Origin of the sequence: Pseudomonas sp. JS3066, assembly GCF_036328175.1 — a bacterium.
Lineage (GTDB): Bacteria > Pseudomonadota > Gammaproteobacteria > Pseudomonadales > Pseudomonadaceae > Metapseudomonas.
In genome coordinates this window covers 1,812,977-1,928,319 of sequence record NZ_CP143312.1, presented here as the reverse complement: position 1 = coordinate 1,928,319, position 115,343 = coordinate 1,812,977, and the positions used below count along the sequence as shown (strand labels likewise).

The following is a 115,343-nucleotide window of genomic DNA, read 5'->3' as shown; positions in this document are numbered from 1 at the left end:
TCCTGCAGCGCCAGGCGGATGGCTTGCGCACCCATCTCGATGTAGGTACCGCTCTGGCCGGGCTTGGCAAACGGGATCATGCCGACACCGGCAACATAGACTTTCTGCGACATCACTTTCTCCAAGGTCAGGTGACAAGGTCTGGGCTGCGCTCTGCGCCAGATGGCAAATGCAGCACCCCTTGGATCGATGGTTGCGCAGCGACGAACAGCCACGCCCCCCCTCGTGGAGGGGGCGTGGGCATGCGCGGCCAAGGGGGGATGTCGAGGGGTGCGACGGGAGGGAAAAATCCCCCCCTACTGGAGGGGGATGGGTAGGGGGCGTCGGGGATAGCGTGTGCTTGCGGTCCTGAAAAAAAACAAGAAAGACTCCACAGAGGAACCAACACGTGACACAGGCAAGACATGCAACCTCATTGATTCAGCGCACGCCGGCCAGCGGTTCCACTCGCGGCCTGGCGGCCTTCCCTCCCCGGTTGCTGGCGGCTGCGGTCGCCCTCGGCACCTGCGCCAACGCAGGCGCGGTCAGCTTCCAACTGGGGGAAATCGAAGGGCAATTCGACTCGTCCATTTCCGTCGGCGCCAGTTGGGCAGTCCGCGGACCGGACCCGATGTTCATCAACTCTGCCAACACTCAGGGGCTGCGTGGTAAGTCCGCCACCCGAACCGCCGACGACAACCGCAAGAACTTCAAGAAAGGCGAGACTTTCTCGAAGATCTTCAAGGGCGTGCATGACCTGGAGCTGAAGTACGGCGACAGCGGCGTGTTCGTGCGTGGCAAGTACTGGTACGACTTCGAACTGAAGGACGAGCACCGCCTGTTCTACGATATCGACGACAGCGGCCGCGACGACCTGGCCAAGGCCTCCGGCGCCGAGTTCCTCGATGCCTTCGTCTACCACAACTACAGCCTGGGAGACCTGGCCGGCAACGTGCGCCTGGGCAAGCAGGTGGTGAGCTGGGGCGAAAGCACCTTCATCGGCAACTCGATCAACAGCATCAACCCCATCGACGTCGCCGCCCTGCGCCGTCCGGGTGCCGAGGTGAAGGAAGGCCTGATCCCGGTGAACATGTTCTACATCTCCCAGGGCCTGACCGAGAACCTAACCGCCGAAGCCTTCTACCAATTGGAGTGGGACAACTCGGTGGTCGACAACTGCGGCACCTTCTTCGGTTCCGATCCCCTGCCCCAGGGCTGCAACGACCGCCTGGTGTTCGCCGGCCCGGACCTCGCCCCCGGCGTCGCCAACAACACCGCGACCGCCGCACAGATCCTCACCAACGCAGTGGTGGATGACGTCTACATGCCGCGCCTGGAAGACAACGACCCGCGCGACAGCGGCCAGTACGGCGTTGCCCTGCGCTGGTTCGTGCCGGAGCTGAACGATACCGAGTTCGGCTTCTATGCAATGAACTACCACAGCCGCAACCCCTACCTGAGCTTCAAGCAGACCACCGTCGCACCGATCACAGCGGCACAAATCGGCGCCCTGCCCGCCGCGGCCCGCCAGGTCGCCGCTGTGCAGAACCAGTTCAACCGGGTTCGTGCCGCACGCTACTTCGTGGACTATCCGGAAGACATCCGCCTCTACGGCCTGAGCTTCCAGACCACCGTGGGTGCGACCTCCGTGGGTGGCGAGCTGAGTTACCGGCCGAACATGCCGCTGCAGATCAACACCGCTGACCTCAACCTGGCTGCGATCCAGTCCACGGACACCGACTTCCGCACCCAGACCTCCCCGGTCTTCACCAGCGGCGAAACGGCGCGGGTTCTCGGCGGTGACCTGCCTGGCTACAAACGCATGCCGGTCATGCAGGCGCAGGTGACGGCCACTCAGTTCTTCGACCAGGTCATGGGCGCCAGCCGCCTGACCCTGGTGGGTGAAGTCGGCTACAACCGCATCAACGGCCTGGGCGACGCCGACGGCACCGATATCCGCTTCGGCCGCAGCCCGGTCTATGGTGCGGGTCAGTTCCCCGGCACCCAGAACACCACTGTTTGCGCAACTTCGACCAACCCCCAGAAGGAATGCAACAGCCACGGCTTCTACACCACGGACTCCTGGGGCTATCGCGTTCGCGCCAAGCTCGATTACCCGAACGTTGTCGCCGGCATCAACCTCTCGCCCAACCTGGCCTGGTCCCATGACGTGGACGGCTGGGGGCCGAACTTCGAAGAAGGTGCCAAGGCCGTCAGCGTCGGGCTCGATGCCGACTACCTGAACACCTACACCGCGAGCCTCAGTTACACCGACTTCTTCGGCGGCAACTTCAACACCAGCACTGACCGTGACTTCGTCTCGCTCAGCTTCGGCGTGAACTTCTAAGCCGAAACCGGCAGAGGGTATTTCCATGAAAGCAAGCATGATCATCAAAACCGGCGTCCTGGCGCTGTCGCTGCTGGCCACCAGTGTCATGGCCGCTGTTTCCGAGCAGGAAGCGACTCAGCTGGGCACCACCCTGACCCCTCTGGGTGCGCAGAAGGAAGGCAACGCCGACGGCAGCATCCCGAGTTGGGAAGGCGGCCTCAAGCCAGGCGCCGCACCGGTGGACGCCAAGGGTTTCCTTGGCGATCCGTTCAAGGACGAGAAGCCCTTGTTCACTATCACCGCAGCCAACGCCGAGCAGTACAAGGACAAGCTGACCCCCGGCCAGCTGGCGATGCTCAAGCGCTACGCCGACACCTACAAGATCCCGGTGTACCCGAGCCACCGCACCGCCTGGGCACCGTCGAACATCTATGACGCAGCGAAGAAGAGCGCCACCGGCGTGCAACTGGTCAGCGATGGCAACGGCCTGGGCAACTTCTCCGACTCGCGCTACTACGCCTTCCCGATTCCGAAGAATGGCGTCGAGGTCTACTGGAACCACGTGACTCGCTATCGCGGCGACAACATCCACCGCTGGGCGGTCCAGGCGGTGCCACAGGTCGATGGCGCGTACACCATTGTCGAAACCGAGGACCAGAACAGCTTCCCGCAGTTCATGGACGGCGTGAACGCGGAGGAAGCGAAGAACGTCCTTTACTACTACATCTTCGCGGTCAACGCGCCGGCACGCCTGGCCGGTACTGTGTCCATGGCCCACGAGACCATCGACCAGGTGAAGGACCCGCGCAAGGCCTGGACCTACAACGCCGGCCAGCGCCGCGTACGCCGCGCGCCCCAGCTCGCCTACGATGCCCCAGGCCTGGCCGCCGACGGCATGCGTACCTCCGACAACGCCGACATGATGAACGGCTCGCCGGACCGCTATGACTGGAAGCTGATCGGCAAAAAGGAAATCTACATCCCCTACAACAACTACAAGCTGCAGTCGCCGAACCTGAAGTATGCCGACATCGTCAAACCCGGCCATATCAACCAGGACCTGACCCGCTACGAGCTGCACCGCGTGTGGCACGTGCAGGCCACCCTGAAAGCGGGCGAACGGCACATCTACGCCAAGCGCGACATGTACTTCGACGAGGACACCTGGGTGCTGTCCGAAGTCGACCATTACGACGGTCGCGGCCAGCTCTGGCGAGTAGGTGAGAACTACACCTACACCAACTATGAAAAGGGCCTCAACGCCCCCGCGGCTCAGGGCTTCTATGACCTGATCGCCGGCCGCTACATAGTCGCCGCCATGAGCAACGAATCGAAGCTCGCACCGCAGTACGGCCAACGCACCAAGATGTCCGAGTTCACTCCCGCCGCCCTGCGCAACGCGGGTATTCGCTGACCTCGTGGGTTGAAGCACGAACAACGCCCCGCAATTGCGGGGCGTTGTTCATTCTTCGGCAGAGGCTTCGGCGCCAGGCGCGCTGCCCCTCTCCCCCAGCCCCTCTCGCGCAGGCGGGCGAGGGGTGACTCGCACCGGCCGGCCCAAACCATCCTGAAGCCCACGCGCCGCGCCCATGTAGGAGCGAGCTCTGCTCGCGAACAACCCGGCTAAACAGGCTTCTGCTCGAGGCTCGCGGCCCTCTCCCCCAGCCCCTCTCCCGCAGGCGGGCGAGGGGCGACTCGCGCCGGCGACGCCCAAACCATCCTGAAGCCCACGCGCCGCGCCCATGCAGGAGCGAGCTCTGCTCGCGAACAGTTCGAGTGTTTGGGGCCCATATCGGAAGACAAAGAAAAGCCCCCGGCCCTCGCGAACAGGAGGCTTGCGCAACCAGCGCCGCGCTACATCCCGGAGTACTGATCCATCAACTCGCCCATGCGCTCCAGGTAATCCCTGCGGCCAAGGTGCAGGATGTGGTTGCCGGGGAACCAGTGCAGCGCGCTGCCCGGCCAGTGCCGCTGCAACAGGCGCAGGTGGCGCGGCATGGTCACCCGGTCACCGGCACCACCGATGATCAGCATGCGCCGACCGTCCAGGGGCGAGGCGTAAGTCAGCGGGTTGTGCACCGCCAGCAAGCCGCGCATCTCAGCGACGCCCACCCCCTGGCTGCGCATCAATCGTGACAGCAGCAGGCCGGTGGGTTGCCACTCGAGGAACGCGTCGATCGGGCTGACCGCCGGCACGATCGGAACGCAGTACGCCAGACGATCGTCGACAGCCGCTAGCAGCGCCGCGGTATAACCACCGAGGGAGATGCCCGCCACGCCGATATACTCGACTCCCCGCCCCTGCAGATAGTCGATGAACACGCGCAGGTCGTGGATCGCATGCAAGGGTGCTTCGTTGAAGGAAACGAGGCCACTGCCGAACAGGCCCTGCCCGCTGAACCAGGAGCCACGCTCGGCGCGCCGACCATGGTGCGGATAGGTGAATAGCAGGATGTCGTAGCCGCGCTGGTAGAAATCGGCCAGCGACAGCGCGTGGGCGTTAAGCCAATGCGGGTCCGCGGCAAAGCCATGGATAACGATCAATGTCGGCCTGGGCCGGTCGCCATGGCACCAGTGCTGGGCATGGGCGCGGGTATTGCGCTGCATGGCAGCGAAGCGCGGACGCGCGTACGGGTTCAAAGGCTGGAAGGGGCTTGCGAAGCTCAGCTGGAAACGCCGGATCCCGTCCCCCGACAGTGTCTGTGCCTCGACCACGATGTCCTTGGGCGGCGGCAGGAATACCCGTGAGGCATCCCCTCCCCGCGCCAGCGGTTCGTAGAAGCGCAAGGCGTCGAATTCTTCCTGCATGCGGCTGCTGCCTTTCAGCGATGCCAGCACCGCGGCGGCGACCGTGGTCGACAGAGAAGTACGCATGGCCCGCTCGACCGCTGCGGTGCCGCGGACCTTCAATGGATGCATGGAGTCCAGGGCCGTCCCGTCCGCATGCAGCCAGAAATCCTCCGGCAGCCGTTCCCACCAAGGGCTGCGCGAACGGTCTGCCACCCTCTCGCCTGCACACCTCTCTTCGTTCAACACGCGGATTCTCCCGGCAAAGTCCAGCCCATCGCCCCGCCGACCAGCACCAGGGCGTTCTACGGTGCCGACAGGTTAGAGGCAGGCCGAGCGTGCATGTCCCCCCAAACAAGGGGGGACGTGTTGCACCTGTGAGCGACGAACATGGCGTACCTGAGTGAAGAGAGGCCGGAGGCCTCGTTCGCCAGGTCGATTGATCCAGCCGATGGTTCAACCTCAGCCACCACCTTGCGGGTACCCCAACGATGAGCAAACTCAGCGGGCAAGATGCGCTGTTCCTGAATGTCGACAGGCCCCATGCGGCCTCGCATTGCACCATGATCTACATCTATGACCAGTCCACCGTGGAAGGACAGCGCCTCGGGTTCCGCGAGATCGTCCGGCATATTTCCGATCGCCTGGATGTTTCGCCGGTGTTCCGTCGCAAGATCGTCCAGGTCCCCTACGGTCTCGGCTATCCGTACTGGGTGGAAGACGATCTGTTCGACATCGACTTCCACGTCCGCCACTTCGCCCTGCCCAAACCTGGCGACTGGCGGCAGTTCTGTATCCTCGTTTCGCGCATTCACGCCCGCTCGGTTGACCTGGCCCGCGCGCCCTGGGAGATGTACGTCATCGAAGGTCTGGACAACATCGAGGGCATTCCAAAGGGCAGCTTCGCCATCCTCACCAAGTCGCACCATGCTGCCATGGATGGCACTGCAGCGGCGGAGCTGACCTGGGCCCTGCACGACATCGCCGGCGCCCAGGGCAGACCCGTCGCGGTGGTCCCCGACAGGCCGCCGGCAAACCCACGCCGGCCGCTCTGGGGACCGCTGGACACGGTGAACCGCATGCTCACCGACAACATCTCGGCCTCGGCGCGGATGGCCCGGCCGCTGGCCCGGGTGCTGCCCAAGCTGGCAATAGCCGGCCTGCGTTCAATGGCCCGTTCGGTGCTCGCCCCCGGGGGTGGCGCACCGCGCACCCGCTTCAATACCAATGTCACCGCCGGCCGGGTCTGGAACTCGGTCACCCTCGACCTCGCAACGGTGAAGCAGATCAAGGCCCTGGTGCCGGGGGCGACGGTCAACGATGCAATTCTGGCCATCATCGGCGGAGCGATGCGCCGCTACCTGGAGGCGAACAATGAACTGCCGGACAAGTCACTGGTGACTCTGGCGCCGGTCAATACCCGCCAGGGCGGGGAAGCCGCAGCCAGCGGCAATACCATCTCGATGGTCACCTTCCCCTTGCGCACCGATATCGACGACCCGCTTCAGCGCCTGGAAGCAGTGTTTACGGCCACGTCGGAGTCCAAGGCGATCCAGGACGGGATCGGTGCCGAGGACCTGACCAACCTGCAGAAATTCGCACCGCCGGCCACCCTCGGCCTCGCCGGCCGCCTGGCCACCCTGATGGGCATCGGCGGCAAGGGCCCGGTGATCCTGCACAACTGCATGGTGACCAATGTTCCCGGCCCCAACGTGCCGCTCTACATGCTCGGTGCCAAGCTGGTCTACTGGTGCGGCGTCGGGCCGCTGGTAGATGGTCTCTCGCTGATCTGGAACCCAACCAGCTACTGCGGAAAGATGTTCGTCTCGCTGACCAGCTCGCCCAACGTAGTGCCGGACCCGGACTTCCTTGCGCAATGCCTGAAGGACTCATACGAGGAAATGCAGGCACTGGCCGAGGCCGTCGAAAAACCCGTGACGAAGAAGCGGGCTGCTCGGCGATCATAGGGTTCGGTAGGTAGCCTGGATTCCCTCCGGGCTACGCATCCCCGGCCATTTCTGCAAACGCAAAAAAGGCCGATCCGGAATCCGGATCGGCCTTTTTCGTTGTCCGGACCTTACTCGAAGATCACCTTGCAGCCGCTCTCGGCCCAGACCTCGACCATCTCCTGGTAGCGGTCTTCGATCAGGTTGCGACGAATCTTCAGGGTCGGCGTCAGCAGGCCGTTGGCGATGCTCCAGGGCTCACGGACCACCACCAGGCACGCCAGCTGCTCGTGGGGCTCGAACTGAGCATTCACCTCGGCGAGGAACACCTCCAGCTCGGTGGCCACCGCATCACGACCCTCGGCGCTGGCCAGGGTGGCACGGGTATCCGGCGACACGTTGAGCAGTGCCAGCGGTTGCGGCAGACCGACGCCTGTCACGCAGGAGGCCTCGACGCGCGAATGGTTGCCGAGCTTGGCCTCGATCGGCACAGGGGCGACGTACTTGCCCTTGGCAGTCTTGAACAGTTCCTTGACCCGGCCGGTGATACGCAGGCGCCCTTGTTCGTCCAGTTCGCCACGGTCGCCGGTGCGGAACAGGCCATCGGCGGTGTAGCTCTCGGCGGTCAGCTCGGCCTGCTTGTAGTAACCCAGCATCTGCGCGGGACTCTTCACCAGGATTTCACTGTTGTCGCCGATGCGGCACTCGACGCCCGGAATCGCGGCGCCAACGTAGCCGACGCGCACCTGCCCCGGCAGGCTGAAATGCGAGGTGCCGAAGTTTTCCGACATGCCGTAGCCCTCGAGCAGCTCCAGCCCCAGTTGGCGGTACCACTCCATAACCTTGACCGGCAGGGGTGCGGAGCCGGACAGACCGGTGTGCACCTGGTCCAGGCCCAGCGCGGAAAGGATCTGCGCCTTCATCAGTTCGCCCTCCACCGGATCGGCGAAAGCGGCAGCCTGGACAGCCGCCGGAATCCGCTCGTTGATGCCCTGGTAGAACTTGCCCCACAGGCGCGGCATGGACAGGAAGATGGTCGGCCGCGCACGACGCAGGTCTTCGCTGAAGGTTTCCAGGCCAAGGTTGAAGAACACCCGGCAGCCGCTGAACAGCGACACGGCTTCCACCACAGCCCTTTCGGCGGTATGGGCAAGTGGCAGGTAGGACAGCAGGCGGTCGCCTGATTGCGGCCCCCGGCCCTTGTCGTACATGCAGCCGGTCACTGCCGGAGCGTTGTACATGCTGCCGAAGCTGTGCATGACGCCCTTGGGATTACCGGTGCTGCCAGAGGTGTAAATGATGGTTGCCAGCTCACCCGGCTCCGGCAGCGCCACGTTTTCCAGCGGAGTGGCGGCAGCCACGATGCGCTCCCATGATTCACCCTCGCCACAGGCCGACATCGGCAGGTCGATCAATGGAAGTCCAGCGGGAACCCCTGCACGCACGGCGCCCCAGCCGGCGGCATCGCCATCCAGTCGGCCGACGAACAGCAAGCGCACCTCGGCATGTTGCAGCACGTATCCCACGGTGTCGGTATTGGCGGTCGAGTACAGCGGAACGCTGATATGCCCAGCCATCCAGATCGCCAGGTCGGCGATGATCCAGTGGGCCGTGTTCTTGCCGAAAATACCGATGGAGGATCGCGGTGGCAGGTCGAGGGACACCAGGTAGGCGGCCATCCGCCGGGCCTGGTCGCCGACCTCGCGCCAGCTGTAGTCGACCACGCTGCCGTCCGGCAGGGGCTGGGTCAGGTAGATGGCATCAGGCGTGCTGCCCTCCCAGTGGAGGAAGCGGTGCAACAGCGTAGGGTGCTCATTGTTCTTGTTCATGGCGTGTCCTGCGTCTGAAGGGTGGTGTACCACCCATTGAAATTGTTCTGTTGGGCGGCGAAAAAAGCGCCGCGTCGGCTCACTCGCGCTGATAGAGGGTGGTTACCACCGTGCCGTCTGCCCCGGTCTGGTGCTGCAGGGCGATGCGCGCATCGGCAACCTGACGCCGGCCGGCGTTGCCACGCAGTTGATGCACCAGCTCGATGCATTGCGCCAGCCCACTCACCGCCGGTGCCTGGCCCAGCGAGAGCAGGCCCCCGGAAGGATTGACGACCAGGTTGCCACCATAGGTGTTGTCGCCATCTTCGACCAGTTTCTCGGCGCTTCCCTCGGGGCAGAAGCCAAGTGCCTCATACAGCAGTAGCTCGTTGAGGGTACTGCTGTCGTGCAGTTCGCACACCTCAATCTCCTGCGGCCCCCTGCCCGCTTGCTCATACAGCTCCCGCGCGGCGGCGACGTTGACCTCGTAGCCGGTGCAAGCGAAGGCTGATGCCGGACCGAAACCGGACACCTGAACAGGCGAAACGCAGGCCTGGGCGATGATCCGCACGACAGGACGATTGCCACGGCGACTGGCGAGCTCGCTCGAACACAGCACAACGGCCGCAGCGCCGGAGGTGGGCCAGGCGAACTGGGGATGGGTAAGCGGCTCGGCGATGGTGCTGGCGTCCAGAACGTCATCGAGGGTCAGCGCGGAGGTGAACACGGCCAGGGGGTTGAACTCGGCATGCTGACGCGCCTTGACCGCAATCATGGCGAAGGTTTCTCGCCGGGTCTGGTAGCGCGCCATGTACGCCCGCGCCGTCGCACCGAGGCGCTCGAACATGGCCCCCAGGTCCGGCAGCGGTGCCGGTGCGCCCTGCACACCCAGTACCAGCACGCACTCGGTCAGACCCAGTTCGATAGCCTGGCAGGCGTGGTACAGGAGAGTGCTGCTTTCCTCGCCTTTCGGCAACTGCTGGAGCGGTACGTGCCCCAGCCCCGTCTGCTCGAGAGCCCGCTGCAAGGTCCCGCCATCCATCAGTCCCGAGGCGGCGAAGACGGTTCCGATATCCCGCGCGGACAATCCTGCATCCGCCAGCGCTTGCCGTACCGTCTCGCCGACCAGGGCGGTCGGGTTGGCGCTCAGCGAGGCCGGGCTGAAGGGGGACATGCCTACGCCAATCACATTGACGCAACGTTGCATCGTGCTCTCCTGAAATAGAAAGCTGCCGCTTCCGGGGCTCGGAAGCGGCAGGTGGCCAAGGGGTCAGGCCGGCACTTGCTCGAATATCTCGACCGAACCGCCCTTGAGCACTACTACGTCACGCTCAACGGCGCGGGTCTCGAATACAACGCGAGTCGGCGACTCGCGCCACATACGGGTTTCCAGGGTGTCGCCCGGCATCACGATGGCTGCGAAACGCACGCGGATGCTCTTGAACAGGCGCGAATCGTTGTTGCAGAACGCCTTGATCACATGGCGACCGGCGTAGCCGAAGGTGCACAGGCCATGCAGGAACGGCTTCTCGTAACCGGCCTTGGCCGCGTAGTCCGGATCCACGTGCATTGGGTTCCAGTCACCGCACAGGCGGTACAGCAGGGCCTGGTTGACCTCGGTCTGCTCGGCGATCACCGCGTCCGGCACGCGCTCGGGCAGCGGAGCGGCCGCCACGCTCGGCACGCGCTTCAGGCCAGCGCCCGGAGTGCCGGTGTAGAAGCTGGTGAACTCGTTGTAGTACAGCGGGGTGCCGTTCTCGTCGGTCGTGTGGATTTCCAGCACGCTGACCGAGCTCTTGCCTTTGTCCAGCGCTTCTTTCAGACGCATGGTGTGCTTGAGTTTGGCCTTGGGCGGCATCGGGCGGTACATCTCGGTGTACTGCTCGCCGTGCAGGCCCTTGGCGAACGGCAGCTCCAGACCCTCTAGCGTCGGCTTGCCGGCCAGGATCGCCTTGAGGAACACCTGGGTCGCCGGCAGCACCGCCATGGTCGGCAGCACGCGGAACTCTTCTCCCTTGAACTCGTTGATGTAGAGCAACTCGGTGCGGTCCAGTGGGTCCTTGGCGGCGCCCACGGCCAGCGCGTAGAGCGCGGCGTCGGTCTGGGTGTATTCGGTTTCCAGGGTGGCGACGGCGTTGGCGGCCACTTCCATGTCGACATACTGGTTACCGCCGATGGCGTTGCCGGCCATGCGCTCGAACAGCTCTTTGAAGCCTTCGCCGCCATTGGCGTGATGCACGCTCTTGTCGTCGAAGCGGGTGATGCGTTCCCAGTTCTCGCGCACCAGTTCCGGGCTCAGCGAGTCGGTGTGCAGGAAACGGCCGTAGGAACGCTCCCAGCGGTACTTGGCGTGGAAGCCGCCACCGACCTCGAACAGGCCGCCTGTGTCCTGGCACTCCTCGCTGCACAGCCAGCCCACCAGCGGAGCGACGTCTTCCACCTTCAGCTTGTCATGCAGCTCTTCGGGGAAGATGCCGCTGGCGATCACCATGCGCGAGGCGGCGATCGGGGCGATGGTGTTGACGCGGATGTTCTTGCTCGCGCCTTCGATGGCCAGCGAGTTGGTGAAACCGATCAGGCCGGACTTGGCAGTCGAGTAGTTGCACTGGCCGAAGTTGCCGAAGATGCCGGCGCCGGAGGCGGTCATCACGATGCGGCCGTAGCCCTTCTCGCGCATGATCGGCCAGACGGCGTGGGTCAGGCGGAAGGCGCCCTTCACGTGTACGTCCTGGATCAGATCCCACTGCTCTTCGGTCATCTTGTGGAACGAGGTGTCGCGCAGGATGCCGGCGTTGTTGATCAGGATGTCGACGGTGCCGAATGCCTCCAGGGCGGTGGCGACGATCTTCTCGCCCTCGGTCACCGAGTTGTAATCAGCCACGGCCTCGCCACCCAGGGCGCGGATTTCGGCGACCACGGCGTCGGCCGCGGCGGACGAGCTGCCCAGGCCAGCGGTGGTCACGCCGAGGTCGTTGACCACGACCTTGGCTCCACGGGAACCCAGCAGCAGGGCGTGGGCACGACCCAGGCCGTTGCCGGCGCCGGTAACGATGGCGACTTTGCCGTCGAAGCGAATTTCTTGAGACACGTTAGGGCTCCTCTCCTGAAGAGATAGTTGTTATCGCGACACAGGGCACCGGCGCCCGGCCGTCCAGGTGGACGAGCCGGCGCGGATACCGATTGCGGCCGCAGCTAGGCTGAAGGTCGCCCTCACAGGGTGCGGGCGATGATCTCCTTCATGATTTCGTTGGTGCCGCCCCAGATGCGGTTGCCCCGCGTATCGAGGTAGAGCCTCGCAATGGGGTACTCGGTCATGTAGCCGTTGCCGCCGTGCAGCTGCAGGCAGGCATCGACCACCCGGCTGCTCAGCTCGGCGGTCCAGTACTTGGCCACCGCCGCCGTTTCTGCGCTCAGTTCGCCACGCAGCAGCAGTTCCATGCAGCTGTCGATCCAGGAGCGGCCGATCTGCACTTCGGTTTTCAGTTGCGCCAGGGTGAAGCGCGAGTTCTGGAAATCGAGCACCGGCTTGCCGAAGACCATGCGCGTGCGGGTGTACTCGACCGTGTGCTCGAGGGCCGCCTCGGCCTGGGCCTGGAAGCCCACGGCGCCGATGATGCGTTCCCAGGCCAGGTCGTGCATGAGCTGGTAGAAGCCCTGCCCTTCAATCCCGCCGAGGACGTTCTCGGCCGGCACGCGGCAGTCGTCGAAGAACAGCATGCTGGTGTCCTGGGCGTGCAGGCCGATCTTCTCCAGTGGTTGGGAACGGGCGAAACCCTCGCGCTCCTTCTCCACGATGACCAGCGAGATGTCCTTGGCGCTACCGCTGTTGCCGGTCTTGCACACCACCAGCGCCAGGTCGCAGGAGGCACCGTTGGAAATGAAGGTCTTGGAACCGTTGAGGACAAACTCATCGCCCTCACGCACGGCGCGGGTCCTGACCGCCTGCAGGTCGGAACCGGTGTTGGGTTCGGTCATGGCAATGGCGCCGACCGCCTCGCCTGCGATCATTCTCGGCAGCCAGGCCTGCTTCTGCGCCTCGGTGCCGTAGTTGAGGATGTAGAACGCGACCAGACCGTGCACGCCGAAGCCGATCAGGCCAGTGGCGCCCACGCGCATGAATTCCTCGGCGAAGATCATGTCGAACAGCCGGTCGGCGCCAGGACCACCGTATTCTTCGGGCATGGAAGGCAGCAGCATTCCCAGCTCACCGGCCTTGCGCCAGACCTCTCGAGGGACGCATTTGTCCTTCTCCCACTGGGCATGGAAGGGCGCGACCTCCTCCTCCATGAACCGACGGCAGGCGCGACGGAACTCTTCGTGCTCGGAGCTGAACAGGGTACGGGGGATCAGATATTCCATTGCGTATTCCTCTGCGACCCGGATCAGAGCGTGCGCCCGACCAGATCCTTCATGATGTCGTTGGCGCCGCCGGCGATGCGCAGGACGCGGTGGTCGAGGTAATGGCGGGCTACCGGGTACTCGAGCATGTAGCCGTTGCCACCGTGCAGCTGGACGCACTCGTCCACTACCTTGGTGTAGAGGTCGGAACACCACAGCTTGGCGGCGGCGGCCGCCTCGGGGCTGAGGCTGCGCGCCAGGCACTGCTCCATGCAGCGGTCGACGTAGTTCTGCGACACCGCCAGCTGCATCTTCAGGTCGGCCAATTTGAAGCGGGTGTTCTGGAAGGCAAAGATCGGCTTGCCGAACACGCTGCGGCCCTTGGTGTATTCCAGGGTGCTCTCCAGCACTGCCTGGGCACCGGCGACGCTGCTGATGGCGATGGACAGCCGCTCCCAGGCCAGCTCTTTCATCAGTTGGATGAAGCCCTTCCCTTCGACACCTCCCAGCAAGTTCTCCCTGGGCACGCGTACGTCCTCGAAGAACAGCATGGTGGTGTCCTGGGCGTGCAGGCCGACCTTGCGCAGCGGCTTGGATTTGCTGAAGCCCGCACGGTCGGCTTCCACCAGGATGAGCGAGATATCCTGGGCGCCCTTACCCGAGGTGCCGGTCTTGGCAACGACGACGACTATGTCGCAGTTGGTTCCATTGGAGATGAAGGTCTTGGCGCCATTGATGACGTACTCGTCACCGTCCAGCACCGCGCGTGTCTTGACCGCCTGCAGGTCGGAACCGGTATCCGGCTCGGTCATGGCCACGGCGCCGATGGCCTCGCCCGCCGCCATCTTCGGCAGCCAGGCCTGCTTCTGTGCCTCGCTGCCGAAGTTCACCAGGTAGCCGGCGACGATGTCGTGCACACCAAAACCGATCAGGCCGGATGCCAGGCCCGCGCGGTAGATCTCTTCGGTGGCGACCATCGAGAAACGGCGGTCCAGTTCCAGGCCGCCATAGGCTTCCGGAGTGGTGGCATTGAGCATGCCCAGCTCGCCGGCACGTTTCCAGATTTCGCGGGGAACCCGGTGCTCCTCTTCCCACTGCTCCAGCCGGGGAGCGCACTCCTCCGCCAGGAAGCGTCGCACGGTGCTGCGAAACTCCTCGTGCTCGTGGTCAAACAGGGTACGCGGAATCATGGGGGGTTCTCCTCGGCTCTATCGTTCCGCCACCCTTGCGGGCGGCTCTGGATCGATCATAGGAGGAGGTTTTCGGGGTCAGCCCCCTCAGGGAGGGGGGGATTGCGGCCCCTTCAGCCGCCATTTCGGACTGGCCGGCTGCGATGTGGGGACAAGCCTTGGCACTCCGGTCGCCCCCCCTCGCATAGAGTGGTTTGCGACGCGGACGCCGGACCTATGCTGTCCCAGCGAAATGCCAGTGGCCGGAGGTAGTGGCGTCCACGCAACGTCCACGACGCCGCGCCGCTGGTGATTTCGCCCTTACTCGATCAAGCCGTGCTTGCGCGCCCAGGACACCGCGTCATAGCGGCTGGAAACGCCGAGCTTCACGTAGATGTTCTTCAGGTTCCATTTCACCGTTTCCAGTGAAATGTTCAGGGTCAGGGCCACGCGCTTGTTCGACATTGCCTGGCTGATCAGCTCCAGGATCGCCACTTCACGCGGCGTCAGCATCGACGGTGCGCTGTTCGACGACGACTCACTGGTGCGCCCCACATTTCCTGGCCCGAAGCGCTCCAGCAGTTGTTGCAGATAAGCGCCTTCGTCGTTGCCCAACGGTCTGGTCGCCAGACTTGCCAGCAGTTTGCGCAGCACCTCACCCTCATCGACAAAGGTGCGCACCAGCCCCAGTCGGCAACCCTGGGCCAGGGCAGCGATCAGGTGTTCCTCCGCCCGCTCCGGCTGCAGCAGGTCGGAACGGGCGATGGCCATCAGCAACTGGCCGGTGACCAACAGTTGTCCGCGGCGGAACCGGGTCGCGTACTCGTGAAGGATTTCCAGGTCCGCCAGGGCCTTGTCCGGGTAGTTGGTGGCCAGCAGCAGGCGTGCACGCGCCAGCGCCGCCAACGCCGGAATTTCTGCCTGGAATCCCCGGGCCTCCCGGTATTGCAGTGCCAGCGGTTCCAGCCGGGCGACGCGCTCGGCGGCGTAGGTACGGTCATTCTCCAGCAGGGCGATGCGCGACTGCTCGGTGAGGCAATGCACCAGCGCGCGGTCCTGGCCGATGCTGCGGAAGTGACGCTCCTGGCGTTCGAGGAAGGCCATGGCCACCGCGGCGGAATCCTGCAGCAGATCCAGGCGTGCACGGCAGATGGTGGCATGCATCATGGTGTCGGGCATGGTCCACTGCAGCAGGCCACTGCGATTGGCGAGAATCTCCCGCGCCTCGTCGATGCGGTCCAGCTCGCGATACACCTCGGCCAGGGTCGCGGCGCCCAGGTACGCGCTCGCCGCCCGGTGGCCGTGGACCGCCACGGCACGGGAGAGTTGCGCCGAACCAATACGCTCGGCTTCCCGGATGCGGCCTTCCTGCAGGTAGCAGGTGGTTCTCGCCCCTTCGGCCACCAGGGCCATTTCCGCATCCCGCTCGGCTTCGGGAATGGGATTCTCGTCCAGGCAGCGCAGCGCCTCCTCATGCCTTCCTGCCGCCGAATAGGCGATGGCCAGCAGTGCCGGGGCGCCATAACGGGTCACCGTGTAGTCATCCGGCAAGGCGTGAAAGCTTTCCAGCAGACCGATGATCGGTTCACTGCGATCGCGCTGCACCTCGATCGCCGCCTGCACCAGCGGCAGACGGTAGGCTTCGTCGGCCTGTTGTGCCGCACCGCTGCGCTTGAACTGCTCCATCCAGGCCTCGGCCTTGCCCGGACGGGCAGTCAGCGCGTACGCCAGGCAACCCAGGAAGAACAGCCTCGGCCGGGAGAACAGGATGTCCTGCGGCAACTGGTCCAGCAGGCGTAGCAGAGGGCTCAACTGGTCGAGGCTCCAGGTGGCCGGGGCCGCCCCTTCCACCAGTTGCGCGGCAAAGTCCAGGTCACCCGCCTGGGTCGCGTGGCGCACGGCCTCGGCCAGTAACTTGCGCTCGGCGAACCAGTGCGCGGCACGCCGGTGCAGTTGATCCTGGGACGCCCGATCACGGCGGAGCAGCCGCGTGGCAAGGAAATCACCGAACAGGGCGTGGAAGCGATACCAGGGTTGGCGGTCGTCGGCCTCGACGCGGAAGATCAGCAGGTTCTCCTCATCCAGCCGCTTGAGCATGGCCTGCGCCGACGCGCAACCGGTTACCGCCTCCGCCAGCGAGGCATTGAATCGCCGGAGAATGCTCACGTCCTCCATGAACGACGACAGCTCGGCCGGCAGGTGCACCATCACGTTCTCGGCCAGGTAGCTCTGCAGGTCGTCGGAACGCCAGCCCATTTCCCTCAAGGCGTCGCGCGTCGCGGGGTCGCTGCGCAGCAGGATGACCACCAGCTGCAGGGTGGCCGGCCAGCCACTGGTGAGCTGGTGGATCTGGTGCAACTCCTCCGGGCTGAGCTTCAGCGCCGCCAGGCTCTGCTCGAGGAATGCGCGGGTTTCCGCCAGATCGAAGGGCAGCGAGGCGCAGTCCAGCTCCACCAGCTGGCCGCTGAGGCGCAGCCGGCTGAAACTGAGTGGTGGTCCGACGCGGGAAGAAATCACGAAATGCAGGTTGTCCGGGCTATGGTCCAGCAGCTTCTGCACGAGCTGATGAGAGCGCGGGTCCGCCACATGCTGGTAGTCATCGATGACCAGGTACAGCTCCTTGTTGATGCTGGCCGCACCCTCGACTATTGCCGCTACCACGCCATCGATGAACTCCGGCCGCGTGCCTTCTGGCGGAATGCCGCTATCCAGCGGAATTCCCAGGCGCTGCAGTGCGGCTCGCAGGTAAGCGAAGAAAATCGCGAGATGCTTGTCATCGGTGCTGAGCGAAAGCCAGGCCACGTCCGCACCGGTACGCATCATTTCCTGCCGCCACTGGGCCAACAGCGTGGTCTTGCCGAAGCCGGGGCTGCCGGTGACCAGGCCGACGCGGCATTGCGCCATACGCTGTAGGTCCTCCAGCAGGCGCTGGCGCAGGATGGTCTGGGTGCCAATGCGCGGCGGCGCGAACTTCGTCGATACGAGCAGTTTGTCTGTGTGCATGTCCAGACCGGGTCTCCGATTCGCAAATGGCCTACCGAAATGCAGCGGGACAGGCATGTGCGGGTTGGAATCAGGGTGGGTGCGGCCAAGTGACCAGCCGCCGTTTTACCCGAAGCTTAGCCTCAGGTCAGCGGCCGCCATAGAGCAGCACCGGGCATCCGGGCAACCGTTCCTGCAATAGATGGTGGAGGGGAAAGAGAGGGAGCCGCCCCCTCCAACCGAGGGGGTGGGACGGCGGTACCAGGGCGGGACCGCCGAAGCGTATCAGAGGGTTCGCGCCACCAGCTCGCGCATGATGTCGTTGGCACCGCCGTAGATGCGGTTGACGCGGCTGTCCAGGTAGTGGCGGGCGACCGGGTATTCGAGCATGTAGCCGTTGCCGCCATGTAACTGCACGCACTGGTCGACGACCTTCGAGTACAGCTCGCTGCACCAGAGCTTGGCCGCGGCCGCCGCTTCCGGGGTCAGTTGGTGCTCCAGGATCAGCTCCATGCAGCGATCGACATAGGTCTGCCCCAGGGTGATCTCGGTCTTGAGGTCGGCCAGCTTGAAGCGCGAGTTCTGGAACTCGATGATCGGCTTGCCGAACGCCTTGCGCTCACGGGTATAGGCAATGGTCTGTTCAAGCACCGCCTGGCTTGCAGCGATGGCGACGATACCGATGCTCAGGCGCTCCCAGGCCAATTCCTTCATCAGCTGGTAGAAGCCCTGGCCAGGTTCGCCGCCGAGGATATTGGCCTTCGGCACGCGGACGTCCTCGAAGAACACCATGGTGGTGTCCTGGGCGTGCAGGCCGACCTTGCGCAACGGTTTGGACTTGCTGACGCCAGGGCGGCCGGCCTCCACCAGGATCAGCGAGATATCCCGCGAGCCCTTGCCGCTGTTCCCGGTCTTGGCGACCACCACGATGATGTCGCTGTTGGTGCCGTTGGAAATGAAGGTCTTGGCGCCGTTGATGACGTACTCGTCGCCGTCCAGCACCGCCCGGGTCTTGACCGCCTGCAAGTCGGAACCGGTGTCGGGCTCGGTCATGGCAACGGCGGCGATGGCTTCGCCACTGGCCATTTTCAGCAGCCACTCGTGCTTCTGCGCCTCGGTGCCAAAGTTGATCAGGTAGCCGGCGCAGATGTCATGCACGTTAAAGCCGCTCAGTCCGGACACGCCGGCGCGGGCCACCTCCTCCACCGCGATCATCGAGAAGCGCCGGTCCAGCCCCAGGCCGCCATAGGCCTCAGGCGTGGTGGCGTTGAGCATGCCCAGTTCGCCGGCGCGCTTCCAGATCTCGCGGGGGACGACATGATCCTCCTCCCACTGCTCATGGAACGGCGTGCACTCCTCCGCCAGGAAGCGGCGGACGGTACTACGGAACTCTTCATGCTCATGATCGAAGAGGGTGCGCGGAATCATGGAAATACCCCTGGATGCGATTGGCTGTACGGGCCCCGACCGGCCGGACGCCCTTCGCAACACATTAGGGTGCCCTCCGCCCTCCGCGCCCCCTCGAAGCGGGTAGGCGCAGGCGAATCGGCTGCGCACCCGCGTGCCTCGTCCGCTCCCACTCCATAAGGGTGGGGGCGGCATCATCGGCAATTCGATTTACTGGCAAAGCCCACTCCCCTGGCCGTCCGCCGGCCAACCAGTACAAGAGAACGAGATGACCGATTCGCTCCTCAACGAACGCGAACTGAGCTTCCAGCTCTATGAGCTGCTCGATACCGAGGCCCTGCTGCTGCGCCCCCGCTATGCAGACCATGATCGTGCGGTATTCGACGCTACGCTGGAAACCGCACGCGGCATCGCCGCCGAATACTTTGCCCCGCACAACCAGAAGGGCGACGCCAATGAGCCGACCTTCGACGGCGAAAAGGTAACGCTCATCCCGGAAACCAAGATCGCCTGGGACGCCTTCGCCCAGGCCGGTTTCCTCGCCGCCCACCACGATGCCGAGGACGGTGGCCTTCAGCTGCCAGAGGTCATCCTGCGGGCGAGCATGGCCTACTTCAATGCCGCCAACATCGCCACGGTGGCCTATTCGTTCCTGACCATCGGTGCCGCCAACCTGGTCAAGAGCTTTGCCGGCGATGCGCTGCGCGAGCGCTTCCTGCCGCCCATGCTCGATGGCCGTTTCAGCGGCACCATGGCACTGACCGAGCCCGGCCAGGGTTCCGCCCTTGGCGACCTGCGCACCAGTGCCCGCCTGACCGCCGATGGCAGCTACCGCATCCACGGCCAGAAGATGTTCATCTCCGGTGGCGACCACTCGCTGACCGACAACATCGTGCACATGGTGCTGGCCCGCATCGACGGTGCGCCAGCAGGCACACGCGGTATCTCGCTGTTCCTCGTACCGAAGCTCCTGGTCAACGACGACGGCAGCCTGGGCGCGCGCAACGACGTGGCCCTGGCCGGCCTGCTTCACAAGCACGGCTACCGCAACACCACCTCCACCGTGCTGAGCTTCGGCGAGAGGGACGGCGCGGTCGGTTACCTGGTGGGCGAGGCCAACAAGGGTCTGTCCTACATGTTCCAGATGATGAACGAGGCGCGAATCGGTGTGGCACTCGGCGCTTCTGCACTGGCCTACCAGAGTTTCATTCACGCCCTGGACTATGCCCGCGAACGGCCTCAGGGCCGCCTGCCGGGCGCCAAGGACCCGCTGGCGCCGCAGGTAAGCATCGTCGAGCACGCCGACGTACGTCGCATGCTCTTGCAGCAGAAGGTCTACGCCGAAGGCAGCCTCGCGCTGTGCCTGTACGCCAGCAGCCTGTTCGAGGATGCCCACACCGCTCCCGACGCCGTCTTGCGGCGCGAATCCGGGGAACTGCTCGACCTGCTGATTCCCATGGTCAAGTCCTATCCATCCAGGTATTGCGTCATGGCCTCGGACATTGGCATCCAGGTGCTTGGCGGCTCGGGTTATATCCGTGAGTACCCGCTCGAACAGTACTACCGCGATAACCGTCTGAACCCCATCCACGAAGGCACCGAGGGTATCCATGGCATCGACCTGCTGGGCCGCAAGCTGCAGCAGAACGGCGGCGCCGGATATCGCATGTTCCTCAAGCGCGTGCGCGACACCCTGAAGGACGCCGGGCACGACGACCGCTGCGCCCCGCTCGCCTTCGTGCTGGCCGGCGCGCTGGGCCGACTGCAGGAGGTCACCGAAAGCCTGCTCGACCAGGTCGCCGCCGACACCCATCTCGGCCTGGCCAATGCCACCCCCTACCTCGACCTGTTCGGCCGCGTGCTGGTGGGCTGGCTGTGGCTGCGCATGGCGCTGGTCGCCAGCCGCGCCCTCGATGCCGACGCGGCCGGCAGCGAGGCGGACTTCTACCTCGGCAAGCTACAAGCCGCCCGTTACTTCATGGACTGGGAGCTGGCGTCCATTGATGCGCAGGCGCGCCTGCTGGCAGCCGGCAATCGCAGCAGCTTCGACATGCAGGACCAATGGTTCTGACCAGCCTTCCGACCTCCAACCCTTTACAAGGAGCAACCATGAACGCCCTGGTTACCTATCAGGTTGAAGACAACCTGGCCCTGATCGGCCTCGCCCGTCCGCCGGTCAATGCCCTTGGCCAGCCCCTGCGTGCGGCCGTTCTCGAGGCCTGCGAGCGCGCAGCGGCCGACCCGTCGGTCAAGGCGCTCGTCCTCCATGGCGCCAACGGCCTGTTCAGCGCCGGAGCCGACATCAGCGAGTTCGGCAGCGACGCGTCCTTCGCCACGCCCGATCTCCCGTCCCTGCTCGTGCGCCTGACGCAACTGGACAAGCCCCTGGTCGCCGCCATCGGCAAGCTCGCCCTTGGCGGCGGTCTGGAACTGGCCCTGGCCTGTGGCTACCGCATCGGCGAGCCCGGAACCCGCGTCGGCCTCCCGGAAATCAACCTCGGCCTGCTCCCCGGTGCCGGTGGTACCCAGCGCCTGCCCCGTCTGATCGGTGCCGAAGCTGCACTCGACATGATGCTCTCGGGCGCCCCGGTCGGTGCCGAAAGCGCCCTCGCCCTGGGCATCCTCGACCGGCTTTCGGCCAATGCCGAGACGCTGCTCGACGAGGCCCGCGCCTATGCCCAAGAGCTGGTTGCCAACCTGGCACCCGCGAGGCCCGCCGAGCCCTTCCCGGCACCGGCCGAGGGCCTGCCTGATGACTTCCTCGCACGCTACCGCCAGGACAACGAGCCGCGCTGGAAGAGCCGCCTGGCGCCACGACTGGTACTTTCGGCCGTTGAAGCCGCCTGCCTGCTGCCGCTGGAGGAAGGTCTGGCCCGCGAGGTAGCGCTGTTCAAGCAGGCAGAAGCCTCGGTCCAGTCCCAGGCCCTGCGCCACGTGTTCTTCGCCGAGCGCGAGGCTGGCAAGGTGCCAGGGATCGATAGCGGCACCCTGCTCCGCCCGATTCGCAAGGTAGCGGTGATCGGCGCCGGCACCATGGGCGGCGGCATCGCCATGAACTTCGCCAATGCCGGCATTCCGGTGACCTTGCTGGAGCGCCAGGGCGAGGCCCTCGATCGCGGCCTGGCGCAGATCCGCCAGAACTACGGGATCAGCGTCAAGCGCGGCAAGCTGACCGAAGCCAGGCTGGAGCAGCGCATGGCCCTGCTCGGCGGCACGCTCGACTATGCCGACCTCGCCGACGCCGACCTGGTGATCGAAGCGGTGTTCGAAAAAATGGAGATCAAGCAGGAAGTCTTCCGCACCCTGGACCGGGTGTGCAAACCCGGCGCCATCCTCGCCACCAACACCTCGTCGCTGGACGTCGACCAGATCGCTGCGGTGACGTCTCGTCCGCAGGATGTGATCGGTCTGCACTTCTTCAGCCCGGCCAACGTCATGCGCCTGCTGGAAGTCGTGCGTGGGCGTGAAACCGCGCCGGACGTATTGGCCACCACGCTGAAGATGGGTCGCACCATCGGCAAGATGCCCGTGGTGTCCGGCGTCTGCTTCGGCTTCATCGGCAACCGGATGCTCGAACCCTACGCCCGCGAAGCCCATCGCCTGGTCCTGGAGGGCGCAACGCCGGCGCAGGTGGATGGCGTACTCACCGGTCTCGACCTGAACATGGGCGTTTTCAGCATGCTCGACCTGGCCGGCGTCGACGTGAACTTCCTGGTTCGCGACTCCAACCGCGCCGCTTTCGCCCATGACGAAAGCTACTGCCGTCTCGGCGACGAGCTCTATGCCCTGGGCCGTTTCGGCCAGAAGACCGGTCGCGGTTTCTATGCATACGAAGGTCGCAATCGCCAGGACGACTACGAGGTGGTTGCGCTGGCCGAACGCCTGGCCGGCGAGCTGCACGTGCCCCGTCGCCCCATGGGCGAGCAGGAAATCCACGACCGCTGCCTGTTCATGCTGATCAACGAGGGCATCCAGTTGCTGGACGAGGGCATCGCCCTGCGCGCTGGCGACATCGACCTGGTGTGGATCAACGGCTACGGCTTCCCGGCGCACCTGGGCGGTCCCATGCACTACGCCGAGCAGCTGGGTCTGGACAAGGTACTGGCCGGCATCCGCCACTACCGCCAGGCCCTCGGGGAATATGGCGAGATGTGGTTCCAGCCGGCGCCGTTGCTGGAACGCCTGGTGGCAGCCGGCAAGACCCGAATCGAGCGCATCTGATTGCACCTGGCAGGCGCTGAGTCCCTATCGGCGCCTGCCCACACCTTCAACAGGACAAGACCATGAAAGAAGCCGTCATCCTTTCCACCGCGCGCACCCCCATCGGTAAGGCATTTCGCGGTGCCTTCAATGCAACCACTGCTCCCACCATGGCCGCTTTCGCCATTCGCGCCGCCGTCGAGCGTGCCGGCATCGAGGCCGGAGAAATCGAGGACTTGGTCATGGGCACCGGCATGCCGGCCGGTACTGCCGGCTGGAACCTCGGCCGCATGAGCGTGCTGGCCGCGGGCCTGCCGATCTCCGTCAGCGGCCAGACCCTCGACCGCCAGTGCGCCTCGGGCCTGATGGCCATCGCCACCGCCGCCAAACAGATCATGGTCGACGGCATGCAGGTCACCATCGGCGCCGGTCAGGAGCACATCAGCCTGGTGCAGAACCGTCACATGGAATGGGTCGGCAGCCAGCACGATGCGCAGGTGCTGCGGCTGATGCCCCACGCCTACATGCCGATGCTGCAGACCGCCGAGCTGGTGGCCGAGCGCTACGGCATCAGCCGCGAGGCCCAGGACGCCTACTCCCTGCAGTCCCAGCAGCGTACCGCGGCAGCTCAGCGCGCCGGTCTGTTCGAGGGTGAGATCGTCCCAGTGACGGTCACCCGGCAAATCGTCGACAAGGCCAGCGGTGCCGTCAGTTTCGAAGAACTCACCCTTGCCCAGGACGAGGGCAATCGTCCGCAGACCACGCTCGATGACCTGTCCCGGCTCAAGCCGGTGATCGAAGGTGGCTGCATCACCGCCGGCAACGCCAGCCAACTCTCCGATGGCGCCAGCGCCTGCGTGCTGATGGACGGCCGCCTCGCCGAACAGCGCAACCTGGAACCGCTGGGGGCCTATCGCGGCATGGCCGTCGCCGGCCTCGCGCCGGAAGAAATGGGCATCGGCCCGGTGCTCGCTGTTCCCCGTCTGCTCAAGCAGCACGGCCTGAAGGTCGACGACATCGGCCTGTGGGAACTCAACGAAGCCTTCGCCTGCCAGGCGATCTACTGCCGCGACAGGCTGGGCATCGACGACTCGCGCTACAACGTCAACGGTGGCGCGATCGCCATCGGCCATCCCTATGGCATGAGCGGCGCGCGGATGGTCGGTCACGCCCTGCTGGAGGGCAAACGCCGTGGCGTGAAATACGTCGTGGTCACCATGTGCGTGGGTGGCGGCATGGGTGCCGCCGGCCTGTTCGAGGTGTTCTGATGAGTGTCTTCGCCCCCTTCTCCCTGGCCAGCCGCACCGTGCTGGTCACCGGCGCCTCCAGTGGTATCGGCGCCCACCTCGCTCGCGTAGCCGGCCGTGCCGGAGCGCGCGTGGTCCTGGCAGCGCGTCGCGTCGAGCGCCTGCAACAACTGGCCGACGCCATCCGCCGTGACGGCGGCCAGGCGCTGCCGGTGGCCATGGACGTCACCGACCGCGCCAGTGTGGAAGCTGCCTTCGATGCCGCCGAAGCGACTTTCGGACCGGTGGATGTGGTGCTCAACAACGCAGGCATCGGCAGCGGTCTGCGCGTGCTGGAAATCAGTGAAGAAGACTGGCGCGCCATGCTCGCGACCAACCTCGACGGCGTCTGGCGCGTCGCCCAGTGTGCTGCACAGCGCCTGGCGCGTGCCGAGCGCCCAGGAAGCATCGTAAATATTGCCTCCATGCTCGGTCTGCGAGTCGGCACCGGCTACAGCCACTACTGCGCGGCCAAGGCCGGCGTGGTCCAGCTGACGAAGTCCCTGGCGTTGGAACTGGCGCGCTACAACATCCGTGTCAACGCCATCGCCCCGGGCTACTTCACGACCGAGATGACCGACGGTTACTTCGACAGCGAGAAAGGCCAGGCCTACATCCGCGCCGCGGTGCCCATGCGCCGCCTCGGTCGGTTGGAAGAACTGGACGGTCCCTTCCTGCTGCTGGCCAGCGAAGCCGGTGCTTACATGTCCGGGTCGGTGCTGGCGGTGGATGGCGGGCAACTGGTGGGGAGTTTGTAAGGGTAGGAACCCCGGACGCCTGTCCGGGGCACTGCTAATCGCAAGCGAGTCGCCCCCTGGAGAGAGAAGTGCTCAAATCATTACCTCGCATGCTGCTGGCGATGGCCGTAGCCCTGCCATCTACCATGACATCGGCGGATGAAGGCGGGATCGGTTTCTGGCTTCCCGGCCAGTTCGGAGCCCTTGCGGCAGTACCCACCGCGCCGGGCTGGACCTTTCCGCTGATCTACTACCACGTCAGCGCGGACATCGGCGCGAGCGAGCCTCTGCCAAGGGGTGGGCGTGGCCAGATAGCCGCCGGCGTGGATGCCAAGGCCGACCTGCTGTTCGGTGGGCCGAACTACACCTTCGCTGAGCCCGTGCTGGGTGCCCAGGCGTCCCTCGGTCTGCTCGTCGGCCTGGGACGTTCGGAGGTCGATGTCGAGACCACCCTGACCGGCCCGCGCGGCCGCACGCTCTCCACCCAGGTCAACGACAGCCTGAAGGGCTCCAGCGACCTGTTCGCCATGGGCACGCTCAAATGGAACCATGGCGAACACAACTTCATGGTCTACGGCATGGGCAACCTGCCGGTGGGTGCCTACGACCCCGATCGCCTGGTCAACCTGGGGCTTGGCCACGCCGCGCTGGATGCCGGCGGCGGCTACACTTACTTCGACAAGCGCAACGAGTTCTCCGTGGTGACAGGTCTCACCTACAACTGGGAGAACAGTGATCTCGACTACCAGAATGGCATCGATGCCCACCTGGACTGGAGCGCATCGCACTTCGTCACCGACAGCACCCATCTGGGCCTCGTCGGCTACGTCTATCACCAGGTAACGGGCGATTCCGGCAGCGGTGCGGTGCTGGGGGACTTCAAGTCCCGGGTCAGCGCCGTCGGTCCGCAGGTCGGCCACTTCTTCAAGGTGGGCAAGGACCTCTGGTACGCCAATCTCAAGGGCTATCACGAGTTCGACGCGCGCAATCGCGCGGAAGGCTGGAACCTCTGGCTGAGCCTCGCCATTCCGCTGTCCGGTGAGCCCTGACGCGTCGCTCGTTTCGTCGCTGTTCGGTGCCCCCGGTCACTCCCTCTGGTGGGTCGATGAAGCGTGACCCACCCTACAAAAGCCCACCAGCCGATGCCGTGGCAGTCGACTGGGCATGGCGTCGTAGCGTCGATCCGCACTAATCCACCAGTTTGAGCAACGCGGATCGCACATGGTCGGGAATGGTGGTCGACTGGTTGCTGGCCCGGTCGACGTACACGTAGACGATGTACCCCGCCGCGGAGGCTTCCTCCTCGTCGTTACGGAACAGCGCCAGCTCATAGCGAGCGCTGCTGTTGCCCAGTTTCGCGATCCGCATGCCGATGGTGATGCAGTCCGGGAAGCTGATCGACGAGAAGTAGGTACAGCAATTCTCCACGATCAGTCCGATGACCGGGCTGCTGGCGATGTCCAGGGTCCCCTGCTCCACCAGGAACAGGCTGACGGCGGACTCGTAGTAGGAGTGGTAGACCACATTGTTGACGTGCCCATAGGAGTCATGGTCGCCCCAACGGCTGGGCATGCTGGTGAAGTGGCAGAACTGGCTGCGGGTGGGACGTGCGTGACTCATAGAACCTTCTCGTAGATGGAACGGATATCGTCGATGACCAGTTCCCTGGGGTTGTTGCCGAGCAGGCGGGTCTGCCTGGCGGCATCACTGGCCAGGTCCTCGATGTCGGCCTGGCTGATGCCCAGTTCCCGCAGGCGCGTCGGCAACTGCAGCTCACCGGCCAGGCCGCCCAGGTAGTCAGCCAGCGCGTTGGCCTTCGCCGACGCGTCGCCGCCAAGACCAGGCAGGACGATATCCGCCAGCTCCGCATACAGCGGCGCGACCGTTTCCAGGTTGAAGCGGAGCACCGGCTCCAGCACCAGTGAGTTCGACAGTCCGTGAGGAATGTGGAAGCGCGACCCCAGCGGATAGGCCAGTGCATGGACCGCCGCCACGGGAGCATTGGCGAACGCCATGCCGGCAAGGCAGGCGCCCAACAGCATGTTTTCCCGCGCCTCCAGGTTGGCGCCGTTGCGACAGACCTCATGCAGGTTGGCGCTGAGCAGGCGCAGGGCCTCACGGGCCAGGCAATCGGAAATCGGGTTCTTCAGGTGCCGGCTGGTATAGGACTCGATGGCATGGACCATCGCATCGATGCCCGTGGCAGCGGTGACGGCTGTCGGCAATCCGAGGGTCAGCTCGGCGTCCAGCACGGCGAGGTCGGGCAGTAGCAGCGGCGAAACCACCACATTCTTCTCACCGGCGCCGGTGGTCACCACCGACACGGCCGTGACCTCGGAACCGGTGCCCGCCGTAGTCGGCACCAGGATCAGCGGCAGGCGCGGCCCCTTGGCCAGATTGCTGCCATAGATCTCGGCCAGAGACTCATCGCTACGCGCAAGCAAGGCGGTCAGCTTGGCGGCGTCCAGGGAACTGCCGCCGCCGAAGCCGATCACGCAGTCTGCTGAGCTGGCCCTGGCGGCCGCAGCCGCCGCGAGGATCACCGACTCGGGCGGATCGGCCTGGACCTCGGAGAAGACCGTCACCTGCAGCCCCTCGCGCTCCAGTTCGATCAGCACCGAGTCCAGCAGGCGCGCCGCCAGGACTCCAGGGTCCGTGACGATGAGTACCGATTGGCAACCCATGCTTCGTACAGGGGCTGCCAGGCGGCGCGAAGCACCGCATTCAATGAGGATGGATTTGGTCGTGTTGAACGCCAAGGTGCGCATGGGACGCCTCGCGAATTGTCCGGAAAGGTGGGAACCGCTGGAGCACCTTAGACGCGATCACAGGCGACACTCCCCCCCATTTATGAGTGGGCGATGCAGCAGACGAAACCGAGACTAGCGACATCTGTATCGCATCAGGGCGCCTGTGACTCCCGGCCCACCTTCGGCACAGTCCTGCCCCTTCGGGACGGGAAGAAAAAGCGGCGGCCAATTGGCCGCCGCTTGGTACTTTCAGGATTCAGGTTGCGCTTCAGGCAATTTCCAGCTGCCGTCCAGGATCGCTTTGTCGGGCAGGTAGAAACGCACCATGTAGTTCCAGCCGGGCATGATCGGCAGGCAATTCTCCACCTGCGGCGTACAACCGCCGAAGCTTACGGAAGTGATACCGCCCTCGCCTTTCTTCGCAGTCAGACTGCTGAGGCTGTATGCCTCCAGGGCATTGCTCTGGAAGCGCCCCGCCTGGTCGTAGACGCTGATGGACCAGAAGGCGCCCACCGGGACCGCGCCCACCTCCAGCCGGTAGTTAGTCAGGCCGTCGTTCTGCTCGGGGGTGACGATCTGATAGTAGGCGTCCTTCGCCGGGTTACCGCCCCAGGCGGTAGCACTGCCGATCAGGTGGCGCACCGGGTCGATCTCGCCGTCCTTGCCGAACATGCCACGGGAGTCATCCAGGGTTTCCCCCAACCCAACCAGCGCCTTCCGTACCTTGGCACGGCTCGCTTCATCCCAGTTGGGGACATCGAAGCGCCCCGGTCCGCCGGGCTGCTCCACGGTGATGGCGTCCTGCAATGCCCGAACGCGGGTGAAATCCGCCGGGTCCGCAGGGTTGACCAGGGTGCGCACGCCCACCAGCACGTAGCGGGTCCCCACCTCCGCCCTGTCGACCTTGTAGTGCCCCGCGCCGTAGTGCACCTCGGTGACGTGATGGTCCTGGTCGATGATCGCCAGCGACATGAAACGCGGGCCGGCATCGGGCAGGGACACGCTGACGGGACCCGCGTCGAGGTCGAAGACGGCGGTGGAATAGAGGGTGTCGCGGTTCGGCCGCACCACGGTGGCGGCGCCAACCGGAACCAGCTCGCGCCAATGGGCGAACTTGCCGAACCCGCCCCGTTGCACGGTCAGGCCGAAGTAACGGTCAGTCTCGGCACGGACGAAATTGTCCGCGGTCACGCGCACGCCGGCCTCTGCCAGTTCCTCGCTGCGCGCAACGGGCAAGCAGGCCGCAAGCAGCCCGAGGGCCGTCAGGATCACTTTGAGTTCGTACATCATTCCAGTTCTCATCGAATTCACCTCAGAGCCTGGCCAGGGCCGGCGGGAAGTAATGTCCGCCGGCCACCGCGCCCTTGGCGCCGTAGTAGCGGAACATCAGCCGGAAGTTCTGCCCTGCCAGGGTTGGCAGCCAGTTCGCCTCGGCGACACCCGCCGGCGGCTGCGGGCCGAAGTAGAGGGTCAGCGAGCCATCCGCGTTGTAGCGCAGGGCCGACTGGTTATTGAGCTGGAAGCGCCCCAGCGCGTTGGGCAGTACCTTGAAAGTCTTGGCATCGGTGGCCGTGATCGACCAGAAATAGCGCGCGAAGCCAGACGGTAGTTGGTCGCGGGGGAAGGTCAGGGAATAGCTGCGGCTACCATCGAGGACTTCGCCATGGTCGTCCACGGCCCCACGGAAGTAATTGACCTCCTGCTGGGTGTTGGCCCAGATGCCGCCCAGGCTGACCAGGGTGCGCGTCAGGTAGTCACTGCCGTAGGCGCCGGATACGGCTGGTCGTACCCAACCGTTGAGAACCGTGCCGGGACCGAGGGTCGGGGCAGCCTTGGCCAGGGCGGTGAAGGCCTGCTTCCGGATCACCGCATCCAGACGCGTGCGCTGCGCCGGATCGCTGGCCAGCTTGGCCAGCGCATGCACGCGGGCCTGCAGCGCCTCCATGCTGGGATTCAGGTCCGGCTCTTCCAGCGCCATCTCGGCGACGTCGAATGCCTCTACGCCCGGCAGTTGCTGCAACCTGAACAGGGGCACTTCGGGCACCTCGGGAAGCTGAGGCGAGCCGCTGGGGCGCATGCTGAACTGCTGCTGCAGGCGCTCTGCCTGCTGCGGGTCAGCGCCGAGTTCCACCCGCGACAGCACCCGTGCGGTACGGGTCGGCAGGTCCACGCGCTGGACGCCCTTCGGCAGGGTGACGCTGGCGCCCTTCAGGCAGACCGCGAAGTCTCCGCTGGGCTGCTTCGCGAAGGTGCGCTCATTGATGTTGGCCAGGGTCTCTCCCCAGCCATTGAGGAATTGCACCGTGTAATAGCGTTCGGAAATCTTCGGCACGCTGACCAGGGTGCAGCTGCGTTCATCCAACGCCACCCAGGCTTCGGAATAAGCCACGTCCAGGTTGGGATTGGGCCAGTCCACGGCGCCCGGCTTGCGGTGCACCAGCTGGTTCCAGCGCATGCCTTGCTGGAAGTCCAGTTGCTGCTGGCGCAGCACAAGCAGGCGCCCGAGCAGGTAAATGTACGCATCGCTCACGTCCCGGTCCGAGTACATGGGCGCCTGCGGATCGGCGGCATGGGCAACCGATGGCACAAGCGCAGCCATCAGGCAGGAAGTGGTGAAGGCGCCGCAGGCCAGCGCCAGACGTAATGAACGCATTGTTGTTTTTCTCCGTCGTGAACCGTCCCTGACAGGTTATGCCCGTTCCAGGAACACATGACCCCTCCCCTTTGGGGTGGGCGCAGGCCCTGCATCACGCGGAGAGCCCCGACACAGCGGTCGGGGCGGTGCGACTGGTCGCCGTCAGACGCCTTTCAACGAGGCCATGTCGATCACGAAGCGGTACTTCACGTCATTGCGTTCCATGCGCTCGAAGGCCGTGTTGATGTCCTGGATATCGATCATCTCGCAACTCGGCAGAACCTGATGTTCGGCACAGAAGTCCAGCAGTTCCTGGGTCTGGGTGAGGCCGCCGATCAGCGAGCCGGCGATGGAGCGGTTGTTGATCGCCAGCAGCGCACCATGGATCGGTTCCAGCGGTTCCAGGGCGCCCACCAGCACCAGCTTGCCGTGACGACCCAGGAGCATCAGGTAAGGGTTGACGTTGTGCGTGCGCGGGATGGTGTCGAGGATGAGATCGAAGCTGCTCGCCGCCCCCTTCATCGCCTGCGGGTCGGTGGACAGCAGCACATGGTGCGCCCCCAGTGCCCGGGCGTCGTCGGCCTTGCCCGGCGAGGTGGTGATGACCGTGACCTCAGCCCCCAGGGCGACGGCCAGCTTGACCCCCATGTGACCCAGCCCGCCAAGGCCGACCACGGCCAGGCGGGTGCCCGCCCCAACGCCATGCTCGCGCAGCGGCGTCCACACCGTGATACCGGCACACAGCAGCGGGCCGGCGAAGCGCGGGTCCAGTGCCTCGGGCATGCGTAGCACGAACTGCTCGCGAACCACGATGTGCTGGGAATAGCCGCCGTAGTTGACCTCGCCGCTAATACGGTCCAGCCCGTTGTAGGTGGGCGTCATGCCGTGGCTGCAATGGGGTTCTTCCTGCGCCTCGCAGGCCGCGCATTGCTGGCAGCTGTCCACCATGCAGCCGACCGCGACCCGGTCGCCCAACTTGTAGCGAGTTACAGCAGGCCCCACGGCGGTGACCTGTCCAACGATCTCGTGGCCAGGCACGCAGGGGAAGCGGGTACTGTTCCAGTCGTTGTGCACGTAGTGCATGTCCGAGTGGCAGACGCCGCAATAGGCGATCTCGATGGCGACGTCGTCGTCGCGCAGGGCGCGGCGCTCGAAGCTCAGCGGCTTCAGCTGCGCATGGGACTCATGGGCTCCATAGCCGATGCAGGTGGTCATGGGTGCTTCCTCGGATGTCACGGATAAACGGTGGAGCACCCTGCCGAAACAGGGCGCGTGGTATCAGATGGAGGGGCGCAGCCAGGGCGCCGGGCTGGTTTCCGGCGAGGCGATCTGGTTGGAAATCCACTTGCCCATGCGTCGCATCGGCTCGATGGAGTCCTGCGGGGCGGCGAACTTCATGGCTGCCGCATAGCCCAGCGAGACGATGCGCTGCGCGCCATAGAGCGGCAGCACATCCTTGAGCTGGTCCTTTACGCTCTCCGGGTAGATGCCAACGGTCTGGGTGTAGGCGTCCACCGCATCGAGCATTTCGCTCAGCTCGTCCACCGGCACCAGGTTGGCGGTGCGGTCGTCCAGCAGGGTGGAGAAGGACACCGGCTCGGGAATCTGCGAGCAGATGATGGCGCCCTCCCCGGCCTGGCCGCCGATCACCTTGTACCACTCGTCATCCAGGCGCAGCGCGTCGACGTGGGCCTTGAGGTTCATGTCGTAGGACTTGGGCGTGGTGCTGAGCGTGTTTGGCAGTCCCACCATGGCCTCGTAGACGTATTGGCCGAAGGTGTTCAGCCGCTCCAGCCCGTCCGCATCGGTGCCGCTCTGCACATAGATCACCCGCGCACACACGCAGCCTTTCTGGTTGATCGCACCGATGTCGGAAGCCAGGCGTACTGCCGCCTCGCGCATACTGGCTTCGCTGGCGAAGGTGTCCTCGCCGATGATGCTGGCGCTGCGCTTCGGGTCCAGGGAGATCAGCTCCAGGCCCGGCTGGACGTACTGGGTGACGTGCTTCATCGAAGCGAAGCCGCCCCAGGCAACGATCTTCTCCAGGTTCTGCGGCTGGTACAGGCGCTGCTCGAGCGCCTGGTCGCCCCCCTTCCAGTAGGCAACGGAAAGGTGTTTGGTCAACGGGTGGTCCGGTGCCATGTCGACCATGGTGCGGGCGATGGCCAGGGCGGTGAACGGGTCGTTTGACGGTGCCTTGATGATGGCGTCGCTGCGCAGGACCATGTTGCGAATGATGGTCCACAGGGACAGGGACACAGCGTTGCCGGCGACGATGTGCAGGGTGCGCGCGCCGAAGCAGCGGACTTCCAGCTCGGTGCCATCCAGCAGGGTCTGCGGGACCCAGCCTTCGAGGTACTTCACGCCCACCGTGCTTTCCACCATCTCGGTGATGAACTCCCGCGAGAGCATGTTCTGCAGGCCCATATAGGAGCCCTTGACGATGCTCGGAGTGGTGGGCGCGGTCAGGTAGGACAGCTCGCAGGCTTCCTGCAGGTACGGGTTCCTGTTGAAGGCCAGGCACCCGCCAAGCTCGACGGCGTAGTCGAGGATGTCGCCGAAGCTCAGCTCATACAGGTCGGCCAGTTTCGCCGGATTACCCAGCGGCAGCCGGTCGATGTACTTGTGCGCGTCAGGGGTGAGGAAGGCCAGGTCGCCGCCGCGTCCGCCCACTTCGATCAGGTTGTCAGTGATCACTTCGCCGCGAAGGATCATCGGTGCAATGGGATGGGTCATGGCTTCAGCCCTCCAGGGTATTCAGGAAGTCCATGGCTTCCCGGTGGGATTGCTCGGATGCGGCGCAGGTGATCTTGTCGTCGCCGCCGTTCTTCTCGCTGTAACGCTGGATGGCACCGACCACATAGCGGCTGTGGCGACCGCAGGTGCAAGGCCTGTCCCACTCCACGGTGATCTCGTCGCCGGTGATGAAACCGCCCCAGTGGATGTCCGCGCCCAGGTCGAAGAAGGCCGCGCGGCCCGTCTGGCAGCCCGAGCGTGGCAATGGCTTGCTGGTTTCCGGATCGAGCAGGAAGGGAATGGCGGTAGGTGCGAAGTGGTAGTTGCCCTGATCGCAACGCAGGTGCGAGCCACTGACCACTTCCGACATCGCATAGGACTCGTGCAGTGCCTTGACGCCGGTGAAACGCATGACCTCCTCGCGCCAGCCCTCAGGTTGCACCACGCCCTTCGCGCCGCCCGTGGTGATGATGTAGGAGTCCGGGTCGAAGACGCCTTCCAGGCCACGTTCCAGGCCTGCCTTGGCCATGTTGTGCAGCAGGTTCCAGGTGCCGCCGATGTAGACGCGCTTACCCTTGAGGCGAGTGGCGATGTCGTCGAAGAAGGCGGACAGATGCTGCGGCATCTCGGCCTGTTGCTGGTCGAAAAGCTTCTTCTTGGCCAGCAGTTCCGGGGCGATCACCAGGCGGTCCAGGGTGCCCTTGGCGTGGGCCGCGCGCAGCTTGGCGCCCAGGTGCAACACGTCGCTGGACAGCGTGGAGGGATAGGCCGGATGGAAATGGGACTCGTCCGGCAGCAGGACCTTGACCAACGAACCGACCCCACGCAGGTGGCTGAGGTAGCCCTTGCGGTAGTACGGGTAGGCCGTGTGCATGTCCGGGTTCGGCGTGTCCGGGCCCTTCATGTTCCAGGCGTAGAGCCGGCGCACCTGCGAGGCCTTCTCGAACTCGCGCACGCTGCAGGGCAGGAACGACAGGGTGCCGGAGGTTCCGGAGGTGTGGCTGAGGCAGAGTTCCGGGACATCGCGATCCATGGTCTCGAACCAACCGTCAAGGCCCTTGCAGGCGCTGACGTCGACGGCCGCGATCTTCTCCGCGAGCTCCGGCGTCACCAGCTTGCCGAGCCACTTGTTGATCGCCGCGAAGTTGTTCTTCTCCAGCAGCGACGGCGGGTAGGACTTGAACATGGTGTGCTCGAACAGCAGCGGCACCACGTCGTCCAGTTGCTCGATGCGCTCAACGCCTTCGGCGTCCGCCAGTTTCTTCAGTACCGGGATGCGCTCGCGCATTTCGGTGAAGCGGCGCTTCAGGCCAGCCAGTTGCAGGGTGTCGATCTGCTCGCGCGGCAACTGGATCCAGTTCTGCAAGGAGTGGTCGGCCAGGGCCGCCGGATCGGTCAGCAGCAGTTCGACCTGTTCTTCTGTTGTTCTTGTCACGGGACGGTCTCCTCGATTCACCCATTCGCGTCCTGACCAGTTGTCGGTAAAGGAAGCGCTGAATACTGGCCATCCGGACGGGACGGCCTAAATGGCAGGGCCAGTTTAGGGGGCGAATGGGCGAAATCATTTCCGGATTCCGCAGCCGTAAATAAATCTATATCTATTTGATATAAAAGGATTTTTATTAAAAATACAGGTAGCTGGAAAGGGCTATTCCGCATCTGTCGTGGTCAGCAGCGCGTGGAGCATTCGCGCCAGCAGACGAACAGTGTCGGGCTCAACCAGGTATTCCGGCTTTTCTATCAGCAGCGCCCGGGGCAAGGCGGTAACCGCCTGGTAGGCGAGGAAGCCGGCCTTCTCGCGATCACGAACCAGTACCTCGTCGGAGAAGCGCTCCACCAGGGCGGGAATCACCGTGGCAATCCAGAAACGCTCGGGCTTGACGATCTCCAGCCGGACCAGCTCGCCGTAGTAGGCGGCCTTGAGGCTGAGTTCGGAGTCGATCTGCATCCAGCGATGCAGGGCGGCGAGTCCGCTGCGCAGAAGTCCTTCGATGCCGTCGTAGAGCGTCGCCGACGGTGGCAAGGACTGGATGCTGGCGATCGCGTCGCGGCGGGCATCGGCCCGATAGTCCTCGAAGATGGCGCCGATCAGCGACTCGATGGTGGGGAAGTATTCGTAGATCGAGCTGATCGCCACCCCCGAGTAGTCGGAAAGGCGATAGATGGACAGCGCCTCCCGCCCTTCCCGTTCGAGGATGTCGCGCCCAGCTGCTTTCAGGGCGTCGACCAGTGCGACCGAGCGCGCCTGCTTTGGAAGCTTGCGCGGCCGGGCAGGGACCTCAACGCGCAAGGCGCTGCCGTTGACTGGAACGTCACGGGAGGAACGGCCAGCCCGGCGTGTCATGCGATCAAGGCGTCACGATATTGAAGGTTGGCTGGAAGCTGCTGAGCATGCCCAGCAGCGCCTTGAAGCGGGCGGCATCCCCTTCGAGCTTGATGTCGCCCTGTTTCAGCGCGGTGGGGAAGTCGAGCTGGCGCAGGCTGATGCGGTCGAGCACAGCCTTGCTCATTTTCACCGTGGCATCCGGCTTGGAATGGCTCGTGTTCTCGCGGTAGGTCAGCACGCCATTGCTCAGGGTCAGGGCAAAATGCTGGTCCAGGTCTTCGAAGTACCAGTTGAGGGTCATGTCATGGCCCGCAGCCTTGTCCGAATCCAGGCGCACGGCCAGCACGTCCATGAACATGGCGGGCGTCGCTGCCGTTACGAGGTCAGCAATGGCCCTGCCACCCTGTTCAGGGGCGCCTTGGCGAAGTTCCTGGGCACCGGTCAAATAGATGTTGCGCCAGATCGCCGACTCACTGCTGTAACCCAACTGCTCCAGGGCGTCGGCCTGGGCCTCTCGGGCGGCCTTGTTTTCCGGATCGGCGAAGACCAGGTTGTTGCCCAACTGCGCGGCCCAGCGATAGTCGCCCTGCTCCATCGCGGCACGCATGAGTTGCAGCACCTTGTCTGCCCCACCCAGGGCTGCCACATAGCGCTTGCCGGACTCCACTGGCGGCAACGGATCGAGGTTGGCCGGGTTGCCGTCGTAGAAACCGAGATAACGCTGGTAGACGGCGCGAGTGTTGAAGCTGAGGGTGCCGTAGTAGCCACGGGTGTACCACTTGCGGTCCAGTTCGCCCGGCAGCTTCTTGACCGCATCGGCGATCTCCAGTGGAGTCAGGCCCAGGTTCAGCAGGTGCAGCGTCTGGTTGTTGATGAAGGCGTACATGTCGCGCTGGTCGGCCAGCAGCGTACGGATGCCCTCGCGGCCCCAGGTCGGCCAGTTGTGCTGGGCGAACATCACCTCGGCCTTGTCGCCGTAGCGCACCAGGCTGTCATCGATGAACCGCGACCAGGACTTGGCATCACGGACTTCGGCGCCGCGCGGGGTGAGGACGTTGTGCATCGTCCTGGTGGCGTTCTCGGCCATGCACAGGGCATGCAGCTGCGGCAGGTAGAGGTTCATCTCCGCCGGGGCCTCGGTACCGGGGGTCAGCTGGAACTCCACCTGAACGCCAGCGATTTCGTGGCTTTCCAGAGGCTGGACGACCAGGTCGGTCGGCGGAATCAGGCTGATGGTGCCACCGACGGGAGCGCCCTTGCCGATCCCTGTATCCAGTTGGCCGCGCTCGCTTCTCGGCACCGTACCAGCGCTCTGGAACATGCCGCGACGGAACATCGCGGTGCCGGCCAGGACGTTCTCGCTGATGGCGTGTTCCATGAAGCCTTCCGGAGCATAGATGCGGACCTTGCCGGCCTTGACGTCAGCTTCGTCGACCACACCGCGCACGCCACCGAAATGATCGACATGACTGTGGGAATAGATGACCGCCACCACCGGCTTGCGTGGACGGTGCTGGTAGTAGAGTTCCAGGCCGGCCTTGGCGGTCTCGGTGACATAGAGCGGGTCGATGATGATCAGCCCGTCCTTGCCCTCGATGATGGTCATGTTCGCCAGGTCGAGGCCGCGCACCTGGTACAACCCCTCGGTTACCTGGAACAGACCGGCATTGGCGTTGAGCTGCGCCATTCGCCACAGGCTCGGGTTCACCGTGTCCGGGGCATCCTTCTGCTGCAGGAAGTCATACGCATGAGTGTTCCAGACCGGTTTGCCATCGGCATTGCGAATCTCCCCCTCGAAGGGCGCCACCAGGCCGCGGCGCGCGGACTCGAAGTCGGCGCGGTCGGCGAACGGCAGTTTCTTCAGGACTTCCCGATTCATGGCGGCCGTCACAGGACTGGCCGGTGCGGTCTCGGCCGCCCACGACTGTGCGCCGAGCAGGGAAATGGCAGTAGCGAGGACAAGGAGGGAATAGCGCATACGGGTTCCTTATGGGTGGACCACGGCGACGGATCTGACCGGACTTGTGGAAGGGTACCCTCGCGTCAGCTGGGCTCCCCCCCTTGTTTGTAGGGGGGGCAATCTCCTCCTGCCAACTGATACGGCGCTATCGCGCAACGGGAGTGCCGCGCTCCCCGCTGGAAACCGGAAAGCTATCGCCACACCGCCGCAAGGCAAACGAATTTCAGATATTAATCAATAGGTTGGATCAACTCAAAAACACGGAACATTGGGCCATGACTCCATCCCTATACTCGCCGCACAGCCTCTACAACAACAATCAGGCGACCCCAGGAGCGCTTCAATGAGCGATGCCACCCAGCCACTCATGGCACCTTCCACCCTTCCCTGCGTCCAGATGAAACGCCTGTATGGCAAGGTCATCTGGCGACTGCTGCCCTTCCTGATGCTGGCCTTCATCATCAATGCCATCGACCGTCTGAATCTGTCGTTCGCCAAGCTGCGCATGGCAGAGGACATCGCCCTCAGCGATGCCGCCTACGGCATCGGAGCTGGCATCTTCTACCTGGGCTATATCCTCTTCGAGGTGCCCAGCAACCTCTACATGCAGCGCGTCGGGGCGCGCGCCACGCTGACGCGGATCATGATCCTCTGGGGCTTGATCACCGTCGCTACCGCCTTCGTCACCACACCTAACCAATTGATCGCTGCGCGCTTCCTGCTGGGTATAGCCGAGGCGGGCTTCTTCCCGGGGCTGATCCTCTACCTCACCTACTGGTTCCCCGCAGCCCAGCGCGGGCGCATCACTGCGTCGTTCTTCATGGCCGGCATGGTCGCGGGCATGGTCTGTGGCCCACTTTCAGGAACCATCATGGCCCACCTGCACGGCTGGCTCGGTCTGCGCGACTGGCAGGTTCTGTTCATTCTCACTGGCCTGCCGGCGGTGCTGCTGGGGGTGATCGGACGTTTCTGGCTGACTGACCGCCCCGAACAGGCCACATGGCTCGACGATGAGGAGAAACACCAGCTCCAGCAGGCGCTGGCCAACGACTCGACGGGCACCGTCAAGCACCACGGTATCGCAGACGTATTGCGCGACCCGCAGCTTTATGTGGCAGGTTTGGTGTGCTTTTGCATCTACAGCGGCGCCAACACCGTGTCCTACTGGCTGCCGACTCTTGTGCGCGGCTTCGGGCTGGAAGACCTCAAGCTGATCGGCCTGGTCACGGCGTTGCCGTTCCTTGGCGGTCTCTGTGCCATGTACCTGCTTGGCCGCAGCTCGGATCGCCATATGGAGCGCCGCTGGCACCTGGGCCTGACCATGCTGGTGGCCGCCGCCAGCTTCTGCCTGCTGGACCTGGCGCATGGGCATGCGGTGTTTTCCATGGCGCTGATGAGCCTGGGCGCCGCCGCCGCGTTGTCGGCCATGCCGCTGTTCTGGACCATTCCACCGGCCCTGTTGAGCAAGTCCGGCGCAGCCGGCGGCATCGCCATCATCAGCAGCATCGGCAATCTGGCCGGCGTGCTCAGCCAGACGGCGGTGGGCGCGGTGAAAAACGCAACTGGCAGCCTCTACCTGGCGTTTGACCTGATCGCCATCCTGCTGGTGTTCGGCAGTCTGTTGCTGCTCATCTGCATTCCCGCCCAGCGCCTCGGAAAACCGACCTCGTAGGTTGGTCCGAGTGCAACGAGGCCCAACATCGCAGCGGTGAACCCCGAACCGTTGGGCTTCGCGTAGCTCAGCCGCAAGCTACGAGACCGATCGAGGCCGTCCTTCCCTCTCCCTAAAGAGGAGAGGGGTGACTTCTAGCCCGACCTGGCGCGGACGTGTAGGGTCGAATTCATTCGCCAAGCAGGACGCAGTCCTGCCCCCACAAACAAAAAGCCCGCTCGATGAGCGGGCTTTTCGCATTACCGATGAGTCTCAGAGCAGGCTTTCGATTTCCGGTACGGCTTCGAACAGGTCCGCCACCAGGCCGTAGTCGGCCACCTGGAAGATCGGGGCTTCTTCGTCCTTGTTGATCGCGACGATGACCTTGGAGTCCTTCATGCCCGCCAGGTGCTGGATGGCACCGGAGATGCCGACGGCGATGTACAGCTGCGGCGCGACGATCTTGCCGGTCTGGCCGACCTGCATGTCGTTCGGTACGAAACCGGCGTCGACGGCGGCACGGGAGGCACCCACGGCAGCGCCCAGCTTGTCGGCCAGGGCATACAGGTGCTTGAAGTTGTCGCCGTTCTGCATGCCACGGCCGCCGGAAACGACGATCTTGGCAGCGGTCAGTTCCGGACGATCGGACTTGGCCAGCTCTTCACCGACGAAGGCGGACTTGCCGGCGTCGGAAACAGTGCCCACGGCTTCAACGGCAGCGGAACCGCCTTCAGCGGCAGCGGCGTCGAAACCGGTGGTACGCACGGTGATCACTTTCACGGCCGCGCTGGATTGCACGGTGGCGATGGCGTTGCCGGCGTAGATCGGACGCTTGAAGGTGTCGGCGCTTTCAACGGCGATGATCTCGGAGATCTGGTCGACGTCCAGCAGAGCCGCCACGCGCGGCAGGTAGTTCTTGCCGTTGGTAGTGGCGGGTGCCAGCACGTGGCTGTAGCCCTTGCCCCCCTGTTCTTTAACAAGCAGCGCGATCAGCGGAGCGACGTTCTCCGGCAGCTGGTGAGCGTAGGCGGCGTTGTCGGCGACCAGCACCTTGGATACGCCAGCAACCTTGGCGGCAGCTTCTGCAGCAGCACCGACACCCTGGCCTGCGACCAGAACGTGGATATCACCACCGATCTTCTGAGCGGCGGTCACGGTGTTGAGGGTGGCGGCGGCCAGCGCGCTGTTGTTGTGTTCAGCGATTACCAGGATTGCCATCTCAGATCACCTTCGCTTCGTTCTTCAGTTTCTCGACCAGTTCAGCCACAGACTTGACCTTGATACCCGCCTGGCGGGCGGCCGGGGCTTCAACCTTCAGGGTCTTCACGGTGGAGGCAGTGGAAACACCCAGGGCATCCGGGGTAACCACGTCCAGCGGCTTCTTCTTGGCTTTCATGATGTTCGGCAGCGACGCGTAGCGCGGCTCGTTCAGGCGCAGGTCGGTGGTGACGATCGCCGGCAGGTTCAGCGCAACGGTCTGCAGACCGCCGTCGATTCACGGGTGACGTTGACCTTGTCGCCCGCCAGCTCGACCTTGGAAGCGAAGGTGCCCTGGGCGTAGCCAGTCAGGGCGCCGAGCATCTGGCCGGTCTGGTTGTTGTCGCTGTCGATAGCCTGCTTGCCGAGGATGACCAGCTGCGGCTGCTCTTTCTCGACCACGGCCTTCAGCAGCTTGGCGACTGCCAGGGAGTTCAGCTCCTCAAAGGACTCGACCAGGATGGCGCGGTCAGCGCCCAGGGCCAGGGCGGTGCGCAGTTGCTCCTGGGCACCACTGGTTCCCACGGTCACCACCACCACTTCCGTGGCGATGCCTTGTTCCTTAAGGCGCACAGCCTCTTCCACAGCAATCTCGCAGAAGGGATTCAGGGCCATTTTCACATTGGCGAGATCGACGCCGGATTGGTCCGCCTTGACGCGGACCTTGACGTTGAAATCGACCACGCGCTTTACCGCAGCCAGTACTTTCATCCAGGGCTCCTGTTGAACGGGACAGAGCGTCCCCATTTCCCTCGAAGGGGTCGGTTAAAGGGGTATCAACTATCCAGCCGATGCAGATCGGCGTGATGGTCGAAGGGTTGGTAGCGCGATTGCCGGTCGCGCATGACCTTGATCATCGCGACGCCGGGATCGCGTGGCAGGAACAGCCGCCCGCCGATGGCCACCAGGTGGTCGAGCAGGCGTTCCTTTTCGTCGATCAGGCATTCCGGGTTGCGGTCGAAGGCAGTGGTCAGGTCCAGCCTGAGCCAGTGCATGGCGGGCACCAGGTCGCCGGCGAATACGATGGGGCCACCGGGCATATCGATTTCCGGCAGCAACTGGCCGGGGGTGTAGCCGTCACTGACGTGGAAGCGCCAGCCGTCACCCAGGAAGTCGCTGTTCTTTTCGTCCAGCAGCTTCATGCGGCCACTGCCCTCCAGCTGGCGAATGATCTGCGGTACGAACAGCGCGCGGTCGCGGGGGTGCGGGTGCCGGGCCCGCAGCCAGTGGCGCCGTCCGGTCAGGTAGCGCGCCACGGGGAACAACAGCCTGGGGGCGTTGCCCTCGCGCACCGCCTCTTCCACATCATGGGGCAGCACCGCATGCAGGTGGGTCAGCACCACAGCATGGATCTGCCCCTCTCCAAGACCATGTCGGGCGAGGCTGTCCAGCAGGCCTTGGGCCTGAGGTTGGCAACGGCAAGTGCGCGGCGGCGGCGCCAGCAGCGCATCGGTCCCGGCCATGACCAGGATGTTCAAACCGTCCTGCTGAACCAGCAACGCACGACTCGCCATTTCAACCCGATTGTCGTAGTCAGGGCTCATCCACTCGATCCAGGCACGTCGTGGCGTACTGCCGAACACGGCACCACCATCGAGCTTGCGGCTCCTGCCGGTTAACGTGGAAAGACTGCGGTTCACAACACTCACCTCTCTGAACATGCCCATCACTCGACGGAGTCATGGGCACTGACAGCCTATTCAGGATGCAAGCGTCTTTCCCCACCCCCAATGGGGTGGGAAATGGATAACCGATGGGAGGTAGGCGCGGATACGGCCGAGTTTTATGCAGGAGCGAGCTTGCTCGCGAAAGGCCGGCTCAGGAAGTTCGCGAGCAAGCTCGCTCCTACAAGTGCCGACTATGCAAGCCCCGAAGCGTCGGTGAACCGCCCCTAACACTGCTTAGCAAGGGGCAGTGACAGGTGCACGAGTTGTTCTGGTTCGGCGCTGTAGCGGCCAGCCATAAAGGTCGTCAGTTGCTCCGCAAGACGTCGCTCGATGTCATGGGGCCTTCTTCTGCGACCTGGCACGGCCGGAGGTGCGGACACCTGCAGCGCAAGGTCGACTATCCCGGCAGGAGCCACCGTACCTCGCAGGCTGATCTGGATACTCCGCTGTGGACTCTGCCTGGCGGCGTAGCTCAACAACACGTCGATCAGGTGCAGGAAATGCTCCTCGTCCACCCAGACGTCAGGAAACGACTCCTGACAGCTGAGATCGACCTGGATGCCCGGGCGCTCGCCGGTAGCTTTCCAGGCCTCCACCCCCTGCCGGACCAGGTCGGCTGGTGAGCATGGGGAAGGCGAAAGGGTCAGGCCGCCGGCGGCGATATCGGCGAAAAGCCTGAGCCTCGCCGCGAGCCTGTGAATGGGTGAAGAGCTCCCGGCCTTCGGCAGCAGGTCCAGGCCGGATTGGAGATCAGCGGCCAGGCTACGCAGCAACTCGACATCATGCCTGTGCCTGGCTTCGGCCTCTTCCTTGGCGTTACGCAGCTCCTGCACCAGGAGGTCGTGCTCGCTGAGATCGACCACACCGCCGAGCATGCCGAGAATGCGTCCTTGCGCATTGCGAAAAGGGAAAAGCCAGGCGTGTATCAACCGCTTCTGCCCAAATATCTCGACCATTCCATCGCCGCTAAAGGATGTCCCGTTTTCGATCAATCCCAGGTAGCGCCGCTGGACACGGGCACCAAGCTCGGGCGTGAACCACCCTCCCTCGCCGATTCGGGTGCCTTCGACCCGTTCTGGTGTTGTTTGGTAGTAATCGAGAAAGCGTTGATTACAGAGCAACAGTCGCCCCTCACGATCACGCACGAACATCGCGTAGGGAGAGTCATCGACCAGCGGTCGCAGCCGCTCCAGTTCGTTGGCCCATTCGCTGGGCGCCGGAGCCAGGTCGACGCTCTGGGAATCCGGGCGGGAAAGGCCATTCCGCTGCGCAATCTCGACCAGTTCCACCAGGGAGCCCGCGTGCAGCTTCTCGAGAAGTCGCGTTTTGTAGGTACTGACAGTCTTGAAGCTGAGGACCAACTCGTCGGCGATCTGCTGGTTGGAATACCCCTGCGCCAGATGATGCAGAACCGTCAGTTCCCGCGCCGAGAGCTGTCCAAGCTCGTCCGGCTGCGGTTCTCCACCCGCCTCGAGGACCCGGGGAAAGTAGCTGCGCCCGCGCAATGCGGCGCTGATGGCCAGGTTCAGTTCCGCGGGCTTGTCCTGTTTGCTGACGAAGCCCGATGCCCCCAGGGCCTGACAGCGCGGCGCAAACTGCCGGACGCTCTGGGCGCTGAAAACCACGACCTTCAACTGTTCGTCATGGGCGCGAAGCCGGCGCACCAGCTCCAGGCCGCCATGTCGCGGAATCGCCAATTCGAGAATGACCAGGTCAGGGCGCAGTTCCCGGGCCATGGCCAGCGCCTGTGAGCCGCAGTCGGCAATGGCCAGCACTTCGTGACCTAGTTGCTCGATCTGCGCTTTCAAGGCCCTGCATAACAGTGGCTGGTCGTCGACGATCAGGATCCGGCTCACCTTACGTTCCTTCGTTCATGCCTCGTCCTAGACTAGATCACCGCACTTAATTGGGATTACTCCTACAAGGTTCGAGACATGATCCTACGGATTCGTTAGGTAGCTAAGAAAATACTGATCTCCAGACAAACCCCTTGCGTCCTGGAGATCATCATGAAAAAGCAACGCCGCCAGAGTGCCCCGATCGTTCTCGAAGATCTGCGCCGCAACAAGCTGGCGCATGTCATCAGCGTGGGACTGGCCACGCTGTTCAGTATCCGCATCGCGGAAGCCGAGGCCATGGATACTCTGCTCACCACCGAGCCGGAGGAATTGAACCGGCCTTCGGCAGCGAGCCTGGACCTCGACAGCCAGCCCGACGCCGGGCAAATGCCGCCGTCCTACCTGGACGTGGCAATGCAGGCCGCGCATGAAGCTCCCCAGGTGTTCATGGCCCGCACCTTGCTCGGTGCGCCAGCGCCCATCACCCTGACCACGGCAGGTGCGGTGGGTATCACGAGTTCAGGCAGCCATTCCGATCAGGCGATCAAGCTGGGCGCGGCCGCCACCACCGGCATCGAGGCCGGCGCTGGCGAAGACATCCGCTTCGCTACCGGTCGGGTGGAGAGCAGCGCCCTCAACGCGACCCAGGCCAGGAACCAGATCGGCGTGCATGCCACTGACGGCGGCCATGTCGGCATTGCTGGCAGCAGCGTCGTGCTGGAACCTAAAACCGGCGCTGGCGCCGTGATCACCGCCAGCGACATGACCGGCGTGATCGTGGACGCCGGAGGCTCGGTCACGCTGACCGATACCAGCGTACTGATCGGTGGTGGCGCCAAGGGCAACAACAATCGAGGCGTCGTCATTACCGGTCCTGGCTCCTCGGCGGATATTTCCGGAGGCGCGATCAGCACCTCGTCATGGGGCGCGGTGGGCGTGAAGGTGGAAGACGGCGCGTCAGCACGCCTCGCCGATGGCGTGAACGTCACCACCAGCGGCGCACGCAGCACCGCCACCGGTGGCAGTCACGGTGTGCAGGTGACCGGCGAGGGCAGCCGGCTCATCGCCAGCGATGCCACGGTAACCACCAGCGGTGGATCGGCCTATGGCATGCGCGTCGAAGATGGCGCCAGCGTCGAGATAAGCGGCACCGACCTGAACACGTCGGGCGGCAACGGTCACGGCATCCTGGTAGATAGCAGCAGCGTCGGCATTGACGGAGGGCGCATCGGAACGTCCGGAAAAGGCTCGGTTGGCGTATGGGCGCGCAACGGCGCCACGGTCGTCCTGGGCAGCGGCACGGAGGTGGTGACCAGCGGTGCCGGCGTGTCCACGGCTGCTCCCGTCGATGGCGAAAAGGCCTTGAGCCTGAGCCATGGCCTTCTGGCCAGCGGCGCGAACACCCGGATCGAGGGCAACGGGATTGCCATGTCGATCGGCGGCAGCAGTGCCAGCGCCGCGCGCGCCGAGGACGACGGCCGGATCATCTTGAGCAACAGTGCAGTAGAAGTCGTCAGCGGCGCGACCACCACCGCCACGACCGCGGCACTGCACGCGCTGTCGGGTGGCCAGGTGTTCGGCTCGAACCTGGACCTGAGTACGCTGGGCGTCAACGTGGGAGGAGCACGCGCGGAAGGTGCCGGCAGCAGCGTGGTGCTGGACGCCAGCACGCTGACCATCGCTGGCAGCGGCAGCATCGCCAACCCGGCGGCAGCAGCTCGTGCCATGGACGGTGGCAGCATCGTCGTGGAGAACTCGACGCTCTCGACCCAGGGCACCTTTGGCCATGGTGTGTCCGGCGAAGGTGTCGGCTCCCATGTTCGCGTCGCCAACAGCAACCTCACCACCGAAGGCGCACGCTCGATGGGCGTCTACCTGAAAGCAGGTGCTACCGGCGAAGTCGACGACAGCCGCATCCTGGTCACCGCACCGCTCGGTGCCGTCGGCCCCTGGGCACCCGGCGTGCTGGTGGAAGGGGCAGGCTCCAGTCTCGCCTTGTCCCGCAGCGACGTGCATACCACCCAGGGCAGCAGCACCGGCGTGCGAGCGCAGGATGGCGCGACCCTCAGCATCGACAAGGGCTCGGTGACCACCGATGGCAACTATTCGACCGCGATTGCCGGCAGCCAATCGACCATCAGCGTCAACAACGTCACCGTCACTACCCACGGCAACGACAACGCCATGGGCGTACTCGCCGACGTCGGCGCCATCGTGACCGTCAGCGACAGCTCGATCACCACCACCGGCAACGGTTCACCAGTGGCGTCCAACCTGACCTTTCCCCATGGCCTGGCGTCCCGCAATCCGGGCGCCCTCCTCAGCGCCACCCGTACCAGCGTGGTGACCCAGGGCTCCCAGGCATACGGCGCGGCGGTCGACGACGGTGGCAGCATGCTCCTCGACGATGTCTCGGTACGCACCGAAGGCACTTACTCGGTCGGCTTGTACGCCGGCATAGGCTCGATCAAACCCGGCCAGGTGAGCCTGGACGCCAACAACGTGACGGTGAAAACCCTGGGCGATCACGCCGCCGGCGCCCTGGTCAGCCGGCGCTATCAGGACGAAACCGCCACCCTCAACCTGACCAATGCCAGCGTGCACACCGAGGGGCTGCAATCCCATGGCCTACGGGCCGAGTCCGGTGCTGCTCTGTCGGCCGACAACAGCGTGGTCACCAGCAGCGGCATCGGTGCGCTGGGCGCCATCGCCAACAACGGCAGCACGGTCGAACTCGACCGGGTCGGCATCACCACCACTGGCAACGCCGGTCACGGCGCGGTGGCGAAGAATGGCGGCAGCGTCAACGGTACCGACGTGCTCATCACGGTTACCGGCGATCACGCCTCAGCGCTGTACGCGCAAGGTACTGAGGCACAGAAGGGTGAATTCGACCTCAGCAATGCTGTATTGAACAACCGTGATGGCGCCGGCATCGCTGTCGCCGGCGTCGCCGACATCGCCCTGGAGAGCTCGATCGTCGGCGGCAGCGGCCAATGGCTGAACGTCGACAGCTCAGTGGCCAGCGACGGTAGCTCGCTACCGGACATGGGTACGGGACAATGGCAGGGAATTGGCCAATCGTTCGATGCCACTGGCCGGGCCACCCTCGATCTCTCGGGCTCGATAGTGACCGGCTCGGCTGCCACGGCGGCCGGTAGCCATTCCAGCGTGACCCTGCGCGAAGCCAGCATCTGGCACCTGACCGGTGACTCGAACCTGAGCGCATTGAACACAGACACCAGCCTGATCGACTTCAGCGCCCCCATTGGCGGCCTGTACAAGAAGCTGACCGTCAACGACTACCAGGGCAACAACGCCACCCTTGCGTTGAATACCTACCTGTACGACGACGACTCACCGTCCGATCAACTGGTTATCGACGGTGGGAAGGCCAGTGGCAGCAGCAACCTGTGGATCAGGAACGCGGGCGGTCCAGGGGCCCTGACCCAGGGCAACGGCATCAAGGTCGTGGATGCGATCAACCAAGCGACCACGGACGCCGACGCCTTCCGCTTGCTGCACCGCGTCAAGGCTGGTCCGTATGAATACACCCTGTATCGCTCCAGCCTGGACGACAGCAATGCAAACGCCTGGTACCTGCGCTCGACCAAGGATGCGGTCCCGGTTGATCCGGTTGATCCGGTTGATCCGGTCGACCCCGTGGATCCGGTCGACCCCGTGGATCCGGTCGACCCCGTGGATCCGGTCGACCCCGTGGATCCGGTCGACCCCGTGGATCCGGTCGACCCCGTGGACCCGGTCGATCCTGTGGACCCGGTCGACCCCGTAGATCCAGTCGACCCTGTCGATCCTGTCGATGCGGAAGATCCCAGTGTCCCGGACCGCCCGCTTCCTCCCCAGGTACCCAACTATCGCGCCGAAACGTCGCTCTACAGCGCCATACCGAACCTGGCGCTGCACTTTGGCCATGCGATGGTGGATACCCTGCATGAGCGCGTTGGCGAGGAAGTTCGCCGTGCCGTAGATCCCCTGCCAGGCGAAGATGTCGAGGAGTACGGCCCCTCGCTCGGCTGGGGACGGCTGATCTATCGCCGGGGAGATAATGAGCTGGCCAACGGCGCAGCCTACGACTACCACCTACAAGCCTTCCAGGTTGGCCTGGATCTCCTCCGCTTCGAGGATACGGACGGAAGCACCGATCAACTCGGGCTCTCCCTCTTCGCCGGCAAGATGTCCGCAGGCGTCACTCACTCGGATGGCGAGGCGGCCGGCAGCAACGATCTGCGCGGGTATGGCGTGGGCGGCTACTGGACCCACTTCGGACCGGAAGGCTGGTACCTCGATGGCGTGCTGCAGTTCAGCCACATTGACGTCGACGCGCAGTCCGAAGACATGTCCGAGCTGAAAACCACGGGTAAAGGTGTCACGGCATCCCTGGAAGCTGGGTACCCGTTCGCCGTCAACGATGACAAGACCCTGAAGATCGAACCTCAAGCCCAGTTGATCATCAGCAAGTTCAAACTCGAAGACAGCCAGGATGCCGCCGCCGACGTCGAATTCGACGATGTCGACTCCCTCACCGGCCGCCTCGGGGTACGTATCGACAAGGACTGGTTCCGCGAGAACGACAAGGGCGAGGTCCAGCGCACCAATGCCTGGATACGACCGAGCATCTGGCACGAATTCAAAGGCCAGCCGAAAACGGAATTCTCCTCCGCGCAAGGTAAGGTGCCCTTCGCCTCCGACATGGGTGGCTCTTCGCTGGAGGTCAACCTGGGCGTCGACCACCAGGTCGATGAGAACACTTCTCTGACCTTCTCCGCGGGCTACCAGAAAGGACTGGACGACGAGAGCAAAGGACTCGAAGGGATGATCGGGGTGAAGGTGAAGTTCTGATTGAAGTCGATCTCCACTTTTTGCAAGCGATGGAAAAGCCCCTGATCTCGCCAGAAATCAGGGGCTTTTTGCATGTAGGAGCGAGCTTGCTCGCGAACCTTCTGAGCCCGGTCTACGCGAGCAAGCTTGCTCCTACACAAAGCCGTCCAGTCGCGCATTGCGCAGGATTGAATTAGCCAGATCCGACAATGCAACAGCGTTACCGCTTTCCCGCCCCATCCTTGGGCTCTCGCGCCAGCGCCCCGTCACTCCCCCGCACGCCGAAGTCCTGATGCCTGCCTGATCCATCACACGCTCTCGCCAGAACGGTTGCAATGCAAACTGGACGAGGACCAGCTACAACGCGTCTGGATTCGCAATAGCCATGGCGAATTCGGGCAGGAATGGCTGATCAGTGAATCCGACGTCTATGCGGTGCTGATCCTCCACTACGACCCGGAGAATCGGGGAATCCGCCACTGGATCACCCGGCACGTGACTCCGCGTCTGCGGCAGGAGGAATGCTTCGACGGACAGCGCCACTATCGAGGGACGATCCCGCGGCAGGATCGAAACCTGGAACTACTGCATTGGCAGGACACGATCTGGTTACGCCTGAGCGATTTCCCGGCGCTGCTGAGGTTGGGCTACCCGATCAAAGTGATGCGTTGGCGCAGCGCGCGGGCGCGACATTGAATCAACTCTGCTTGATCTCGCAAACGCCATTCGCCTTACCCGGGCCAGTGTACGAAACGTCTGGCGAGCCATCAGGATTGATGCTCAGTGAGATCGTCACGTTGCTGCCCTTTGCCTCGAAGTAGTTGTCGTTGAACTTCTTCAACTTACCTTCCTTTCCATTGATGTAAATCGGACCGCCCTGGTCAGCATGAACCTCGATGTTCCCCGGGCAAGTTGCATTCAACAGAGGTATCCCTGCGCTCGCCGCTTCGGATGCAGCGAGCAATGCAACTGCCAGCAGTGCCTTATTCATGTTCCCAACCTCCTGTTACCGGCAAATGCCGGAATTCCAGCAAAGACCAGTTCAAGCTATGGCGCCAGCATGGCGAAGGATCTGCCGTGCGCTAGCTGACGTCTTCAGGCCAGAGGGAGGGAGCCTCCAAGCGTCAGAAGATCACCTGCATGCACTGAAACCCCCGAAACTCAATGCTCCGTTCATCGTACTGGGCGGGAATGACGTGGGAAGGGATATGGGGACGGCCAGGGTGGAGTCGGAGTTCAAGGTTCCTTAGCAGTGGAGCCGAGTCCGACTGGTAGAGTTGATCGATCCGGCGATCGACGACCTACGCAAGCAATTCACCGAAATAGGGAAATTGCACGCGTTCACCCCGGCGGTCGTGCAGCGCGACAATGCGATCAGAAGCAGGAGAGCGTGAAGTTAGCACTCCGCAATATCCTAGGCAGCGTGCCCAAACTTGACCAAAACGCGAACTGCAGAAAGCAAAAACCCCTGACTTCTCTAGGAATATCAGGGGTTTGCTTGAATCGGAAAGTGGCGGTGAGGGTGGGATTCGAACCCACGATACGGTTTCCCGTATACACACTTTCCAGGCGTGCTCCTTCAACCGCTCGGACACCTCACCGGAATCTCTTCGAGGCGTTGGCCCCGTCGAGGTGCGCTAATTTAGTGGAGTGTTTTCCGGAATGCAAACACTTTTTTCATAAATTTCATGCGTTTATGAAAAAAGCTTTCGCATGCCAATTTCCATTTCTGCTGTCAAGAGGCTAACGGGTGGATTGGAACGCGTTCGCGCGCGGCTGAAGCACAGGGTGACTCGCCGGTCAGTCTCAGTCCTTTACCTCCACAGTGGCGCTGAGTAACGTCGATCCACTTCTTAACAAGGAACCCGCCATGAGTGAGCTGATCTCCTACCAACTCGAAGACGGCATCGCCACCCTGACTCTCAGTAACGGCAAGGTGAATGCCATCTCCCCGGATGTGATCGCCGCCTTCAATGCCGCGCTGGATCGCGCCGAACAGGATCGCGCCATCGTGATCGTCACCGGCCAGCCGGGGATTCTGTCCGGCGGCTACGACCTGAAGGTAATGACTTCCGGTCCGCAGAACGCTGTTGCCCTGGTCGCTGCCGGTTCCACCCTGGCGCGTCGCATGCTGGCGCACCCCTACCCTGTCATCGTCGCCTGCCCGGGTCATGCCGTTGCCAAAGGTGCGTTCATCCTGCTGTCGGCGGACTACCGCATTGGCGTCGAAGGCCCGTTCAGCATCGGTCTGAATGAAGTACAGATCGGCATGACCATGCACCACGTCGGCATCGAGCTGGCCCGTGATCGCCTGCGCAAGTCCGCGTTCCACCGCTCGGTGATCAACGGTGAGATGTTCGACCCGCAAGGCGCTCTGGATGCCGGTTTCCTCGACAAGGTCGTGCCCGTCGAGCAACTGCATGAGACCGCGCGAGCCGCCGCTCTGCAGCTGAAGAAGATCAACATGACCGCTCACCGCAATACCAAGCTCAAGGTACGCAAGGCACTTCTGGAGACCCTGGACGCCGCTATCGTGCTGGACCAGCAGCACCTGGCCTGACGCCCGGTCACAAAAATGCCCCGCATCGCGGGGCTTTTTCATTGGGTCTGTCAAAGGTTGCCGCCGTTGTCGTCTCCCGGCTCGCCACCGGCATGTTGGCCATGGTCGTCGCCGACGTCATGGCCAGCCCCGTCATCTGCACCATGACCAACGCCATGGGCTTCACCGACATCGTGGTCAGCTCCGTCGTCCGCGCCATGTCCAACGCCATGGGGGCCGCCATCGTCAGCACCACGGTCGCTGTGGGAGCTGCCCTGGCCGCTATTTCCGGAATGGCCGCCACCGTCTCCGCTGTGGCCGCTGCCGCCGTGACCACTGCCACTGCCACTGCCACTGCCACCATGGCCACCACCGCTGCCGCCTCCGTGTCCACCACCGCCACCACTACCGCCGCCACTACCGCCGCCACCGCCACCTCCTCCGCCGCCTCCCCCACCACCGCCGCCTCCATCCTTGGCGCAGGCAACCGATGAGCTGGAAAGATCGCCCGGCACGAAGGTAAACGACAGGCTCAGTACCGAGCAGATCGCTACCGCCAACACGTACTTCTTCAGCCCCATGACGCGCCTCCGCTTTTTGCTCTCGACTACGTCCTGAACACTAGCCGCGAACACCGGAGAACGTAACAGAATATTTCAGGCGAGCTGACCGGCGGTGATTTTGCTTGAAAACTGCGCCATACCGCCGATTACTTCCTCGATTACCGTCGCCGGTGATCGCAACCAGGCACTGTGCGGATTTTCAGAAGCAGGCCGCGGGGAGCGCAGCATTCGGATCTCGGGCCGCTCCTGGAGCAAGGCCGCGAGACCGCGGGTCGAGGCTTCCGGTGCGAAGGGGTCGCCGTGAATGCCGATGAACAGAGACGGTATCGGGTTACTGCGTGGATGAGCCAGGCCCAGGCCGAGGTGATCGAAGCTGCCAGTCCACGCTACCCGCCCCCAATCGCGCATCAGGCTGCGCGCTTCGTGGCCGCCAAAGCCGATGGTCTTTCCGGGCAGGTAGCCGAACAGGGCCGTCAGCAGGTTGAAGCACAGGGCCACCGACGGGGTCAGCAAGCGTTGCCGCCCTTCCCAGTTGCGGTAGTGGATATTCCCGCAAGCCACGCCCACCACCGCCACATCGGAATGTGGATTTGCCGCAGCGAACAAGGTAGCGACATGCCCGCCCAGGCTGTGGCCCAGAAGCACCAATCGCCCATCGGGAAAGTGCTCCCTTGCGGCGTCCAGCAAGCTCGGCACGAACTCGTCAATCAGGTCGCGGTAGCCATAGTCGAGCCGACGGTTCGGTCGCGGGCCGCTTTCCCCCTGGCCCGGCCAATCCACCACCAGCACCTGGTTGCCGGCTGCGACGAGGCCCAGGGCAAAGTTTTCGTACTTGCGCGCCGCAACGCCCATGGCTGGCAGCAGGATCAGCACGGGGCCGGGCACGGCGGAGCGATATACGCGATAGGGGCAGTGGAATCGCCCCGCGGAAAAGCGAAAGGCCTCGGTCACTTTGTTCTCCTTGTTCTGGTCGAGAGGCGTGAACAATCTAGAGCAATCGCTCTAGTCATGCCATTGCAGAACCTCGGCGTTCGGCAAGACTCAGAAGATCAGGCGCGATAATCTCCGCCACAGATTTCCTACCAACGGATGAAGGAACCGCTGAACCATGGGTCGAGTCGTTGCCGCCGCTGTATATGCCAAAGGCCGGAAAGTCACCGACATAACCCTCGACGAAGGCTTGCAGTGGGCCAGCAAACCGGGGCATTTCGTCTGGATCGGCCTGCACGATCCCGGTGCAGAGGAGTTGAGCAACCTGCAACGGCAGTTCGACCTGCACGAACTGGCCCTTGAAGACGCCCTCACCCGCCACACCCGGCCCAAGCTGGAAACCTTCGGAGATGCGCTGTTCCTAGTGGTCTATTCGCCCATCGAAGTGGAAGGCGAGCTGCAGTTCATCGAAACCCAGCTGTTCGCCGGCAAGGGCTACATCATCAGTGCCCGTTATGGCGAATCCGCGCCCTACTCCCGCGTTCGCCAACGCTGTGAGGCACGCCCATTGCTGCTCGAACATGGCGAGGACTTTGTGCTCTACGCCCTGCTCAGCTTCGTAATGGAGAACTACCGCCCCCTGATGGACAGCTTCCACTCGGAGCTGGAGGAAATCGAGCAGGCCGTCCTGGAACGGCCGCTGGGCAAGGCCGACGTCGAGCGCATCCATTGCCTGCGCCGCGACTTGCTGCGCCTGCGTCGTTACATCGGCCCCATGGGGGAAATCTGCGAAGAGCTGCAGCGCCTGGACTTTCCCTTCATCGACAAGCAGATGCGTCCGTACTTCCGCGACATCGCAATCCATGTCAATCGGCTGCTGGAAGACCTGACCGGCCTGCGCGAAATGGCCGACCACGCCATCGAAATAGGCCTGCTGCTGGAGTCGTCGCGGCAAAGCGTGGTGCAGCGCAAGTTCGCCGCCTGGGCCGCCATCCTTGCATTCCCGACGGCGATTGCCGGTATCTACGGGATGAACTTCCAGTACATGCCAGAACTGAACTGGCATTACGGCTATTTCGGTGTGTTGGGCGTTGTGGCAACCGGGTGTACCGGGCTGTACGCCAGCTTCAAGTACTACGGATGGTTGTAGAAGCCGACCTGCGCGACACCTGACTCCACTCCATGAAAAAGCCCGCCATTGGCGGGCTTATCTTGCTGCCGAACGGCTATCAGGCTGCGCGGTCGCGAGCGACGAATCGCATCATCCACTCGGCGACAGCGGCGCCCTGATGGTTGCGATCCAGGCTGCTCACGCCCTGCTTGTAGACCTCATCGCCCAGGAAGTCCTGGCGTAGGTCCAGAATGGCGCGGGAATAGTCTGCGACGAACTCCGGATGCCCCTGGAAGCACAGCACCTGATCCCCAACGGAGTAAGCCGCATTCGGGCAGAAATCACTGGAGGCCAGCAGCGTGGCATTCTCGGGCAGTTGGGTGACCTGATCCTGATGGCTGATCAGCAACGTCAAATCGTCCAGCGCAGGGGTCATCCATTCCGGCTTCTGTTTCAGCTGGTAGCTATGGGTGCCCACACCCCAGCCCTGGGTGGCACGCTCGGTACGGCCGCCCAGCAACAGCGCCAGCAACTGGTGACCGAAGCAGACGCCCAGTAGCTTGTCGCCGGCGTCGTAGCGCGCCAACAGGAACTCCTTGAGCTTCAGAATCCACGGGTCGGTTCCGAAGGAGTCTGCCTTGCTGCCGGTTACCAGGTACGCGTCGAACTTCTCGCCCTCGGGTGGGTAATGCCCCTGCACAACGTTGTAGACACTGAACTCCGCGGGAATCGGCTGCTTGGAAAATAGCTGCTCGAACATCAGGCCGTAGCCTTTGTACTGGTCGATCAGCTCGGGGCGGAGAATGTCAGTTTCGAGAATGCAGATGCGAAGTGGCATTAGCTCATGGTTCCTGAAATGCAGAGAGGCTCTATGTGGGGGAAATGTGCGTTTTATTTAACACAGAGAAGATGTGATTGAAATACCGCTTGATCCGCCCAGCGATAGCCAGCGCCTAACGGGGCGATAGGCTGCTGCAGACGCCCCGCTTCTCCCACCGCGGCCGCAACACGGCGCCGCTCTAATTCGGGGGCTCGCAGGACACGTCAAGTAAAATTTACGCCGCCCTCGGGAACTATTGGTCCCGTCGATACTTACCATGCTTGAAGGTCGTTTTTTCATCGAAAGGATTTTCGCGACTCTACGCACCACCCAGTCCCCCCGGTCGCGGAGTCCAGTCATGAGCAACCTCACCATCAAATACGCACGCAATGGCGCCCTCGCCAGCCTCGGCCTGTATTTCGTCGTGGTGATGGTGGTCCTTGCTGTCAGCTTCGGTTACGAGCGCGGCCGCATCGGGGTGAGCCCGACAGACGGCTCCATGAGCTTCTACCAGCAACTCAGCCAGAGCATTCCCGTGCTGCTGGCGAGCCAGAAGAAGCCCAGCGGCAAGACCCAAGGCTGATACCAGGAACAGGCCGACGACGATGAAGCAGCACAAGAACCGACTCTATTTCCTTGCCGCCCTGGCATTCATGACCAATGGCTTTTCCTTGATCGGCTGCGCGCACGGTTCGGTGGGTGCTGTCGCCAAGAACATCGAGGCCAACCACAACATCGCCCGCGCCATTGCCAACGAACGCGCCTTGGGTGTGCAATCCGGCAATCCGCCGACCGAGCGTGAACTGCAGCTGCCGGCCGCGTTCGACGTCAACTCCCTGAAGTGCTACAGCAGCCTTCTGGCGTGAATGTCGGCTGAACCCGGCAAGTTCCGGTAAACTGCCGCCCCGTTTTTCCACTCAAGGGTGCGCCACCGTGTTCATCAAGGCATTACGAGTCGGCCTGGGCCAGCTGATCATCTTCCTCGACTTCATCACCCGTCCGCGCAAGCAGCGCCGCAGCCCGGAATCGCAATCCCGGGTCGCTGAAGAGGCCGCCAGCCTCGCGCTGTATCAGTTCAACGCCTGCCCCTTCTGCGTGAAAACCCGCCGCGCCATGCATCGGCTGAACGTGCCGATCACCCTTCGCGACGCGAAGAATGATGAAACCCATCGCGCTGCCCTGCTGGCCGGTGGCGGCAAGGTCAAGGTGCCCTGCCTGCGGATTGAAGAGAACGGCGAGAGCCGCTGGATGTACGAGTCCAACGACATCATCCGTTATCTGGAAAGCCGCTTCGCCAAGGTGTGAATCCACACCGCGAACAAAAAAACCGGCTCTTATCGAGCCGGTTTTTTTATACGAAGCTGGAAACTAGAAGTGCTCGCCCCGGGCCGCCTTGTCCAGCAACAGCGCTGGCGGCTCGAACCGCTCGCCGTATTGCTCGGCCAGATAGCGGGCGCGGGCGACGAAGTCGCGCGGGCCGTACTGGTTGATGAACTGCAGCACGCCCCCGGTCCAAGCGGCGAAGCCGATGCCGAAGATGGAGCCGATGTTGGCATCCGCCGTCGACAGCAGTACGCCCTCCTCCACGCAACGCACGGTCTCGATAGCCTGGATGAACAGGATGCGATCACGCACGTCTTCCTGCGGGATCTGCTTGTCGGCCTTCTCGAAGCGTGTCTTCAACTCCGGCCAGAGCTGCTTCCTGCCGCCCACTGGATAATCGTAGAAACCACCACCCGCTGCCTTGCCCGGCCGCTTGTACTCATTGACCATCAGGTCGATCACGGCGAAGGCCGGATGCTGCGGCATCGCCTTGCCCTCGGTCTTGAGGTCTTCAGCGGTCTGGTTGCGGATGTGGGTCATCAGACTCATGGAGACTTCATCGGAAATCGCCAGAGGCCCTACTGGCATACCGGCCTTGCGCGTCTCGTTCTCGATCATCGCGGCGGAAACGCCTTCGCCGAGCATGGCGATCCCTTCATTGGTGAAGGTGCCGAATACGCGAGAGGTAAAGAAGCCACGGCTGTCGTTGACGACGATGGGGGTCTTCTTGATCTGCAGGACGTAGTCGAAGCCGCGCGCAAGGGTTTCATCCGAGGTTTTCTCGCCACGAATGATCTCCACCAACGGCATGCGATCCACCGGGCTGAAGAAGTGCAGGCCGATGAATTTCTCGGGCCTGGACACCGCCTGGGCCAGGCCGGTGATGGGCAGGGTCGAGGTGTTGGAGGCGATCACCGCATCCGGCAACGCCGCGGCTTCGGCAGCGACGCTGACCTTGGCCTTCAGCTCACGGTTCTCGAATACGGCCTCGATGATCAGGTCGCAACCGTCAAAATCCGCATCGCTGTCAGTGGCCTTGATTCGGGCGAGGATGACATCACGCTTCTCCGCCGCCATATGGCCGCGGCTGACGAGTTGATCGAGCAGGCCCTGGGAATAGGCCTTGCCCTTCTCCGCAGATTCCAGCGATACGTCCTTCAGTACCACCTCGATACCGGCGATAGCGGAGACGTAGGCAATGCCCGCCCCCATCATGCCGGCGCCGAGCACACCCACTTTCTTCGTCACATAGGGCGCCGGGCCTTTGGGCCGCGAGCTGCCAGCGTTGATTTCGTTCAGCTGGAACCAGAAGGTGCCGATCATGTTCTTCGCCACCTGGCCGGTGGTCAGCTCGGTGAAATAGCGAGCCTCGATCAGTTGGGCGGTATCGAAGTCCACCTGGGCGCCTTCGACTGCCGCGCACATGATCTTCTCCGGCGCCGGGAAGCAGCCCTTGGTCTTGTCCCGCAGGACAGAAGGAGCGATGGCGAGCATCTGCGCCACATTGGGGCTGGACGGCGTGCCGCCGGGAATCTTATAGCCGGCGGTGTCCCAGGGTTGCGCCGCCTTGGGATTGGCGGCAATCCAGGCGCGGGCCTTGGCCAGCATCTCATCCGGGGTCTGTGCCAGGTCGTGGATCAGGCCGGCCTTGAGCGCCTGCTCCGGGCGTACCTTGCGACCCTCGGCGAGGTACGGCAGCGCCTTCTCGATCCCCAGCAGGCGCACCATACGCACCACGCCGCCGCCGCCCGGCAGCAGGCCGAGGGTCACTTCAGGCAGGCCGAGTTGCACGCTGTTGTCGTTGACGGCGATGCGATGATGACAGGCCAGGCAGATTTCCCAGCCGCCGCCCAGGGCAGCGCCGTTGATGGCAGCCACCACCGGTTTGCCGAGGGTTTCTAGGCGGCGCAGTTGGCCCTTGAGGCCCAGCACCATCTGATAGAAGGCGTTGGCGTCGGCCTTGGTGACCTTGATCAGCTCATTGAGGTCGCCGCCAGCGAAGAAGGTCTTCTTGGCCGACGTGATGATCACACCGGCAATCGCGTCCTTCTCGGCTTCCAGTCGTTCGACTGCCTTGGCCATGGCTTCGCGGTACACCGCGTTCATGGTGTTGGCGCTCTGGCCCGGCATGTCCATGGTCAGGACGACGATGTTGTCCTGGCCTTTTTCGTAACGGATGGCGTCAGTCATTTCTTATGTCCCATTCGCAGTCGCCGTAGGAGCGAGCTCCGCTTGCGAACACCCCTCACAGGGGCACTATTCGCGAGCAGAGCTCGCTCCTACAGTCGGATCAGATTCGCTCGATAATCGTTGCGATACCCATGCCGCCGCCGACGCACAGCGTCGCCAGGCCGTAGCGCAGGTTGCGCGCTTCCAGTTCGTCCAGCAGGGTGCCGAGGATGGCGCAGCCGGTGGCGCCAAGCGGGTGGCCCATGGCGATGGAGCCGCCGTTGACATTGACCTTCTCGTCCGGCACGCCCATGTCCTTCATGAACTTCATCACCACCGAGGCGAAGGCTTCGTTGACCTCGAACAGGTCGATGTCGGCCACACTCAGGCCGGCCTTGGCCAGCGCCTTGCGAGTGGCCGGCGCGGGGCCGGTGAGCATGATGGTCGGGTCGGTGCTGGTGACCGCGGTGGCGACGATGCGCGCGCGGGGTTTCAGGCCCAGCTCCTTGCCCTTGGCTGCTGAGCCGATGAGCATGGCGGCGGCGCCGTCGACGATGCCGGAGCTGTTGCCCGGCGTGTGCACGTGCTCGATGCGCTCGACCTGGCTGTACTTGCGCAGGGCGGTTGCGTCGAAGCCCATCTGCCCCATCATTTCGAAGCTTGGCTTGAGCGCCCCCAGGCCTTCCAGGGTGGAGTCGCCGCGAATGAACTCGTCATGGTCGAGCAGGACGACGCCGTTCTGGTCGGTGACCGGTACCAGGGATTTCCTGAACGCACCTTCGGCGCGGGCACGCGCGGCTTTCTGTTGGGAGCGCAGGGCGAATGCATCGACATCCGTGCGGCTGAAGCCTTCGAGGGTGGCGATCAGGTCGGCACCAATGCCTTGGGGCACGAAACTGGTGTGAAGGTTGGTTTCCGGGTCCATGGCCCAGGCACCACCGTCGGACCCCATGGGCACACGGGACATGGATTCCACGCCGCCGGCCACCACCAGATCCTCGAAGCCGGAACGCACCTTCATCGCAGCCAGATTCACCGCTTCCAGGCCCGAAGCGCAGAAACGGTTGATCTGTTGGCCGGAAACGGTCTCGTCCCAGTCGGCAACCAGCGCTGCGGTCTTGGCGATATCGGCGCCCTGGTCGCCCACCGGCGTCACGCAGCCGAGGACGATGTCGTCAACCTGGCTGGTATCCAGGTCGTTGCGCTCGGCCAGGGCGCGGAGCAGCCCGGCAATCAGGTTGACCGGCTTGACGCTGTGCAGAGCGCCGTCCTTCTTGCCCTTGCCGCGGGGTGTACGCACCGCGTCGTAAATGAATGCTTCGGTCATGGCGTCCTCTTGAGGCAGCTAGGCGGCACCGCTGGTGCCCGTTGTTCTTGTGTGTCGACCACCGGTGTCCTGGCAGGCTGTGGCTACCTTATCGCTATAGGCCATTGGCTCAATGACGGAAAAGCTCAGCCACATTGACCGCTGCGCTCAGACGAACGGTCGGCTGATGGCCAGTTGCTGGCGAAGGCGAAAGGGAAGTGTCTGGCTTCGGGGCTGGTCGATAGCGATCAGCCACCCTCAATAGCCGCGCATTACTAGCAGCAGCGCACTAGTTACCAACCGGTATAAGCGGAATGTGATGCCGGCCCTAGAGTTTGAAATGCAAGCAGCCGCTGCCGGGTTTTGCCGGAGTGGTGATTTGTCAAAAGCCACGGAGGAAGGTGAGGTTACGGGCCGGCCGTAGGGAGCCCAGACCGACGCACCTCCAACAACAAAAAAGGCAGTTGGCCATGTTCAAGCAGCCGAAAATGCGGCAGGCGAGCCTTATCGTCTTTGCCACCACCGTCATTCTCATCCTTCCCAACCTGACCCGGCTGGTCAGCTGATCGTCAATTGTTACCCATCAACTGGTAGTCCTGTGCTGCGTACCGCCCCTGCGGTCAACGCAGCGCGGGTAACCACCACGCCAGCAGCAACGGAATCAGCACGAAGGACAGCAGCGTCGAGCACATCACCAGACTCGCCACCGCTTCAGGCGATCTCCCTGCGCGCACCGCGAACAGGTAGTTGAAAACCGCTACTGGCATCGCCGACTGCATCACCAGTACCCCCTGAGCGAGCGGCGTCAGCCCGAGCATCCAGCCCACCAGCCACCCTGCGGCTGCTCCGCACAGAATGCGCAAGGCACCTAGAAGCATGCCGTTGCCCAGGTGATGAACGCGAATACTCGCCAGGGACACGCCGAGGGTCAGCAGCATCAAGGGAATGGTCATGCCACCCAGCAAGCCGATGGTGTTGGCCAGCCAGAGTGGCAACTGGATGTCCCAGATCACCAACGGCAGGGCCAGGGCAAGGCTGATGATGATCGGGTTGACCAGGAGCTTTTTCGGCGAACGCTCGGTACCGGAGAGCAGCAAGCCCAGGCTGAAATGCCCCACCGAGAGGACGAGGAAGAACGCCACCGCCAGCGCCAGCCCCTTCTCACCGAAGGCATAGAGGGCAATCGGCAGGCCCATGTTGCCGGAGTTGGGGAACAGGTAAGCCGGCACCAGGATGCGCCAGTCCTGGCGGAACACCCGGCTCAACAGGCTGCCGATCAACCCCATGACGAGCATCACCAGCACACAGGCGATAGCCAGCTGACCGAAGGCGTGGCGGTCGATCTCGGTGCGACTGAGCGTGGATAGCACCAGACTCGGCGTGCCGATATTCAGCACCAGGCGAGCGATGAACTCCGTGGGATAAGGCTGCCCCGACCGGGCCCAACCGTAACCGAGACCGGCAGCGATCAGCACCGGCGCCATGACCGCGAACAACTCGGCCAGCATGGCCACTCCTTAAAAGCTGCCGACTGCCGAACAGCGCGTCGAACTAAGCTCTGGTTATGACGGAAAACCGCGATCCTACTGGCCTGCGCCCCCTCCGATCAATTGTGCTAGGTTCGGGGGACACGCCTTATTCAGGAGCCGCCATCATGCGTACCCTGCTTGCTGCTCTCTCCCTTGCCCTGAGCCTGCCGGCCGTCGCCGGTGATACTGATCAGGCCGCCGCCGTCGAAGCGATGCGCCAACCCAATGCCGTGTTGATCGACGTGCGAACCCCCGAAGAAGTGGCCGAAGGCACCATTCCCGGCGCGCGCAACATCGGCTACGAAGCTATCAGCCAGCGAATTGCCGAGGTCGCCCCGGACAAGGACACCCCGATAGTGCTCTACTGCCGCAGCGGCCGCCGCTCCGGTATCGCCCAGGACAGCCTGAAGGACCTGGGCTACAGCCGGGTGATCAATGGCGGCGGCTACCTGGACCTGAAAACCGCCCTGCACAAGGACTGATCGATGCGCCATGCGCTTCTCGCCCTGCTGTTCTGCTTCACCCCGCTCCACGCCGCCGAGCTGACCCTGGAAATGCCCGGCGGCACCCGCACCTGGGATACCGCCGCCCTGCTCGCCCATCCGCAAGCGCAGGAGGTGACCATTGTCGATGACGTCTCCTACAAGAAGTCCATGCGCTACCGCGCCGTGCCGTTATCGGCATTGCTGGAAGGCGTGAAGCCGGACGAACACCTGCAGGCCGTGGCGCTGGATGGCTTCGCCGCCGAACTAGCTGCAGCTCCGCTGTTGAACAGCAAGGGCGCCCGCGCCTGGCTGGCCATCGAAGACCCGGCCAAACCATGGCCGCCGCTGGCTGCCGGCAAGCCCAGCGCCGGGCCCTTCTATCTGGTCTGGACCAACCCCAAGGCCGCTCGCATCGGCCCGGAGCAATGGCCCTTCCAGATAGCACGCATCCGCTACCTGCCTTCCGTGGCCGAGCGCTTCCCGGCCCTGCTCCCGGCCGACAACGCCGACGCCGGAGTACAGGCCGGCTTCGACCAGTTCCAGAAAAACTGCCTGGCTTGCCATCGCCTCAACGGCGCGGGTGATGCCCAGTTCGGCCCGGACCTGAACATCCCTCATAACCCCACCGAATACCTCGCCGGCGACTTCCTCCCCCGCTACATCCGCGACCCACAGAGCCTGCGTCGCTGGCCCCAGGGCAAAATGCCGGGCTTCTCTAAAGAAGCCATCACCGATGAAGAGCTCGGGCAGCTGATCGGCTACCTGAAGCACATGGCGGGGAGAAAGGTGGCGCCGTAGGTTTCCTGTAGCGCTGGCTGCTTCTGGGGGGATTGCTATCGCGAATGAATTCGCTCCTACAGGTGAAGGTTGGGTGCCTGCATTGCCCAACCGCCCTCACGCCAGCCCTCTCCCAGCGGGAGAAGGGGTAGATATCGTGCCGCAGGTGAGTTCGGCGCAGTCCCCGTAGGGGCGAACTCATTCGCCAAGGAGGCCGAAGGTCTCCCCGATCACACGTTGTATTCCACCGGTGGCGGTGGCAATTCGCTGATCAGGGCTTGCAGTCCTTCCGCCCATTGGCGGCGGATGTCGACGAAGTATTTGTCTTCCTCGGTCACCCGGTAGCCGGCGGGAAGAATCAGGCTGTCGCGGTGATACACCAGCAGGTCCAGTGGCATGCCTACGGATAGGTTGCTGCGGATGGTGGAATCAAACGACACCAGGGCACAGCGCAGGCCCTCTTCCAGGCTGGTGTCGAATTCCAGGTTGCGGTCGAGGATCGGCTTGCCGTACTTGCTCTCCCCCAGTTGCAGGAAGGGGGTGTCCACAGTGGCCTGGATGAAATTGCCTTGCGGATAGATGCTGTAGAGGTCCGGCGGGGTGCCGGCGATTTGCCCACCCACCAGGAACGAACAGGTCAGGTCGGTATTGCCCGCTAGCGGAGCACCATCGCGGGCGATGACTTCACGAATGGTTTCGGCCACCAGCGCAGTGGCGTCGTAGAGGGTGGGCACGGTGTTCAGATTCGGTCCCGGACCGCCTATGCGTTGCTTGAGCAGGTTGACCACGGACTGCGATGTAGCCAGGTTGCCGGCGCTCTGCAGGACGATCAGCCGCTCGCCGGTAACGCCGAAGGTATAGAGCTTGCGGAAGGTAGCGATGTGATCGATGCCCGCATTGGTTCGCGAGTCCGATACGAACACCAGGCCGTCGGTCAGGTGCATGGCGACGCAATAGGTCATGCCGGTTCTCCTTGTTGAGACTCTCCGCGTCGAATGTCCGGCCGCCGGCCCTGGCGGGCTGGCAGAAAGGGGCGGCCGGTCTCGCGGAACGCCGGGAAGCTCGCGTTACTGCACCTGCACCAGCAACGGCGGCGCGTCCACCTTGGCGTGCATCTGCTCGCCGCCACCGCCGCGACGCATGCCGCGCACCGGACAGGCATCCAGGTAGTCCAGTCCCACCGCCAGTTTCAGGTGACGCTCGGGGCGGGCCAGGTTGTTGGTCACGTCGAAGCTGTACCAGGCATCGCCCAGCCAAGCTTCGGCCCAGGCGTGGCTGGCGAGGTTCTGGTCATTGCCCTGGTACAGGTAACCGGAAACGAAGCGCGCCGGAATGCCCAGGCTGCGGGCACAGGCCAGGAATGCGTGGGTATGGTCCTGGCAGACTCCGGCACGACCGGCGAAGGCTTCGGCGGCGGTGCTGTCGACGCGGGTCACACCTTTCTTGAAGGGCATCTGCGCATGCAGCGCTTCCATCAGGTCGATCAGTCCACCCCGATCACGACGGTTCCCGCACTCAAGCGCGGCGAACTCCCGCAGGGCGTCGTCTGCCGTGGTCAGGCGGGTGAAACGCAGAAATGGCAAGGCCGAGTGTTTGTCGTGCTCGGCCTCACGTTTCTCGTCGATCTCCACCTGGCCACGGGCGCTGATGACGATGGAGTCATGGGGCTCGTCCAGGGTCAGTACATGAAAGATGTTGCCGAAGGGGTCGACCTGCGCACGCACCGGGCGCGGCAGGGTCAACTGCCAACTGAGCACGTGCTGGCGTTCGTTTTCCTGGGGAGTCAGGCGCAGGTACTGGATGCTCGCGCGGACCTGGTCGTCGTAGCGGTAAGTGGTGTCGTGGCGGATGGACAGTTTCATACAGCCTCCAGATACGAGCTATGGATGGCCCGAGCCAGTTGGCGGACCAGCAGGATGAAGTCGGTGAGCCACGTGTGCAGGCCCTCATCGAGGATTTCGTCGATGGCGGTGTAACGCAGCCGCGCGTCCAATTCCGCGGCCAGGCGCTGGGCCGGGCGACCGTTGTCTCCTGGCAGGTGGGCGAGGATGTCGTTCAGTTCTTCCATGCACGCGCGCAGCGAACGCGGTACGTCGGCGCGAAGCAGAAGCAGCTCGGAAACCTGACGGGCATCGGGCGAGCCCCGATACACCTCGGTGTAGGCCTCGAACGACGACAAGGCGCGGAGCAAGGCGCTCCACTGGTAGTAGCCGCGTGCGGAACTGTCGCTGACCTCCTCTGACTCTTCGCCAAACATTTCGTAGCGCGAGTCCAGTAGGCGCAGGGTGTTGTCCGCGCGCTCGATGAAGGTGCCCAGGCGAATGAAGCAGTAGGCCTCGCCACGCATGATGGTGCCGTAGCTGGCGCCGCGGAACAGGTGCGAGCGCTCCTTTACCCACTCGCAGAAACGGCTGATTCCGTAGCGGCCAAGACCCTCGTTGGAGATGTTCAGCATCTCCAGCCAGGTGGCGTTGATGTTCTCCCAGATGTCGGCGGTGATCCGCCCGCGCACGGCATGGGCATTGATCCGGGCCGCGCGCAGACAGCTGAAGATGCTCGCCTGGTTGTCTGCGTCAAGGGCGAAGAAGTGCAGCATGCGCCCGGCGTTCAACTCACCATGTCGCTCCTGATAAAGCTCCAGGGTGCCGGTGCTTAGCAGCGACATGGCCAGTTCGTCCAGGCCATCGCCACGGCCGTCCTGGGGCATCAGCGACAGCGAATAACTGACTTCCAGCATGCGTGCCAGGTTTTCCGCGCGCTCCAGGTAGCGCGACATCCAGTAAAGCTCGGAGGCAGTTCTGCTCAGCATGATCAGTCCTCCACGATCCAGGTGTCCTTGGTACCGCCACCCTGGGATGAGTTCACCACCAGGGAGCCTTCACGCAGCGCCACGCGGGTCAGGCCGCCGGGCACCAGTCGGGTTTCCCGCCCGGAGAGCACGAAGGGCCGCAGGTCGATGTGGCGCGGGGCGATGCCCTTCTCGACGAAGGTCGGGCAGGTGGACAGGCACAGCGTGGGCTGGGCGATGTAGGCCTCGGGGCGGGCCTTGAGGCGCTCGCGGAAGGCTTCGATTTCCTTGGCACTGGCGGCCGGCCCCACCAGCATGCCGTAGCCGCCGGAGCCTTGGGTTTCCTTGACTACCAGTTCGGGCAGATGGGCCAGCACATGGGACAGTTCTTCAGGCTTGCGGCATTGCCAGGTGGGCACGTTCTTCAGGATGGGCTCCTCATCCAGGTAGAAGCGGATCATGTCGCCGACGTAGGGATAGATGGATTTGTCGTCCGCCACGCCGGTGCCGATGGCGTTGGCCAGAACCACGTTGCCGGAGCGGTAGGCGGCCAGCAGGCCGGGCACGCCAAGCATGGATTCGGGGTTGAACGCCAACGGATCGAGGAAGGCATCGTCCAGCCGGCGGTAGATCACGTCGACCGGTTGCGGGCCGGCGGTGGTCCGCATGAACACCCGGTCGTCGCGGACGAACAGGTCAGCCCCTTCCACCAACTCCACGCCCATCTCGCGAGCGAGGAAGGCATGCTCGAAGTAGGCGCTGTTGAAGCGCCCCGGCGTCAGCACCACCACGCTGGGGTTGTCCAGCGGGCTGGAGCTCTTCAGCGTGTCCAGCAGCATGTTCGGGTAGTGATCGATAGGGGCGACGCGCTGGGCGGCGAAGAGCTCAGGAAACAGCCGCATCATCATCTTGCGGTCTTCGAGCATGTAGCTGACACCGCTCGGGGTGCGCAGGTTGTCTTCCAGCACGTAGTAGGTGCCATCACCATCGCGCACCAGGTCGACCCCGGCGATATGGGCGTAGATATCGCGGTGCAGATCCAGGTCCTGCATGGCGATCTGGTAGCCCTCGTTGGCCAGCACCTGCTCGGCAGGAATGATCCCGGCCTTGATGATCCGCTGGTTGTGATAGAGGTCGGCGAGGAACATGTTCAGCGCCTTCACACGCTGAATGCAGCCTTTCTCAACCACCCGCCATTCGCTCATGGGAATGGCACGGGGAATGGTGTCGAAGGGGATCAGGCGCTCGGTACCCTGTTCATCGCCGTAAAGAGTGAACGTGATACCGGCTCGGTGGAACAACAGGTCAGCCTCACGGCGTCGCTGGGCCAGAAGCTCCTCGGGGGTGTCGGCCAGCCAGCGGGCGAATTCCCGATAATGCGGACGGCACTCGCCACTCGCGTCATACATCTCGTCATAAAAAGTGCGGGACATGCCTAACTCCTTGTCACCACGGGCGAATACGCAGTCGCAAGCCCCGTGCCATCGCAACAACCGCTTGCCTTTCAATAACTTGCAGCACACGCGCAGTCGTAGCGCCCCAGACTGGTGCAGCTCGCGGAACCGAACTGACCATGTCGCCCTATTTGGCGGCGGTACAGGGTTGGACGGAATGCGACGGCGAGGTGTTCCCCCGGTTGTCCCGAAGGAACCGCCATCCCTGGAACGAACAGTCTAGCCCGGCCTCGTGCGGCCCTTGGGATCGATTGTTCTATGTATATGTTGCGATTTGGAATTTGTCCTATAACCCTCCGACCTAAGGTCATAGCCAGCTTCCTATGGTCGCCATTGCCCGGACGCATTTTCCAAGGTCGCGGGAGCCTTCCATACTTGCTCCATTCCAGTGCCCCCTCCTGCCCGGAGCAACCTGCCATGCTCACCATCGGAGACAAACTGCCGGCGTTCAACCTGCTGGCGGTAGACCACGACTCGGAACACGCCGCCACCCCGGAGAGCGCTTTCAAGCGCGTCAATCAGGACAGCCTCCTCGGCAAATGGAAGGTGCTGTTCTTCTGGCCCAAGGATTTCACCTTCGTCTGTCCTACCGAGATCAAGGCGTTCGCGGACCTGCTGGAGCAATTCAATGACCGCGACACCCAGCTGATCGGGGCCTCCACCGACAGCGAGTTCGTCCACCTCGCCTGGCGCCGCGACCACAAGGACCTCAAAGGGCTGAGCTTTCCCTGGTTGGCGGACATCCGGCACGAACTGACCAACGCCCTGGGCATCATCGACCGGCGCGAAGGCGTGGCCCTGCGCGCGACCTTCATCATCGACCCGGACAATGTCATCCGCCATGTCTCGGTGAACGATCTGCTGGTAGGTCGTAACCCGCAGGAAACCCTGCGCCTGCTCGACGCGCTGCTGACAGAAGAGCTGTGCCCCTGCAATTGGCACAAGGGTGAAGCGACCATCCATTTCTGAGGGTGCAACCGCACGAATTCATTCGCGAAGCAGATCGAAGATCTGCCTTGTTCACGCGGGGAAGCTGCGCTCCCCCTTTCGCGAATGAATTCGCTCCCACACCTCTCGCACCACTCCCAAGCCCCCTTCCTTGTCAGCCCCAAAGCCCCGAACTACGCTGCTCAATGCGAGTAGCGGCCGTATTTTTCGGCGCGCTTTCATCGCATCGCCAACGGCATGTAGTTCCGCCGAACAGGCTCCGCACGTCATGTACAACAGGAGTCGACAATGCCTTCGTTCAAACCAGCCTTCCTTTCATTCGCCGTCAGTTGCGCCTGCCTCATCGCCTCTGCCCAGGCTGCCGAACCGCTGAAGCAGCTCGGCAAGGGTGAAGGCCAGCTCGACATCATCGCCTGGCCCGGCTACATCGAACGCGGCGAGTCGGACAAGAACTACGACTGGGTCACTCAGTTCGAGAAAGACAGCGGCTGCAAGGTCAACGTGAAGACCGCCGCCACCTCCGACGAGATGGTCAGCCTGATGGCCAAGGGCGGCTACGACCTTGTCACCGCTTCCGGCGACGCCTCGCTGCGCCTGGTGTTCGGCAAACGGGTCCAGCCGATCAACCCGGATCTGATCCCCAACTGGAAGACCCTCGACGAGCGTCTCCAGGACGCGCCCTGGCACACGGTGAAAGGCGTGCACTATGGCACCCCGTACCAATGGGGGCCGAACCTGCTGATGTACAACACCAAGCTGTTCAAGCAGGCGCCGGATAGCTGGGCCGTGGTCTTCGAGCCCCAGCAGTTGGCCGATGGCAAGGCCAACAAGGGTCGCGTGCAGGCCTATGACGGCCCGATCTACATCGCCGACGCCGCCCTCTACCTGAAATCCGCCAGGCCGGAACTGGGCATCCAGGACCCCTACCAGCTCACCGAAGAGCAGTACGCCGCGGCGCTCGACCTGCTGCGCAAGCAGCACAGCCTGGTGCACCGCTACTGGCATGACGCGACCGTACAGATGAGCGATTTCAAGAATGAAGGCGTGGCCGCCTCCAGCACCTGGGGCTACATGGCCAATACCTTGAAGGCCGAGAAGCAACCGGTGGAAACGGTGTTCCCGAAAGAGGGGGTCACCGGCTGGGCCGACACCACCATGCTGCACGTGGACGCCAAGCACCCGAACTGCGCCTACAAGTGGATGGACTGGTCGTTGCAACCCAAGGTCCAGGGTGACCTGGCCGCCTGGTTCGGCTCGCTGCCCGTTGTTGCCAAGGGCTGCACCAGCAGCGAACTCCTCGGCCCCGGTGGCTGCGCCACCAACGGTTATGACCAGTTCGACAAGATCGCCTTCTGGAAAACCCCGGAAGCCCAGGGTGGGAAGTTCGTGCCGTACAGCCGGTGGACGCAGGACTATATCGCGATCATGGGCGGGCGCTGAACTGGCTGCGCGACCTGATGGCTGCGTTGCGTCCTCGCTCGGCGCGTCGCCTGCCAGAAGATATGTCTCGCGCCTCGCTGCGGGGCGCCTTGCCTTCAGGCCGCTCGCTCAGTCCAGTCCGTAGCACGATGAAAGCTCCCCTCTCGCTCTGGGAGAGGGGCTGGGGGTGAGGGTAGCCAGGCACCGCGCGGTGTTGCCCTCTCCCCAGCCCTCTCCCGGAGGGTGAGGGAGTAAAGCTCACTGGAGCCCTATCCATGACCACAGCCGTCCAGTTCACCGATGTCTGCCGCCACTACGGTGATGTGAAGGCAGTCGACCGGGTGTCCATTGAGATCCGCGACGGCGAGTTCTTCTCCATGCTCGGCCCCTCGGGCTCGGGCAAGACCACCTGCCTGCGCCTGATCGCCGGCTTCGAGCAACCCACCTCGGGTTCCATTCGCATCCACGGTGAAGAGGCCGCCGGCCTGCCGCCCTACGAGCGCGACGTGAACACCGTGTTCCAGGACTACGCCCTGTTCCCCCACATGAACGTGCGCGACAACGTCGCCTATGGCCTCAAGGTGAAAGGCGTAGCGAAGACCGAGCGCCTGGCCCGTGCCGAAGAAGCGCTCGCCATGGTCGCCCTGCCCGGCTACGGCGACCGCAAGCCGGCGCAGCTTTCCGGCGGCCAGCGCCAGCGCGTGGCCCTTGCCCGCGCGCTGATCAATCGCCCGCGCGTGCTGCTGCTGGACGAACCCCTCGGTGCACTGGACCTCAAGCTGCGCGAGCAGATGCAGGTGGAACTGAAGAAGCTGCAGCGCCAGCTCGGCATCACCTTCATCTTCGTAACCCACGACCAGGGCGAGGCGCTGTCCATGTCCGACCGCGTGGCGGTGTTCAACAAGGGCCGCATCGAGCAGGTGGACAGCCCGCAGAACCTTTATCGCAAACCACTCACCCGCTTCGTCGCCGAGTTCGTCGGCACCGCCAATGTGCTCCATGGCGACCTGGCGCAACGCCTGACCGGCGATGCCGGTGCCTTCTCCCTGCGGCCCGAGCATGTGCGCTTCGGCAATGCCAGCAATGGCGAGCTGCAAGTCAGCGGTACCGTGCATGACGTGCAATACCTCGGTGCCAGCAGCCGTTACGAACTCAACCTGGACGGCGGTGGACGCCTGGCCGTCAGTCTGCCCAACGGCGAGGAGTCGGACATCAACCGCCCTCAGCCCGGCCAGCAAGTGCAGGCCTGCTGGCCCCGCAGCGCGATGGTCGCGCTCAGCGAGTAGGCCATGAGCGCTGTCATCGCCAATCATCGAAGCGGACCGTTGCGGGGCATCTCCAACCTGCTCTACCGCCGCTCCACACTGTACCTGCTGCTACTCCTGACCCCGCCCCTGCTGTGGTTCGGCGTGATCTACATTGGCTCGCTGTTCGCGCTGCTCTGGCAGAGCTTCTACACCTTCGACGACTTCACCATGGCGGTGACGCCGGACCTGACGCTGGCCAACTACGTAGCCCTGTTCAATCCGGCGAACTACGACATCATCCTGCGTACCCTGACCATGGCCATCGCCGTGAGCCTGGCCAGCGCGGTACTCGCGTTTCCCATCGCCTACTACATGGCACGCTTCGCCTCGCCGAAAGAGAAAGCCTTCTTCTACATCGCCGTGATGCTGCCCATGTGGGCCAGCTACATCGTCAAGGCGTACGCCTGGACTGTGATCCTGGCCAAGGGCGGCATCTTCTACTGGCTGATCCAGCAACTCCATCTGGAAACCTTGCTGGGCAGCCTGCTCACCGTGCCCGGAGTGGGTGGCAACACGCTGTCCACTTCGCACCTGGGGCGCTTCCTGGTGTTCACCTACATCTGGCTGCCGTTCATGATCCTGCCGATCCAGGCGTCCCTGGAGCGCCTGCCGCCATCGTTGTTGCAGGCCTCGGCGGATCTCGGTGCCAGGCCCCGGCAAACCTTCGCCCAAGTGATCCTGCCGCTGGCCTTCCCCGGCGTGGTGGCCGGTTCGATCTTCACCTTCAGCCTGACCCTGGGCGACTTCATCATTCCGCAGCTGGTAGGGCCGAGCGGCCTGTTCATCGGCACCATGGTCTACGTGCAACAGGGCTCGGTGGGCAATATCCCGCTGGCGGCGGCCTTCACCCTGGTGCCGATCGTGCTGATCGCCATCTACCTTTCCATCGCCAAACGGCTGGGAGCCTTCGATGCACTCTGAAAAAGCGTCCTGGGGCTTGCGCCTGGCCGCTTGGGGCGGGCTGGTATTCCTGCATTTCCCGATCCTGGTGATCCTCCTCTACGCCTTCAACACCGAGGAGTCGTCCTACAGCTTCCCGTTGCAGGGCTTCACCCTGGAATGGTTTGCCGTGGTGGGCGGTCGCGAGGATGTGCTGCAGGCCATCGTCCTGTCCCTGAAGGTCGCCTGCCTGGCCACCGCCCTGGCCATGATTCTCGGCACCCTGGCCGCCGCTGCGCTCTATCGCCGCGACTTCTTCGGCAAGGAGAGCATCACCCTGATGCTCATCCTGCCCATCGCCCTGCCCGGCATCATCACCGGCATCGCGCTGCTTTCGGCCTTCAAGACCCTTGGCATCGAACCTGGCATCTTCACCATCGTCGTCGGCCACGCCACCTTCTGCGTGGTAATCGTCTACAACAACGTAATCGCGCGTTTCCGCCGCACCTCCCACAGCCTGATCGAGGCTTCTATGGACCTGGGCGCCGACGGCTGGCAGACCTTCCGCTACATCATCCTGCCAAACATCGCTACCGCCTTGCTGGCCGGCGGCATGCTGGCCTTTGCGCTGTCCTTCGACGAGATCATCGTCACCACCTTCACCGCCGGTCACGAACAGACCCTGCCCCTCTGGCTGCTCAGCCAGCTCAGCCGCCCCCGCGATGTTCCGGTCACCAACGCGGTCGCCCTGCTGGTGATGCTCGCCACCATGCTGCCCATCCTCGGTGCCTATTACCTGACACGGGGAACCGAGGCGGTGGCCGGGGGTGGAAAGTGATTCGACTTTTTCTCCCCTCTTCCCACCTCCTCTTCCAGAGGGAGAGGGGTTAGACCGAACGAGGCCCCACCATGCAAACCAAACTGCTGATCAACGGCCAGTTCGCCGCCGGCGAAGGCGAAGCGCTGGATGTCCTGAATCCCGCCACGGGTGCCGTACTGGTGAAAATTCCCGAGGCCAGCGAAGCCCAGGTCGATGCGGCCGTCCGTGCCGCCGACGCGGCTTTCGAAGGCTGGGCGCGGACCTCGCCGCGCGACCGCGCCACCCTTCTGTTGAAGCTGGCAGACAAGATCGAGGGCCATGCCGAAGAGCTGGCGAAGCTGGAGTCGGACAACTGTGGCAAACCCTACACCGCCGCGCTGAACGACGAGATCCCGGCGGTAGCCGATGTGTTCCGCTTCTTCGCCGGCGCCAGCCGCTGCCTGACCGGATCGGCGGCGGGCGAGTACCTGCCGGGCTTCACCTCGATGATCCGACGCGACCCGGTGGGCGTGATCGCCTCCATCGCGCCCTGGAACTACCCGTTGATGATGGCCGCCTGGAAACTGGGACCGGCGCTGGCAGCCGGCAACACCGTGGTGCTCAAACCCTCGGAACAGACGCCTCTGACCGCCCTGCGCCTGGCCGAATTCATCGCTGAACTGCTGCCCGCGGGCGTGGTGAACATCGTCCTCGGCCGCGGCCCCAGTGTGGGCAACCCGCTGGTGTCGCACCCACTGGTACGCATGGTGTCGCTGACCGGTTCGGTGGGCACTGGCAAGGCGATCATCAAGAGCGCCGCCGACAGCGTGAAGCGCACCCATATGGAACTGGGTGGCAAGGCACCGGTGATCGTCTTCGACGACGCGGACATCGCCGATGTGGTCGAGGGCATCCGTACCTTCGGCTTCTACAATGCCGGCCAGGACTGCACCGCGGCCTGTCGCATCTACGCCGGCAGGAAGATCTACGACAACTTCGTGGCCGATCTGGCCAACGCCGTCTCCAGCCTGAAGACCGGCCTGCAGCACGACCCGGCAACCGAACTCGGTCCGCTGATCACCCAGAGCCAGCGCGAGCGCGTGGCCGGCTTCGTCGAGCGTGCCAGCACCCTGCCCCACATCCAGATCGCCACGGGTGGCAAACCGGTCGCCGGCAGCGGCTTTTTCTACGAACCCACGGTGGTCGCCCACGCGAAGCAGGATGACGAGATTGTCCGGCGTGAGGTGTTCGGCCCGGTGGTGACGGTCACGCCCTTCAGCGACGTGGACGAGGCGGTGCGCTGGGCAAACGACTCCGATTACGGGCTGGCTTCATCGATCTGGACCCGCGACGTGGGCCGCGCCGCCGCCGTCGCTTCGCGGCTGCAGTACGGCTGCACCTGGATCAACACGCACTTCATGCTCACCAACGAAATGCCCCACGGAGGCTTCAAGCAGTCCGGCTATGGCAAGGATCTGTCCATGTACGGACTGGAGGACTACACCGTGGTGCGGCATGTGATGATTCGGCACTGATCGAATGCAGGAACACCCTGTGGGGGCGAACTCATTCGCGAAAGGCAGCGAAGCTGCCCCTATCAAATTTGAGCCTACGGCTCGGATCGCGAATGTATTCGCTCGCACCAAAGCAAGCACGGCGTCCTAGCCGAACGCCAGGTTCAACCAGCGGCGATAGAACCCTTCGGCTACCTGATTGAGCGTCGCCACCTTGGTTGGAAGGTCATCGAGCATGCGCGTCCTGGGTTGCTGGCTGGCCTGGGTTTCGTCGAGCAGATGCGCCCAGTCGGTCAACCAGCCCCGCACCAGGTCCTCGGTCATCTCCGGATGGCCTTGCAACGCCAGGACCTTGTTACCCCAAGAGAAGCCCTGATTCGGGCACCAGGGGCTGTCCATCAGCCACTGAGCACCTTCGGGCAGGTCGAACGTGTCGCTGTGCCACTGGTAGATCGAAAACTCCCGCGGCAGATGCTCCAGCCAGGGGCTTTCGCTGGCCAGGGTGCGTTTTTCCAGCGGTTGCCAGCCGATCTCGGTGTACGGCATGCGATGGACCGATGCGCCCAGGGCACGAGCCAGCAACTGGCCACCCAGGCAATGGCCGATCATGGGCACATCGCGGGCAATGAAGTGCTGCAAGGCTGCGATTTCCGCCCCGATCCAGGGCAGCGGGTCGTTGACGCTCATGGGCCCGCCCATGATCGCGACCGCCTTGGGTCGATCAAGGTCGTAGCCATCCAATTCGCCCAGGTCCGTGCGCAATAAGGTGAAGTCGCGTTGCTCACGGTCCAGGACAGTGGCCAGGTGGCCGGGTGGGCAAAAATCCGCGTGGGTAAGAATCAGGATGTCGGTCATGGGGTCCCCTCCGTTGACGGAGTCTGAGGCAAAGGCCATGCCGCGGTCGAGTAAAGGAAGTCTATGTTTTTGCTGGAAATACCCGAGCCAGAGGGGGGAAGTAAAACCAGCCGGAAAATTGTCCGGAATGCCCGGTTCGCAGCAGGCGCGCCGCCACGAACCGGGTTGGTTTCAAGGTTGGTTGACGTTGACTTCCTGAGTCACGCCCCAACCATCGAGCACACCTCCAAGTGGGACCACCAGGGCCTCCAGGTCGTGCTCGAAATCGCCAATTCCCGCGTGGGTGGCGTACATCACCTTGCTCACCTGCAGGTGCCAGGCGCCATCGGCGCGCACAGTTACCTGGGCATTCAAGGACTCACCACGGAAATTCTTCGCTGCCGTTCGCGCCCGGTCCTCGTCGGGGAAAATGGCGTAGAACTCAATCGGATGAACACGGGCGAAGTCGAATCCGCCCTCTTTCATGCGGCGCAACAGACTGGTGCTGACATCATCGTGGAAGGCTGTGCTCATGAAACGACCTCCTCTTAGCGATGGATGAGTGTTCCGCTCTTACCGCTTTTTTCGAGAAGCCGCTGGAATGGGCTTCGCGACACCATGCGGTGCCGCCCCCGGGTCGACTCTGCAGACACAGCGCCAAACCCTGACCAGGCCCCGCGCGGACCCGGCCACTGACTCACTCGTGGAGTGATCTTTTCAGCTTTCATTTTGCAGGGTAGCGCCACCGCGCCCGGTCTGCCGGAAAGCTGGACAAATTGTCACAAAAGTGGCGACAGGCGGCGTTCAGGCCTTATCCGCCAACAAATTGGCCATTCGCTCTGCAAGACTGCCCAATGCCCGGATTGCACTGAAGTGCTCGCCCAGCCGGCAAAGACGGGGGTGATGACGTGCATCCTCGATTCGGGGTGGCAATGAGACTGTAGGAGCGAGCTCTGCTCGCGAAACATCGCGCTGGAGCTATTCGCGAGCGGAGCTCGCTCCCACGGCCACTCCGCTCGCTCAAGCCCCGCTCAGCAGCTTCATGATCCCCCGGTTCACCCAGGCCGGCGAAACCTGTCCCGCGCCGTACATCAGGCGGAACAGCCAGCTCACCGGCCGATGCACCGTCGCGCCCTGGGCTTGCTGCCAGGCGGCCTGGGCGATGTCCTCGGCATTCAGGTTCACCCCCAGGCGACGCAGCACCGGCGGTTCGAAGCGCTGGCTGCTGACCATGGGCGTGCGCACGAAAGGCGGCATGAGGTCGCCGACTCGAATGCCATGGCGGCGCCATTCGAGCTCCAGCGCTTCGGTGAAGCCGCGTACCGCGAACTTGGAGGCCGAGTAACTGGCCATGTGCGGCGTGCCGTACACCCCGGAGGCAGAGCCCATGCTGATCACCTGCGCACCACGGGTTGCCTTGAGGTAGGGAAAGGCCGCGTGGGTGACTTGCACCAGCCCCAGCACGTTGATGTCGAGGATGCGCGCGTGCTCAGCCATGTCGATCTCCTCGAAATGCCCGAAGCGCAGTACGCCCGCGCAGTTGAAGAGCAGGCGCAACTGGCCGTCGTGGCGGCCGCAGAAGTCAGCCAGGGCACTCTTCACAGCAACCAGGTCGGTCACGTCCAGGGTCTGGTGCCAGACGCCGCCCAATGCCGCCGCCTGGGTGGCCAGGGCATCGGCATCGCGGTCGATCAGACCGACCTGCCAGCCGCGCTCGTGAAACAGACGGGCGGTCGCCGCGCCGATACCGGAGGCGGCGCCGGTAATCAGGATGTTGTCCATCTCAGGCCTCCTCTTCCACATGCTTGCAGATGAAGTCGGCGGCACTGGCCAGCGCCTGGTCGGCGGTACGCAGCACCCCGGTATGGGCCTGGAACACATGCCAGAGCCCCGGATAGCGCTCCAGCCGCACCCAGCCACCCGCCGCCCGTACCCGTTCGGCCAGCCGCAGGCTGTCATCGCGCAGGACTTCGTCCTCGGCCACTTGCACCAGCATCGGTGGCAGCCCGGCTAGATCGGCGAACAGTGGCGACAGGGCCGGATCACGGCGATCCAGCCCCGGCGGGCAATAGAGGTCCATCGCCTGCTCCACCCAGGCCGGGTGGATCAGGGGATCGCCCGCCGGCGGATTGTGCTGGGCCGTACCGCTGAGGTCGGTGACCGGAGAAAAGCAGATCAACCCCGCCGGTCGAGGCAAGCCCTGGCGACGAATTTCCAATGCGGTGAGCAGGGTCAGGTTACCGCCTGCCGAATCGCCGCCGATGATGATGCGCGAAGCCGGATAGCCGGCTTCCAGCAGCTCGCGGTAAGCAGCCACGGCGTCTTCCCTGGCGGCAGGAAACGGATGCTCCGGCGCCAGTCGGTAATCCTGCGCGCACACAGCAACACCCGCGCGCCTGGCGAGGCTCGCGGTGATGGCGCGATGGGTCGCGGGCGAACCGGTAATGAACGCACCGCCATGCAGGTAGAGCAGCACCACATGGCTGCCGCCCTTGGGCCGGTGCCATTCGCAGGGCCGGCCCCCCAACAGCCCGGCCTCGCGCAGTACCCCCCGCGGCGCCAGGGTGCTCGCGGTGAGCAGGCGCAGCACCAGCCGCTGCATCTGTACGGGCAACGGCGGCCGCATCAGACCACGGAACAGCAGGCGCAGAGCACCGCGCAAGGTCGCGCGCAGCAGCGGCTGGCCAGGCTCGGGGGCGGTGAATTCAACGGGTGCATTCATAGAGATCCAACTCCAGGCGACGGGTCTGTTGGCGGTAGCTGAAGGTGAAGCCCGGCCAGTTGTTGGTATTGCGGCCGTCAGCGGTCTTGTACCAGCTGTTGCAGCCCTGCTCCCAGACGGTGTGGCGCACGTCCTGTTGCAGGCGCTGATTGAAATGGCGCTGCACCTCGGGCTTGAGGTCCAGGTAGCGGAGATCGCCCAGCGCCCGTATGCCGTCCAGCACATAGGGGAACTGGCTTTCCAGCATGTAGATGATGGAGTTGTGGCCCAGGTTGGTATTGGGTCCGTAGAGAATGAACAAGTTCGGGAAGCCGCTGACGCTGACGCCGAGATAGGCCTCCGCGCCCTTCCGCCACGCCTCGTTCAGGTCACGTCCGCCCAGCCCGCGAATGCTCATCGGCGCAAGGAAGTCGGTCGCGGTGAAACCGGTGCCGAGGATGATGGCGTCCACCTCATGGCGCTGGCCATCGCTGCTCACCACGGCGTCTGCCGTCACTTCGCGGATGCCGCAATCGATCACGTCCACGTTCGGCCGTGCCAGGGTCGGGTAGAAGTCGTTGGAAATCAGAATGCGCTTGCAGCCCAGCGGATAGTCCGGCACCAGTCGCTGGCGCAAGGCCGGGTCAGCGATACCGCGTTTCAGATGCTGGCGGAAGCGAAATTGCATCAGTTTCATCAGCGGCGGGAACACCGAGAACGCCAGCACCCGCGATTCGTGCTGGATGTACTTGAGCATCCGGTCGAACTTCTGCAGCCATGGCAAGCGTCGCATCAGTGCCAGTTCCCAGGAACGGTAGGCACGGTCCGGCTTGGGTATCACATAGGCCGCCGAGCGCTGGAACAGCGACAGGCGCGCCACCTTGGGAGCGATCTGCGGGATGAACTGGATGGCACTGGCGCCCGTACCGATCACCGCTACCCGCTTACCCTCCAGCGGGTAGTCATGGTTCCAGCGGGCGGAATGGAACAACTCGCCCTTGAAGCCATCCAGCCCTGCAATGCGTGGCCGTGCCGGCCGGTTCAACTGGCCACAGGCACTGACCAGCGCCCTGGCACGAAAGCTTTCGCCATTGCGGGTCCGTACCTGCCAGGTGCCGCTTGATACATCGAACTCGGCGCCTTCCACCTCGCAATTGAAGCGGATGTGCTGGCGCAGGCCGTACTTGTCGGCGCAATGGCGCTGATAGGCGAAGATTTCCGCCTGCGGGGCGAACTTGCGCGACCAGTCGGACTTGGGCTCGAAAGAAAAGGAATAGAGGTGCGAAGGCACATCGCAGGCCGCGCCGGGGTAGCTGTTGTCACGCCAGGTGCCGCCAACCTCGCTGCCCTTCTCCAGGATCAGGAAGTCGTTGAAGCCTGCCTTCTGCAACTGGATAGCCAGGCCCAGGCCACCAAAACCGGCGCCGATGATCAGCACATGCAAGGGTGCCGACCGCTGGGAATTGTTGTGCATTGTTATCTCCCGTTTCGTGCCGGGAGATGCTAGTCCGCCTTTGCCCGTACGGGAATGGCATCACGAGCCGTGGAAGCGGGAAATTGGGACAGATGTACCATTGCCGATCGCAATCGTCCGGTCGGCAATGACTTTTCGGCGGGGTGGAGTCCAGACCGACTCAGCGGCCGGCGCGCGACTCCTGGATGTAGAAGCGTGCCTTCTCGGCCTTGTTGGTGCAGCCCTCGAACGCCTCGAACTGCTGCTGGGTCTTGGCGGCGGTAAGCAGGCTCAGCGCCTTGGAGTAACTCACGGTGCCGGAGAACCCTTCGGCCTTGGCCAGGTCCAGTTCCTTCCAGGCCGCGTCGAGCTCCGATGCACAACTGCTGCGATGGGCCGTCTTACCGGCACAACCGACGAGCAACAAAGCGATCAAAGGCACGCTGATCCAAGCTTTCATGGATAAAACTCCAATGGTGAAGATCGACAAATTCTAGTGGGTCGAAAGGCAGTTAGGTACCCGGAAGATTCAACTCCGTGGACTGATCGGCAGGTGGCGACGGCCTTGCCACCGGCGTATCGTCAAAGCACTGTTGTCGGGGGAGTTATGCATGAGCAAGCGCGTGGCATTGGTGCTGGGTTCGGGGGGTGCGCGCGGCTATGCGCACATCGGCGTGATCGAGGAGATAGAGGCACGCGGCTACGAGATCGCCTGCATCGCCGGTTGCTCCATGGGCGCCGTGGTGGGTGGCATATATGCCGCCGGCAAGTTGCATCACTATCGTGACTGGACCGAAAGCCTCGATTACCTGGACGTGCTGCGTCTGCTCGATGTGAGTTTCCGTCTGGGCGCCATTCGCGGCGAAAAGGTCTTCGGCCGTATTCGCGAGATCGTCGGCGAGATCAACATCGAAGACCTGTCGATTCCCTACACGGCAGTCGCCACCGACCTCACCAACCAGCAGGAAATCTGGTTCCAGGAAGGCTGCCTTCACCAGGCCATGCGTGCCTCGGCGGCCATTCCCAGCCTGTTCACCCCGGTAGTCCAGGGTAGTCGCATGCTGGTGGACGGCGGGCTGCTCAATCCCCTGCCGATCGTTCCGGTGGTGTCCAGTCACTGCGACCTGATCATCGCCGTCAACCTCAACGCCACCACCCAGCGCGAGTACCAACTGCCGGTAATCGAGCGCCCCCCGGCGATCAAGGGCCGCATCGACCTGCTGATGGAATCCGTCAGCTCACGCCTGTCCTTCTTCAAGCGCACCGGTCCTGAGGCACACGGCGTGCTCGACCCGGAGAGCCTGCCCGGCGGTAATCCCTGGCTGGAGAGCGCCGCACCGCAAATGCAGCAGCCAGCGGCCGCACCGGAGGCCGAAGGCGCCCCCAGATCCGCCAGCGGCTCACATGTGATCGCCAGCGTCGGCCCCGCCTCCCTGCTGGACCTGGTGAACCAGAGCTTCGAGGTGATGCAGACGTCGCTCGCGCAATACAAGATCGCCGGCTACCCGCCGGACATCCTGATCAACGTGCCCAAGCGGGTGTGCCGTTTCTTCGAGTTCTACAAGGCGCCGGAGCTGATCCAGCTAGGCAGGCAGATCGCCCGAGAAACACTGGAACGGTACGAGCAGGGGAATTGATCGGGAAGCTCGATCTGCTCTTCTGCAGGGGCGAATTCATTCGCCCCTGCAGATATCTACCCGCCCCCTCCGCCCCGCTAGAAAATCGACCAGCCGATTCGCTCGGACAGTTTCTCCAGCGCCGCCATACCCACCAGGGAGTTGCCGGCTTCGTTCAGTTCCGGCGACCAGACGCAGACGGTGAAGCGCCCCGGCACCACCGCGACGATCCCGCCCCCTACTCCGCTCTTGCCCGGCAGGCCAACGCGATAGGCGAAGTTGCCGGCTTCGTCGTAGAGACCGCTGGTGGCCATGATGGCGTTCAACTGCTTGGCCTGGCGCGGACTGACCACCTGCTCGCCGCTGTGGGGGCTGACGCCGTTATTGGCAAGAAAGCTGAAGGCCAGTGCCAGGTCGGCGCAGCTCATGCGAATGGCGCAATGGTGGAAGTAGCTGTGCAACACAGCCTCCACGTCATTGTGGAAGTTGCCAAAGGACTGCATCAGGTAGGCCATCGCGGCGTTGCGCGCGCGGTGCTGGTACTCGGATCGCGCCACCACTTCGTCTGACACCACGCGGGGGTTGCCGGACAGCCGCCGGACGAAATCGCGCATCGACAACGACGGCGCCGCGAAGCGCGATTCATTGATATCGCAGATCACCAGGGCACCGGCGTTGATGAAAGGGTTGCGCGGTACGCCGCGTTCGAATTCCAGCTGTACCAGGGAATTGAATGGTTGCCCGGAAGGTTCATGTCCAAGGCGCTGCCAGATGCCCTCCCCGGAATGCTGGATCGCCTGCACCAGGCTGAAGACCTTGGAGATGCTCTGGATGGAAAACGGTGTCAGGCCATCACCGGCGTAGAACAGCTCGCCTTCGTTGCTGTAGACGGCGATGCCGAGCTGGTCCGCGCTGACGCAGGAAAGCGCAGGGATGTAACTGGCGACCTTGCCCTGGCCGATCAGGGGACGGACTTCGTCGAGGATTTCGTTCAACAGCTGCTGCATTCCGATCCTTCCAATGGGGGAGCGCCAGCGCGCTCATGCAGCTCTGGACGCACGCCGTGGCCAGGACGACACAGTGAAGGAGGCTGTTCAGGCTTCCCTCAAGCGATAGCCGACACCGGCTTCGGTGACGATGAATCTCGGGTTGGCCGGGTCATCGCCGAGCTTCTGCCGCAGATGGCCGACGACCACCCGCAGGTAATGGGTGTCCTCCACGTGAGTCGGGCCCCAGATGTCCTTGAGCAGTTGCTGCTGGGTGACCACCCGACCGAGGTGGCGTGCCAGCTGCGCGAGCACCGCGTACTCCTTGCGCGTCAGCCCAACCTCTTCGCCTTCGAGGGTCACCCGGCGATAGGCGAAGTCCAGCTGCAACGGGCCGCTGGCAACGCTGGCCTCCGGTTGTTCGCCCGGCCCTGCCTGGCGCAGGAGCACGCGCACGCGGGCAAGAAACTCCTGAATACCGAAGGGCTTGGTTACGTAGTCATTGGCGCCGCCGTCCAGGGCCAGCACCTTTTCCCCCTCGCTGGCGCGCACCGAAAGCACCAGCACCGGCACCTGGGACCATTCGCGCAGCTCACGCAGCACGTCCTGGCCGTCCATATCCGGCAGGCCCAGGTCGAGCACCACCAGGTCCGGCCTGGCCAGCGCCGCCTGCTCCAATCCTGCGCGGCCATTGGCGCCTTCCAGCACCCGGTAGCCCTGCGCGGCCAGGCTGATGCGCAGGAACTTGCGGATCTGCGCTTCGTCATCGATGACCAGAATGGTCGGCTGGTTGGTTGTCATGACGCGTTCGTAGTTTCCATTTCAATTGCGGACTGCTTTTCCGTGGGAGCAAATTCATTCGCGAAGCACAGCACCGCTGTCCGTGATTCCCAGCCCCGCAAGATGGTCCTGCGGCCCGCTTCGCGAATGAATTCGCTCCTACGGGATTGGTATCGAGCGGGGATCATTCTTCCTCCAACTGCGGCTGCGGATGCAGCGGCAGGTGCAGGGTCAGGGTCGCGCCGCGGCCGTCCAGGCCTTCGCCTACGCTCACACGGCCGCCGTGGGCGCCGACCATGCCCTGGCAGATCGCCAGGCCGAGGCCTGTGCCCTGTCCGCCCCGGTCACCTCGGGCAGCGGTATAGAACATATCGAAGATCCTGTCGCGTTCGTCCGGCGGAATGCCCGGCCCCTGGTCGCTGACGGAGAAGCGCAACTCGGCGTCGTCGGCCTCGACGGCGATCCGCAGCTGCCCCTGACTGGGCGAGAAACGCGCAGCGTTCTCCAACACGTTGACCAGCGCCTGCTCGATCAGGGCCGCATGTATATACAGCAACGGCAACTGCTCCGGCACCCGGGTCTCCACCTGCAACGGTGCCAGAACCGGGCGCAGACGCTGCAACGCGCTGGCGACAATGTCCACCGGAGCCACCCAGTCGCGTGCGAGCTTGAGACCACCGTGCCCCAGGCGGGTCATGTCCAGCAGGTTCTGGATGTAGCGATCGAGGCGCTCGGCTTCGTCGCGGGTACCCTCCAGCAACTCCCGGCGATCGGCCATGGGAATGGCTTCACCCAGGGCCAGCAGGCTGTCGATGGAACCACGCATGGCCGTGAGCGGTGTGCGCAGGTCATGGGAAACCGACGCCAGCAAGGCACTACGCAACTGTTCGGTTTCGCCGTGCAGGCGCGCGGCCTCCAACTCTTCGGCCAGCTGTGCACGGGCCAGGGCCTGGGCCAGGGGCTGGCCGAGGGCGGCGATCAGCCGACGCCTGCCCGCCGGCAGCGGCACTTCGTCGCGCGGGCTGATACCAAGCAGCACCAGCGGCCCTTCCTCTCCCGACAGCGGCAGCCACCACCAGCGCCCGCCGGGCAGGGTGTCAGTACCGGGGCCTGCCGGCTGGTCGTGCTGCCAGGACCACTCGGCTGCGGCACGCTCCTGGTCGCCCAGCAGGCGGTGGGCGCCGGCCTCCACCTTCCAGACACCATCGCGGCCCCGCGACAGCAGGCAGACCTCTACGTCGGTCCAGGCACCGAATTGCTGCACGGCTACGTTCAGCACGGCCTGGCGATCAGTGGCGGCGGTGAGTTTGCGTGAGAGGTCGAGCAGCGCAGTGGTTTCCGACTGGGTATCGCGCAGTGCATCGAGCTGGCGGCGCTGGCGCGAGGCCAGGTTGCCCGTCACCCCGGCCATCAGCAGGAAAAACAGTAAGGTCAGGACGTCTTCCTGGCGGGCGATGGTCAACGAAAAGGTCGGCGGAATGAACAGGAAGTCATAGGCCAGGAAGGACAGCCCGGCACATACCAACGCAGGCCCCAGGCTGCTGCGCACCGCCACCAGCAGTACGGCGGCAAGGAACACCAGGGAAATGTTCGGCAGCTCAAGGGTATGGGACACCGCCCAGGCCAACGCGCTGGCTGTGGCTGCAGCCAGCACCGCCAGGCCGTAGTCCAGCAGGCGGGAGGGATGACTGGCACGCGGACTGGACGGACGGCGGTCGGCCTCGGTGTCCAGCACGCTGACTTCCAGCCCCTCGGCGAGACTCAGCAGGCGTTCCGCCAGACCGCGACCGAGCAGGCGACGGCGCAGGCGCCGACGGCTGCGCGCTACCAGCAGCAGGCTGGCACGACGCTCGTCAGCGTGTTGCACCAAGGCCTTGGCAACAGACTCGGCGCGCAAGGTCACCACTTCGCCACCCAGGCGCTCGGCCAGTTGCTGGGCACCCTGCAGGCGCGCCCGCACCTCTTCGGAACGGGCGCCGCCGGTATCCACATACACCACCGACCAGGGCAGGTGACGCCGCTCGGCAACCCGGCTGGCGTGGCGCACCAGGCGTTCGGCCTGGTGGTCGCCGTCGATACCCACCAGCAAGCGGCCGCGCACGGCGGGCGCTTCCAGGCCGCGCTGGCGGTAACGCCGGTTGAGGTCGGCATCCACCCGTGCGGCGGCGGTCTGCATGGCCAGTTCGCGCAGCGCGGTGAGGTTGGTCTGGGAGAAGAAGGCGTCAATGGCGGCTCGGGCCTGCTCAGGCACGTAGACCTTGCCTTCGCGCAGGCGCTCCAGCAGCTCGCGCGGCGGCAGGTCGATCAGGAGTATTTCGTCGGCCTCTTGCAATACCCAGTCCGGCAATGTCTCGCGGACATGCACGCCAGTGATGTCATGCACCTGGTCGTTGAGGGCCTCCAGATGCTGGACGTTGACCGTGGTGTAGACGTCGATGCCGGCGTCGAGCAGCTCTTGCACATCCTGCCAGCGCTTGGCGTGGCGGCTGCCAGGCGCGTTGGTGTGGGCCAGTTCGTCCACCAGAACCAGACGCGGTGGTTGCGCGAGGATGCCATCGAGGTCCATCTCGGTGAGCGTCACGCCGCGATAGTCGAAGTGCCGCAGCGGTTGTTGCGGCAGCCCGGCGAGCATGGCTTCGGTTTCCGCGCGGCCGTGGGTTTCCACCACGCCCGCGCGCAGGTCGACGCCCTGGCGCAATTGCGCCTGGGCGGCCTGGAGCATCGCGTATGTTTTGCCCACGCCGGGTGCTGCGCCGAGGAAAACCTTCAGGCGACCACGCCCGCCACGGGGCATTTCGGCCAGAAGCGCGTCGGCGCGCTGGGCATCACTCATCGAGTCATCTCATTCAACGCAGTGTTCAGGGCAAGCACGTTGACCACTTCAGGGCCCACGAGGGACCGTTCGGTGTTCTGTTCCACCAGGCGTTCCAGCATATCTGTCGGCAGGCCGCGTTCGGCAGCGATGCGCGGAATCTGGAAGCGCGCGGCATTCGGCGGAAGGTGCGGGTCCAGGCCGCTGCCGGAGGTGGTCACCAGGGCCATGGGCACCTTGCCATGGCCCTCGGTGGCCAGGCGGTGCGCCTCCTTGTTGATGCGCTCGGCCAGGGCCGGGTTGCTCGGTGCCAGGTTGCTGGCGCCGCTGGCCACGGTGGCGAAGCCGGCGGCCGAGGGTCGCGGCTGGAACCACTGCGGGCCTTCGAAGTTCTGCGCCAGCAGGCTGCTGCCGCGTACCTCGCCCTTGGCATCGCGCACCAGGCTGCCATTGGCCTGCTCGGGGAAGGCCAACTGGGCAATACCGGTGACAGTCAGGGGATAGGCGACGCCAGTAATCAGGGTCATCAGGGCCAGAAGGCTCAGGGCGGGGCGGAGTTGGCTAAGCATATTCAGTTCCTCGCAGGAAATCTAAGTCTTGCTGGGGGGCGAGAAGTCCTCACCCCCGGCCCCTCTCCCGGAGGGAGAGGGGGATGTTCAAACCAGTCCTACTGCATTGAGCAGGACGTCGATCACCTTGATGCCGACGAAGGGTGCGACGATGCCACCCAGGCCATAGATCAGCAGGTTGCGGCGCAACAGGCTGGCAGCATCGCTGGCCTGCACCCGAACCCCACGCAGGGCCAGGGGGATGAGGCCGATGATGATCAGCGCGTTGAACACGATGGCCGAGAGGATCGCACTCTGCGGACTGGCCAACTGCATCACGTTGAGCACCCCGAGCTGCGGGTAGATTCCGGCGAACAGCGCGGGAAGGATGGCGAAGTACTTGGCCACGTCGTTGGCCACCGAGAAGGTGGTCAGGGCGCCACGGGTGACCAGCAGTTCCTTGCCCACCTGCACCACGTCGAGCAGCTTGGTCGGGTCGGAATCCAGGTCCACCAGGTTGGCGGCCTCGCGGGCGGCCTGGGTGCCATCGTTCATGGCCAGGCCAACGTCGGCCTGGGCCAGTGCTGGCGCGTCGTTGGCGCCGTCGCCGCACATGGCGACCATCTTGCCCTCGCCCTGCTCCTGGCGAATGCGCGCCAGCTTCTTCTCCGGCGTCGCTTCGGCGATCACGTCGTCCACACCGGCTTCCGCGGCGATGGCAGCGGCGGTCAGCGGGTTGTCGCCGGTCACCATCACGGTGCGGATGCCCATCTGCCGCAACTCGGCGAAGCGATCGCGGATGCCAGGCTTGACCACGTCCTTGAGGTGAATGGCGCCCAGCAGCTTGCCGTCGGCCGCCACCAGCAGAGGCGTACCGCCGCTCTGGGCGATCTTCTCGATCTCGCGAGCCAACGGGGCCGGCACCTCTTCACGGCCGATGCCTACCCAGGCGAGCACCGCATCCACCGCGCCCTTGCGGTAGCTGCGGCCGGCCCAGTCGGCACCAGAGAGTCGGGTCTCGGCGGTGAATGGGATGACCTGGATTTCCTCGCGGGCCGGCTCCTGCATGGAGTGCAGCGCGCGCAGGTATTCCACGATGGACTTGCCTTCCGGGGTTTCGTCAGCCAGGGAAGCCAGCAGCGCGGCATCGGAGAGTTCCTTGCCGCCGACGCCCGGGGCCTTGATCATCGCGCTGCAACGGCGGTTGCCGAAGGTGATGGTGCCGGTCTTGTCCAGCAGCAGCACATGCACGTCGCCGGCGGCTTCCACCGCACGGCCGGACTTGGCGATCACGTTCAGGCGCACCAGGCGGTCCATGCCGGCAATGCCGATAGCCGACAGCAGGCCACCAATGGTGGTGGGGATCAGCGTCACTAGCAGCGCCACCAGGTAGACCAGCGGCAGGTCGCCACCGGCGAATCGGGCAAACGGCTGCAGGGTGGCCACCACCAGCAGGAAGATCAGGGTCAGGCCGATAAGCAGGATGTCCAGAGCCACTTCGTTAGGGGTCTTCTGGCGCTTGGCGCCCTCTACCAGGGCGATCATCCGGTCCAGGGTCGACTCGCCCGGGTTAGCGGTAATTTTCACCAACAGCCAGTCGGAAACGATGCGGGTGTTGCCGGTGACGGCGGAACGGTCGCCGCCAGACTCACGGATCACTGGAGCCGATTCGCCAGTGATGGCCGCTTCGTTGACCGCGGCAATCCCCTCGATCACCTCGCCATCGCCCGGAATCAGCTCACCGGCTTCAACGCGCACGATATCACCACGACGCAGGCTGGCCGCCGACACGGTCTCGAGCTGGCCATTGCTTTTCCGGCGGCGCGCGGTCAGGCCCTGGCTGCCGGCGCGCAGACTGTCGGCACGGGCCTTGCCACGGCCCTCCGCCAGCGCTTCGGCGAAGTTGGCGAAGAGCACGGTGAACCACAGCCAGAGCGCGATCTGTACAGCCAGGCCAGTGCTCACCGCCGGAGTGGGGATCAGGCACAGGATGGTGGTCAGCACAGCGGTGAGCTCGACCACCAGGATCACCGGGGAACGCACCAGCTGGCGCGGATCGAGCTTGACGAAGGCCTGGCGCAGCGCGGGTTTCCACAGCGCGGCGAAGGAAGTCCTGGGTTGCTGCTTGGCGCCTTTGAGCGCCTGGATGGGGGCATTCATGATTTTCTCCGTTAGAAGCCCTGGATCAGCGCAAGGTGTTCAGCGATCGGCCCGAGGGCCAGAGCCGGCAGGAAGGTCAGGCCACCCACCAGCAGGATGGTCAGAGTCAGCAGGGTGACGAACAGCGGACCATGGGTGGGGAAGCTGTTGGCTCCCAGCGGTGCGCGTTTCTTCATCGCCAGGCTGCCGGCGATGGCCAGTACCGGGAGGATGTAGCCGAAGCGACCGAGGATCATCGCCAGGCCGATCAGCACATTGTGGAACGGCGTGTTGGCACCGAAACCGGCGAAGGCCGAACCGTTGTTGGCGGTACCCGAGGTGTAGGCATATAGGGCCTGGCTGAAGCCATGGGCGCCCGGGTTGGTGATGGACGCCGCCGGGCCGGCGAGGCTGATGGCCAGGCCGCAGAACACCAGCACGCCCACCGGCATCACCAGCAGGGTTGCCACCAGCAGGCGCACTTCGCGGGCTTCCAGCTTCTTGCCGAGGTATTCGGGCGTGCGGCCGATCATCAGGCCGGCGAGGAACACGGCGATCAATACGAACAGCAGCATGCCGTAGAGGCCTGCACCGACACCGCCGAAGACGATCTCGCCGAGCATCATGTTGAACATCGGGACCATCCCGCCCAGCGCGCTGAAGCTGTCATGCATCGCGTTCACCGAACCGTTGGACGCAGCCGTGGTGGTGACCGCCCAGAGCGCCGACGCGGCAATGCCGAAGCGGCTTTCCTTGCCTTCCAGGGAACCGGTCTGCTCAATGGGCAGCGCGGCCAGGGCCGGGTTCGGTTGGTATTCGCTGTAGAGGGTCACGCCCAGGCCGATGACGAACAGCACCAGCATGCTGGCCAGCAGCGCACGGCTCTGACGCAGGTCTTTCACGTAGTAGCCGAAGGTGAACACCAGGGCCGCCGGGATCAGGATGATGGAAGCCATCTCCAGCAGGTTGCTCCAGGCGGTGGGGTTCTCGAACGGGTGCGCCGAATTGACGCCGAAGAAGCCGCCGCCATTGGTACCCAATTGCTTGATTGCGATCTGGCTGGCCGCCGGGCCCAGCGGGATGGTCTGGTCGGCGCCCTGCAGGGTCACCGCATGGGCATAGTCGAGGAAAGTCTGCGGAACACCCTGCCAGACCAGGAACAGCGCCAGCACCAGGCACAGCGGCAACAAGCCGTAGAGGGCGCCGCGGGTCAGATCCACCCAGAAGTTGCCCAGGCGATCGGTGCTGCGGCGGCTGATGCCACGGGCGAACACCACCAGCACGCAGAGCCCCACGGCGGCACTGACGAAGTTCTGCACGCCCAGGCCGACCATCTGGCTGAAGTAGCTCAGTGCCGCCTCGCCACTGTAGGCCTGCCAGTTGGTATTGGTGACGAAGCTCACTGCCGTGTTGAACGCCAGGCTCCACTCCAGGCCGGGAAGCTTCTGCGGGTTGAGCGGCAGCGCGCCTTGCAGCATGAGGATGGCGAACAGCAGCACGAACCCCGCCAGATTGAAGGCCAGCAGGGCCACGCAGTAGCCCTTCCAGTCCTGTTCACGCTCGGCGTCGACGCCGGCAATGCGGTAGCAGAAACGCTCCACGGGCGCGAACACCGGAGTCAGGAAGGTACGCTGCCCTTCCATCACCCGGTAGTAGAAGCGCCCAAGGAAAGGTGCCGGTACCAGCACCAGCATGAAGAAGGCCAGGATGAGGCCGATGTCCTGAAGTTGCATGTGGCCTCCTAGCCGCGCTCGGCGCGCAGCAGCGCCACCAGCAGATAGATGAAAAGTCCCATGGCCAAGACCAGGGACACCCCGTCGAGAATGCTCATTGCCTGTACTCCTAGATGCGGTCTTTGCCGCCGTGGAGCCATTGTCGGAAGGGGGGGCGTAAAGGAACGAGTCCGGGGAGGACTGCGGGGCATCAAGAATGCGTAAAGAAGTTCTGTTGAGAACCGTGCATGAGATCGGCAGGCCTCGCCCCCGGCCCCGGCCCCTCTCCCGAAGGGCGAGGGGTGACGCCAGGCCAACCACCTGCACGAACAACCCCTCTCCCACTGGGAGAGGATGGGGTGAGGGAAGCCGCATCTCGCTGGATGTGAGGGGTCTGCATACCACTTTGTATCCACCCCGATACAAACCCGACACGCCCCCGATACCCTGCTGCGCCACCTTGCCCACCGATGGCTAGCGTGCCCCGCTCGCGTTAGCAGCCTCCCTTGTGATTCCCGGGCTGGCACTTGCCCACCCTCTCCTCGCCATGAGCTTCACCATGCAATCGACTTCCGCCTCGGGCACGCCCTTCACCCGGAACCGCTGGAGCGTCCGCGCGGTGATCGTGGACGATGACGCGCCCATTCGTGAGCTGCTCTGTGGCTACCTGGCGCGCTTCAACATCGAGGCGATAGGCGTGGACGATGGCCAGGGCATGCGCCAGGCCCTGGCCGAGGAACGCTTCGACGTGGACCTGATGCAGCCCGGCGAGGACGGCCTCTCGTTTTGCCGTTGGCTACGGGCGGAGTCGGACATTCTGATCCTGATGCTCACCGCCCGCTGCGAACCGGCGGATCGAATCATCGGGCTGGAAATGGGTGCCGCCGACTACATGGCCAAACCGTTCGAACCGCGCGAACTGGTGGCGCGCATCCAGACCATCCTTCGCCGTGTGCGCGACGATCGCGACGCGCCGCGCGCCGCGCACCGAAAGCCGCAATAGCATCCGCTTCGACGCCTGGCGCCTGGACAACGCGCTGCGCTTCGCAGGCCACGCCCATCTCCGGCTGGAGGATGGCCAGAAACAGGTACGTATCGACGTGTGCGACCACGGCCCGGGTATTCCCGCCGAGCTGCGCGAAGCGGTGTTCGAGCCCTTCTACCGCGTGGAAGGCTCGCGCAATCGCAATTCCGGAGGCATCGGCCTGGGCCTGACCATCGCCCGCGATGCTGCACGGCGCCAGGGTGGCGACCTGGAGTTGCTGGCGCCTGAAGCCGGCGGACTGCTGGCGAGATTGACCTTGCCCCTCCGCTGACCGGCAGGAACACCATGCGCACCAGAGCGCGCAGCGCACCCATGTGCCTTTGTCAGTCTCCGATACAACACGCACATCGCCTGGACAACTGGCCCGCCGAGACAGCCAGAACCGGAAGACCCCTTCCGGTTCCGCCAACCTGCACAGGAGTAACCCCATGATCAGTGGAGTCGGCAGTTACTCGAACTACGGCAGCTACAACTACGCCACCAGTTCGACCTCATCCTCGGCGCGCTCGCAAGACTGCGGCGCTTCGGGACAGAACAAGGCCCAGGAAAAACTCTCCAGCCTGCTGGACGCCAACGGTGACGGCAGCCTCAGCCAGGAGGAAACCGCCTTCCTCGCACCGTCGCCTCCACCGCAGGGCCGGGGATCGGAGGGCATGCAGTTCGATTAGTCGGAGGGGTCGACGGCAAGCACTGACGACCCGGACTACGGCCGCCTGGTGGCGGCACTGCTCAAGCAGTACGAAGCCGGCTCCGGCTACAGCAGTAGCCGCGTCGGCAGCCAGTTGAGTCTGTCGGCCTGAAAGGTGCCGGCCACCTTCAGGGTGGCCGGCTCACCCGCCCCATCCGACGGGAACCCCGGGCTAATGATTGACCCGACCTCATCCTCGTCCGGAAAAGCCGGGAGGACGCTGCGAAAGGTCGCACCGAGCGCTTACAATCGTGGGCTTCAACCGCCATACAGCCCACTTCGGATATGCCGCTCGATCCGCCCACGATGCTGACCCTTTCAATCGCCCTTGCAGCTGCCGCCGCCCTGTACCTGGCGGTCGAATGGGGCAGCGTTCGTGAACCCACTCTGTTGTTCTGGAGCGCCGGCTTCGCCACCATCACCATTGGCTCGACACTGGCCCTGCTGCGCGGGAACGGTCTCCTGTTCATCGGCATCTGGTTCGCCAACGGTCTGCTGGTGATCGCCCACTGGCTGTTCCTGCTGGGGGTTGCGCGCTTCACCGGGACGCGGCTGTCCCGGGCCTGGTACCTGATCTTCGTCACCTGGGCGGCCCTATTGCTGCTGCCGGATGGGCCGCTGTGGTCGAAGATCATGTTCCTGGCCAACTCGCTGCTGGTCGCCCTGCTGGCGCTCAGGGCCAGCGCACTCCTGCGTCCCCACGGCAAGTCGCTGAGCGTAGGCGCGGTGCAGCTGCGCTACGTGTTGCTGGCCCACGGCATTTTCTACCTGGCCAAGTCTCTGACGGCCGTGGTTCCTGGCACGCTGGTGGATCTCGCCGCCTTCCGTGGCGAGATCATCCAGATCTCGCTGGTCGAAGGCGCGATGGCGATCATGCTGATCGCCCTGTCGATGACCGGCACCGAACGTCATCGGCGAGAGAAACGGATAGCACGGCTGGCCGCACGCGACCCGCTGACCGCCCTCTACAACCGCCGCGCCCTCGAAGCGCGCGCACCGCGCCTGCTTGAAGAGGTCAGCGGCACTCAGCCGGGTGCATTGCTACTGATCGATATCGATAATTTCAAACTGGTCAACGACCTGTACGGCCATGGTGCGGGAGACCGGTTGCTGGTGGCGCTCAGCGAGATAATCCGCTCGCTACTGCCCGAACGAGCGCTTGCCGCGCGGCTGGGCGGCGACGAATTCGTCGTCCTGCTGAGCCGTGCCTCACGTGAACGCATCTTCGAGCTGGGCAACCGACTGCGGGAGCAGTTCCACGCGACAGCCTCGCGGAACTTCGACACACCCGAGGCAGTAACCCTGAGCATCGGCGCCAGCCTGTTCGACCAGCCACCGACCAGCCTGGCGGCATTGATCGAGCAAGGCGATGCCGCGCTCTACGAATCCAAACGCGGCGGACGAGACAGCATTCGCCTGGTGGATCGATCCTTCATGGGCGGCGAAGGGCTGCGGACAGACTGACTCACCGCGGATTGCTCAACGCGCAGCGAGCCGCCCCGCTCCTCAGGAGGGCCGGTTTTCCTTTTCCTGGGCCTCTGCGGAAACCACCACCTGCGGTTGCGCATCGCCGATCCAGTCGGAGATCAGGCTGTAGGCCACCGCCAGCAGCGTTGGGCCGAGGAACAGCCCCATGAAGCCGAAGGCCAGGATTCCGCCGAACACGCCCAGCAACACCACCACCAACGGCAGGTTGCCACCACGGCTGATGAGGTAGGGTTTCAGCACGTTGTCCACGCCGCTGATGACGAACATGCCCCAGATGCCGAGGAACACCGCATAGCCATAGTCACCGTGCCAGGCCAGCCAGGCCGTTGCGGGTACCCAGACAAGCGGCGGGCCCATGGGGATCAGGCTGAGGGCGAAGGTGACGATGCCCAGCACCAGCGCACCGGGTACACCAGCGATCCAGAAACCGATCAGCGCCAGCACAGCCTGGGCGGCGGCGGTACCGATCACGCCGTTGACCACGCGTTGCACGGTGCCGGCCACCAGTGCGAGATAGTGTTCAGCGCGATCACCAATCAATCGCTCCAGGCCCCGCTCGACGAACAGCGCCATGCGCGGGCCATCGCGGTAGAAGAAGAACACCAGCACCAGACTCAGTACCAGTTCCACCATGCCGCCGCCGATCTGAGCAGTGCGCGCGAGAATCCAGTTGCCGGCCTGCCCCATGTAAGGCCTGAGGCTGGCAAAGAAGGCCGCGCCCTGGGCGTCGATGGAGCGCCAGGCCCGAACCAGGCGCTCACCCACCAACGGCACCTGTTGCAACCAGTCCGGTGGCGGCGGCAAGCCTTCCACCTGGACGTTCTTCACCAGCTCCGTAGCATCGCGCACATGTTCGGCCAGGTTGCCCACCAGCCACGCCAGCGGCAGCGCCACCAACAGCACCCAACCTGCGGTGAGTAAGGCGGCAGCCGCGGACTCGCGTCCTTTCAGCAGGTTGCTCAAGAGGCGCATCAGCGGCCAGCTGGCAAAGGCCAGCACGGCGGCCCAGAACAGCGCAGAAACAAAGGGGGCAAGCACCCAGAGGCTGGCACCAAGCAAAGCGAGCAGGAGGATCTGCACCAATAGGCGATCGTTGTTCAACATCCCTGAATCACTCCGGCGAACAGAAAGGAAAGGCCGTGCCTGCCGTCACGCATCTCGCGGCCGGCAGGAACAAGCATAGAGACAGATACTCAGCGCAGGAGATTCAGATGCAGACCGGGTCCCTTGCCCTCGCCCAGCTCCAGGCGCGCGGCGCGTACACCCTGCCCCACCAACGCCTCGCGCCAGGCCTCGGCACCCGCACCAGCCAGACTGATGCGAAGGGTGCTATCAAGGTTCAGGCAGCGCGAAAGCAGGGTCGCCCAGGCATCCGAGGGTTGCTCAGGCAGACGCGCAAGGTGCAGCTCACCGCTGCTTTTCAGTTCACGCATCAGGGTATCGGGGGTTGGCAGCAACTCACCCAAGGGGGCGTTGGCGTCCAGCTGCTCGGCGTGCAGGTAGGCCCGGCGATTGCCCCGGGTGATGCCGTAGAGAGCAAGCAGGCTGTCCTGATGCGGCTCAGCCAGGCGCAGCAACAGGTAGGCCTGCTGCTCGTCCGGGCCATACAGCTTGGAGTTGCCGAAGATGGCGTTGGCCCAGAGGCTGCTGGAGCCACAATCGCGACCCTGGCACCAATAGAGCAACTCGGCACCGCCAGCGAGCAGGTCGCGGCGGGCGCGGTCGAAAGCATCGAAGGAGCTGTGGTCAGTGGGCAGGCGGTAGGTTACAGAAGTCTGGCGGCCCTCCGCATCGATCTTGCGCTCCATGCGCAATTGGTTGCTGATGCGGCGGATGGAGCTCTGCGGATAGGTTCGCTCCTGGTCCGGGTTCTCGCGGAAGTCGGTGATCTCGGCATGGGGGAAACGCGGCAATGCCGCCAGGTCGTGGCTTTCAGGCAGGTCGGCTGCCTGCACGGATGCTGCCAGTAGAAGACCGGCAATTAGGGTGAGGCGCATGCGCATCCTTATCGATATGTCCCGGAGTGAGCAGTCTGGACCAGCTTCCCGACCTTTTCCTGCCGCTCGCCACGGATCATGCCGCGCCGCACTGTGGTTCCAGGCCGATCGACCATCCCACTGCTCCCTGACCAAAAGCGGCCAGCCTTCCCGCTTGGCCGGTGCAAGTCAAGGAATGGCGAAGAAGGGATTGAAACAGTCTGCTACGGCCTGGGCGCCAGCCTCGTCATCCAAGTGCAGGTGATGCTTGCCGGGTAGGCAATGCACCGCAAAGGGCAGTTGCTCCAGAAGGCTGGCGAACTTCGGCTCCACATGCAGCAGGCCCTGCTCTGCCAGCACCAGCATGGTTGGACACTTCACCGCCTGGGCGAAGGCCAATGCATGGGCACGGGTCAGGCGCAGCGGAGACGGGAGGGTCAGGCGGCTGTCGGTGCGCCAGGTGTAACCGCCTGGTACCGGCATCAGGCCCCGCTCAGCAAGCAGTTCGGCGGCCTCGCGGCTGACACCGCCCGTACCGCGCATGCGCGCCTCGACGGCACGGTCTATCGCGGCGTAGACCGGTTTGCGCTTGCCTACCAGCGCCAGTTGCGCGCGTAGCGCCTCGCCCAGCTTGGCCGGCGCCTGTTCGGCTTCGCCCGTGTAGGGCATCAGGCCATCGATCAGGGCCAGGTGCTTGATCCGCTCGGGAATGGCGCCGGCCAGCATCACCGAAACGATGGCGCCCATGGAGTGCCCGAGCAGGGAAAATTTCTCCCAACCCAGTTGCTCGGCCACCAGCAGCACGTCAGCGGCGTAATCCCACAACAGGTAGCTCGCCCCCGGCCCCCGGTGGGCCGACAGCCCGTGACCGGCAAAATCGAGCGCGACTATGCGCAGCCCCTGCAGACGCGGCGCCAGTCGGGCGAAGGTGTTGGCGTTGTCCAACCAGCCATGCAGCGCGATCACCGGCTGGCCGTCCTCCGGGCCATAGAGGTGAGCGGCCAGCTCGATATGGGGCAGGTTGAGGCGGATTTCTTCGACCTGGGCAGTCATGCACTGGCCTCCTGGCAACGACCGTCCCAGCGGCCGAATACGGATTTGAGAAGGTCGGCGGTTTCCTGGGGTCGCTCCAGCGGGAACATGTGCCCGCCGGGCAGCGACAGGTATTCGCCTTGCGGCACCCGCTTCACCAGTCGCGCATGGTGCGGCATCACCACCTTGCTGTGACGCCCACGTACCAGTGCCACGGGCACCTTGAGCTGTTGCGGACGGCCGGGCGTGCGGTGAGGCACGCTGCGGTAAATGCTGATCTCGGTGGCGGCGTCGAACTTCAGCCGCAGCGACTCGCCCTGCCGAGCCAGGCCATGCTGGACGTAGGCATCCAGGCAATCCGGATCGAAGCGGCGGAACAGGTTCTTGCCGGCGAAGTAGTCGCGCGCCTCGCTGAAGTCGCCGAACTCCTCGCGGCGACCAAGGGTGCGGCCCGCCGGGGTGATGCGGTCGATGAAGCCGAAGCGCTTGGCCGCGCGGATGACGATGCGGTCAGCCAGGGTCAGCACTGGGGAATCGAGCATCACCACGCCGCGGTAGAGCTCCGGCCGACGCAGGGCCGCGTGAAAGTGCAACACGCCGCCCAGGGAATGCCCCAGGCCCCAGACCGGCTCGCCGCGCGCTTCCAGGTGATGGATGAGTTCGTCCACCAGGTTTTCCCAGTTGTCGTTCACCGGGAATCGTGGGTCATGGCCGTGTTGTTCCAGGTGTTCAACGCGGAAGTCCGGCGCCAGGGCGGCGAAGAGCTTGCCGTAGGTGGCCGAAGGAAAGCCGTTGGCATGGGCGAAGAAGATGGTGTGCATGGCATCCGGCTCGTCGGAGAATGCCGGGATTTTCCGGCAGCCCCGCTCGCTCGGCAATGACTGTAACCGCCAGTGATGATGGCGCTATTGCCAAAGACCCGGTGCCAACAGCCTGCCCGCCAACCCCAGGGCCACCAGCAGGAAGACCAGGCCACAGGCCAGATCGATGGCGGGCGCTGCGCGCAGCAGCAGTTGCTGGTTGCTACCGCGGGTGAGTGCCAGGCCAAGGCCACTGAACCAGGCCAGCCCCATGCCGAAGAGAATCGCGGCCGCCCCGACCTTGCCGGCGAAGGACATATCCGCCGGAATAAGCCCGGACAGCATTGCCAGGAAAAACACCAGCGCCTTGGGGTTGAACAGGTTGGTGGCCAGCCCGCGCAACCAGGGGCCCAGAGCCGAAGGTGACAACGCGCCCTCGAAGCTCCCGCCGCCCTGTCCGCGTCGGAACCAGGCGCGCACTGCCCCGATGCCAAGCCAGCCGAGATAGCTCGCGCCGATCAGCTGCAGCAGGTCGAAGAGCATCGGCGAGCGGCTCACCAGCAGGGCAACGCCAGTCAGCACCAACATGCCGTGGACGAGGATGCCGCAGGCCAGGCCCAGGGCGCTCAGGAGGCCGGCGCGACGCCCTTCATGCATGGCGGTACGCACCACCAGGGCCACATCGGGGCCGGGGCTGACCAGGGCGACGGCGAACACGGCCGCCAGCGACAGCAAGACGGAAGTCTCCTGCATGGATGAATCTCCAGGATATTGGGGGAATTCAGCGGGGGCGGTGGATCAGCGGCTGCGCAGCTTCGCCGGTGGTACGCCGTAGTTGCGGCGGAACAATCGCGAGAAATGCGCCTGGTCGTAGAAACCCAGATCCAGGGCCACCTCGCTCAGGCTCTCGCCACGCAGGACCCGAGGCAGCGCACGTTCCAGGCGCAATTGGGTCAACCACTGGTGAGGCGGCAGGCCGCACTGGCGATTGAAGCGGCGCAATGCCTGCCAGGGGCTGAGTCCACAGAACAGGGCCAGCTCTTCCAGAGAGGGCGGTGAATCGAGGCGCGACTCCAGCCACTCCCTCAAGCGCGACCAGGTGCGGGTATCAAAGCCATGTTCCGGCTCACGGACTCGCAGGGTGGAGCCCTGTCCCAGCAGATTGGCCAAGGCTGGCCAGAGGTGGCCTTCCTGCTCCAGTCGTGACCCTTGCAGCAACGCGCCGTGCAGGTCCTGCAACTGGCCACGCAAGTTGGCGTCCCGGAGGATGCTGGTGGTCAGGCGCGGCGCACCCTGGCGCTCATCGCTGAGACTGCGGCTGGCGTCGTCCAGCCATTGCGGATCGAAAGCCAGCACACGGATCTGATAGCTCTGGCCATCGACGCCGGCGCCATCGTGGATCTGCTCCGGCGCCATCAACAACACGTCCCCGGTGTCGGCCTGATGGCTTTCACCCTGGTGCAGGTAGCGTTGCCGACCGCGCACGACCAGTCCCAGGTGGTACTCCAGATGGAAGTGCCGGGGAAAGGCGAAGTGCTGGTACTGGGCGTCGATCAGTCGGACGCCCGGCAGGCAGCTGGGGATGTGGTTGGTCTGGTCCATGGGCGCCACTTTACTCCGTGGCGCCGTGAGCTTCTTGGACAAAATTGCGGAAGTATTGGCCCGAAATGCCATAGGGTAGAAATCGCTTTTCATTTCCACCGTCCGATGCCCGCCCATGCTCCGATGGTGGATGAATAGAGCGTCATCCACCCTTGTAGCAGTGACGATTGAAATGCACCGACTAGCTGCATGAAGCCGGACTTTCTTTAGGAGCGAGCTTGCTCGCGAACAGCCCGAGCACGAACTTTCGCGAGCAAGCTCGCTCCTACATGTCAGCCGCGCCGCGGCGGCTCGGAGCCGAGGGGAACGATGGCCATTGTCAGGCGGGAAATGCAGCTGGGCTTGCCGTCCTCGCCAGCCAGTCGGATATCCCAGACATGGGTAGTACGACCGAGATGCACCGGCCGGGCCACCGCGGTGACCCGGCCGCTGCGCAGGCCACGCAAGTGGTTGGCGTTGACCTCCAGGCCGACGCAGTAGTAGCGGCTGGCGTCGATGCACAGGAAGCTGGCAGTGGAACCGAGGGTTTCCGCCAGCACCACCGACGCGCCGCCATGCAGCAGGCCATATGGCTGGTGGGTGCGCTGATCGACCACCATGCTGGCGGTCAAGGATTCGTCGTCGAAGGACTCGAAACGGATGTCCAGGCCTTCGCCAATGGTGTTCTTCAGGGATTCGTTGAGGTGTGCAAGATCGGGGGATTGTCGCCACAGGCCCATTGGGTCGCTCCTTGTGGAGGGCCGGGAGCGGTGTCCCGGCCAAACTTGATCATTCGTGCCAGACCACCGCTTCCTGGCGTTCCAGCCATTCCGGGAAGCGCTTGCCATAAGCGTCTTCAACGATATTGCGCTTGATCTTCAGCGTCGGAGTCAGGAAACCGTTGTCTACCGCCCAGATGTCCTTGACCAGCACCAGCCCATGCAGGCGCTCATGCTTGTCGAGATCGCCGTTGACCTCTTCCAGCAGGCTGCGCAGGCTGAGCTCCAGTTCTGAGCGGGCGCTGTTGGCCGCCTCCTGCCGCCCTACTTCGGACAGTACGCAGAGCGCCATGGGTTGGGGCAACCCATCGCCCACCACACAGACCTGCTCGATACGCGGATGCACCGCCAGGCGGTTCTCGATGGGTGCCGGGGCCACGTACTTGCCCTTGCTGGTCTTGAAGATTTCCTTGATGCGGCCAGTCAGGCGCAGGTTGCCCTTGGCGTCCTGCTCACCCTTGTCTCCGGTGCGCAGGTAGCCGTCCTCGGTAATGGTTTCGGCAGTTTTCGCGGGGTCCTTGAAATAGCCCTGCATCGTGGCACCGCTGCGCACCTGCACTTCACCGTCTTCGCTGATGCGCACTTCCACGCCGGGACTGTTGCGGCCAATCCAACCGGGCATCACCTCACCTTTGCGGCACAGGTGGGAGTAACCGCAGTTCTCGGTCATGCCGTAGACCTCCAGCACTTCCAGGCCTAGGCGCTGGTACCAGTTCAGCAGCGCACCGGGCACCGGTGCGGCTCCGCACAGGGCGTTTCGCACGGCATCAAGACCGAGGCCAGTGAGGACCTTGCGTCCGACGATACGACCAATGACGGGGAGCCTGAGCAAGCGATCGAGTTTTTGTGCCGACATCTTCGAATAGACACCCATCTGGAACTTGGTCCAGATCCGCGGCACGCCGAAAATGGCCGTAGGCCGTGCGCGACGCAGGTCCTCAAGGAAGGTTTCCAGACTTTCGGCGAAGAATACCGTCTGCCCGGCGTAGAGCGACCCCATCTCGACGAACATGCGCTCTGCCACATGGCATAGCGGCAGGTAGGACAGCAATCGGTCTTCCTCGCCGGTCTGAAACAGGTTCATTCCATGGTTGGCGGCGAAAGCGAAGTTGCTGAAATTGTGCATCACCCCCTTGGGCGTACCCGTGGTGCCGGAGGTATAGATGATGGTGGCGAGTTGGTCTGCAGAACCCTTGGGGCTGTCCTGGATCGGGTTGACGGCCTGCAGGTCGGCCCAGCTGAAATCGAAGGTGCCTTCGGGGTGGATCGGCAATGCAACGGTCGGCACGCCTTCGGGCACACCACCGGCCATGGCTGGCCAATCGTCGAGCTTGCCGATGAAGGCCAGCGCCGACTCGGAATGCTCCAGCACCTGGTGGACCGATTCGGCTGTGAGGTTGGGATACAGAGGAACGGATACGTGGCCAGCCATCCAGATGGCGAAGTCGGCGACGATCCAGTGAGCGCAATTCTTGGAGATGATCGCAATGCGGCTGCCCTGGGGCAGGTCGCGACCGCGGAGCCAACTGGCGGCCCGGCGGGCTTGTTCGCCCACTTCGGCCCAGGTCAGCTCCTCGATCCTGCCGCCACCAAGTGGCTGGACCAGATAGCGTTTGTTCGGATGACGAGCTTCACGCTCAAAAAAAACTTCAAGCGGCAAACGGACTGCATCAGCCACAGGGCCTCCTCCTTTGTTCTTTTTGTGGGGGACAACCAAGCACTTGCTTGGGCGACTATTCCACGCACCCGGAGGAGGCGCAAGTTAAGAAATGTTGCGAATCGTCAGTGATGGCGAACGTGATGGATGGTGCGCAGTGACATCAGTCCGGGGATGAGGAGATCACCCTCCAGCTCGGCAAGGCTGGCCGTTCCCATGGGCAAGGGCTCCTGGCGATGGCCGTGGATCAGCAAGCCCGCCAGGTCGCTGACAAAGGGATTGTGGGTGACCAGCAGGAGATCCTGCTCGCTGCGTTCAGCGAGGAAATTCAGCGCCTCGCGCGGATCGCTATCGGGTGTGAGCCAGGGTGCGGTGCCAACGGCACCGCTGAATCCCAGCGCATCACGAACCAGTTCGGCGGTTTGCTGCGCCCTCACATAAGGGCTGGCGAGAATCGCGCTCAGCGGTCGCCCGGCAAGCTGGGCGGCGCTGTGCAGCACGTCCTTGCGGCCGTGGCGTGTGAGTTCGCGCTCCGCATCGGTTCGGGCACGGGGTTCGGCCTCGCCATGACGCAGGAGCCAGAGCCTCATAGCCTGGGCTCTTCGTCACGTACCGGATGGGCCGCGGGCGGTACCGCGTGCGGCGTCTCGCCCTCGGGAGCACGAGCCGCGGGCCAGTCGCCGAAGGGCCAGGGCTTTTCTTCGGTATTGAAAGTGCCGAAGCGGCCAATCTGCGCCAGGTACTGGCTCAGGCTATCGCCAAAGGACAGCAGCCCCGCATTGGGCGCCCCGTAGAAGGCACGGTAGCCAAGTTGCAGCAGAACCACGGCGCCCAGCACGATCTCGGCCAGTTGCCAGACGATGACGAAGATCAGCATCCACAGAACGCGCAGCAGGATGTGCTCGCGTTGCAGGTCTTCGCGCTCTTCACTCATGGGGAATCTCCTTGTCCGAAGCGGTGATGGTCCTGGGCCTAGAAGCCCGAGGTTGGGATGAAATCTACGTCCGTCTTGGGCTCGCCGCGCATCAGCAACTCGATCACCTGAGCCAGCGTACGCCCCTCGAAAAGGATGGCATGCAGGCCAGCGACCAGCGGCATGTAGACCTGCAGCTCCTCTGCACGGGTCTTGAGTACCTTGAGCGTGTTGACGCCTTCGGCGACCTCGCCAAGGCGCGCGACAGCGTCTTCCAGGGAAAGGCCCTCGCCCAGGGCATAGCCGACTTGGTAGTTGCGGCTCTTGGGCGAGGAGCAGGTGACGATCAGGTCGCCGACGCCGGCAAGGCCGAGGAAGGTCATGGGATTGGCACCCAGCTTGACGGCGAAGCGGGTCATCTCCGCCAGGGCGCGGGTGATCAGCATGCTCTTGGTGTTCTCACCCATATCCAACGCGGCGGCCATGCCGGCAATGATGGCGTAGACGTTCTTCAGCGCACCGCCCAGCTCGACGCCGAAGCGGTCCTGGCTGGCGTAGACGCGGAAAGTACGGCCATGCAACGCGGACTGCACCCGCTTGCACAGCTCGGTGTCCTCACTGGCGACCACGGTGGCGGTCAGCGCATGGTCGGCGATTTCCTTGGCCAGGTTGGGACCCGAGATCACGCCGATGCGTGCATCCGGGGCCACCTCTTCGAGAATCTGGCTCATCAGCTTGAAGCTCTGCGCCTCGATGCCCTTGGTGGTGCTGACCAGCAGCTTGCCGGCCAGTTGGCCGGCCACCGGCTCCAGAGCCTTGCGCAGCGCGCTGGACGGTAAGGCAACGAAGACCAGCTCGCAATCGGCGAGGACCGCGGACAGGTCCGTATCCGGCTCAACGCCGGGCAGGATTTTCACGCCCTTGAGATAGCGCGGGTTTTCGCGCTGTGTACGGATCGCCTCGGCCTGATCCGGGTCGCGCATCCAGTGGCGCACGCGCTGGCCATTTTCGGCCAGCAGATTGGCAATGGCGGTGCCGAAGCTGCCGCCGCCTAGCACCGCGACGGGTTGCTGTTCAGTCATAACGGATCCATGTAGGCCATTGGAGTGGCGAATTCACGCATTATACGGAGGCGCCGCCGCCCAGCCAGCCTCTATCCAGAGCCATTGCACTGGCAAAGCAATCGTCCTCGGTTAAGATGCCGCAGTTTTTTTGGCGTCAAGGGAACCCTATTCGTTCCCTGGCATCCTCCGGATATCTAAATTTCCCCCAGCATTGGGGCATATCGGGACTAAAGTTCCTGCATAGTTCCGCTTCATGGACGACCCCGCATCGAGGCAAAAGGAAGATGTGCCGACCCTCCCCCAGACTCCCGAACTCTCCTGCCGCCGACGGAGAGTCGCGCCTATGACCTTGCGGCGCCGCTGGGACATCCATACCCGCACCCAGTTGATCAGCCTCGGACCGGCCCTGCTGCTGACCCTGCTGCTCACCGGCTTCTTCACCTTCGCTCGCCTCCAGGACCTGCGCCAGGAGCTGAACCACACCGGCCAACTAATCGCCAGCCAGCTCGCCCCGGCGGCGGAGTACGGCGTTGTCACAGGGAACCTGGAGGTCCTGGAAGGCCTTCTCCAGGCCAGCCTGGGTACGCCCCATGTGCGCTTCCTCGAAGTGCGCGACCGCGCCGACAACATCCTGGTGTACCTGGAACAACAGGACAGCTTGGAAAAGACCGGCTCCCAGGTGGAAGTGTTCCACGCGCCCATCCTCCAGCAGCAGATGCACCTTCAGGCCCGGCGCACCCTGGCCAATGGAGACGGCCGTAGCAATGACGGCAATTACCTGGGCCGTGTCGTCGTCGGTATGTCCAACGACGCCTTCAGCAGTCGCCAGCAGGAAATCCTCCTCAAAGCGACGGTGCTGGCCCTGATCGCTCTCCTGCTCACCTTCCTTCTAGCGCGCCGACTGGCCACACGCCTGTCGCAGCCCATCAGTGCGATGGGGGACGCGGTCAAGGCCATTCAGGAGGGTAACTACAACGCCAGCCTGCCCGTAGTGGATGACAGCGAACTGGGCGACCTCAGCCGGCATATCAACAATCTGGCCAGCGGCCTTGAAAAGGCCAGCCAGGAACAGCAACAGGCCATGGGCCAACTGATCAAGGCGCACGAAGAGGCGGAGATGGCGAACCGCGCCAAATCCGACTTTCTGGCGATGATGAGCCACGAACTGCGCACTCCCATGAATGGTGTCCTGGGCATGCTGCAGTTACTGGAAACCACCGAGATGACCGAGGAGCAGGCCGAGTACGCGGCATTGGCCACGGAGTCCACGGAGCACCTGTTGAAGGTGATCAACGACATCCTCGACTTCTCTCGCATAGAACGCGGCGCACTTGAACTGGAGCGCATCCCGTTCAACCTGCTGGATCTGATCCTGGGATCAGTACAGGTGTTCCAACACAGTGCGCAGCAGCGCGGGCTGACCCTGACCCTCGACACCCAGGACGGTCTGGAGCGTGTCGAAGCCCACGGCGACCCGACGCGACTGCGGCAGATTCTCGTCAACCTGGTAGGTAATGCCCTCAAGTTCACGGAAGAAGGCGGCATCAGGGTGGAAACACGCTGGCAGGCACTGGACAGCGAAGTGCTCTGGCTCACCTGCGCGGTGCACGACAGCGGTATCGGCATCCCGCCGGATCGCCTGGAGCATATGTTCGACGCCTTCCAACAAGCCGATCACTCAATTTCCCGTCGCTATGGCGGCACGGGGCTCGGCCTGCCCATCGCACGTACCCTTGCCGAGCGCATGGGCGGCACCTTGAGGGCCGAAAGCCACGAAGGTTCAGGGTCGACCTTCACCCTGGAAATTCCCCTGCCATTCCGCCCCCAGGGCGCGGAAGCCCTGACCAATCAGACGCAGGAGCATGGCGAAGGCACTGGTCAGCACGTCCTGCTGGTGGAAGACAACCCGGTGAACCAGACGGTGATCGAGGCCATGCTGCGCAGCCTGGGCTATCAGGTCAGCCTGGTTGGCGATGGCGCCCAGGCAGTGCACCAGGCTTCACGTCACCACTATTCGGCGATTCTCATGGACTGCCGCCTACCTGTGCTCGACGGCTACGAAGCTACACGCCAGATTCGCCAGATGAATGGTGGCGCAACGCTGCCAATTATCGCCCTGACAGCCAACGCCCTACAGGGCGACCGCGAAGCCTGCCTGGCGGCGGGCATGAACGACTACCTGGCCAAGCCCTTCAAGCGCGCTGATCTGTTGCGAGTAATGCAGCGCTGGCTGAGCAGGCCGTCGGACTAAAACGGTTGGTGCCGTTTCCAGACATTCGTCGAGTGTTCCGGGATGTTAAAGTGCTCCACGATTTGCGAGCGGGATGTCCCTGGCACGCCCTTGCGGCAGGCCTTTGTCACTCAGGTGCACGACTGTGCTCGCCACTCTGTGACTTTCACCGCAACGCAACAGTCTATGACTAGTCTGTCGTCCGACGCCCCCAACAAAGGCCACGGCAGAAGGATGAATGCAAAGCCCTGTGCCAGACGGGGACCATTGAGGAGCTCGCATGACCAAACAAAACGCCTATACCCGGGAAGACCTCCTGCGCTGCAGTCGCGGCGAGCTGTTCGGCCCTGGTAATGCGCAACTGCCCGCCCCCAACATGCTGATGATCGATCGCATCGTGCATATCAGCGAAACCGGCGGGAAGTACGGCAAAGGCGAGATCGTCGCCGAGCTCGATATCAACCCGGACCTGTGGTTCTTCGCCTGCCATTTCGAAGGCGACCCGGTCATGCCCGGTTGCCTCGGCCTCGACGCCATGTGGCAGCTGGTTGGTTTCTACCTCGGCTGGCAGGGTAACCCCGGCCGTGGCCGTGCCCTGGGCTCCGGCGAAGTCAAGTTCTTCGGCCAGGTGCTGCCGTCCGCGAAAAAGATCACCTACAACATTCACATCAAGCGCACTATTAATCGTTCGCTGATCCTCGGCATCGCCGATGGCACCGTTGCCGTCGACGGCCGCGAGATCTACAGCGCCGAAGGCCTGCGCGTTGGCCTGTTCACCTCTACCGACAGCTTCTGAAGGACATCCGCATGCGTCGCGTCGTGATCACTGGCCTGGGCATCGTTTCCTGCCTGGGTAATGACAAAGCCACTGTTTCCGCCAACCTGCGCGCCGGCAAGGCCGGTATTCGCCACAACCCGTCCTATGCCGAGATGGGACTGCGCAGCCAGGTGTCCGGCTCAGTCAACCTGAACCTGGAAGAGCTGATCGATCGCAAGCTCTTCCGTTTCATGGGTGATGCCGCTGCCTATGCCTACCTGGCCATGCAGCAGGCCATCGAAGACGCCGGCCTGACCGCCGAGCAGATCTCCAATCCGCGCGTGGGCCTGATCGCCGGCTCCGGCGGCGCTTCCACCGTCAACCAGATGGAAGCCATCGACACCCTGCGCGAAAAGGGCGTCAAGCGCATCGGCCCATACCGTGTGACCCGCACCATGGGCAGCACTGTTTCGGCGTGCCTGGCCACTCCCTTCCAGATCAAGGGCGTGAACTTCTCCATCTCCTCGGCTTGCGCCACCAGCGCACACTGCATCGGCCAGGCCATGGAGCAGATCCAGCTGGGCAAGCAGGACATGGTCTTCGCCGGCGGCGGTGAAGAAGAACATTGGAGCCAGAGCTGCCTGTTCGACGCCATGGGCGCCCTGTCCACCCAGTACAACGAGACTCCCGAGAAGGCCTCCCGCGCCTACGACGCCAAGCGTGACGGTTTCGTCATCGCCGGCGGCGGCGGCATGGTGGTGGTCGAGGAGCTGGAACACGCCCTCAAGCGTGGCGCCAAGATCTACGCGGAAATCGTCGGCTACGGCGCGACTTCCGACGGCTACGACATGGTTGCCCCGAGTGGCGAAGGCGCCATCCGCTGCATGCAGCTGGCGCTGTCCACCGTCGACACGCCGATCGACTACCTGAACACCCACGGCACTTCCACTCCGGTGGGCGACGTTGCCGAAATCCGCGGCGTACGCGCTGTGTTCGGTGACAAGGCCCCTGCCATCAGCTCCACCAAGAGCCTCTCCGGCCACTCCCTGGGCGCAGCAGGCGTACAGGAAGCGATCTACTGCCTGCTGATGATGGAAGGCAAGTTCATGGCCGGTTCCGCCAACATCGACGAGCTCGACCCGGAAGTGGCCGATCTGCCGATCCTGCGTGAGACCCGCGAGAACGTTCAGATCGACACCGTCATGTCCAACAGCTTCGGCTTCGGCGGCACCAACGCCACCCTGGTGCTGCGCCGCTTCAACGGCTGACGGCTCCTGCGGTACCGAAAAGGCCCGTATCCCACCGGATACGGGCCTTTTCCTTTCTGTCCGCCCCACCGTTGAACAGCACCATCGCCTACACACTCGCGTAGCTAAGTTCGACGATGCCGTGCTCAATGCCGGGATGGTGGCCTGTGGGGACCTTACAGGCGACATTGACACCCGTGGTCGCGAGGAGTCCGCCCAACTGATGCAGGCGCTGCAGCAGACTTCCGCGGCCAGCCAGGAGCTCTCTCGCCTGGCGCTGGACTTCAACGGCATGATCGGGAAATTCGTAGTCTGAGCCGGACACCACAAGGGCGCCCGAAGGCGCCCTTTTCATTTCCCTGTGATCAGGCCGCCTCGCGGCCGTCGCTCGCTTTGTCACGGCTACCGACGCGCGGCAGCAACATGGGCACCTTCTGCCGGTAGTCGGCGTACTCGGGATGCTCGCGCAGCAGGTCGCGCTCTTCCAGTTGGATGGCGGCCAGTATGTAGATGCTGGTCACTACCGCGAACAGCAGATGGGTCGCAGTCATGGTCGGCGTCGCCCAGAAGCACAGGAACCATCCCAGGTACAGCGGATGCCGCACCAGCTTGTAGGCACCAGGCATCTTGAACTCCAGCGCCGTGTAGGGCTTGCCCAGCAGGTTCAGCCAGACCTGGCGCAGTCCGAAAAGATCGAAGTGGTTGATCAGCAAGGTAGCGTAGAACACCAACGCCCAGCCGAAACCGAAGGTGGCGCCCAGCACCAGACGACCGGAGCGGTTCTCGATGTTCCAGATCTCGCCACCCAGGGGCTGCCAATAGCTGTACAGCATGATCAGCGCCAGGCTGGAAAACAGTACGTAGGTGCTGCGCTCGGCTGCAGGCGGAATCCACTGGGTCCACCAGGCCTTGAAGGCCGGGCGGGCCATCAGACTGTGTTGGACGGCGAAGATGGCCAGCAGCAGTACGTCGATTCCAAGGGCGGCCCAGAACGGCAAGCGCGGATCACCATCCAGGGTGCGCGGAGCAAATGGCAAGTTGGCAACGAAGCCGATGGAGTAGACGAAGGTGGCGAAGAAGATCAGGTAACTGATCAGGCCGTAGAAGAAAATCGAAACGCGCTTGAAGTAGGTGAACATGATGCGCTCCTGCCTGGGGTTCTGGTCGGCGACAACTCTCCGCCTTGGAAACCAGCTTGGGCCCGGCCTGTATCAGCCCTATGGCTGACAGCGCTCAGTTTGTTTCCGCTTTGTATCCGCTCCCCGGGTTTCCCAGCCAGGCATGCAACAGTTGATGCAAGCGCTGCTGGTTCAGGGGCTTGGTCAGCAATGCCTTGACCCCTTGCTGCTGCACCTCGCTCTCCAGCAACGAGTCGCTGAACCCCGTATAGAGCACGATGGGCAGGTCCGCGCGGGACGCCAGCAGGCGCCTTGCGAGCTGCAGGCCGGAAAGGCGCGGCATGCTCTGGTCGAGGATGGCGAAGTCCCAGGCGTAGGGGTCGGCGCAGAGCAGCTGGCTGGCTTGCTCGGCGTCACAGAAGATACTTGTCTCCAGCCCCCAGCCCTCCAGCAGCTCTCCCATGAACTCGGCCACCGTGGCGTCGTCGTCTACCACCGCCACGCGTCCGCTCAGAGCCGACCGCAACAGCGGGCGCTCAGTTGTCGGCGCACTCGTCGTGTCCGCGGCGACGGCTGGGCCGTGGGCTGGCATCAGCACCCTGAAGGTGGCGCCCTGCCCAGGTGCGCTGTCCAGATGGATATGGCCACCGTACTCATGGACGATGCCATGCACCATGGACAGCCCCATGCCGCTACCCTGCCCACTGGCCTTGGTCGAGAAGAACGGCTCGAATATCTGCGCCCGCAACGCCGGATCGATTCCCGGCCCGCTGTCGCTCACGGTGAGCGCAACGTAGGGACCCTTGATTCGTTGCTGACAGGAAGCGCAGGTGCCCTCCAGCTCCTGCTGGCACAGGCTCACCCGCAATTGGCCGACACTGCCCATGGCATCCCGGGCGTTGATGCAGAGATTCATCAGCACCTGCTCCAGCTGCACCGGGTCCGCCAACACCTGCGGCAGGTCGTGGTCCAGTTTCACCTCCAGCTCGACGGTCGCCGGCAAGGTCGACTCCACCAGACGAATGAAATTCCCCAGCAGGAGGTCCAACGCCACCACCTGCGGCTTGCCGCGGCTGCCACGGCTGAAAGTGAGCATCTGCTGAATCAGGTCGCGAGCCTTTTCCGCCGAGCGCTGCACCCGCGACAGGTATTTGCCGAGTCGCTCGTCGCCGCCCTGCTCCGCCAACTCCTGGGCCATCACGGTATAGCCGAGCATGCTGGTCAGCAGATTGTTGAAGTCGTGGGCAATACCTCCCGTGAGGTGCCCAATGGCCTCCATGCGCTGGGCCTGGCGCAACTGCTGTTCCAGCCGGGCGCGCTCTTCTTCGGCCTGGGTGCGTTCAGTGATGTCGCGCAGATAGCAGATGAAACGTGGTCCCTCATCTCCTGGCACCTGGGTCAGAGCCAGTTCAGCGGCGAACTCACGGCCATCGGCACGCTGGGCCATCACTTCCATACGTTTGCCGAGGAAGGCACCGTGCCCGGTCTGCAGGTAGTGTTCCAGAGCGTGCTCGTAGGCTTCGCGGAAACGTGGCGGGATGATCAGTTTCAGCAGCGAGTGGCCCAGCGCCTGTTCGCGGCTGATGCCGAAGCACTGCTCGGCCGCCGGGTTGAAGGCCAGCACCCGACCGGCCTCGTCCATGCTGATGAAGCAGTCCAGGGCGGTATTGGTAATGGCCCGATACTGAATTTCGCTGGCCCGCAAGGCCTGCTCGGCCTCCTTGCGCTGGGTGATTTCGCGGGTGATGCCAAGGATGCGGTCTATGCCGCCGATGGCCACGCGCTTGAGCAGCACTTCATCCCAGTGCAGGCTCCCGTCGCGATTGCGCCGGTGCCATTCGAAACGCTGCATCTGGCCGGCAGCGGCACGGGCCAGGTAGCCGGCCGCTTCCTTGCCGGTATAGGGCGAATAGCCGGCGCTGAACGCGTCGATCTCCAGCTTGAGCATTTCCTCGTAGCTGTAGCCATAGGCACGGCATGCCTTGGGGTTTACGTCCACCAGGCCGCCACTCTCGATATCGTGGACGAAGATGGCGTCCTCCGAGGTATCGAAGATCGCCCGGTAGCTGGCCTCGGCCTCCAGGCGCTCTATCTCTGCCGCAGCCCGTACCGAGAAGATGCGCAGCACCGACTCCACCTTGTCGCGGTCGCTCATCGGTCCCGTGCGCCCCGCGGCAATCAACCCCAGCGGGCGGCCATCACTGGCAAAAAGCGGGAAGCCGGCGTAGCTGTCGACGCCGAAAGAGGCCAGTACTTCATCGCCGGGGTAGGAGCTGCGCAAGTCGCGGGGCACGAAATGGAAACTGCGGCCGAATACCTCGGCGCAGGGCGTGCTCTTCAAGTCATAGGTCGCGTTCTGGTGCAGCTTGCCCTCGTAGTAGAGCGCGAGCGTGGTAAGGCGATGCGGTCCCTCGTCGCTGATGCGGCTGACGAAGGCGAAGTCGGCATTCAGCGAGCGCACCATGTAGCGCGCGATCGCCTCGAACACCTCATTACCGGTCGCGGCGGACACACCCAGGGCAACGAAGCGCAGGACTTCCTCCAGGCTCTTGCGCGAGCTGATGTCGGTGGAAATGCCGCAGATGGCGCTGACCCGCCCCTCGCTATCGAACAGCGGGAACTTGTTCGACAGGTAAGTACGAATGCTGCCGCCCATTGGCACTTGCTCTTCGAACTCGAGCTCATGGCCAAGCTGGATCACCCGCAGGTCGTTGGCCCGTAGAACGTCGGCAATTTCCTTGGGGAAGAATTCGTGATCGGTGTGCCCCAGCACGCGTTCGGCACGCACCTTGAACAGGCGCTCGAACGACCGGTTGACCAGCACCAGACGGCCGTCCAGGTCCTTTACATAGATCACCGCGCTGCTGTTATCGACGATCTGTCGCAGGTGATGCTCTTCGGCACTGATGGTGAAGTGACGGGTCAATGGCTGGCTCACCGGTGGGCCCTCCGGGGGAAGCGGACTGCCTGAGTATAGAGACAGCCTGCCCCTCTCCGGAGGGCATCCGAGACCATTGAAACAATTGAAACAAAGCGCTGACGTGGGGGCGAATTGTGGTTTCAGCCCGGCACGAACATGTACCCCACGCCACGTACGGTGCGGATGATCTGCGGCTTGTCCGGGTCCGCTTCCAGCTTACGGCGAAGGCGCGCAATGCGAATATCGATGGAGCGGTCGAAGGGGTTCCAGTCGCGATGCTGAGTCAGATTCAGCAACTGGTCGCGGGAAAGCGGACGGTTGGGCCGCTGGGCGAAGGCCTGGAGCAGGTCGAACTCCATGGCGGTCAGGGGAATTTCCTCGCCCGCCGCATTGAACAGCTGACGGCTCTGCAGGTCGAGACGGCAGAGGCCGAGTTGCAGGCAGGGATTGTCGCTTTCCGTGGCGGGCATGGCCGCAGGTGCAGGGGCACGGCGATAGCGCCGTAGCACGGTCTTGAGCCGTGCCAGCAGCTCCCTCGGGTCGAAGGGTTTGGCCACGTAGTCGTCAGCGCCCACTTCCAGGCCGACGATGCGATCCAGCGGCGTGCCTGCACCGGACACCATGATCACCGGTAAGTCGTGATGCTCGCGCAGGTAGCGCGCAAGGCTGAGGCCATCCTCGCCGGGCAGCCCGACATCCAGTAGCACCAGGTCGGGCAGCGCCTCGGCCAGCCGCGCACGCATCTGGCGGCTGTCGGCCACGGCGTGGACCTGGTAGCCCTGGCCGCCGAGGTAATCCAGCAACAACTCGCGGATCGCCTCGTCGTCATCCACCACCAGAATGCTGATCTGTTCGGCCATGGGCCCGCGCCTCGCGCCTGCTTCAGACCCAGCGACTATAGCGCGCCACGGCGACGCACGCGGAATCAGCGGACGGTGAAGCTCTGTTCGGCCAGCAGGCGGTCCCCCTGGAAGACCATGAAGCGCCACTCACCCGGCACCACTTCATAATGCTCGGTGAACTCGAAGGCCATCACGTCAGTGGGTGCGCCAGGTGCCATCTTCTGCTCCACCACGAACTTGTCGTGGCGCTTGCCATCCGGCGTGACCACGCCGGGGGTGAGGTAGAGCAGGGTCAGCGGTGCGTCCTTTTCCTGCTTGCCAAGCAGTGTGTAGCGCATGCCGAACTTGGTACCGAGCTTGGCCGGGATTTCGTCGGTCTGCTCGATGGTCTGGTTGCTGCGAGTCAGCACGCGCTCGCCCGGCTGGTAGTCCTGGTACTGGGATTCGAAGATGCCGTACTCCACCGGGCCATCCACTCGCACATCAGCCAGGGCAACGCCGGAGGCCAGGCCGAGGGCCACGAGTGCTGTCATTCGAAAGGGGATCATGTCGCGCTCCTTGTTTGCGGTGGCGCGAGGTTATGACGTGCCCATGACATCCTTGTGACAGGCTCACTGCGTGCGATCGCTCCGGTGCCTGGCTGGTAGTACGGCGAGGAAATTGTCCCGCGCCACCTTGCGCGCCACCGCCTCTGGCAAGGCGTCGAGAAAGACATCGTAGGCCGTCAGGTACTCACCCAGCCCGTCGAAACGCCCCACCACGTCCGAGCCCAGCATGAAGCGGTCCGGATACCGTTCCACCAGCTTTAGCCAACGGCGAACCGGCTTGCCGTCGGTGTCCAGCAGATAGGGTTTCAGCACGCTCCACGACAAGTCGATGTAGAGGTTTGGATAGGCCCCGAGAAGCCGGTCCAGAGTGGGCAGGAGGAACTCCATCTTCGTCTGGTGACGGTGTATTTCCATGCTGGAGCCTGCATGGGCCCAGATGAAGCGCACATGGGGATGATTGCGCAGTGGCTCCTCCACTTCCTGCAAGTAGAGCGGGTTGCGCTCGCGCTTGGAGGTGATATTCGAGTGCAGCAGCACCGGCAGGTCGTACTCGGCCGCCAGATGATAGATGCGGGTCATGGCCTCATTGTTGGCGCGTGGCGTGTCGCCATCGATCAGGGCCGTGAGGTCGTCGTGACGGGTGAACACTTCACCGATGCCCTGCCAGAGCCCTGGGTCCAGCTCCAGCATTCGGCGAATGTGCGCATCGGAATTCTTGTCGTTAGGGTTGAAGCCACTCAGGAAAGGGTGGAAGCGCTTGCGCTGCTCGGCGGGCAGTTGCTTCACCGCAGCGGCCACTTGCACATCCGTGGCGCTGTACCAGTAGGCACCGGCATCGTCCCCGGCGTAGTAACGCGGCCGCTTGGGCTCGTCCTCGTGCCACTTCTTGGCCACCGGAATGCCGGAAATCATCACATGGTCGATGTTTGCCTTGTCCATCGCCTTCACCAATGACTTCATTCCATCGCTTTCCTGGAAGAAATCCACGTAATGGAGATGGGCATCGCTGAAGCGATACTCACGCGCTTCGCCCGGCATGGTGACCGCCAGCAGCAGCGCGGCAAGACTGGTCCTCAGTCGGTACAAGACACTTCCTCCGGAAAAGCTGAGCGACTGTAGACCGGCTTCGGTGCGCGTGCGTTCAACGCGCGTGCCCTGCTGCCGGCCGTCGCCCTTTGCGTTAGCCTAGCCGGGACTCGATCCGTCCATCGGCCAGGAGGCCCTCCATGACTATCCGTCTCACCCGTGATTCCGCCATCGGCACCCGCCAGCGCATCGAACTGGACGGCAAGGCACCTCTGTTCACCGACCTGCCGACCGAGCTGGGTGGCGCAGGTGCAGACCCTGAGCCGCATGACTACTTCGATGCAGCCCTGGGCAGCTGCAAGGCGCTGACCGTGACCTACTACGCCCAGAAGAACGGCATCCCGCTGACGGGGGTGGACGTCGACGTTACCCGCGACGACAGCGAAGAACGCAAGGGCCACTATCGGCTGGATGTGAAGTTGACCCTGCGCGGCGCCCTCACCGATGAGGAGCGCGCCACCCTGCTGCGTATCGCTGACAAGTGCCCGGTACACAAGCTGATGACCCAGGTGGAAGTAAGCATCGCAACGCGCCTTGCCGAAGGCGACTTCAGTCAGTAAACCCTGTAGGAATCCTGAGCATGAGCATCCTCATCATCCGACCCCGCGCCGAAGAAGTCGCCGGGCAACCCATCCTCCGTCCGTTACCTTCGGCCCAGTGCCGTAGCGTCGGACCCTTCGTGTTCTTCGATCACATGCTGGAGGCCGACTATGCGCCGGGGACGGGTATGGATGTGCGCCAGCATCCGCATATCGGCCTGTCCACCCTCACCTACCTGTTCGAAGGCGAACTACAACACAAGGACAGCCTGGGGTCTGACCAGTTGGTGAAACCGGGCGATGTCAGCTGGATGACGGCCGGCCGCGGCGTCGCCCATGTCGAGCGCACGCCGGCGAACCTGCTGGCCAGCGGCTCCCGTGCCCATGGCCTTCAAGTATGGCTGGCCCTGCCCAAGGCCTTCGAGGACTGCGAACCCAGCTACAGCCATCACCCGGCATCCAGCCTGCCTCAACAGGAAGCACTCGGCGCGCGTATACGCCTGATCGCCGGAACGGGCTTCTGCCTGGAATCACCCGTACCGGTGCTCTCCCCTACCCTCTACGCCGATCTGCAACTGGAAGCCGGCGCCACGCTGACCATCCCTTGCGAACATCCCCAGCGCGCGCTGTACCTGCTGGAGGGTGAAGCCTTGCTGGACGAGCAGACGCTGGAGCCACGCAGCCTGGTGGTTTTGCCCGAAGGCGAGGAGTTTGTGCTTGCCGCATGTAGCAGCTGCCAACTGGTGATGATCGGTGGTGCTCCGTTGGATGGTCCGAGGAGGATGAACTGGAACTTCGTATCCAGCAGCCCCGAGCTGATCGAAAACGCGCGCAGCCGTTGGGCAGCCGGCGACTGGCCGACCGTGCCGGGCGAGACCAGCCGCATCGAACTGCCGCGCTGATCGGCTCGCCCTGCACCTGTTTGGGCCTCGCCCCTAAACGAAGACCTCGTCCAGCAGCGCATACATTGCGGTGAATGCGCGCCGCGATACCTTTTCGTTGTACTGCGCGGTTCCCGGGTTGTTGGCGGCAGGATCGGTGAACGAATGCACCGCGCCGCCAAAGCTCAGTAATTGCCAATCCACGCCCGCCTCCCCCATCTCCCTGGCAAACGCCGGCAGTTGCTCACGGGGTACCAGCGGGTCTTGGGCGCCATCCAGCACCAGCACGGCGCCCTGGATATTGCGGGCATCATCGGGGTTCGGGGTATCCAGTGCGCCATGAAATGACACGGCAGCCTTGAGCGGCGCTCCAGCCCGGGCCAGCTCCAGCGCACAGGTGCCGCCAAAGCAGAAACCGAAAGCCGCCAGCCGTGTGCCATCCGCCGGCGCCAATTCCTGGCTGCGCAAAGCGTCAAGGGCCACTAGCAGGCGTCGACGCAGCAACGCGCGATCCTGCTTGAGCGGCAGCATGGCGGCGCTGGCCTCCGCGGTACTCGCCGGCCTCACCGTCGCCCCATAAATATCGACCAGCAACACGCGAAAACCCCGGCCGGCCACCTGGCTGGCCAGCTCGCGCGCACCATCGCTGACACCGAACCAATTGGGCGCCATCAACAGCCCGGGACGCGGGGCCATGTCAGCCGCGTCGAACAATAGGCAGCCTTCGAATGCCAGGCCATCGACGGTATAGCCAAGCGACCGGGACTGGATTTGCGTCATGGATTACCTTGCTCCGGTAAAGACTTCATCGAACAGGTCGTTCATGGCCTGGTAGGCCCGTGCGGCGACCTTGGGATTGTATTCATTGCGACCCGGCACATTGGCCTCGCGATCGGTAAAGGAATGCACCGCACCGCCGTAGCTGACCAATTGCCAGTCTGCCTTCGCGGCCGTCATTTCGGCGCTGAAGGCATCCACCTGATCCTTGGGTACCGCTGGATCGTCGGCGCCATGCAGCACCAGCACCGGTGCGCGAATATTGCGGGCATCGGCCGGATTGGGGGTATCGAGGTTGCCATGGAAGGATACGAAGCCCTTCAGCGGAGCCCCTGAACGCGCCAGTTCAAGCACGCTGCCACCACCGAAGCAGAACCCGATCGCACCGAGGCTCGCCACGTCCAGCGGCACTTTCTCGCCCTGCTTGCGGAGTACCTCCACACCGGCCTGGGCGCGCTTGCGCATCAATGGACGATCGCCACGCACGGCAGCAGCCGCAGCCTTTGC

At 64.0% G+C, this 115,343-nt stretch carries 96 protein-coding genes, 1 tRNA gene and 2 pseudogenes (2 of these 99 running past the window's edge); 35 read left to right on the top strand and 64 right to left on the bottom strand.

Features of this window, described 5'->3' with window-relative positions; all coding sequences use genetic code 11:
• Nucleotides 1-113, bottom strand: partial view of a lipid-transfer protein gene (locus tag SA496_RS08965; RefSeq protein ID WP_330115293.1) — the beginning only. The gene continues 1,075 nt to the left of window position 1, outside the view; the window shows 113 of its 1,188 coding nt (coding positions 1-113); it begins with the start codon at nt 111-113; its stop codon lies off the left edge, out of view.
• 275 nt (nt 114-388) lie between these two features.
• On the opposite strand from SA496_RS08965, the gene SA496_RS08960 reads away from it, so the two are divergent.
• Both SA496_RS08960 and SA496_RS08955 read left to right on the top strand, forming a co-directional pair.
• On the top strand, nt 389-2,326 hold the full coding sequence (locus tag SA496_RS08960) for a DUF1302 domain-containing protein (protein WP_377668547.1): 1,938 nt from the start codon (nt 389-391) through the stop codon (nt 2,324-2,326).
• A gap of 25 nt (nt 2,327-2,351) precedes the next feature.
• The gene (locus tag SA496_RS08955; protein ID WP_280360079.1) at nt 2,352-3,722 is read left to right on the top strand and encodes a DUF1329 domain-containing protein; all 1,371 of its coding nucleotides are present in this window, start codon (nt 2,352-2,354) and stop codon (nt 3,720-3,722) included.
• Nucleotides 3,723-4,162: 440 nt separating this feature from the next.
• On the opposite strand, the gene SA496_RS08950 is transcribed toward SA496_RS08955, so the two are convergent.
• Nucleotides 4,163-5,182, bottom strand: a complete 1,020-nt coding sequence (locus SA496_RS08950) for an alpha/beta hydrolase family protein (protein WP_330115292.1) — start codon at nt 5,180-5,182, stop codon at nt 4,163-4,165.
• Nucleotides 5,183-5,586: 404 nt separating this feature from the next.
• Here SA496_RS08950 and SA496_RS08945 point away from each other — a divergent pair, with 404 nt between their 5' ends.
• Complete coding sequence (locus tag SA496_RS08945) at nt 5,587-7,062, top strand: wax ester/triacylglycerol synthase family O-acyltransferase (RefSeq protein WP_330115291.1); 1,476 nt, start codon at nt 5,587-5,589, stop codon at nt 7,060-7,062.
• Nucleotides 7,063-7,172: 110 nt separating this feature from the next.
• On the opposite strand, the gene SA496_RS08940 is transcribed toward SA496_RS08945, so the two are convergent.
• The 7 genes from SA496_RS08940 to SA496_RS08910 all read right to left on the bottom strand — a co-directional run bounded on the left by SA496_RS08940 (nt 7,173) and on the right by SA496_RS08910 (nt 18,766).
• A complete protein-coding gene (locus SA496_RS08940; RefSeq protein WP_153920201.1) occupies nt 7,173-8,870 on the bottom strand; it encodes an AMP-binding protein in 1,698 nt (565 codons plus the stop codon).
• A gap of 79 nt (nt 8,871-8,949) precedes the next feature.
• A complete protein-coding gene (locus tag SA496_RS08935; RefSeq protein ID WP_153920198.1) occupies nt 8,950-10,056 on the bottom strand; it encodes a thiolase C-terminal domain-containing protein in 1,107 nt (368 codons plus the stop codon).
• Between the two features lie 63 nt (nt 10,057-10,119).
• Nucleotides 10,120-11,937 (bottom strand): SDR family oxidoreductase, encoded by a 1,818-nt coding sequence (locus SA496_RS08930; RefSeq protein ID WP_280360078.1) that lies wholly within the window; start codon nt 11,935-11,937, stop codon nt 10,120-10,122.
• A 122-nt stretch (nt 11,938-12,059) separates the two neighbouring features.
• Nucleotides 12,060-13,199: an acyl-CoA dehydrogenase family protein gene (locus tag SA496_RS08925; RefSeq protein WP_256673090.1), complete on the bottom strand. Its 1,140-nt coding sequence runs from the start codon at nt 13,197-13,199 to the stop codon at nt 12,060-12,062.
• A 32-nt stretch (nt 13,200-13,231) separates the two neighbouring features.
• Entirely contained in the window at nt 13,232-14,377 is a 1,146-nt protein-coding gene (locus SA496_RS08920; RefSeq protein ID WP_330115290.1) for an acyl-CoA dehydrogenase family protein, read from the bottom strand.
• Nucleotides 14,378-14,677: 300 nt separating this feature from the next.
• Complete coding sequence (locus SA496_RS08915) at nt 14,678-17,359, bottom strand: LuxR C-terminal-related transcriptional regulator (RefSeq protein WP_330115289.1); 2,682 nt, start codon at nt 17,357-17,359, stop codon at nt 14,678-14,680.
• Nucleotides 17,360-17,623: 264 nt separating this feature from the next.
• Nucleotides 17,624-18,766 carry an acyl-CoA dehydrogenase family protein gene (locus SA496_RS08910; protein ID WP_153920190.1) on the bottom strand — a complete coding sequence of 381 codons (1,143 nt, stop codon included), beginning with the start codon at nt 18,764-18,766 and terminating at the stop codon, nt 17,624-17,626.
• Between the two features lie 247 nt (nt 18,767-19,013).
• Between SA496_RS08910 and SA496_RS08905 the strand changes: the two genes are divergently transcribed.
• From SA496_RS08905 to SA496_RS08885, 5 genes are all read left to right on the top strand, one after another.
• The gene (locus SA496_RS08905; protein ID WP_153920188.1) at nt 19,014-20,816 is read left to right on the top strand and encodes an acyl-CoA dehydrogenase; all 1,803 of its coding nucleotides are present in this window, start codon (nt 19,014-19,016) and stop codon (nt 20,814-20,816) included.
• A gap of 38 nt (nt 20,817-20,854) precedes the next feature.
• Entirely contained in the window at nt 20,855-22,966 is a 2,112-nt protein-coding gene (locus SA496_RS08900) for a 3-hydroxyacyl-CoA dehydrogenase NAD-binding domain-containing protein (protein ID WP_153920186.1), read from the top strand.
• Between the two features lie 62 nt (nt 22,967-23,028).
• On the top strand, nt 23,029-24,213 hold the full coding sequence (locus SA496_RS08895) for an acetyl-CoA C-acyltransferase (RefSeq protein WP_330115288.1): 1,185 nt from the start codon (nt 23,029-23,031) through the stop codon (nt 24,211-24,213).
• Nucleotides 24,213-24,989, top strand: coding sequence for an SDR family NAD(P)-dependent oxidoreductase (locus SA496_RS08890; RefSeq protein ID WP_153920182.1), 777 nt, complete (start codon nt 24,213-24,215; stop codon nt 24,987-24,989). The genes SA496_RS08895 and SA496_RS08890 overlap by 1 nt, the downstream gene beginning before the upstream one ends.
• A gap of 68 nt (nt 24,990-25,057) precedes the next feature.
• Nucleotides 25,058-26,017, top strand: a complete 960-nt coding sequence (locus SA496_RS08885) for a SphA family protein (protein WP_280360077.1) — start codon at nt 25,058-25,060, stop codon at nt 26,015-26,017.
• A gap of 139 nt (nt 26,018-26,156) precedes the next feature.
• Here the strand turns inward: SA496_RS08885 and SA496_RS08880 are convergent, their stop codons facing one another.
• The 9 genes from SA496_RS08880 to SA496_RS08840 all read right to left on the bottom strand — a co-directional run bounded on the left by SA496_RS08880 (nt 26,157) and on the right by SA496_RS08840 (nt 37,393).
• Nucleotides 26,157-26,588, bottom strand: a complete 432-nt coding sequence (locus SA496_RS08880) for an acyl-CoA thioesterase (RefSeq protein WP_330115287.1) — start codon at nt 26,586-26,588, stop codon at nt 26,157-26,159.
• Nucleotides 26,585-27,736, bottom strand: coding sequence for an iron-containing alcohol dehydrogenase (locus SA496_RS08875; protein WP_330115286.1), 1,152 nt, complete (start codon nt 27,734-27,736; stop codon nt 26,585-26,587). Before SA496_RS08875 ends, SA496_RS08880 begins: the two co-directional genes overlap by 4 nt.
• Nucleotides 27,737-27,967: 231 nt before the next feature.
• Nucleotides 27,968-29,008, bottom strand: a complete 1,041-nt coding sequence (locus SA496_RS08870; protein WP_330115285.1) for a DUF1254 domain-containing protein — start codon at nt 29,006-29,008, stop codon at nt 27,968-27,970.
• Between the two features lie 22 nt (nt 29,009-29,030).
• On the bottom strand, nt 29,031-30,371 hold the full coding sequence (locus SA496_RS08865; RefSeq protein ID WP_330115284.1) for a DUF1214 domain-containing protein: 1,341 nt from the start codon (nt 30,369-30,371) through the stop codon (nt 29,031-29,033).
• A gap of 144 nt (nt 30,372-30,515) precedes the next feature.
• Entirely contained in the window at nt 30,516-31,568 is a 1,053-nt protein-coding gene (locus SA496_RS08860; protein WP_330115283.1) for an NAD(P)-dependent alcohol dehydrogenase, read from the bottom strand.
• A gap of 63 nt (nt 31,569-31,631) precedes the next feature.
• Nucleotides 31,632-33,089, bottom strand: a complete 1,458-nt coding sequence (locus tag SA496_RS08855) for an acyl-CoA reductase (protein ID WP_153922130.1) — start codon at nt 33,087-33,089, stop codon at nt 31,632-31,634.
• A gap of 4 nt (nt 33,090-33,093) precedes the next feature.
• The gene (locus SA496_RS08850; RefSeq protein WP_330115282.1) at nt 33,094-34,524 is read right to left on the bottom strand and encodes a hypothetical protein; all 1,431 of its coding nucleotides are present in this window, start codon (nt 34,522-34,524) and stop codon (nt 33,094-33,096) included.
• A gap of 213 nt (nt 34,525-34,737) precedes the next feature.
• Nucleotides 34,738-35,433, bottom strand: coding sequence for a TetR/AcrR family transcriptional regulator (locus tag SA496_RS08845; RefSeq protein ID WP_330115281.1), 696 nt, complete (start codon nt 35,431-35,433; stop codon nt 34,738-34,740).
• Between the two features lie 4 nt (nt 35,434-35,437).
• A complete protein-coding gene (locus tag SA496_RS08840; protein WP_330115280.1) occupies nt 35,438-37,393 on the bottom strand; it encodes an alkyl/aryl-sulfatase in 1,956 nt (651 codons plus the stop codon).
• A gap of 325 nt (nt 37,394-37,718) precedes the next feature.
• On the opposite strand from SA496_RS08840, the gene SA496_RS08835 reads away from it, so the two are divergent.
• Nucleotides 37,719-39,047 carry an MFS transporter gene (locus SA496_RS08835; RefSeq protein ID WP_330115279.1) on the top strand — a complete coding sequence of 443 codons (1,329 nt, stop codon included), beginning with the start codon at nt 37,719-37,721 and terminating at the stop codon, nt 39,045-39,047.
• Between the two features lie 252 nt (nt 39,048-39,299).
• Here the strand turns inward: SA496_RS08835 and SA496_RS08830 are convergent, their stop codons facing one another.
• The 4 genes and pseudogenes from SA496_RS08830 to SA496_RS08815 form a co-directional block, all read right to left on the bottom strand.
• Nucleotides 39,300-40,244 carry an electron transfer flavoprotein subunit alpha/FixB family protein gene (locus tag SA496_RS08830; protein WP_330115278.1) on the bottom strand — a complete coding sequence of 315 codons (945 nt, stop codon included), beginning with the start codon at nt 40,242-40,244 and terminating at the stop codon, nt 39,300-39,302.
• 1 nt (nt 40,245) lies between these two features.
• Nucleotides 40,246-40,994, bottom strand: a pseudogene (locus tag SA496_RS08825) (electron transfer flavoprotein subunit beta/FixA family protein).
• A 65-nt stretch (nt 40,995-41,059) separates the two neighbouring features.
• The gene (locus SA496_RS08820) at nt 41,060-41,923 is read right to left on the bottom strand and encodes an MBL fold metallo-hydrolase (RefSeq protein ID WP_280357652.1); all 864 of its coding nucleotides are present in this window, start codon (nt 41,921-41,923) and stop codon (nt 41,060-41,062) included.
• A gap of 251 nt (nt 41,924-42,174) precedes the next feature.
• On the bottom strand, nt 42,175-43,806 hold the full coding sequence (locus SA496_RS08815; protein WP_330115277.1) for a response regulator: 1,632 nt from the start codon (nt 43,804-43,806) through the stop codon (nt 42,175-42,177).
• Nucleotides 43,807-43,959: 153 nt separating this feature from the next.
• On the opposite strand from SA496_RS08815, the gene SA496_RS08810 reads away from it, so the two are divergent.
• The gene (locus SA496_RS08810; RefSeq protein WP_330115276.1) at nt 43,960-48,648 is read left to right on the top strand and encodes an autotransporter outer membrane beta-barrel domain-containing protein; all 4,689 of its coding nucleotides are present in this window, start codon (nt 43,960-43,962) and stop codon (nt 48,646-48,648) included.
• Nucleotides 48,649-48,957: 309 nt separating this feature from the next.
• Complete coding sequence (locus SA496_RS08805; RefSeq protein WP_330115275.1) at nt 48,958-49,323, top strand: hypothetical protein; 366 nt, start codon at nt 48,958-48,960, stop codon at nt 49,321-49,323.
• Between the two features lies 1 nt (nt 49,324).
• Here SA496_RS08805 and SA496_RS08800 read toward each other — a convergent pair whose 3' ends face one another.
• The gene (locus SA496_RS08800; RefSeq protein WP_153921185.1) at nt 49,325-49,618 is read right to left on the bottom strand and encodes a hypothetical protein; all 294 of its coding nucleotides are present in this window, start codon (nt 49,616-49,618) and stop codon (nt 49,325-49,327) included.
• A gap of 520 nt (nt 49,619-50,138) precedes the next feature.
• Nucleotides 50,139-50,228, bottom strand: a tRNA-Ser gene (locus SA496_RS08795).
• Nucleotides 50,229-50,497: 269 nt separating this feature from the next.
• Between SA496_RS08795 and SA496_RS08790 the strand changes: the two genes are divergently transcribed.
• Nucleotides 50,498-51,187 carry a crotonase/enoyl-CoA hydratase family protein gene (locus SA496_RS08790; protein WP_330115274.1) on the top strand — a complete coding sequence of 230 codons (690 nt, stop codon included), beginning with the start codon at nt 50,498-50,500 and terminating at the stop codon, nt 51,185-51,187.
• Nucleotides 51,188-51,228: 41 nt separating this feature from the next.
• Entirely contained in the window at nt 51,229-51,660 is a 432-nt protein-coding gene (locus SA496_RS08785) for a hypothetical protein (RefSeq protein WP_330115273.1), read from the top strand.
• Between the two features lie 162 nt (nt 51,661-51,822).
• On the opposite strand, the gene SA496_RS08780 is transcribed toward SA496_RS08785, so the two are convergent.
• Nucleotides 51,823-52,680 (bottom strand): alpha/beta fold hydrolase, encoded by an 858-nt coding sequence (locus SA496_RS08780; protein WP_120651547.1) that lies wholly within the window; start codon nt 52,678-52,680, stop codon nt 51,823-51,825.
• 157 nt (nt 52,681-52,837) lie between these two features.
• Between SA496_RS08780 and SA496_RS08775 the strand changes: the two genes are divergently transcribed.
• On the top strand, nt 52,838-53,809 hold the full coding sequence (locus tag SA496_RS08775; protein ID WP_120651548.1) for a magnesium and cobalt transport protein CorA: 972 nt from the start codon (nt 52,838-52,840) through the stop codon (nt 53,807-53,809).
• A 79-nt stretch (nt 53,810-53,888) separates the two neighbouring features.
• Here the strand turns inward: SA496_RS08775 and SA496_RS08770 are convergent, their stop codons facing one another.
• Complete coding sequence (locus SA496_RS08770; RefSeq protein ID WP_120651549.1) at nt 53,889-54,608, bottom strand: amidotransferase; 720 nt, start codon at nt 54,606-54,608, stop codon at nt 53,889-53,891.
• A 340-nt stretch (nt 54,609-54,948) separates the two neighbouring features.
• Between SA496_RS08770 and SA496_RS08765 the strand changes: the two genes are divergently transcribed.
• From SA496_RS08765 to SA496_RS08755, 3 genes are all read left to right on the top strand, one after another.
• A complete protein-coding gene (locus SA496_RS08765; RefSeq protein WP_120651550.1) occupies nt 54,949-55,173 on the top strand; it encodes a hypothetical protein in 225 nt (74 codons plus the stop codon).
• 22 nt (nt 55,174-55,195) lie between these two features.
• The gene (locus SA496_RS08760; RefSeq protein WP_120651551.1) at nt 55,196-55,456 is read left to right on the top strand and encodes a hypothetical protein; all 261 of its coding nucleotides are present in this window, start codon (nt 55,196-55,198) and stop codon (nt 55,454-55,456) included.
• 67 nt (nt 55,457-55,523) lie between these two features.
• On the top strand, nt 55,524-55,895 hold the full coding sequence (locus SA496_RS08755) for a glutaredoxin family protein (protein ID WP_120651552.1): 372 nt from the start codon (nt 55,524-55,526) through the stop codon (nt 55,893-55,895).
• Nucleotides 55,896-55,958: 63 nt separating this feature from the next.
• On the opposite strand, the gene SA496_RS08750 is transcribed toward SA496_RS08755, so the two are convergent.
• From SA496_RS08750 to SA496_RS08740, 3 genes are all read right to left on the bottom strand, one after another.
• On the bottom strand, nt 55,959-58,103 hold the full coding sequence (locus tag SA496_RS08750) for a 3-hydroxyacyl-CoA dehydrogenase NAD-binding domain-containing protein (protein ID WP_120651553.1): 2,145 nt from the start codon (nt 58,101-58,103) through the stop codon (nt 55,959-55,961).
• A gap of 100 nt (nt 58,104-58,203) precedes the next feature.
• Nucleotides 58,204-59,409 (bottom strand): acetyl-CoA C-acetyltransferase, encoded by a 1,206-nt coding sequence (locus tag SA496_RS08745; RefSeq protein ID WP_120651554.1) that lies wholly within the window; start codon nt 59,407-59,409, stop codon nt 58,204-58,206.
• A 599-nt stretch (nt 59,410-60,008) separates the two neighbouring features.
• Nucleotides 60,009-60,896: an AEC family transporter gene (locus SA496_RS08740; RefSeq protein WP_120651555.1), complete on the bottom strand. Its 888-nt coding sequence runs from the start codon at nt 60,894-60,896 to the stop codon at nt 60,009-60,011.
• 146 nt (nt 60,897-61,042) lie between these two features.
• On the opposite strand from SA496_RS08740, the gene SA496_RS08735 reads away from it, so the two are divergent.
• Nucleotides 61,043-61,399 (top strand): rhodanese-like domain-containing protein, encoded by a 357-nt coding sequence (locus SA496_RS08735; protein ID WP_120651556.1) that lies wholly within the window; start codon nt 61,043-61,045, stop codon nt 61,397-61,399.
• A 3-nt stretch (nt 61,400-61,402) separates the two neighbouring features.
• A complete protein-coding gene (locus tag SA496_RS08730) occupies nt 61,403-62,200 on the top strand; it encodes a c-type cytochrome (protein ID WP_330115272.1) in 798 nt (265 codons plus the stop codon).
• A 209-nt stretch (nt 62,201-62,409) separates the two neighbouring features.
• Here SA496_RS08730 and SA496_RS08725 read toward each other — a convergent pair whose 3' ends face one another.
• From SA496_RS08725 to SA496_RS08710, 4 genes are all read right to left on the bottom strand, one after another.
• Nucleotides 62,410-63,141, bottom strand: a complete 732-nt coding sequence (locus tag SA496_RS08725; protein ID WP_330115271.1) for a proteasome-type protease — start codon at nt 63,139-63,141, stop codon at nt 62,410-62,412.
• Nucleotides 63,142-63,246: 105 nt separating this feature from the next.
• On the bottom strand, nt 63,247-64,041 hold the full coding sequence (locus SA496_RS08720; protein ID WP_120651559.1) for a transglutaminase family protein: 795 nt from the start codon (nt 64,039-64,041) through the stop codon (nt 63,247-63,249).
• A complete protein-coding gene (locus SA496_RS08715) occupies nt 64,038-64,988 on the bottom strand; it encodes an alpha-E domain-containing protein (RefSeq protein WP_120651560.1) in 951 nt (316 codons plus the stop codon). Before SA496_RS08715 ends, SA496_RS08720 begins: the two co-directional genes overlap by 4 nt.
• Nucleotides 64,989-64,990: 2 nt before the next feature.
• Nucleotides 64,991-66,400 (bottom strand): circularly permuted type 2 ATP-grasp protein, encoded by a 1,410-nt coding sequence (locus tag SA496_RS08710; protein WP_120651561.1) that lies wholly within the window; start codon nt 66,398-66,400, stop codon nt 64,991-64,993.
• Nucleotides 66,401-66,838: 438 nt separating this feature from the next.
• Here SA496_RS08710 and SA496_RS08705 point away from each other — a divergent pair, with 438 nt between their 5' ends.
• The 6 genes from SA496_RS08705 (at nt 66,839) to SA496_RS08680 (ending at nt 73,308) form a co-directional block, all read left to right on the top strand.
• Entirely contained in the window at nt 66,839-67,390 is a 552-nt protein-coding gene (locus SA496_RS08705; protein ID WP_120651562.1) for a peroxiredoxin, read from the top strand.
• Between the two features lie 267 nt (nt 67,391-67,657).
• Nucleotides 67,658-68,809, top strand: coding sequence for a putative ABC transporter substrate-binding protein YdcS (gene ydcS / locus SA496_RS08700; protein ID WP_120651563.1), 1,152 nt, complete (start codon nt 67,658-67,660; stop codon nt 68,807-68,809).
• Between the two features lie 254 nt (nt 68,810-69,063).
• Complete coding sequence (locus tag SA496_RS08695; protein ID WP_120651564.1) at nt 69,064-70,074, top strand: ABC transporter ATP-binding protein; 1,011 nt, start codon at nt 69,064-69,066, stop codon at nt 70,072-70,074.
• Nucleotides 70,075-70,077: 3 nt separating this feature from the next.
• Nucleotides 70,078-71,016 (top strand): ABC transporter permease, encoded by a 939-nt coding sequence (locus SA496_RS08690; RefSeq protein WP_120651565.1) that lies wholly within the window; start codon nt 70,078-70,080, stop codon nt 71,014-71,016.
• The gene (locus SA496_RS08685) at nt 71,006-71,812 is read left to right on the top strand and encodes an ABC transporter permease (protein WP_120651566.1); all 807 of its coding nucleotides are present in this window, start codon (nt 71,006-71,008) and stop codon (nt 71,810-71,812) included. Before SA496_RS08690 ends, SA496_RS08685 begins: the two co-directional genes overlap by 11 nt.
• 71 nt (nt 71,813-71,883) lie before the next feature.
• The gene (locus SA496_RS08680) at nt 71,884-73,308 is read left to right on the top strand and encodes a gamma-aminobutyraldehyde dehydrogenase (RefSeq protein WP_330115270.1); all 1,425 of its coding nucleotides are present in this window, start codon (nt 71,884-71,886) and stop codon (nt 73,306-73,308) included.
• Between the two features lie 126 nt (nt 73,309-73,434).
• Here the strand turns inward: SA496_RS08680 and SA496_RS08675 are convergent, their stop codons facing one another.
• From SA496_RS08675 to SA496_RS08650, 6 genes are all read right to left on the bottom strand, one after another.
• Entirely contained in the window at nt 73,435-74,142 is a 708-nt protein-coding gene (locus tag SA496_RS08675) for a type 1 glutamine amidotransferase (RefSeq protein WP_153921171.1), read from the bottom strand.
• A gap of 171 nt (nt 74,143-74,313) precedes the next feature.
• A complete protein-coding gene (locus SA496_RS08670; protein ID WP_120651569.1) occupies nt 74,314-74,655 on the bottom strand; it encodes a ribonuclease E inhibitor RraB in 342 nt (113 codons plus the stop codon).
• A 486-nt stretch (nt 74,656-75,141) separates the two neighbouring features.
• Entirely contained in the window at nt 75,142-75,903 is a 762-nt protein-coding gene (locus tag SA496_RS08665; RefSeq protein WP_153921170.1) for an SDR family oxidoreductase, read from the bottom strand.
• A gap of 1 nt (nt 75,904) precedes the next feature.
• Nucleotides 75,905-76,843 (bottom strand): alpha/beta hydrolase, encoded by a 939-nt coding sequence (locus SA496_RS08660; protein WP_153921168.1) that lies wholly within the window; start codon nt 76,841-76,843, stop codon nt 75,905-75,907.
• Nucleotides 76,827-78,296: a flavin-containing monooxygenase gene (locus SA496_RS08655; RefSeq protein WP_330115269.1), complete on the bottom strand. Its 1,470-nt coding sequence runs from the start codon at nt 78,294-78,296 to the stop codon at nt 76,827-76,829. Before SA496_RS08655 ends, SA496_RS08660 begins: the two co-directional genes overlap by 17 nt.
• A 160-nt stretch (nt 78,297-78,456) precedes the next feature.
• On the bottom strand, nt 78,457-78,735 hold the full coding sequence (locus tag SA496_RS08650; protein WP_120651573.1) for a hypothetical protein: 279 nt from the start codon (nt 78,733-78,735) through the stop codon (nt 78,457-78,459).
• Between the two features lie 151 nt (nt 78,736-78,886).
• Between SA496_RS08650 and SA496_RS08645 the strand changes: the two genes are divergently transcribed.
• The gene (locus SA496_RS08645) at nt 78,887-79,912 is read left to right on the top strand and encodes a patatin-like phospholipase family protein (RefSeq protein ID WP_120651574.1); all 1,026 of its coding nucleotides are present in this window, start codon (nt 78,887-78,889) and stop codon (nt 79,910-79,912) included.
• 77 nt (nt 79,913-79,989) lie between these two features.
• On the opposite strand, the gene glsB is transcribed toward SA496_RS08645, so the two are convergent.
• The 7 genes from glsB to kdpF form a co-directional block, all read right to left on the bottom strand.
• A complete protein-coding gene (gene glsB / locus SA496_RS08640) occupies nt 79,990-80,898 on the bottom strand; it encodes a glutaminase B (protein WP_120651575.1) in 909 nt (302 codons plus the stop codon).
• Between the two features lie 87 nt (nt 80,899-80,985).
• Nucleotides 80,986-81,678, bottom strand: coding sequence for a response regulator (locus SA496_RS08635; protein ID WP_153921164.1), 693 nt, complete (start codon nt 81,676-81,678; stop codon nt 80,986-80,988).
• A gap of 163 nt (nt 81,679-81,841) precedes the next feature.
• The gene (locus SA496_RS08630; protein WP_120651577.1) at nt 81,842-84,490 is read right to left on the bottom strand and encodes a sensor histidine kinase; all 2,649 of its coding nucleotides are present in this window, start codon (nt 84,488-84,490) and stop codon (nt 81,842-81,844) included.
• A complete protein-coding gene (kdpC, locus tag SA496_RS08625) occupies nt 84,487-85,038 on the bottom strand; it encodes a potassium-transporting ATPase subunit KdpC (RefSeq protein WP_120651578.1) in 552 nt (183 codons plus the stop codon). Before kdpC ends, SA496_RS08630 begins: the two co-directional genes overlap by 4 nt.
• A gap of 87 nt (nt 85,039-85,125) precedes the next feature.
• Nucleotides 85,126-87,177 carry a potassium-transporting ATPase subunit KdpB gene (gene kdpB, locus SA496_RS08620; protein WP_120651579.1) on the bottom strand — a complete coding sequence of 684 codons (2,052 nt, stop codon included), beginning with the start codon at nt 87,175-87,177 and terminating at the stop codon, nt 85,126-85,128.
• Between the two features lie 11 nt (nt 87,178-87,188).
• Nucleotides 87,189-88,889 (bottom strand): potassium-transporting ATPase subunit KdpA, encoded by a 1,701-nt coding sequence (kdpA, locus tag SA496_RS08615; protein ID WP_153921158.1) that lies wholly within the window; start codon nt 88,887-88,889, stop codon nt 87,189-87,191.
• A gap of 8 nt (nt 88,890-88,897) precedes the next feature.
• A complete protein-coding gene (gene kdpF, locus SA496_RS08610; RefSeq protein ID WP_036996920.1) occupies nt 88,898-88,987 on the bottom strand; it encodes a K(+)-transporting ATPase subunit F in 90 nt (29 codons plus the stop codon).
• A 428-nt stretch (nt 88,988-89,415) separates the two neighbouring features.
• Here kdpF and SA496_RS08605 point away from each other — a divergent pair.
• The 3 genes and pseudogenes from SA496_RS08605 to SA496_RS08595 all read left to right on the top strand — a co-directional run bounded on the left by SA496_RS08605 (nt 89,416) and on the right by SA496_RS08595 (nt 92,065).
• Nucleotides 89,416-90,184, top strand: a pseudogene (locus tag SA496_RS08605) (ATP-binding protein).
• Between the two features lie 157 nt (nt 90,185-90,341).
• On the top strand, nt 90,342-90,581 hold the full coding sequence (locus tag SA496_RS08600) for a hypothetical protein (RefSeq protein ID WP_330115268.1): 240 nt from the start codon (nt 90,342-90,344) through the stop codon (nt 90,579-90,581).
• 305 nt (nt 90,582-90,886) lie between these two features.
• The gene (locus SA496_RS08595; RefSeq protein WP_330115267.1) at nt 90,887-92,065 is read left to right on the top strand and encodes a GGDEF domain-containing protein; all 1,179 of its coding nucleotides are present in this window, start codon (nt 90,887-90,889) and stop codon (nt 92,063-92,065) included.
• A 42-nt stretch (nt 92,066-92,107) separates the two neighbouring features.
• On the opposite strand, the gene SA496_RS08590 is transcribed toward SA496_RS08595, so the two are convergent.
• The 11 genes from SA496_RS08590 to SA496_RS08540 all read right to left on the bottom strand — a co-directional run bounded on the left by SA496_RS08590 (nt 92,108) and on the right by SA496_RS08540 (nt 101,909).
• Entirely contained in the window at nt 92,108-93,193 is a 1,086-nt protein-coding gene (locus SA496_RS08590) for an AI-2E family transporter (RefSeq protein WP_120651584.1), read from the bottom strand.
• An 89-nt stretch (nt 93,194-93,282) separates the two neighbouring features.
• Entirely contained in the window at nt 93,283-94,092 is an 810-nt protein-coding gene (locus tag SA496_RS08585; protein ID WP_120651585.1) for a DUF4892 domain-containing protein, read from the bottom strand.
• Between the two features lie 162 nt (nt 94,093-94,254).
• The gene (locus tag SA496_RS08580) at nt 94,255-95,118 is read right to left on the bottom strand and encodes an alpha/beta fold hydrolase (RefSeq protein WP_120651586.1); all 864 of its coding nucleotides are present in this window, start codon (nt 95,116-95,118) and stop codon (nt 94,255-94,257) included.
• Nucleotides 95,115-95,918: an alpha/beta fold hydrolase gene (locus SA496_RS08575; protein WP_153921151.1), complete on the bottom strand. Its 804-nt coding sequence runs from the start codon at nt 95,916-95,918 to the stop codon at nt 95,115-95,117. The genes SA496_RS08580 and SA496_RS08575 overlap by 4 nt, the downstream gene beginning before the upstream one ends.
• An 84-nt stretch (nt 95,919-96,002) precedes the next feature.
• Nucleotides 96,003-96,650, bottom strand: coding sequence for a LysE family translocator (locus tag SA496_RS08570; protein ID WP_153921149.1), 648 nt, complete (start codon nt 96,648-96,650; stop codon nt 96,003-96,005).
• Between the two features lie 45 nt (nt 96,651-96,695).
• Nucleotides 96,696-97,499: an AraC family transcriptional regulator gene (locus tag SA496_RS08565; protein ID WP_120651589.1), complete on the bottom strand. Its 804-nt coding sequence runs from the start codon at nt 97,497-97,499 to the stop codon at nt 96,696-96,698.
• A 272-nt stretch (nt 97,500-97,771) separates the two neighbouring features.
• A complete protein-coding gene (locus SA496_RS08560) occupies nt 97,772-98,218 on the bottom strand; it encodes a hotdog fold thioesterase (RefSeq protein ID WP_120651590.1) in 447 nt (148 codons plus the stop codon).
• Nucleotides 98,219-98,267: 49 nt separating this feature from the next.
• Nucleotides 98,268-99,935: an AMP-binding protein gene (locus SA496_RS08555; protein WP_280358464.1), complete on the bottom strand. Its 1,668-nt coding sequence runs from the start codon at nt 99,933-99,935 to the stop codon at nt 98,268-98,270.
• A 104-nt stretch (nt 99,936-100,039) separates the two neighbouring features.
• Nucleotides 100,040-100,504, bottom strand: a complete 465-nt coding sequence (sixA, locus tag SA496_RS08550; RefSeq protein WP_120651592.1) for a phosphohistidine phosphatase SixA — start codon at nt 100,502-100,504, stop codon at nt 100,040-100,042.
• Nucleotides 100,501-100,848 (bottom strand): DUF4389 domain-containing protein, encoded by a 348-nt coding sequence (locus tag SA496_RS08545; protein ID WP_120651593.1) that lies wholly within the window; start codon nt 100,846-100,848, stop codon nt 100,501-100,503. Before SA496_RS08545 ends, sixA begins: the two co-directional genes overlap by 4 nt.
• Nucleotides 100,849-100,886: 38 nt before the next feature.
• Nucleotides 100,887-101,909 (bottom strand): NAD(P)H-dependent glycerol-3-phosphate dehydrogenase, encoded by a 1,023-nt coding sequence (locus SA496_RS08540; RefSeq protein WP_120651594.1) that lies wholly within the window; start codon nt 101,907-101,909, stop codon nt 100,887-100,889.
• Nucleotides 101,910-102,234: 325 nt separating this feature from the next.
• On the opposite strand from SA496_RS08540, the gene SA496_RS08535 reads away from it, so the two are divergent.
• The 4 genes from SA496_RS08535 to SA496_RS08520 all read left to right on the top strand — a co-directional run bounded on the left by SA496_RS08535 (nt 102,235) and on the right by SA496_RS08520 (nt 106,441).
• Nucleotides 102,235-104,142 (top strand): ATP-binding protein, encoded by a 1,908-nt coding sequence (locus SA496_RS08535; protein ID WP_120651595.1) that lies wholly within the window; start codon nt 102,235-102,237, stop codon nt 104,140-104,142.
• A 259-nt stretch (nt 104,143-104,401) separates the two neighbouring features.
• Complete coding sequence (gene fabA / locus SA496_RS08530) at nt 104,402-104,917, top strand: 3-hydroxyacyl-[acyl-carrier-protein] dehydratase FabA (protein ID WP_003456128.1); 516 nt, start codon at nt 104,402-104,404, stop codon at nt 104,915-104,917.
• A gap of 11 nt (nt 104,918-104,928) precedes the next feature.
• Nucleotides 104,929-106,146 carry a beta-ketoacyl-ACP synthase I gene (gene fabB, locus SA496_RS08525; protein WP_120651596.1) on the top strand — a complete coding sequence of 406 codons (1,218 nt, stop codon included), beginning with the start codon at nt 104,929-104,931 and terminating at the stop codon, nt 106,144-106,146.
• A 121-nt stretch (nt 106,147-106,267) separates the two neighbouring features.
• Nucleotides 106,268-106,441 (top strand): hypothetical protein, encoded by a 174-nt coding sequence (locus SA496_RS08520; RefSeq protein WP_153921144.1) that lies wholly within the window; start codon nt 106,268-106,270, stop codon nt 106,439-106,441.
• Between the two features lie 49 nt (nt 106,442-106,490).
• Here SA496_RS08520 and mddA read toward each other — a convergent pair whose 3' ends face one another.
• The 5 genes from mddA to SA496_RS08495 all read right to left on the bottom strand — a co-directional run bounded on the left by mddA (nt 106,491) and on the right by SA496_RS08495 (nt 112,591).
• Nucleotides 106,491-107,264: a methanethiol S-methyltransferase gene (gene mddA, locus SA496_RS08515; protein WP_120651597.1), complete on the bottom strand. Its 774-nt coding sequence runs from the start codon at nt 107,262-107,264 to the stop codon at nt 106,491-106,493.
• A gap of 94 nt (nt 107,265-107,358) precedes the next feature.
• Nucleotides 107,359-110,181: a PAS domain S-box protein gene (locus SA496_RS08510; RefSeq protein WP_120651598.1), complete on the bottom strand. Its 2,823-nt coding sequence runs from the start codon at nt 110,179-110,181 to the stop codon at nt 107,359-107,361.
• 122 nt (nt 110,182-110,303) lie between these two features.
• The gene (locus tag SA496_RS08505; RefSeq protein WP_120651599.1) at nt 110,304-111,023 is read right to left on the bottom strand and encodes a response regulator; all 720 of its coding nucleotides are present in this window, start codon (nt 111,021-111,023) and stop codon (nt 110,304-110,306) included.
• Between the two features lie 65 nt (nt 111,024-111,088).
• Nucleotides 111,089-111,553, bottom strand: coding sequence for a DUF3859 domain-containing protein (locus tag SA496_RS08500; protein ID WP_330115266.1), 465 nt, complete (start codon nt 111,551-111,553; stop codon nt 111,089-111,091).
• A 63-nt stretch (nt 111,554-111,616) separates the two neighbouring features.
• Nucleotides 111,617-112,591: an amidohydrolase family protein gene (locus tag SA496_RS08495; RefSeq protein ID WP_330115626.1), complete on the bottom strand. Its 975-nt coding sequence runs from the start codon at nt 112,589-112,591 to the stop codon at nt 111,617-111,619.
• Nucleotides 112,592-112,779: 188 nt separating this feature from the next.
• Between SA496_RS08495 and SA496_RS08490 the strand changes: the two genes are divergently transcribed.
• Both SA496_RS08490 and SA496_RS08485 read left to right on the top strand, forming a co-directional pair.
• Nucleotides 112,780-113,199 carry an OsmC family protein gene (locus tag SA496_RS08490; protein ID WP_330115265.1) on the top strand — a complete coding sequence of 140 codons (420 nt, stop codon included), beginning with the start codon at nt 112,780-112,782 and terminating at the stop codon, nt 113,197-113,199.
• A 20-nt stretch (nt 113,200-113,219) separates the two neighbouring features.
• Nucleotides 113,220-114,080 (top strand): pirin family protein, encoded by an 861-nt coding sequence (locus SA496_RS08485; protein WP_174235578.1) that lies wholly within the window; start codon nt 113,220-113,222, stop codon nt 114,078-114,080.
• 33 nt (nt 114,081-114,113) lie between these two features.
• On the opposite strand, the gene SA496_RS08480 is transcribed toward SA496_RS08485, so the two are convergent.
• Both SA496_RS08480 and SA496_RS08475 read right to left on the bottom strand, forming a co-directional pair.
• Nucleotides 114,114-114,839 carry a dienelactone hydrolase family protein gene (locus tag SA496_RS08480; RefSeq protein ID WP_120651603.1) on the bottom strand — a complete coding sequence of 242 codons (726 nt, stop codon included), beginning with the start codon at nt 114,837-114,839 and terminating at the stop codon, nt 114,114-114,116.
• Nucleotides 114,840-114,842: 3 nt separating this feature from the next.
• Nucleotides 114,843-115,343: the 3' portion of a dienelactone hydrolase family protein gene (locus tag SA496_RS08475; protein WP_330115264.1), read on the bottom strand. 288 nt of this gene lie beyond the right edge of the window; only the last 501 of its 789 coding nucleotides appear in the window; its start codon lies beyond the right edge, outside the window; the stop codon is at nt 114,843-114,845.

What these genes read in the sequence shown, in the direction of transcription:
- SA496_RS08765 (WP_120651550.1), top strand. Translation starts at nt 54,949, where the DNA reads ATGAGCAACCTCACCATCAAATACGCACGCAATGGCGCCCTCGCCAGC.
- sixA (WP_120651592.1), bottom strand. Translation starts at nt 100,504, where the DNA reads ATGAGGCTCTGGCTCCTGCGTCATGGCGAGGCCGAACCCCGTGCCCGA.
- SA496_RS08770 (WP_120651549.1), bottom strand. Translation starts at nt 54,608, where the DNA reads ATGCCACTTCGCATCTGCATTCTCGAAACTGACATTCTCCGCCCCGAG.
- SA496_RS08910 (WP_153920190.1), bottom strand. Translation starts at nt 18,766, where the DNA reads ATGATTCCGCGCACCCTCTTCGATCATGAGCATGAAGAGTTCCGTAGT.
- SA496_RS08580 (WP_120651586.1), bottom strand. Translation starts at nt 95,118, where the DNA reads ATGACTGCCCAGGTCGAAGAAATCCGCCTCAACCTGCCCCATATCGAG.
- SA496_RS08690 (WP_120651565.1), top strand. Translation starts at nt 70,078, where the DNA reads ATGAGCGCTGTCATCGCCAATCATCGAAGCGGACCGTTGCGGGGCATC.
- SA496_RS08630 (WP_120651577.1), bottom strand. Translation starts at nt 84,490, where the DNA reads ATGAGTGATGCCCAGCGCGCCGACGCGCTTCTGGCCGAAATGCCCCGT.
- SA496_RS08545 (WP_120651593.1), bottom strand. Translation starts at nt 100,848, where the DNA reads ATGAGTGAAGAGCGCGAAGACCTGCAACGCGAGCACATCCTGCTGCGC.
- SA496_RS08890 (WP_153920182.1), top strand. Translation starts at nt 24,213, where the DNA reads ATGAGTGTCTTCGCCCCCTTCTCCCTGGCCAGCCGCACCGTGCTGGTC.
- SA496_RS08590 (WP_120651584.1), bottom strand. Translation starts at nt 93,193, where the DNA reads ATGTTGAACAACGATCGCCTATTGGTGCAGATCCTCCTGCTCGCTTTG.
- SA496_RS08495 (WP_330115626.1), bottom strand. Translation starts at nt 112,591, where the DNA reads ATGCCGGGCGAAGCGCGTGAGTATCGCTTCAGCGATGCCCATCTCCAT.
- SA496_RS08675 (WP_153921171.1), bottom strand. Translation starts at nt 74,142, where the DNA reads ATGACCGACATCCTGATTCTTACCCACGCGGATTTTTGCCCACCCGGC.
- SA496_RS08665 (WP_153921170.1), bottom strand. Translation starts at nt 75,903, where the DNA reads ATGGACAACATCCTGATTACCGGCGCCGCCTCCGGTATCGGCGCGGCG.
- kdpB (WP_120651579.1), bottom strand. Translation starts at nt 87,177, where the DNA reads ATGAATGCCCCCATCCAGGCGCTCAAAGGCGCCAAGCAGCAACCCAGG.
- SA496_RS08570 (WP_153921149.1), bottom strand. Translation starts at nt 96,650, where the DNA reads ATGCAGGAGACTTCCGTCTTGCTGTCGCTGGCGGCCGTGTTCGCCGTC.
- SA496_RS08645 (WP_120651574.1), top strand. Translation starts at nt 78,887, where the DNA reads ATGAGCAAGCGCGTGGCATTGGTGCTGGGTTCGGGGGGTGCGCGCGGC.
- SA496_RS08705 (WP_120651562.1), top strand. Translation starts at nt 66,839, where the DNA reads ATGCTCACCATCGGAGACAAACTGCCGGCGTTCAACCTGCTGGCGGTA.
- SA496_RS08540 (WP_120651594.1), bottom strand. Translation starts at nt 101,909, where the DNA reads ATGACTGAACAGCAACCCGTCGCGGTGCTAGGCGGCGGCAGCTTCGGC.
- SA496_RS08870 (WP_330115285.1), bottom strand. Translation starts at nt 29,008, where the DNA reads ATGATGTACGAACTCAAAGTGATCCTGACGGCCCTCGGGCTGCTTGCG.
- SA496_RS08735 (WP_120651556.1), top strand. Translation starts at nt 61,043, where the DNA reads ATGCGTACCCTGCTTGCTGCTCTCTCCCTTGCCCTGAGCCTGCCGGCC.
- SA496_RS08480 (WP_120651603.1), bottom strand. Translation starts at nt 114,839, where the DNA reads ATGACGCAAATCCAGTCCCGGTCGCTTGGCTATACCGTCGATGGCCTG.
- SA496_RS08725 (WP_330115271.1), bottom strand. Translation starts at nt 63,141, where the DNA reads ATGACCTATTGCGTCGCCATGCACCTGACCGACGGCCTGGTGTTCGTA.
- SA496_RS08585 (WP_120651585.1), bottom strand. Translation starts at nt 94,092, where the DNA reads ATGCGCATGCGCCTCACCCTAATTGCCGGTCTTCTACTGGCAGCATCC.
- SA496_RS08940 (WP_153920201.1), bottom strand. Translation starts at nt 8,870, where the DNA reads ATGAACAAGAACAATGAGCACCCTACGCTGTTGCACCGCTTCCTCCAC.
- SA496_RS08685 (WP_120651566.1), top strand. Translation starts at nt 71,006, where the DNA reads ATGCACTCTGAAAAAGCGTCCTGGGGCTTGCGCCTGGCCGCTTGGGGC.
- SA496_RS08710 (WP_120651561.1), bottom strand. Translation starts at nt 66,400, where the DNA reads ATGTCCCGCACTTTTTATGACGAGATGTATGACGCGAGTGGCGAGTGC.
- SA496_RS08745 (WP_120651554.1), bottom strand. Translation starts at nt 59,409, where the DNA reads ATGACCGAAGCATTCATTTACGACGCGGTGCGTACACCCCGCGGCAAG.
- SA496_RS08560 (WP_120651590.1), bottom strand. Translation starts at nt 98,218, where the DNA reads ATGGGCCTGTGGCGACAATCCCCCGATCTTGCACACCTCAACGAATCC.
- SA496_RS08855 (WP_153922130.1), bottom strand. Translation starts at nt 33,089, where the DNA reads ATGACCCATCCCATTGCACCGATGATCCTTCGCGGCGAAGTGATCACT.
- SA496_RS08490 (WP_330115265.1), top strand. Translation starts at nt 112,780, where the DNA reads ATGACTATCCGTCTCACCCGTGATTCCGCCATCGGCACCCGCCAGCGC.
- SA496_RS08905 (WP_153920188.1), top strand. Translation starts at nt 19,014, where the DNA reads ATGACCGATTCGCTCCTCAACGAACGCGAACTGAGCTTCCAGCTCTAT.
- SA496_RS08485 (WP_174235578.1), top strand. Translation starts at nt 113,220, where the DNA reads ATGAGCATCCTCATCATCCGACCCCGCGCCGAAGAAGTCGCCGGGCAA.
- SA496_RS08790 (WP_330115274.1), top strand. Translation starts at nt 50,498, where the DNA reads ATGAGTGAGCTGATCTCCTACCAACTCGAAGACGGCATCGCCACCCTG.
- SA496_RS08595 (WP_330115267.1), top strand. Translation starts at nt 90,887, where the DNA reads ATGCCGCTCGATCCGCCCACGATGCTGACCCTTTCAATCGCCCTTGCA.
- kdpA (WP_153921158.1), bottom strand. Translation starts at nt 88,889, where the DNA reads ATGCAACTTCAGGACATCGGCCTCATCCTGGCCTTCTTCATGCTGGTG.
- SA496_RS08895 (WP_330115288.1), top strand. Translation starts at nt 23,029, where the DNA reads ATGAAAGAAGCCGTCATCCTTTCCACCGCGCGCACCCCCATCGGTAAG.
- SA496_RS08680 (WP_330115270.1), top strand. Translation starts at nt 71,884, where the DNA reads ATGCAAACCAAACTGCTGATCAACGGCCAGTTCGCCGCCGGCGAAGGC.
- SA496_RS08865 (WP_330115284.1), bottom strand. Translation starts at nt 30,371, where the DNA reads ATGCGTTCATTACGTCTGGCGCTGGCCTGCGGCGCCTTCACCACTTCC.
- kdpF (WP_036996920.1), bottom strand. Translation starts at nt 88,987, where the DNA reads ATGAGCATTCTCGACGGGGTGTCCCTGGTCTTGGCCATGGGACTTTTC.
- SA496_RS08740 (WP_120651555.1), bottom strand. Translation starts at nt 60,896, where the DNA reads ATGCTGGCCGAGTTGTTCGCGGTCATGGCGCCGGTGCTGATCGCTGCC.
- SA496_RS08920 (WP_330115290.1), bottom strand. Translation starts at nt 14,377, where the DNA reads ATGATTCCGCGTACCCTGTTTGACCACGAGCACGAGGAGTTTCGCAGC.
- SA496_RS08955 (WP_280360079.1), top strand. Translation starts at nt 2,352, where the DNA reads ATGAAAGCAAGCATGATCATCAAAACCGGCGTCCTGGCGCTGTCGCTG.
- SA496_RS08750 (WP_120651553.1), bottom strand. Translation starts at nt 58,103, where the DNA reads ATGACTGACGCCATCCGTTACGAAAAAGGCCAGGACAACATCGTCGTC.
- SA496_RS08505 (WP_120651599.1), bottom strand. Translation starts at nt 111,023, where the DNA reads ATGGCCGAACAGATCAGCATTCTGGTGGTGGATGACGACGAGGCGATC.
- SA496_RS08565 (WP_120651589.1), bottom strand. Translation starts at nt 97,499, where the DNA reads ATGGACCAGACCAACCACATCCCCAGCTGCCTGCCGGGCGTCCGACTG.
- SA496_RS08715 (WP_120651560.1), bottom strand. Translation starts at nt 64,988, where the DNA reads ATGCTGAGCAGAACTGCCTCCGAGCTTTACTGGATGTCGCGCTACCTG.
- SA496_RS08945 (WP_330115291.1), top strand. Translation starts at nt 5,587, where the DNA reads ATGAGCAAACTCAGCGGGCAAGATGCGCTGTTCCTGAATGTCGACAGG.
- SA496_RS08800 (WP_153921185.1), bottom strand. Translation starts at nt 49,618, where the DNA reads ATGAATAAGGCACTGCTGGCAGTTGCATTGCTCGCTGCATCCGAAGCG.
- kdpC (WP_120651578.1), bottom strand. Translation starts at nt 85,038, where the DNA reads ATGCTTAGCCAACTCCGCCCCGCCCTGAGCCTTCTGGCCCTGATGACC.
- SA496_RS08810 (WP_330115276.1), top strand. Translation starts at nt 43,960, where the DNA reads ATGAAAAAGCAACGCCGCCAGAGTGCCCCGATCGTTCTCGAAGATCTG.
- SA496_RS08845 (WP_330115281.1), bottom strand. Translation starts at nt 35,433, where the DNA reads ATGACACGCCGGGCTGGCCGTTCCTCCCGTGACGTTCCAGTCAACGGC.
- SA496_RS08935 (WP_153920198.1), bottom strand. Translation starts at nt 10,056, where the DNA reads ATGCAACGTTGCGTCAATGTGATTGGCGTAGGCATGTCCCCCTTCAGC.
- SA496_RS08600 (WP_330115268.1), top strand. Translation starts at nt 90,342, where the DNA reads ATGATCAGTGGAGTCGGCAGTTACTCGAACTACGGCAGCTACAACTAC.
- SA496_RS08760 (WP_120651551.1), top strand. Translation starts at nt 55,196, where the DNA reads ATGAAGCAGCACAAGAACCGACTCTATTTCCTTGCCGCCCTGGCATTC.
- ydcS (WP_120651563.1), top strand. Translation starts at nt 67,658, where the DNA reads ATGCCTTCGTTCAAACCAGCCTTCCTTTCATTCGCCGTCAGTTGCGCC.
- SA496_RS08535 (WP_120651595.1), top strand. Translation starts at nt 102,235, where the DNA reads ATGACCTTGCGGCGCCGCTGGGACATCCATACCCGCACCCAGTTGATC.
- SA496_RS08875 (WP_330115286.1), bottom strand. Translation starts at nt 27,736, where the DNA reads ATGCGCACCTTGGCGTTCAACACGACCAAATCCATCCTCATTGAATGC.
- SA496_RS08730 (WP_330115272.1), top strand. Translation starts at nt 61,403, where the DNA reads ATGCGCCATGCGCTTCTCGCCCTGCTGTTCTGCTTCACCCCGCTCCAC.
- SA496_RS08655 (WP_330115269.1), bottom strand. Translation starts at nt 78,296, where the DNA reads ATGCACAACAATTCCCAGCGGTCGGCACCCTTGCATGTGCTGATCATC.
- SA496_RS08695 (WP_120651564.1), top strand. Translation starts at nt 69,064, where the DNA reads ATGACCACAGCCGTCCAGTTCACCGATGTCTGCCGCCACTACGGTGAT.
- SA496_RS08650 (WP_120651573.1), bottom strand. Translation starts at nt 78,735, where the DNA reads ATGAAAGCTTGGATCAGCGTGCCTTTGATCGCTTTGTTGCTCGTCGGT.
- SA496_RS08835 (WP_330115279.1), top strand. Translation starts at nt 37,719, where the DNA reads ATGAGCGATGCCACCCAGCCACTCATGGCACCTTCCACCCTTCCCTGC.
- fabA (WP_003456128.1), top strand. Translation starts at nt 104,402, where the DNA reads ATGACCAAACAAAACGCCTATACCCGGGAAGACCTCCTGCGCTGCAGT.
- glsB (WP_120651575.1), bottom strand. Translation starts at nt 80,898, where the DNA reads ATGCAGCAGCTGTTGAACGAAATCCTCGACGAAGTCCGTCCCCTGATC.
- SA496_RS08900 (WP_153920186.1), top strand. Translation starts at nt 20,855, where the DNA reads ATGAACGCCCTGGTTACCTATCAGGTTGAAGACAACCTGGCCCTGATC.
- mddA (WP_120651597.1), bottom strand. Translation starts at nt 107,264, where the DNA reads ATGTTCACCTACTTCAAGCGCGTTTCGATTTTCTTCTACGGCCTGATC.
- SA496_RS08720 (WP_120651559.1), bottom strand. Translation starts at nt 64,041, where the DNA reads ATGAAACTGTCCATCCGCCACGACACCACTTACCGCTACGACGACCAG.
- SA496_RS08950 (WP_330115292.1), bottom strand. Translation starts at nt 5,182, where the DNA reads ATGCGTACTTCTCTGTCGACCACGGTCGCCGCCGCGGTGCTGGCATCG.
- SA496_RS08840 (WP_330115280.1), bottom strand. Translation starts at nt 37,393, where the DNA reads ATGCGCTATTCCCTCCTTGTCCTCGCTACTGCCATTTCCCTGCTCGGC.
- SA496_RS08660 (WP_153921168.1), bottom strand. Translation starts at nt 76,843, where the DNA reads ATGAATGCACCCGTTGAATTCACCGCCCCCGAGCCTGGCCAGCCGCTG.
- SA496_RS08860 (WP_330115283.1), bottom strand. Translation starts at nt 31,568, where the DNA reads ATGACCACCTGCATCGGCTATGGAGCCCATGAGTCCCATGCGCAGCTG.
- SA496_RS08575 (WP_153921151.1), bottom strand. Translation starts at nt 95,918, where the DNA reads ATGCACACCATCTTCTTCGCCCATGCCAACGGCTTTCCTTCGGCCACC.
- SA496_RS08880 (WP_330115287.1), bottom strand. Translation starts at nt 26,588, where the DNA reads ATGAGTCACGCACGTCCCACCCGCAGCCAGTTCTGCCACTTCACCAGC.
- fabB (WP_120651596.1), top strand. Translation starts at nt 104,929, where the DNA reads ATGCGTCGCGTCGTGATCACTGGCCTGGGCATCGTTTCCTGCCTGGGT.
- SA496_RS08670 (WP_120651569.1), bottom strand. Translation starts at nt 74,655, where the DNA reads ATGAGCACAGCCTTCCACGATGATGTCAGCACCAGTCTGTTGCGCCGC.
- SA496_RS08500 (WP_330115266.1), bottom strand. Translation starts at nt 111,553, where the DNA reads ATGATCCCCTTTCGAATGACAGCACTCGTGGCCCTCGGCCTGGCCTCC.
- SA496_RS08830 (WP_330115278.1), bottom strand. Translation starts at nt 40,244, where the DNA reads ATGGCAATCCTGGTAATCGCTGAACACAACAACAGCGCGCTGGCCGCC.
- SA496_RS08915 (WP_330115289.1), bottom strand. Translation starts at nt 17,359, where the DNA reads ATGCACACAGACAAACTGCTCGTATCGACGAAGTTCGCGCCGCCGCGC.
- SA496_RS08775 (WP_120651548.1), top strand. Translation starts at nt 52,838, where the DNA reads ATGGGTCGAGTCGTTGCCGCCGCTGTATATGCCAAAGGCCGGAAAGTC.
- SA496_RS08635 (WP_153921164.1), bottom strand. Translation starts at nt 81,678, where the DNA reads ATGACAACCAACCAGCCGACCATTCTGGTCATCGATGACGAAGCGCAG.